Consider the following 109,719-nt stretch of genomic DNA (forward strand, 5'->3'; position numbering starts at 1 on the left):
ATCTCGGCGATAGTGGGGGCGAACAGGTCGCCCCTTTCCGATCCCAGCGGCATGTCGGCGCGGGCGATGATCTTCGCCTCCTTCGCCAGGCGCTCGACGTGGGCTTCCAGGGCGCGGCGAGAGTCGGGGTCGATGACGGGGCCGATGTCGGTCTTGGGATCGGCGGGATCGCCGACGGTCTGGACCGCCAGGGCGCCCTTCAGCCCCTCGATCAGGGCGTCGGCGGAGTCCTTGGGGACGTAGAGGACGCGCAGGGCCGAGCAGCGCTGGCCGGCCGAGCCGAAGGCCGACTGGATCACGTCGTCGATCACCTGTTCCTTAAGCGCCGTGGTGTCGATGAACATGCCGTTCAGGCCGCCGGTTTCGGCGATGAAGGGAATGATGGCGCCGGGGCGGGCGGCGATAGACCGATTGATGGCCGCCGCCGTGTCGGTGCCGCCGGTGAAGGCGACGCCGTCGATTCCGGGGTGGGTGACCAGGGCCGCGCCGACCGTCTCGCCGCGTCCGGGAACCAGGGCCAGCAGATCGGGATTCAGACCGGCCTTGTGATACAGGCGCACGGCCTCGGCGGCGATCAGCGGCGTCTGTTCGGCGGGCTTGGCCAGGACGGCGTTGCCGGCGGCCAGGGCGGCGGCGATCTGGCCGGTGAAGATGGCCAGGGGGAAGTTCCAAGGCGAGATACAGGCGAAGACGCCGCGTCCGTGCAGGATCAGCTGGTTGGTCTCGCCCGTCGGGCCCTTCAGGGTCTGGGGGGCTGTGAAGTCGCGTTCGGCCAGCAGGGCGTAGTAGCGGCAGAAGTCGGCGGCCTCGCGCACCTCGGCGACGCCGTCGTTCAGGGTCTTGCCCGCCTCGCGGCTGAGCAGGGCGACCAGGCGGTCCAGATCGGCTTCAAGCGCCTCGGCCATGGCGCGCAAGGTTACGGCGCGTTTGGCCCCGCCCTGACGGTCCCATTGAACCTGGGCGTTCGTAGCGGCCTCGACGGCGGCGTCGATGTCGGCCGGCTCGGCTTCCGAGACATGGCCGAGCGTCTGCGACCGGTCGGACGGATTGGTCACGGCCTGGGCGTCGATGCCGGCGCGCAGCTTGCCGCCTATGATCGGGCCGGAGGTCAGCTTCTCACGGTCGATCCCCTCCAGCGCGCGCGCATGGGCTTCACGGTCGGCGGCTTGCGAATAGTCGCGGCCGAGGGAGTTCTGACGATCGCCGTACATGTCTTGCGGAACCGGAATCTTGGGGTGACGGTCGGGCGCTTGCTCGACCAGGGAGATGGGATCGGCCGCGACGGCCGAGGCGGGCACGCGTTCGTCCAGCAGGGCGTGGACGAAGGAGGAGTTGGCGCCGTTTTCCAGCAGGCGCCGCACCAGATAGGGCAGCAGCTCCTCGTGTCCGCCGACGGGGGCGTAGGCGCGGACGATCACAGTCTCATTGGCCCAGGCCTCGTGCGCGGCGTCGTAGAGCGCCTCGCCCATGCCGTGCAGGCGCTGGTGCTCGACGGCCACGCCCCGGTCGCGGGCCATGCGCCGCACGGCGGCCAGGGTGTGGGCGTTGTGGCTGGCGAACTGGGAATAGAGGGCCGGCGCCGCCTCGATCATGGCCCGGGCGCAGACGAGATAGTTCAGGTCGGTCGCCGCCTTGGTGGTGAAGACCGGATAGTCGGTGCGGCCGAAGACCTGGGCGCGCTTGATCTCGGTGTCCCAATAGGCGCCCTTGACCAGCCGCACCATCAGCCGCCGGCCCGAGCGACGGGCCAGGTCGGCGACCCGCTCGATCGTCTCCAGCCCGCGCTTCTGATAGGCCTGCACCGCCAGACCCAGGCCGGTCCAGTCGCCCAGGCTGGGCTCATGCGCCAGCCGGTCCAATAGTTTCAGCGACAGGGCCAGGCGGTCCGCCTCTTCCGCGTCCATCGTATAGTTGATGTCGTATCTGGCCGCGATCTGGGCCAGGCGCAGGATCCGGGGATAGAGGGTCGCCCAGACGTCGTCCTCGTGCGTCGCCTCATAGCGGGGCGACAGGGCCGACAGTTTCACTGACACGCCGTGACCGTGCTCGGGACCTTGGCCTTTCGAGGTCTTGCCCACCGCCTCGATGGCGTCGGCGTAGATCTTTTCGTATCGGTCGGCGTCGGCCATGGTCCGGGCGCCCTCGCCCAGCATGTCGAAGCTGCACAGCCAGCCTTCCTTGTTCGACCGCTTCAGCGCGCCCTGGATGGTGCGGCCGACGACGAACTGCTCGCCCATGATCTTGACGGCGGTGGCCACGGCCTGCCGGATGACCGGCTCGCCCAGTCGCCCGGCGATCCGCTTGAGGAAGCTGGGCAGGTCGCTGCGCGCCTCGTCGTCTACATCGACCAGCTTGCCGGTCAGCATCAGGCCCCAGGTCGAGGCGTTGACGAACAGGCTGTCGGACTGGCCCAGATGACTGGCCCAGTCGGCCGAGCCGATCTTCTCGGCGATCAGCCGGTCGCGCGTCTTCTCGTCCGGCACGCGCAGCAGGGCCTCGGCCAGACACATCAGGGCCAGACCCTCGCGGGTGCCCAGACTGAACTGCTGAAGGAAGCTTTCGACCACCCCCTGCTTCTTCTGGCTGCGGCGGGCGTGTTCGACCAGGGCGGCGGCTTCCGACACGACGTCCGCGCGTTCGGCGGCGTTCAAAGGCATGCGGGCCAGGTTGGCGGCGACCGCCTCGCGCTCATCGCGGAACTTGTGGTGGTCCAGGCCGTCCCAGACGGCCAGGCTCGAAGGCATGAAGGCGGGGGCGGTCATCGGTGACAATCCTGTGGATTTCCGCCGTATATGCCGGAGTTCATTGAAGGTGCTTCGTATGATATGGCCAGATGCTGATAATCGTTCGGTTTAGGGGCTCATTTTCCGATGATCGATATTGACGCCGTCGACCGCCGCCTCCTGCGGGTGCTTCAGACCGACGCCCGCATCTCCAACGCCGAGCTGGCGCGGCGGTGCAACCTGTCGCCGGCCGCCTGTTTCGAGCGGGTCAAGCGCCTGCGGGAAAAGAAGATCATCACCGGCTACGCCGCCATGATCGATCCGGCCCAGGTTGGTCGCGATCTGCTGATCTTCGTTGAGGTCCTGCTGGACCGCACCACCGGCGACGTCTTCGAAGCCTTCGCCGCCGCCGTCCGCAGTCAGCCCGAAGTACTGGAATGCCACATGGTCGCCGGCGGATTCGACTATCTGATCAAGGCCCGCGTCGGCGACATGGACGCCTATCGCGCCTTCCTCGGTGACGTCCTGGTGCGGATGCCGGGCGTGCGAGAAACACGGACCTATGCGGTGCTGGAAGAGGTGAAATCGACGACGGTGTTGCCGCTGTAAGCAGGGAGCCTTCCGGATTTCGATCCGTTAGGGGTGACGTTTTTGGTCTCGCCACGTAAGACCGCCTTAAGAACAAGCAGGAAAGCAGCGACTTATCCATGCCGGTGATTTTTCCCGTGATCATGTGCGGCGGCTCCGGCACTCGCCTTTGGCCTGCGTCGCGACCGTCTCGTCCGAAGCAGTTCATCCCGTTGGCGGGCAATCGCTCGCTTTTTCAAGAGACCGTTGAACGGGTGTCGGACTTGGCGGGAACGGCCGGCCGATTGATCATTGTCGGCGGCGCGTCGCATCATTCGGCCATCGTCGAACAATTGGCGGAGATCGGTCGGGAGGCCGTGATCCTGCTCGAGCCGGAGGGGCGTGATTCTGCTGCGGCCATGGCGGCGGCCGCGCTCTGGACCCATCGCCACGCTGCGGGGGCGGTCAACCTCTTCGTCGCATCGGATCATCATATTCCCGACGCCGAGGCCTTCCGAAGAGCGGCCCTGATCGCCAGCGAGGCCGCTCATGCCGGACGTATCGTCACGCTGGGCGTCGTTCCGACTTCACCTTCTTCTGCGTACGGCTATATCGCCCCGGTCGGGACCGGCCTCTCCGAGGTTAAGGCATTCGTTGAGAAGCCTGACGTCGCAACTGCGGAACGCTACATCGCCGACGGATATCTGTGGAACAGCGGCAATTTCATTGTCAGGGCCGATGTGCTCCATGAAGAGCTCGCGCAGGCGACCGCAGGTCTCGTCGAGGCGGTGATCCACGCCCTTGATGATGCGGCGCACGACGGTGAAGCCGTGTTCCTGGGTGAACGTTTCGCGTCGGCCCCGAAGATATCGATCGACTATGCCGTCATGGAGAAGACCCGCCGCGCATCCGTGCTTCCGGTGGATTTCGAATGGTCGGATCTGGGCGCCTGGGACTCGGTTCATGCGTCCGGCGAAGGCGACGTCGGGTTGCACATATTTGAGGACGTCGACAACTGCCTGGTGCGGGCTGGCGACGGGGTGATGGTGGCGGCCATCGGGGTGTCCAATCTCGGTATCATCGTCGAGAAAGACGCCGTCTTGGTCACCGACCTCAGACGCAGCCAAGACGTCAAGAAAGTGGTCGAGCGTCTGAAGACCCTGTCGCCCCGGCACCTCGACTTCGCCCGACCTGTGGACGAAAGCCTTGTGGACGGCGCGGTGCGAATGGCGTCCTGGATGCGGCAGGCGGCCCTTCCGACATGGTGCACCCTGGGCCAGAATGCCGAAGGCGGCTTCGAGGAACTGCTCGGTCAGGATGGGCGACGCCTCGCGGCGCCTCGCAGCGCCCGGGTGCAAGGCGGTCAGATCGCAGTCTACGCTGAGGCAGGGCGACTGGGGTGGCCCGGACCGTGGCGTGCGACGCTCGATCTAGGGCTGGACTGGTTGAACCAGCGCCTGCTCGACGACTCCGGTCTGGCTGTCACCCGATTGGCCACGGACGGCGCGGCGGGCGATGAACCCAGAATGCTGTGCGATCAGGCCTTTCTGATAAGGGCCCTGGCGGCGGCTCATCAGGCCAAGCCGGCCGCAGGGCTGGAGCGCCAAGCGGCGGCTGCGCGCGATCATATGTTGGCGCTGGGCTCGCCTCAGGGCGGGCTGGTCGAAGGAGGGGCTTATCCCTACCAGTCCGCCGCCAACATGCGTTTGCTCGAGGCGACGCTGTCCTGGGAGGAGGTTGGCGAGGACGTGGGCTGGAAGCCGCTCGCCGACCGGATCGTCAATCTTGCTAGGTCGCGGTTCGTCGACGAGGAAACCGGTCTTCTGCGGGAGTTTTTTTCGTCCGACTGGTCTCCGGCGCCGGGATCAGACGGCGCCTTGGTTAAGCCGGGACGGCAATTTGAATGGGCTGGGCTATTCGCGCGCTATGCCTGCGCTCGCTCTTCGCCCGAAATTCTCGAGGAAGCCTGGACGATTTTCCTGGGCGGCATGAAGGGAATTGACGCCAAGCGGGGCGTGGTGATCGATGCGATGGACATAAAGGGGGCTGTTCGCAGTGCGCGTGCCCGGCTGTGGTCCCAGGCCGAATGGATGAAGGCGGCGCTGATCTTGGCGATGCTGTTTGACGACGCCCGCCGCGACCTTTGTCTGAAGCAGGCCGCACGTGCTCAGCGCGCCTTGTGGCTTTATCTGGCTCCGTCCGGGCTTTGGCGTGACAATATGCTGGAGACCGGCAGGTTCATTGATGAACCGTCGCCCGCTCGCTCACTCTACCACATAATGGGGGCCTTCGCTCAGGCGAGGACCAGTCTTGTGCAGTTGAAGTCCGAGCGGATCGGAGCGTTGGAACTGTCTTGATGTCCGCCGTATCCGTCTCGCCTTCGTCATTCGAACCGTCTAGAAGTTCCGCCCTTACTTAACGGCTCAGGGTCCGCCCGCCTCAATGCGCATCGTTCTGGCCACTGACGCCTGGGAACCTCAGGTCAACGGCGTCGTCCGCACCCTGACCCGCACGGTCGCGGAATGCCGCGGCATGGGTCATGAGGTCGAGGTCATCGAGCCGAGCCTGTTCAAGACCATTCCCTGTCCGACTTACCCGGAAATCCGGCTGGCGCTGGGGGCAGAAGAAGAGATTCGCGAAATGCTGCGGGCCTTCGAGCCCGAGGCTGTCCACATCGCCACCGAAGGGCCGATCGGCATCGCCACGCGCCGCATCTGCGTGGAATGGAAACTGCCGTTCACGACCAGCTACCACACCAAATTCCCCGAATATGTCTCGGCCCGGTTCCCGATCCCGGTTCAGGTCGGCTACGCCTATATGAAGTGGTTCCATAAGCCGTCGGGCCGGCTGATGGTGGCGACCCCGACGCTGCGCGACGAACTGGTCGAACATGGGTTCAAGAATGTCTCGCCCTGGTCGCGCGGCGTGGACACAGAGATGTTCAACCCCGATCTGGACCGGATCTATGACGAGATGGGCGGCAAGGACTGGCCCCGACCCTATTTCCTGAACGTCGGTCGGGTCGCGGTGGAGAAGAATATCGAGGCCTTCCTCGAACTGGACCTTCCCGGCACCAAGATCATCGTCGGCGACGGCCCGGCGAGAGCTGAGCTTCAGGAAAAATACCCCGAAGCGAAGTTCCTGGGCGCCAGGTTCGGCGATGACCTGGCCCGTTGTTTCCGCGATGCGGACGTCTTCGTCTTCCCCAGTTGGACCGACACCTTCGGTCTGGTGATCCTTGAGGCCATGGCCGCCGGCACGCCGGTCGCCGCCTATCCGGCGCACGGTCCGATCGACATTATTCCCGGCTCGAACGCCGGAGTGATCGACCAGGATCTGAAGACCGCCTGCCTGAAATGTCTCGAGCTCGACCGCCGGGATGTCCGCGCCTATGCTGAAAAATTCAGCTGGCGCGCCTCGGCCGAGCAATTCGTCGAGAACCTGGAACCTTATCCAGAGCCCGAGCGCGGCCGTTTTTGGCGCCGTCTTCGGCGTATCGCCCGGATTCGCAAGCGCGCTGCGGCTTAGTTCGGCGCGCATCGTTTGTGACCGTAAGCCGCCCCCGAAAGAAGACGCATGCCTAAACCCCGCCAAGACCTGAAGCCGAACACGGCGGCTTATGAGACGCAGGCCTTGGTCAAGCCGACGGGGTTCCGGGAATACGACGCCCGCTGGATCCTGGAGAAGGAGATCAATCTTCTCGGCATCCAGGCCCTGGGTCTGGGCCTGGCCACCTATGTCCACGAGATTGGCGTCGTGCCCAAGATCGTCACCGGCCATGATTTCCGCAGTTACAGCCTCAGCGTCAAACAGGCCCTGATCCTGGGGTTGCTGGAAGGCGGGATGGAGGTTCTGGACGTCGGCCTGGCCCTGTCGCCCATGGCCTATTTCGGTCAGTTCGAGCTGGATGCGCCTTGCGTCGCCATGGTCACGGCCAGCCATAACGAGAACGGCTGGACCGGCGTGAAGATGGGGGCGAACAAGCCCCTGACCTTCGGCCCCGAGGAGATGGGCCGGCTGAAACAGATCGTGCTGAACGGCGAGGGCGTGGCCCGGCCGGGCGGGAAACTGGTCCGTGTCGAGGACTTCCGCGAGACCTATGTGGCCGACGTCGCCTCCAAGGTGCAGATCAAGCGCCCGCTGAAGGTGGTCTGCGCCTGCGGCAACGGCACGGCCGGCGCCTTCGCCCCGGACGCCCTGCGCCGGATGGGCGTCGAGGTGATCGAGATGGACACCGACCTCGACTATACCTTCCCGAAGTACAATCCGAACCCGGAAGATCACGCCATGCTGGTGCAGATGGCCCAGCGGGTGCACGAGACGGGCGCCGACCTGGCCCTGGGCTTCGACGGCGACGGCGACCGTTGCGGGGTGGTGGACGATACGGGCGAGGAGATCTTCGCCGACAAGATCGGCCTGATGCTGGCCCGCGACCTGTCCAAGGTCTATCCGGACAGCACCTTCGTCGTCGATGTGAAATCGACCGGCCTCTACAAGACCGACGAGATCCTCAAGGCCAATGGCGCCGAGGTGGTCTATTGGAAGACCGGTCACTCCTACATCAAGCGCAAGACCGCCGAACTGGGCGCCCTGGCCGGGTTCGAGAAGTCGGGCCACTTCTTCATGGCCGGTGATCTGGGGCATGGGTACGACGACGGCCTGGTCGCGGCCGGGGCGGTTCTCGCCATGCTGGACCGCAATCCCGGCAAGAAACTTTCCGAACTGAAGGCCGCCCTGCCGGATGCCTGGACCAGCCTGACCATGTCGCCCCATTGCGACGACGAGCTGAAATACGGGGTGCTGGAGCGGATCGTGAAGGAATACTCCGACCTGGCCGAGGCCGGCGGCGAGATCCTGGGCCGCAAGATCCTTGAAGCAATCACCGTCAACGGCGTGCGGGTGCACCTGGAGGACGGCTCCTGGGTCCTGGTCCGCGCCTCGTCGAACAAGCCCGAACTGGTCGTGGTGGTCGAGAGCATGCGGTCCGAGGACGACATGCGCGACCTGTTCCGCAAGGAGATCAAGCCGCGCCTGGCCGCCTATCCCGAGATCGGCGCCTTCAATCAGGAAATCTGAACGCTGAACCAATCCGCCCGATGACCGCTTCCAGCAGACCTGATGCTGGAGGCCGGCTTGCCGCACTTTTATTTTCACACCGAGAACGGCGATTGTATTCGGGATGATCAGGGTGAGGATCTGCCCGATGCCGACGCGGCCCGCGAAGAGGCGGTGGCGGTGCTGGGGGAGATCCTGCGGTACAGGGGCGCGGCCTTCTGGGAGACGGCCTCGTTCAGCGTGATCGTGACCGACGCCGACGGGCGCACGGTGGTCAGCGTCACCGCCAAGGCGTCCGACGTTGCGCCGGAGGGCTGGACCTTGGCCGAGTCTGAGACATGACCAAGGCGGGACCCCAGCCGAAGATCGCCACCCTGATCGACAAACTGTCCCGGCGTGATCATGTCAGCCCAGAAGAAGTCGAAGCGCTTCAGGATGTTCTGGGGTCTCCGCAGGAGGTTCGCAGCGGCGCTGACATCGTCAAGGAACATGCGCACCCCTTGCAAAGCACCTTGCTGATCTCGGGCTTTTCGGCGCGTTACAGCACGCTTGCGGGTGGTGGACGTCAGATCACCGAGATCAATGTGCCGGGTGATTTCATCGATCTGCACAGTCTGCTGATGAAGCAGATGGACCATGGCGTCGTGGCCTTGACCGACTGCGTCGTAGCGCCCGCGCCCCATGTGAAACTCATTGCCCTGACCGAACGCCATCCGCATCTGACGCGGTTGCTTTGGCTGGACACGATCATCGACGCGGCCATCCACCGACAATGGCTGGTGGCGATGGGGCGGCGCAGCGGCCTGGGCCATCTGGCCCACCTGGTCTGCGAACTGTATCTGCGACTCCAGGCGGTGGGCCAGGCGGAGCGACTGCGGTTCGACCTGCCCCTGACCCAGGCCACGCTCGCCGACGCCTTGGGTCTGTCCACCGTCCATGTCAGCCGCCTGGTCACCGAACTCCGGGGCGAAGGTGTGATCAACTGGAGCGGAGGCCAGGTCGAGATTCTGGACTGGCGCCGACTGGCGGAGATCGCCGAGTTCGACGCTACCTATCTGCGTCTGCAGAACGAGCCGGTCTGACTTAATCCATGTTATCGCGCGCGACCCTGCTCTGGGGTTGATCGCCGTTATGTCCGCACCGAATCTCGCCCAAGCCCTGCTCTCCCGCTTGGCGGTTCAGGGCATAGATATGATGGATCAACCCACCGCTTCCGGGGAGCGTATCTCGCCGTTTCAGGACGGCCAGGCGTTCGTCACCCTGGTTCTCGAGGGCGCAGTGGCGCGGCAAGGGCGGGATTCCCTCTGCCTCGGGCTGGCCGGTCCGGGCGACCTTCTGAACTTCGACGCTGCTGTCGGAGGCGAGGCGAAGGAGGACGGCCTGTGGCTGACCGCCGGCCGGCAGGTCACGATCCCGGCGGAACGTCTGGTCGAGATGATTGACCGTCCCACCCTGGTCGAGACCGCCCTTGCGGATCTGCGGCGCCGGATGGACGCGGCCCATGCGGAAGTGAAGCGTCAGGCGCGCGGACGAGTCACCGAGCGTCTCGCAGCGCTGCTGCTCGATATTCACGGCTTGAGCCAGGCGATGGAAATACCGCTGCGCCAGAGCGACATCGCCGATCTTCTGGCCGTTCGCCGGGCTGGAATCTCAACTGCCGGCGGCGAGTTGCAGGCGGCAGGGGCCATACGGGTCGGTCGGGCGGCGATCCGTCTTTGCGACGTTGCCGCCCTGGACGCCGCGGCGGTCGGCGCCGTCCGCCAGCGGACGCTTCACTCCACCGTGACGGACTTGGCCAGGTTGCGGGGCTGATCGACGTCGGTGCCTTTCTGGACGGCGGTGTAATAGGCCAGCAGCTGGACCGGCACGGCGTAGACCAGGGGCGCGATCAGGGGGTGGCAGTCCGGGGCGTGGATGCGGCGGATGCCGGCGCCGTGCGGGGCGGGCGCCTTTTCCGGCGCGATCATGATCACCGGACCGCCGCGGGCGGCGACCTCTTGAAGATTTGAGGCGGTCTTTTCGAACACATCGTCCAGCGGGGCCAGGGCGATGGTCGGGGTTTCTTCGTCGATCAGGGCGATGGGGCCGTGCTTCAGCTCGCCGGCGGCATAGCCCTCGGCGTGGATATAGCTGATCTCCTTCAGCTTCAGCGCGCCCTCCATGGCCAGGGGGAACATGGCGCCCCGACCCAGGAACAGGACGTCGTCGGCCTTGGCCAGATCCTGAACGACGGCGCGGATGCTGGCGTCCATGCGCAGGGCGTCGGCGATCAGGCGGGGGCTTTCGAACAGGGCCTTGACCAGTTCGGCCTCCTGGGCCGCGTCGATCCGGCCGCGCGCCACGCCCGCCGCCACGGCGAGGGCCAGCAGGGCGGCGACCTGGGCGGTGAAGGCCTTGGTCGAGGCCACGCCGATTTCCGGCCCGGCGTGGGTGGGCCACAGCACATCCGCCTCGCGCGCCATGGACGAGGAGTGGACGTTGACCACTGCAGCGGTCATCAACCCGTGCGCCTTGCACCAGGTCAGGCTGGCCAGGGTGTCGGCCGTCTCGCCCGACTGGCTGACGGCGACCGCCAGGGTCTTTTGCGACACCGCCGGCGAGCGGTAGCGGAACTCGGACGCGATTTCGACGTCGCACGGCAGGCCCGCCAGCTTCTCGAACGCGTAGCGGCCGATCTGGCCGGCGTAGAAGGCGGTGCCGCAGGCGACGATCTGGATTCGGTCGATGGCGGCGAAGTCGACGGCGTTGGTTTTGGCCGTGCCGGTCACCAGGTCGAGATATTCCGACAGGGTGTGCTGGACGCTGTCGGGCTGTTCATGGATCTCCTTTTCCATGAAGTGGCGATATTCGCCCTTCTCGACCATGGCCGAGGAGGCCGAGACCTGGACGACGGCGCGTTCCACCGGCGCGCCCGTGACGTCGAACATCCGGGCGCCGCCCTTGGTCACGGCGACGTAATCGCCCTCTTCCAGATAGGAGATCTTCTGGGTGAAGGGGCCGACCGCCAGGGCGTCCGAGCCCAGATACATTTCGTTCTCGCCCCAGCCGACGACCAGCGGACTGCCGCGACGGGCGCCCAGGATCAGATCGTCCTCGCCGTCGATCAGCACCGCAAGGGCATAGGCGCCGGTCAGCCGATCCAGCGTGATCTTGAAGGCCTCCAGCGGCGGCCGCCCGGTGTTCAACTCGGCGTCCAGCAGATGGGCGATGACCTCGGTGTCGGTCTGGCTTTCAAAGACATGGCCCTCGGCGGCCAGTTCGGCCTTCAGCTCGGCGAAATTCTCGATGATGCCGTTGTGGACCAGGGTGACGCGGCCGGCCTTGTGCGGGTGGGCGTTGGCGGTGGTCGGGGCCCCGTGGGTGGCCCAGCGGGTGTGGCCTATGCCGACGGTGGCCTTCAGCGGCGCCTCGACCAGGACGGCTTCGAGGTTGCGGATCTTGCCCTGGGCGCGGCGGCGCTCGACCGATCCGTCCACGACGGCGGCGACGCCGGCCGAGTCATAGCCCCGGTATTCCAGCCGTTTCAGACTGTCGATCAGCCGGGGAACGACGGGTCCATTGCCGGTGACGCCGATGATGCCGCACATGCGCTGGGAACTCCGAGGAAGAGGGACAGATAAGGCGCCGCTTTGCACTGGCGGCGATCCGGGGCTAAGCCACGCATCGAGCCCCACCGGCCGTCTATGCAATCTTAAGGCGGACCGCATCAAAAAAGGGGTTTCGGAACGTTACCCGAAACGAAGGACGACGCCTTGGGCGACAGGAAATATTTCGGCACCGACGGTATCCGCGGGCGCGCCAACACCTATCCGATGACGGCCGAGGTCGCGCTGCGCGTCGGCCTGGCCGCAGGGAAACTGTTTCGCACCGGCGACGACCGGCGGCATCTGGTGGTGATCGGCAAGGACACCCGGCTGTCCGGCTATACGATCGAGCCGGCCCTGGTCGCCGGCTTCGCCTCGGTGGGCATGGACGTGCGGACCTTCGGCCCGGTGCCGACGCCGGGGGTGGCCATGCTGACCCGGTCGATGCGCGCCGACCTGGGGGTGATGATCTCGGCCTCGCACAACGACTATGCCGACAACGGCATCAAGCTGTTCGGGCCGGACGGCTACAAGCTGTCGGACGAGATCGAGCTGAAAATCGAGGCCCTGATGGACGATGGCCTGGACCAGGGTCTGGCGCCGTCGAACAAGCTGGGTCGAGTCAAACGCATCGACGACGCCCAGGCCCGCTATATCGAGATCGCCAAACAGGCCTTCCCCAAGCGGCTGAGCCTGCAGGGACTGCGGATCGCGGTCGATTGCGCCAACGGCGCCGGCTACAAGGTCGCGCCCACCACCCTGTTCGAGCTGGGGGCCGAGGTCTTCCCCGTCGGCGTCACCCCGAACGGGACCAATATCAACGCCGAATGCGGCTCGACCCATCCGGCGACCCTGGTCGAGGCGGTCAAGCGCTACCGCGCCGACATCGGCATCGCCCTGGACGGCGACGCCGACCGGCTGATCATCTGCGATGAAAAGGGCCAGGTGGTGGACGGGGACCAGATCATGGCCCTGGTCGGGCTGGACTGGGCCAAACGCGGTCTGCTGACCGGGGGCGGGGTGGTCGCCACCGTCATGTCCAACCTGGGGCTGGAGCGAAAGCTCAAGTCGGAAGGCCTGACGCTGGAGCGGACCAAGGTCGGCGATCGCTATGTGATGGAGCGGATGCGCGAGGGCGGGTTCAATATCGGCGGCGAACAGTCGGGCCACATCATCCTGCACGACCACGCCACCACCGGCGACGGCCTGATGGCGGCCTTGCAGGTGCTGGCGGTGCTGGTCGAGTCCGGCAAGCCGATGAGCGAGCTGGCGCGTCAGTTCGATCCGGTGCCGCAGAGGCTGGAGAATGTGCGGTTCACGGCCGGCAAGCCGCTGGAGAGCGATACGGTCAAGGCGGCCATCGCCGAGGCCGAGGCGGCGTTGAACGGCTCGGGCCGTCTTCTGGTCCGACCCTCGGGCACGGAGAAGCTGATCCGCGTCATGGCGGAGGGCGACGACGCGGCCCTGGTCAAGCGGGTGGTGTCGGACGTGTCTGCGGCGGTGAAGGCGGCAGGGTGATCTTCACCTCCCCGTCGGCGAAGGCCGACGGGGAGGTGAGCTGGGATCGAGCCTGTCCGCGATTTCACTTGCGGGGCGAGGCGACCGGCGCTCCATTGGCGCCCAGACATATTCGCTGGGGCCTTTCATGATCGACCGTCGCCGCCTTCTCTTGTCCGCCGCTGCAGGCGCGGGTCTTGCCGCCGCCAATGGTCAGGCGTGGGCGCTGAACGCGCCGGCCGGCGACGCCGCCCAGGCCAAGGCGGCGCTGGCCGCCTATATGGATCAGGCCTTCGAACAGACCCTGGACCTTAGCCCGGAAGCCGTCACCGCCTTCGGTCTGGACAACGGCGCGCGCGCGGCCGCCAAGTCCCGGCTGACCGTCCCGAGCAAGGAGAACGAGGAGAAGTTCCGCGCCTTCACCAAGGCGCAACGCGCCGCACTGACCGCTCTGGACCGGTCGTCGATGGATGCCCAGGACGGCATCTACTACGACACCATCGCCGATAATCTGGACGGGGTGATCGCCACCTTCGCCATCCCCTACGGCCAGGGCGGCTGGCCCAATCCCTACCGGGTCAGCCAGCAGGGTGGGGCCTATCAGTCGACGCCGGACTTCCTGGCCAACCAGCATACGATCCAGACGGCCGAGGACGCCGACGCCTATGTGGCCCGCGTCGCCGCGTTCGCCGACGTCCTGACCGCCGAGACCGAACGTCTGCGCGAGGACTACGCCCTGGGGGTGATCCCGCCGGACTTCATCCTGGCCAAGGCGATCGGCCAGCAGGACGGGATGCTGGCCACCGCCGCCGCCGCCTCGCCCATGGTCGCCTCGGTGGTGGACCGGACGACGGCCAAGGGCCTGTCGGGCGACTGGGGCGCCCAGGTCGAGGCCCTGCTGACCCAGAAGGTCTATCCCGCCTTGTCGGCCCAGAACGCCCTGCTGAAGGCCGCCCTGCCGCGCGCCGGACACGAGGCTTCTGTCCGTCGCCTGCCGCAGGGCCAGCAGTATTACGCCAACAGCCTGCGCTACATCACGACCACCCGGCTGACGGCGGACGAGATCCACCGCACCGGCCGCGCCCAGATGGCCGAGCTGTCCGCCCGCGCTGATGCCCTGCTGCAGGCCCAGGGCCTGACGCAAGGGACGGTGGCGGAGCGGATCCGCGCCCTGGGTCAGGATCCGAAATACGTCTATCCCAACACCGACGCCGGCAAGGCCGAACTGATCGAGAAGCTGAACGACCAGATGGCCGATATGCAGGCCCGTCTGCCCGGCGCCTTCGGGCGGCTGCCCAAGGCCTCGGTCCAGATCAAGCGCGTGCCGCCCGAGGTCGAAGCCGGCGCGCCGATGGGCTATTACAACTCGCCCAGCCTGGATGGGACGCGGCCGGGCATCTATTGGATCAATCTGAAGGACACGGCGGAATGGCCGTCCTGGACCCTGCCGACCCTGACGTATCACGAGGCGGCGCCGGGTCACCATCTGCAGATCAGCCTGCAACAGGAGAGCGCGGCGGCGCCCAAGCTGATGAACTTGCTGGGCTTCTCAAGCTATGTGGAGGGCTGGGGCCTGTACGCCGAACAACTGGCGGACGAACTGGGCGCCTATGAGAACGATCCGGTGGGGCAGATCGGCTATATCCAGTCGCTGATGTTCCGCTCCGCCCGTCTGGTGGTGGACACCGGCATCCATTCGAAGGGCTGGAGCCGCGAACAGGGCATCCAGTACATGATGGAGGCCTATGGCGATCAGGAAGGGGCCGCCGTGTCCGAGGTCGAACGCTATTGCGGCTGGCCGGGCCAGGCCTGCGCCTACAAGGTCGGCCACAACGAGTGGGTCCGGCTGCGCGAAAAGGCCAAGACGAGCCTGGGCGACAAATTCGACCTGAAGGGCTTCCACGATACGGCCCTGGCCGCCGGCGGCGTGCCCCTGTCGGTTCTGGAGCGGATCGTGGACGGCTGGATCGCGACCCAGGCTTAGTGAGGGGGCCTAGTCGGCGACCGTCAGCCCGTCGATCCGGCGCAGGCGGTTGTGGATGTCGGTGGCGGCGACGGCCGCCTCCGCCGTGGCCACGGCGATCTGGTTGAGGCCGCGCACCACGTCGCCGGCGGCGTAGAGTCCCGGCACGCTGGTGGCCTGGTGCAGGTCGACCTCGAGCCGGCCGTCGGGCGCCAGGCGGGCGTCGAGGCCTTGGGCCAGTTCGGCGTTCGGCGACGTGCCCAGGGCGGAATAGACCAGGTCGAAGGCGCGGGTCCGGCCGCCCCAGCCCAGGGCGGTGACCCGGTCCTGCTCCAGGGCGACGGTTTCCAGAGGCGCCACGATCAGTTCGACGCCCAACCGGTCCAGTTCGTCCTGGCGGGTGAGGGCGTCTGGCGAACCCACATGGATCAGGGTCACCCGGTCGGAATAGGTGCGCAGGAAGGCGGCTTCACGCGCCCCCTTGTCGTTGTGGCCGATGATGGCGACTGTCTTGTCGGTGGCCTCATAGCCGTCGCAGATCGGACAGATGCGGACCAGCGATCGTTGAACCGCGCGTTCCACGCCCGGCAGGTCGGGGTGGTGATCGACGACGCCGGTCGCGAGAAGCACCGCACGGGCGCGGACCTCGCGACCCTGAACCTGGGCGGTGAAGCCGTCTCCGTCGCGCGCCAGGCGTTCGACCCGGCCGGGTTCGATGACCGCCCCGAACTCCTCGGCCTGTTCGCGCATCCGCTTCAGGATATCGGCGCCGGACACGCCGGAGGGAAAGCCCGGCATATTGTGGCTGAGCGGAATCCAGCAGGCGCGCGGCTCGCCCGCGTCGATCACCAGGGTACGGCGCCGGAACCGGCCCAGATAGGTCGCGGCCGTCAGGCCCGCCGGGCCGGCGCCGATGATCAGAACCTCGGGATCCGTCATCGGGTGCGCCAGGCGACGGGCCACAGATCTGAGGGTACGCCGGCGCATTCGCCCATCGCGCTCTCACGCGTCAGGGCGAACCGTTCGCCGGTCCAGGCCCAGGTCTGAAGCACGCCGCAGTCGCCGATACCCCGGCCCTTGGCGAAGGCGGAGAGGGTGCGGGTGTCCGGATCATAGGCGCCGTTGACGGTGGTGTTGTCCGCCATGACAGGGTTTGCGCCCGGTCCGCCGGTTCCGACCAAGGGGACGGGGCGGGGCTCGCGTCCATCCGGGCCGGTCAGGTACCAGTGGTGCGTCACGTTGTAAGCGCCTGATCCGCATGTCACGCCCCACAGCACGGTTCGTGCGTCCAGCCGCGCGGACGTGACGGAGTCGCCTATGCCGGAAATCTCGGATTCCTTGAGGCAGTCGCCGACTTCAGACCGGCCGCGGAGGCTGGCAGGCAGGGTCTGGTCGCTGCCGCCCAAACCGGTCTGATCGACACGGGGCGCGACGGGCACGGTCAGCAGGGGCGGGGCGACAGGGACGGTCGAGGCGGGGCGATCGCCCCGGCGGATCAGGGCGGTGGTCGTGCCCAGCCGGCCCTGTTTCTCGTCGATCCACAACAGGGCGGCGGCGGCGCCGTTCAGCGAAGCGGCCTGGGCCGTGGCGCCCCTGATCGTCATTGACTGACCCTGAGCAATAGCGTCGATGACGGGGCCGGCGTTGGCTGCGCCGATGCGGCCGACAGGGGTCTGGGCGGCTTCGTCGAGGGCGGCTGCAAAAGTCCTTCCGTCGATGTCGAGGCTGACGCGGTTCGAGGCGGGCGCGTCGCCATCGGGCCAATAGCCGAAGGCGACGTCCGGTCTGGCGTCGGGGCCTGCGGGCAGGGCGATACGGACCCAGCCTGCCGCAAAGTCCGGTGCAAAGCCGAAGGCCCAGCAGGTCCCGTCATTGCTGCAGGTCGCGCTCCAGTCCTTGAACTGACGCGTTTCGCTGCGGGTCTGCAGAACGGCGGGCGCCGCTGTCGCCGTCGCTCCGGAGGCTGCGGGCTGGGTCGAACCGGGCGTTTGCGCCGCCTCTCGATCACCACATCCCGCAACAGCCGCGGCGGAGACCGTCAACGCCGCCAGGGTGGTCCCACGAAACAGACCCATGATCCTCATGCCTTTCTCAGCGCCGAAGCTTTGTGCGCGGCGCGGGCGCCGGTCTTGGCGCTCTCGACGACATACTCCGGGTTCTCGGGCGAGGCTGCTACCTCATGGCCTTTGATGTGCGTCTTTGCGGTGACCTTGCGCACGACTTTTCCCGTGGTCGCCCCCTGGTTGTGGTCCCACGTCACGCGGTCGCCGGGCTTGAACGTCCTGTGTGTCATGGTGCGGTCTCCTTCGGCAGCAGCGGTTCAGCGAGCAGTCGCCGCATCAGTTCCGCATCGACCACGGGGGGCGGCTCGCAAAAGGCGAGGATCCACCGGTCCACAAGTTCGCGCTCCTCGTCCGTCATGTCGTCGTTCGCCATTTGAAGGGTGGGCCGTCAACAAGGCCGGATCGACTGGTTTGGTTCAGCTTGGCCGTGAGGGTCTTTTCCCGACAGGGTTAACTGATGGCGGGGTTTGCGCGGACGCGCGGCCCGGCTATATCCCCGCCACGATATTCTTTCCCCAAAAGTCAGAGGCGGACCGCACGCATGGCCAAGATCAAGGTCGAAAACCCCATCGTCGACATCGACGGCGACGAAATGACCCGCATCATCTGGCAGATGATCAAGGACAAGCTGGTCTTCCCGTTCCTGGATCTCGAGCTGGACTACTACGACCTGGGCATGGAGCACCGCGACGCCACCGACGACCAGGTGACGATCGACGCCGCCCACGCGATCCAGAAGCACGGCGTCGGCGTGAAGTGCGCCACCATCACCCCGGACGAGGCCCGGGTGAAGGAGTTCGGCCTGAAGAAGATGTGGAAGTCGCCCAACGGCACCATCCGCAACATCCTGGGCGGCGTGGTCTTCCGCGAGCCGATCATCTGCTCCAACGTGCCGCGCCTGGTGCCGGGCTGGACCCAGCCCATCGTCGTCGGCCGCCACGCCTTCGGCGACCAGTACAAGGCCACCGACTTCCTGATGCCTGGCCCCGGCACCCTGACGATCAAGTTCGTCGGTGAAGACGGCGCCGTGATCGAGCACGAAGTCTACAAGGCCCCGGGCGCCGGCGTGGCCATGGCCATGTACAACCAGGACGACTCGATCCGCGAGTTCGCCCACGCCTCGTTCGCCTACGGCCTGCAGCGCAACTATCCGGTCTATCTGTCGACCAAGAACACGATCCTTAAAGCCTATGACGGCCGCTTCAAGGACCTGTTCCAGGAAGTGTTCGACGCCCACTACGCCGCCGAGTTCAAGGCGCGCGGCCTGACCTATGAGCACCGCCTGATCGACGACATGGTCGCGGCGGCGATGAAGTGGTCCGGCGGCTTCGTCTGGGCCTGCAAGAACTATGACGGCGACGTCCAGTCGGACGTGGTGGCGCAGGGCTTCGGCTCGCTGGGCCTGATGACCTCGGTGCTGATGACGCCGGACGGCAAGGTGCTGGAGACGGAAGCCGCCCACGGCACCGTGACCCGCCACTATCGCCAGCATCAGAAGGGCGAGGCCACCTCGACCAACTCGATCGCCTCGATCTTCGCCTGGACCCGCGGCTTCAAGCACCGCGCCAAGCTGGACAGCAACGAAGCCCTGGGCACCTTCGCCGACACCCTGGAAAAGGTTGTGGTCCAGACGGTCGAAGCCGGTTTCATGACCAAGGACCTGGCGCTGCTGGTCGGCGACCAACAGGGCTGGCTGACCACCGAGGGCTTCCTCGACAAGGTCGCCGAGAACCTGAAGACCGCTCTGCCCGATATCGGCTGAGCCCGTCCTGAAGCGCGGTAGGACACAGAACGTCCTCAAGCAGCGCGAAGCGCGGTAGGACAATAACAAAGAGCCCCGTCGGATCCGTCCGGCGGGGCTTTTCGTTGCGTCCTCGGATGGGCCGTGCATGATCGGGCCGAGGGTGGGGGAAGCGACGTGAAACGACTGTTCGGCAATCTGCTGGTTCTGGGGCTCGTGGCGGCGGTCGTGGCCTTCTTCCTCGCGCCGGCGGTGGGCTTCTTCGCCATCCGGTCGGCGGCGGAGGCGGGCGACGTGCAGGGGCTGACCCGGCTGATCGACTTCCAGGCCGTGCGCCAGTCGCTGCGGCCGCAGCTGAGCGGCGGGGTCCAGGCGCCGGCGCCCTCGTTCCTAGAAGACCCCATCGGCGCCGTTCGGCGCCAGATGGAGCGGAACCCGATCCTGAACACGCCGGACGTGGACGCCTATCTGACGCCGGCCGCCCTGTCGGCCCTGACGCGGGGCGAAGGCCGCTACGCCAGCCATTGGTCTGCGGCGGCTCCGCCTGTGGCCAGCGCAGAGACGCGCAAACCCTGGCCCCGGCCGGTGTTCTGGAGCGTAAACCGGATGCGGATGGCGGTTGAGGACCAGGGCGGATCGCGCACCGTCTTCACCTTCGAGCGGCGGGGGCCGTTTGAGTGGGTTCTGGTCCAGATCGGCCTGCCCGATGGATCGGCGCCGGCGACGCCCCAGGCGGTTGCGCCCCAGACAGCCCCCTAGGCGCAACATCTGGCCCGTCTCGACGTTTCGACTGCAGGAGCACTTATGAAGAAGATCGCCGTCGGACTGGTCGCGGCCATTCTGGGCCTGGCCCTGGTCGCCTGTTTCATCTCCCCCTTCGTGGCCGCCCAGGCCTTGATCCGGGCGGCGCGGACGGGCGACGTGGCCGGTCTGGAGCAGTCCGTGGACTTCCCCGCCTTCCGGGCCAGTCTGAAGGCCGAGCTGAACGCCCGCGCGGCGCTGGAGATCCGCGAGCGGACCGGCGGAGACCGGGCCATGGCCGCCCTGGGCATGTTGCTGGCGCCGTCGCTGGTCGAGGGGGCCGTGGACGGTCTGGTCACGCCTCAGGGTGTGGCCGCCATGGTCCGGTCCGGCGACAAGCCCCGGCCCGAGCGACCCGTCCCCGCGTCCGACTCGCCGGCGACGCCGAAGGAGCGGATCCATCAGTCTTGGGCCTATCGCGGGATCAACACCTTCGCCGTCACCCTGACCCGCGACGACCGGCCCGACGACGCCCTGGTGCTGATTATGGAGCGGCGGGGGCCGCTGAGCTGGAAGCTGGCCGGGGTGGATCTGACGCCCGACCCGATGGGGTAGGGGCGCGGGCCAAATTGCACTGCACCCCCGAAAACGGGTGCAATATGCAAAAGAGTGCAATTTCGGCGGGCGTCAGGAAGACAGGCGTCGCCTGGTGAAAAGTCCGTAGTCGGTGGTCACGTCTCGCGATCATGCGCCCATTATACGGGCGTTCGAAGGCGTGATGGGTCGAGGGGCTTTTCGGGAAGCCAGGGGATTGAATCGCCGAAGGACTTTTTGCGGAATTGTGCGCGGAGGCGGGCGATTAGGCACTCTGACCTTCCCCCGCTTGCGGGGGAAGTGTCGCGTCGTGGCGCGAAGCGACACGCGTGACGATGGGGGAAGTCTTGTTGTTCAAGCAAGACTCCCCTCTCCGACCCTGGTCCGCTGCGCGGACGCCGGGCCACCTCTCCCGCAAGCGGGAGAGGGTCTTTGGTGGGCTCAGCCCTTCAGGGCGTTGCGGACGGCGGTGAGGCCGTCTTCGGCCTTGGAGCCGTCGGGGGCGCCGCCCTGGGCGAAGTCGGGTTTGCCGCCGGCGCCCTGGCCGCCCATGGCGATGACGGCGGCGCGGGCCAGGTCGGCGGCGTTGACGCGGTCGGTGAGGTCCGAGGTGACGGCGACGGTGACGGCGGCCTTGCCCTCGGTGACGCCGATCAGGGCGACGACGCCGGTTCCGACCTGTTTACGGAAGTCCTCGGCCACGCCGCGCAGACCCTTGCCGTCCACGCCGTCCAGGACGCGAGCCATAAGCTTGATCCCGCCGATCTCTTCCGGCGTAGACGCCGCGCCTGAGCCGCCGCCCAGGGCCAGTTGCTTCTTCAGCTCGGCGACCTGTTTCTCCAGCGTCTTGACCGAGCCTTGCAGGGCCTCGACGCGGCCGGGGACGTCCTGGGTCTGGATCTTGAAGTCGCGGGCCAGGCCGCGCGTGACCTTGGCCTGGGCTTCCAGATAGAGGCGGGCCGCCTCGCCGGTCAGGGCCTCGATGCGGCGGACGCCGGCGGCGACGCCGGTTTCCTGGACCACCTTGAACAGGCCGATGTCGCCGGTGCGGGCCACATGGGTGCCGCCGCACAGTTCGACCGAATAGGGGGCGTTATCGCTGACCAGCGAGCGGCCCAGGGTCAGAACCCGGACCTCGTCGCCGTATTTCTCGCCGAACAGGGCGATAGCGCCGGCCTCGATGGCCTCCTGCGGGGCCATCAACTTGGTCTCCGCCGGGACGTTCTGGCGGATCACGGCGTTGACCTCGGCCTCGATGGCCGCCAGCTCGTCCTCGGTCACGGGGGCCCCGTGACTGAAGTCGAAGCGGGCGCGCTCGGCGTCGACCAGCTGGCCCTTCTGGGCGACTGCGGGGCCGAGCACATTCTTCAGGGCCGTGTGCAGCAGGTGGGCGGCGGAGTGGTTGGCGCGGGTGGTCATACGCTTGTCGGCGTCCACCAGTTGGGCGACGCGGGCGCCGATCTGAAGCGTGCCGGCCGTGATCTGGGCCGACAGGACGTGCAGGTCGCCGGCGTGCTTCTTGACGTCCAGAACCTCGGCCTCTCCACCCGGCCACTCAAGCGTGCCCTGATCGCCGGTCTGGCCGCCGCTCTCGGCATAGAAGGGGGTGTTGTCGAACAGGATCTCGACGATGTCGCCGGCCTCGGCCGTCTCGACCGGAGCGCCGCCGTTCATGATGGCCAGCACCTCGCCCGACCCCTCGATAGTGTCATAGCCGTTGAAGACGGTCGGACCCATGCGGTCGCGGATCGCCAGCCATTCATTGGTGTTGGCGGTCTGGCCCGAGCCCTTCCAGTGTTCGCGCGAACGCTGGCGCTGTTCGGCCATGGCGGATTCGAAACCGTCGACATTGACCGAGAAACCGCGACGACGGGCCTCGTCCTGGGTCAGGTCCAGCGGGAAGCCGTAGGTGTCGGACAGGGTGAAGGCGGTCTGGCCGTCCAGCATGTCGCCGGGACGGAAGCCCTGCACCGCCGTGTCGAACAGGGCCATGCCCCGGCCCAGGGTGGTGCGGAAACGGACCTCTTCCTGTTTCAGCGTGTCCTCGATGAAGGGCTGGGCGCGGGCCAGTTCGGGATAGGCGTCGCCCATCTGGGCCACCAGGGTCGGGACCAGGCGGTGCATTAGCGGATCAGCGGCGCCCAGCAGGTGGGCGTGGCGCATGGCGCGGCGCATGATCCGGCGCAGCACATAGCCCCGGCCCTCGTTCGACGGGGTGACGCCGTCGGCGATCAGGAAGGAGGAGGAGCGCAGGTGGTCGGCGATGACCCGGTGGCTGGCGGCGCGCTCGCCGTCCGACTTGGTCGAGGTGGCGTCTTCCGAAGCGGCGATCAGGGTCTTGAACAGGTCGGTCTCGAACACTGAATGCACGCCCTGGAGCACGGTGGTCATCCGCTCCAGCCCCATGCCGGTGTCCACGCTGGGCTTGGGAAGGTTGCGAACGATCTGGTCGTTCTCCTTCTCGAACTGCATGAAGACGTTGTTCCAGATCTCGACGTAGCGATCACCGTCTTCGTCCGGCGAGCCGGGAGGGCCGCCCGGGATCTTGTCGCCGTGGTCCCAGAAGATTTCGGTGCAGGGGCCGCAGGGGCCGCTGTCGCCCATGGCCCAGAAGTTGTCGCTGCCGGCGATGCGGATGATCTTGTCGTCGCCGAAGCCGGTGACCTTCTTCCAGATCGCGGCGGCCTCGTCGTCGTCGATATAGACCGTGACCAGCAGGCGTTTGGCGTCCAGGCCGAACTCTTGCGTGACCAGTTTCCAAGCCCGGTCGATGGCGTGTTCCTTGAAATAGTCGCCGAAGGAGAAATTCCCCAGCATCTCGAAGAAGGTCAGGTGGCGGGCGGTGTAGCCGACATTGTCCAGGTCGTTGTGCTTGCCCCCGGCGCGGACGCATTTCTGCGAGCTGGTGGCGCGGGGATAGGGCGGCTTGGACGCGCCGGTGAAATAGTCCTTGAACGGCACCATGCCCGCATTGACGAACAGCAGCGACGGATCGTTCTGCGGCACCAGCGGCGCCGAGTGCACCTTCTCGTGGCCATCGGCCGCGAAGAAGTTCAGATAGGTGGCGCGGATCTCGTTCAGGCTGGGCATTTGGGCGTGTCTTCGGCTCGGTCGTCGCAAGGAACCGGCGTCATATAGGGTTTTGTCGGGGAACGCATCATCTGGTCCCGCCCCGCGCCCGTCGCGGTCGAGTCGGGGGAATGATCGCTTTGCGAAAGATCAAGGCGATCCTTGCGCGGAGCCCCATTCTGCGGCGTCACACATGTCGGTTCGAAACTCGGATTTCGAGTTTTTCGCGACGCCAGGGAAACAGGACAGACGACCATGGGAACGACACAACTGCATCGGGGTCGGCTCATAGACCACATCCAGCTGGTCGTCCGTGATCTCGCGCTTAGTCGGAAATTCTACACGGCTGTTCTGAACGTGCTGGAGATCCCCGTCATCGATACGGCCGACGGCTATTTCTGGGCCGATGAACTCGTCGTGTCCTCGCCGGAAAGCGCGGAGAGCCGGGGCGTTCTGACGGGTCGGCACCACCTGGCCTTTCAGGCCAAGGACCGCGCGACGGTCGATGCCTTCTATCGGGCGGCGCTGGCCCATGGCGCACGCGACAACGGCGCGCCGGGCGAGCGGGCCTATCATCCGGGCTACTACGCCGCTTTCGTGCTCGATCCCGACGGCAACAACATCGAAGCTGTGCACCATGGTGAGGCGCGGCGTAGCGCGCCGTCGGTGACGATCGGTTTCTGAGGATTCCGGGAGGCCGACGGGTCCACCTGCGTCAACGCCAAGGTCCGATTTCAGGGCTGACGCCCGTTTCGCAAACAGACCCGTTGGCGACATTCGCGGCATCGCCTAGCCTGCAGATATGCACAAGGAACCGAGAGACGGAGGGGCCGATGTCGAGGCGGTCTATGTGGCGGGACTCTCCGGCTACTATCCTAGTCCTTACCTGACACCGGACGACCTTAAGGCCCTGTCAGACCGTTGCCTGACGGGCACGAGAGTGATCAGCAACATTGAAGCTTACGAGCTTGATGGTGAGGCGGACGTCGCCCGTTTTGACCTAAGTCTCTACGGAGAATACGCCACTCAGAAATTGAAGAGCTGGCCGGAGCGGGCTTCGGATTCGGTAACGTTCATCGAGCAGTTGCTGCTTGATGTCGACAAGGAAAAGAACCGCATAATGTTTCAGGTCTGGCTTGACTGGGACCAAGCCTGAGGTCGGCGGTGCCATGACCTTCTAAGCGTCCGCTTCCCATCTGTGGACGCCCCCCTTCAGCGCAAGAGTGAATCCGAGAGTTTCTGACACGTAGTCGGATGCTGCCATCTGTCCGGCCTTTACTGCGGCGGCGTACCGTCGCTGGCCTATATGGGAGTTCGCGGATCCGGTCCAAATCACCCAAAGCGTGCTCGAGGCACGGTGGAAAGCCCTGGTTTTCCTGATCCCGTCTCGCCGACTGTTGCGCCATATGCTCCTTCGCTCATCCTACGCTTCGACGTCTCGCGTTCGTGCTGGCTAGGCCTGCACGCCCGGAGCTCGGTAGACATCGCCCTTGGCCATGAGCGCCCAGACGATGCGGGCGTTCTTGTTGGCCAATGCGACGATGATCAGCATCTTCGGCTTTCGCGCCAGCATCTGGTCGAGCCATGACCCTGCCGGCGCGCCTCGGATGGCGGCCTGTTTTATGACGGCGCTGGCACCGATGGTCAGAAGCCGTCGAAGTGTTCGCTCGCCCATTTTGGTGATCGCGCCGAGCTTTTGCTGGCCACCGGTGGATCGCTGTCGCGGCGTGAGGCCCAGCCAGGCGGCGAAGTGACGGCCGCTCTTGAAGGCTTCGTGGGAGGGAGCGAGGGCGACCAGAGCCGTCGCCGTGATCGGACCGATCCCCGGGATGGTCATCAATCGACGTGCGACCGGATCATGCCTGGCGCGCGAGGCGATCTCCGCGTCGAGCACAGCGATCTGCTGGTCGAGCGTTCGCAAGGTCGAGACCAGAACCAGCAAAATGGTGCGCGCGGCGGGCGGAAGCGCTTCGGCCGGATCCTCCACGCGAGCGATCAGGCGCTCGACGTGCGGCACGCCCTTGGGAACGATCCAGCCGTACTCAGCCAAGTGACCGCGCAGGGCGTTGATCGTCTGGGTGCGCTGACGCACCAGCAGGTCGCGGGCGCGAAAGACCACACTGCTGGCCTGCTGCTCTTCCTGCTTGAGCGGCACGAACCTCATGCTGGGCCGCTGCGCCGCCTCGCAGATCGCCTCTGCGTCGGCCATGTCATTCTTCTGACGCTTCACGAACGGCTTCACATAGACCGGCGGGATCAGCCGGACTGTATGGCCCTGGCGGGTCAGCTCTCGACCCCAATGATGGGCGCCAGCACAGGCCTCCATCGCCACGACACAGGGGGGAAGGCCCGCGAAGAACGCCAGCAAACGTCCTCGCCCCAACTTCTTGCGAAACACCACCTCGCCCGCAGCATCCGCGCCATGCGCTTGAAAGATGCTCTTGGCGAGATCCAGACCAACAGTGCTAACCTGTCCCATGGACGCCTCCTTCGAGTGTTGTTCAACACCCTCACTCTGGCACATCGATGCCGTCGGGGGGCGTCCACCCCATCACCCCGAACGGCCCTTCGCAATGTCTGCGTTCTGCGGGCGACGCGGCCAAAGGGGCGCCTCACACCTGCGGCGGCGGGCCGAACTTGCCGGACTGATAGTCCTGGATAGCCTGGATGATTTCCTCGCGGGTGGTCATGACGAAGGGGCCGTGGCTGAAGACCGGCTCGTTGATCGGTTCGGCGTGGCCCAGCAGGACGACGGCGTCGGTCTGGGCCGAGATCTCGACCGCGTCGCCGTCGCCCAGGGCGGCCAGGTTCCATTCGGGCACGGGGGTTCCGGCGACGGAGACCTGGCCCTTGATCGCATAGAAGAAGACATTGCGGCCGGCGGCGACCGGGGCCTCAAACCGGGCGCCGGCGGGCAGGCGGACGACGGCCAGATGGATGTCGATCAGCGACTGGATCGGGGCCTTGACCCCCAGCCATTCGCCGGAGACCGGCTCGATCGTCACGCCGCCCTCGGTGGTGAAGGTGGGGATGTCGGCGGCCTGAAGCCCCACATAGTCGGGTTTGGTCATCTTCAGCCGGGACGGCAGGTTCACCCACAGCTGCAGGATCTCCATCGGCCCGCCGTCGCGTTTGAAATCGGTCGGCGAAAGTTCGGCGTGGATCAGGCCCGATCCCGCGGTCATCCACTGGATCCCGCCCGCCTTGATAATGCTCTCGCCGCCGCCGGAGTCGTTGTGGGCCAGTTCGCCGTCCAGGATGAAGGTTACGGTCTCGAACCCCCGGTGCGGGTGCGGGCCGAACGGCAGGCCGCGGTTGCCCGGCGGATAGGTCTGGGGGCCGTGATGGTTCAGGAACAGGAAGGGATCGACCTGGTCCAGGCCCGGACCGGGCACCGGACGGCGCGTGGTCAGGTCGCCAATGTCGTCGCGGTGGGCGGGATGAAGGCGAAGAACGGGGCGGGGCGTGATCTCGGTCATGGGATCCATATAGGGCGGGTCACAGGTTTGGCGAGCGGGGCGGCTGGTGATCCAAAACCGCCGCTGCCGCGTAAAGCCTCAATATCAGGCAGAGCGAGGATCGATCATGCCCTGAATATGGCGATCACGACACGGATCAGGCTAAGCGACGCGAGAATCCGCTAAGTGATCAACGGTCCGTTGACACCGTCCCTCTAGGGTCACAAAAGCCTTCGCAACCGCACACGGCGATTGAATTCATTCGCTTTTGAGAACCATTCGCATGACTCAACCCAACCCGACCCCGGGGGTTGCATCGGGCGACCGGACCGGTCGTTTCGTCGTCCAGCCCAACGGTCACAAGACGCCGCTCTCGCCCCATATGGGAATCTGGCGCTGGCACGTGACCATGGCCGCCTCGATCCTGTTTCGCGCGACCCTGATCGCCGGCACCGTCGGCCTGATCTTCGTCGTCGCCTGGCTGGGCGCCCTGGCCTTTGGACCCGAGGCCTATGAGACGGCCTTGGCCCTCGCGGGTTCGCCGTTGGGGCTGTTGGTCGGCTTCGGCCTGACGGTCGTCCTGTTCTCCTTCATCCTGAACGGCGCGCGCCACACGATCAACGACACGGGCAATGGGCTGACGATCAAGTCGGCGACTGCGCTGTCGAACGTCGCGGTCTGGGCGCCGGTCCCCCTGGCGATCCTGTTCTGGGTCGTCCTGTTCGCTGTCGGGAGGGTCTCGCTGTGAGCAGCGCCGCGAAGTTCAAAAACAACGTCAAGATTTCCGAGCGCCACGGCGGCGGCGAATGGCTGGCCGAGCGGGTGCTGCTGACGGCCCTGCTGCCGCTGGGCCTGTGGGTCGTCTCTACCGGCTTCACCCTGGCGGGCGCGGCCTATGACGCCGTGCTGGATTGGTTCGCGAATCCGCTGAACGCTGCTTTGCTGGCGGTCACCGCCGTGCTGCTGTTCGGCTATCTCAGCCTAGCCTGGAAGGTCATCCTCGAGGACTATGTGCCCCAGGCTGGCGCCCGCAAGGCGCTGACGGGTCTGCTGAACCTGGTCTTCTTCGTGCTGGCGGCCGCCAGCCTGTTCTTCATCGTGCGGTTGGCGCTGGGTTCTGCGCCCCTGCCTGCCGGTTTCGGAGCCTGATCCCCTGATGGCCGCTTACGAACTGATCGACCACGAATACGACGTCGTCGTCGTCGGCGCCGGGGGCTCCGGCCTCCGCGCCGCCCTCGGCGCCGCCCAGCAGGGGCTGAAGGTCGCCTGCGTCACCAAGGTCTTCCCGACCCGCTCGCACACCGTCGCGGCCCAGGGCGGCATCTCCGCTTCGCTGGGCAATATGGGCGAGGACAGCTGGCAATGGCATATGTACGACACTGTCAAGGGGTCGGACTGGCTGGGCGACCAGGACTCGATCGAATATCTGGTCCGCAACGCGCCGAAGGCCGTTTACGAGCTGGAACACTGGGGCGTGCCTTTCAGCCGCACCGAGGAAGGCAAGATCTATCAGCGCGCCTTCGGCGGCATGACCCGCAACTTCGGCGAAGGCCCGGTGCAGCGCACCTGCGCCGCCGCCGACCGCACCGGCCACGCCATTCTGCACACCCTGTACGGCCAGTCGGTGCGTCGGGAAGTGAAGTTCTTCGTCGAATATTTCGCGCTGGACCTGATCATGCAGGACGGGACCTGCACCGGGGTGACGGCGCTTCAGCTCGACAACGGCCAGCTGCACCAGTTCCGCGCCAAGATGGTGGTTCTGGCCACCGGCGGATACGGCCGCGCCTATTTCAGCGCCACCAGCGCCCACACCTGCACCGGCGACGGCAACGCCATGGTGCTGCGCGCCGGCCTGCCGCTGCAGGACATGGAGTTCGTCCAGTTCCACCCGACCGGCATCTACGGCGCCGGCTGCCTGATCACCGAGGGCGCGCGCGGCGAGGGCGGATACCTGACCAACTCGGAAGGCGAGCGCTTCATGGAGCGCTATGCCCCGACCGTGAAGGACCTGGCCCCGCGCGACATGGTCAGCCGCTCCATGACCATCGAGATCCGTGAAGGTCGTGGCGTGGGTCCGAACAAGGACCACATCTTCCTGCACCTGGACCACCTGGATCCCAAGATCCTGCACCAGCGCCTGCCGGGCATTTCCGAAAGCGCCAAGATCTTCGCCGGCGTCGATGTGACCAAGGCGCCGATCCCCGTCCTGCCGACCGTCCACTATAATATGGGCGGCATACCGACCAACTATCACGGCGAGGTCCTGACCCTGCGCGACGGCAACCCCGACAGCGTGGTTCCGGGCCTGATGGCCGTGGGCGAGGCGGCCTGCGTCTCGGTGCACGGCGCCAACCGCCTGGGCTCCAACTCCCTGACCGACCTGGTGGTGTTCGGCCGCGCCGTCGGCCTGCGCTGCGGCGAGGTGGTGGACAAGGCCTCGGCCGTGCCGTCCGCCTCCAAGACCCAGACCGACGCCCACCTGGCTCGCCTGGACCGCTTCCGCTTCGCCGACGGTTCCACTTCTACCGCAGAGCTTCGCCTTTCTATGCAGAAAGCGATGCAAGCTGACGCGGCGGTGTTTCGGACGGGGGAGACGCTGCAACAGGGGACGGACAAGCTGCGGGCGATTGATGCGGCGGGGGATGATATCAAGACCACCGACCGCGGCCTGATCTGGAATACGGATCTGATGGAGACGCTGGAGTACGACAACCTGATCGCCCAGGCCGTCGTCACCATCGAGAGCGGGTTGAACCGCACGGAATCGCGCGGCGCCCACGCCCGCGAGGACTATCCGGACCGGGACGACGCCAACTGGATGAAACACACCCTGGCGTGGAAGCGTCCGGGCGAGCAGGTCCAGATCGACTACCGCCCCGTGCACAATTACACGATGTCCGACGACATCGCGTACATCGAGCCCAAGGCTCGGGTTTACTGAGGTCGAACGCAGATGGTTCAACTCTCCCTCCCCCGCGGCTCCAAGCCGACCAAGGGCAAGGTCCACAAGGCCGCGCCCGGCTCCAAGGACGTCAAGACCTACAAGGTCTATCGTTATGACCCCGAGGTCGACGCCGACCCGCGCTGGGACACGTTCGAGGTGCCCACGGGCGACCACGGTCCGATGCTGCTGGACGCCCTGATCCACATCAAGAACGAGATCGACCCGACGCTGTCGTTCCGGCGCTCGTGCCGCGAGGGCATCTGCGGCTCCTGCTCGATGAACATCGACGGGCGCAACACCCTGGCCTGCACCAAGGGCTGGGACGAGTGCGCGTCGCACAACATCACCATCGCCCCCCTGCCGCACCAGCCGGTGATCAAGGACCTGGTGACGGACCTGAGCCTGTTCTACGCCCAGTACGACTCGATCCAGCCCTATCTCCAGTCGGACGAGCCCGACCCGGAACAGGAACGGCTCCAGACCCCGGCCGAGCGCGAAAAGCTGGACGGCCTGTACGAGTGCATCCTGTGCGCCTGCTGCTCCACCTCCTGCCCCAGCTACTGGTGGAACCAGGACGAATACCTCGGCCCGGCGGCCCTGCTGCAGTCCTATCGCTGGATCTCCGACAGCCGCGACGACGCCACGCAGAAACGTCTGGACGACCTGGAAGACCCGTTCAAACTGTACCGCTGCCACACCATCATGAACTGCGCCCAGGTCTGCCCCAAGGGCCTGAACCCGGCCAAGGCCATCGCCGAAACCAAGAAGCTGATGGTCGCCCCCAGCCGCAAGAAACAGGCGGCCTGACCGCCGACGTCGCTCCCCCGACCGCGTCAATGACCGCTGAGGTCCTGCTGTTCGCCTATGGCACGCTGCAGGACCCGGCGGTCCAGACGGCCGTCTTCGGCCACGTTCTGGAGCCCGGCGCCCCGGACCGACTGAGCGGTTTTCGCCTGTCGCACATCCCCGTCGATGACCTCCAGGTCACGGCCCAGACCGGCCTGACCCACTATCCGATCCTGATCCCGACGACGGCCGAAGCCCCGCCCGTCCCCGGCCGCCTCTACCCCCTGACCCCCGCCGACCTGACCGCCGCCGACGCCTATGAGGGCGAGGCCTATCGCCGGGTGCGCGTGACGACGGAGGCGGGGACGGAGGCGTGGGTGTATGTGGCGGCGGAGGGTGAGGGGCGGATTTTGCGCATAAAGCGGTGATCCGCAGCTTGTTGGAAATCGAACATTCTTCAGTCGGCTGGGCGCACTTGGCTCGGAAAACGTGGGCTCACAATGCTTGTCGTCCCCGCGGAAGCGGAAGCGTTCCGCCGTCACCGTGCCTAAGGCAACGCTGCGGGTCATTGTGCGCGGCAAGAATCTTTCGACGACGGCTGGTGAGCGCTGGCCCAAGATCAAGTCACCGCAATCTTAACCATGATCTGACTTCCCATTGCGGTGTCGACTGGAAGTTGTAGGCTGCGATCAGGCGGGCGAAGCGGAGGAAGCGACGCTCAAAGCAATTGATGCGGCCATCTCGGGGCACCAGGAGATGATGATGAGACCGCCACCGTCCGAGGCTCCCGGCGAAGATCAGGCTGCATGACTGTTTCCAACGACAAACCCATTGAGCGGCCTGACGACGATCGCTTCGCACTGGATCCGTTTGCGTCGTCGCTCGCGAAAGCCCTTATCGGGATGGCTGCACCTGAAGGCGTGGTGGTCGCCATCAGCGGACCATGGGGCTCCGGGAAGAGCAGCGCGGTCAACCTCATCCGCCATCACCTTAAGCCAGCCATCGAGAAGGGTGATGTCCAGATTGTCCCCTTCAATCCGTGGTGGTTTGCAGGCGCAGACGCCCTGACGCTCTCATTTTTTCAGGAGCTTAACAAAGCCATTGGGCCCTCCCTGCCTGTGCAGCTCAGGAAGTCTCTTGCGGCGATGGGACAAGGAGTCTCCGCAGTCGGCGCGGTCGCCGGAGCGATCGCAAGCCTAGGGTCTGGGCCGATTGGTGGCTTAGTCACAGCGGGCTCGGAGTTGATTGGACGAGCGAGTGCCAAACGAGACACCGTCGATGAAGAGCACCGAAAAATTGCCGACGCCTTACGAAGTCAGAAAAAGAGATTCATCGTCGTCATCGATGATATCGACCGCCTGAACCCGGACGATGCTCTCACGATATTCAGGTTGGTGAAGTCCGTAGGCCGCTTGCCAAACATCATCTACCTGCTGGCCTTTGATAGGCAAATCGCGGAGCGGATTGTTGCTGAGCGTTTCCCATCGGAAGGCCCTGGCTACCTTGAGAAGATCGTTCAGCGCTTCTTTGAGCTACCGCCACCCTTGGTCGATGCGCTCCGACAGCAGGTTGTCGACGCAGCGGTCGCCACGATGGGTTCGCCCGAACAGCGACAGTTCACGCGGTTCTGGAATGTCTTCCATGACGTCGTCGCCCCCCTGATCCGATCGCCGCGAGACGTAGTTCGTCTCACCAACCACGTCGCCACTGGCTGGCCGGCCATAGCAGGCAACGTCGATAGAGCGGACTTTCTGGCGCTCAGCGCATTGGAGCTTGCAGAGCCCGACCTCTACGCCCGCATACGCGCGAACCCAGATCGGCTCTGCGGTTTGCGGGAACGCGATGACGGGCGACGGGAGAATCTAGGCCAGGAGTACGACCAGCTTATGGGTCTCGACGCTCGGCCCGAGCGCGAGAAGCAACGTCTCCGTGTAGCTTTGCGACGGCTGTTCCCCCGGCTCGATGCCGTTTGGGGCAACTTGTGGCAGAATGGTGAGACGTGGCGGCGGGACCGTCTGATAGCATCAGCGGAAAATTTCCGGAGCTACTTCGCGTTCGCCGTGTCGGATGATGTCGTCGCAGCCGACACTATAGATACAATCATTGCGCGCGCGGACGATGACGCCTTCATTGAAGGCGAACTGCGCACAGCACTCGCAAAGACGCGTCGGGATGGATCGAGCCAGGCTGGTCTGATCCTGGAAGAACTCTCGTTCTTCGCGCGGGATATACCGGAAGCAAAAGTACCAGTCCTCGTAAACACCCTGTTTCGTCTTGCCGACGCCCTCGATGTCGACAGCGACCGAGGCAAGGGCTTCATGGCGATGGCGAACAATCAGCTGCGCATCCACTGGGTACTAAATCGCCTAGTGAATGACAGGTTCGATCAAGGCAGGCGCGACGAAATTTATGGAGCGGCGTTCGCGACGGCTTCGCTCGAGTGGGCCACGGACTTTGCGGAAAGCTGTATCGGCGACTACCAACTGCGTGAAGACGGCCGCCAAGGGCGCAATGATCCGCTCGTGAGCCAGCTGAAATCTGAGGAGCTGCATGCCCAAGCCCTCGAAAAAATCCGATTGGCGGCTTCAGATGGCAGTCTCGCCACCCACTCCAAACTGGTCTCGCTGCTCTTCACGTGGCGTCGTTTGAACGGAGAGGATAACGGCGAACTTCAGACTTGGACCGAGCAGATGCTAAATGATGATGCCTTCATCATCGCCTTGGCCCGGCAGATTCCGTCGGAATCTTGGTCTTACGGAATGGGCTTCGACGAGATGGGTGATCGTGTCTCTACTCGAACGCTACGTGTGAACCTTGAGCCTTTTACAGATTTTCTTGATGTGCCTCGCTTAGAGGCTCGCGTTCAAGAACTCGCCGATCTTGAGGAGACCAAAGAGGAAGACCGAGCAGTGCTGACGGCCTTCCGCGACATCCCAAGAGGTTCGCATCGCCGGGGTGATTAGAATAGTGAGAGCGGCGGCTATTCTCCTGATATTTCCTCATCTCCAGCGAAAGAGATGAATGTCGGGCCAAGCCTCAACGTATGACACAGGCCCGTCTAATTGATCGATCTCATAAGCGTGGAGTAAGTGGGAGCGGTAGCGAGTCTCGGTGATTGAAAGCGGCGTCTTCTCCGACGAGACCGCGAGAGCCTCTGACTGTGCATAGCTAAATTCGGCTCAAGTTTGAGCATCTTCAGCCAGTAGGACTATGCGCTGCCCGCGACTCGAAAGCAGGTCTTCCTAACTTCGGCTAAGAGTCAGGTTCCGCCTCCTGCACTCCGCCTCAACCGACCCCGCCTTCCATCCGCCCTTGCACCATCCCCCCGGCTTGATATGAGCGGCGCATGGCCAGCATCACCTATATCGAGCATGACGGAACCGAGCACGTCGTCGACGTGAAACCGGGGCTCAGCGTCATGGAGGGCGCGATCCGGAACAATGTGCCGGGGATCGATGCGGATTGCGGCGGGGCCTGCGCCTGCGCCACCTGCCATGTCTATGTCGACGAGGCCTGGCGCGAGGCGGCGGGCAAACCCTCGGCCATGGAGGAGTCGATGCTGGACTTCGCCGAAGAGGTCGAGCCCAACAGCCGGCTGTCGTGCCAGATCCGGGTGTCGGAGGCGCTGGACGGCCTGGTGGTGCGGTTGCCGCAGAACCAGCACTGATCGGCGGGCTCTTCGTCCCACTTAGGATGGCCCGACTTGTGATGAGTTGGGCGGCCCAGCGCTTATAACTGGACGATCGAAAGTCTGGAACTTCAGCGGCTTGAGGCGCGCGAGGGCCGATTTGCGCGCCTGAGGTGCGGGTGCGCGGATAATGTTCGCATGACAGGCAAGAGCAAATTCACAGACCAGGTGTGGAACGAGGAGATCGGGCCGCGCTACGCCAATGACCACAGCGTCACCGGCAAACAGATCGCCGAGGAGCTGGGGCTGCACGAGGTGACGCTGAGTTCGCAGATGCGGCGGCGCGGCTTCTATCGCTATCAGCGCGCGGGGACGCCGCCGCCCGCCTTCATGGCCGCGGCGGCGGAGGGGCTGAAGCGGTGCGAAATCCTGGCCTTCGACTGGGACCCCGACAAGCCCGAGGCCACGATGGCGACGCTGAACGCGCGCGCGGCCCTGGCGGCGCGGGAGGGGTGGCTGCCTGAAATGGGCGTGTTGCTACGGGCCAAGCGGTTCGTGGGCATGGACGCCGTGCGGTTCGGCCCCTGGGCGGGGATGTCGCTGGCCAAGGCGCTGGGGATGCCGGATGCGGGCGGGCTGGGCGATGAGGAGGAGCCGGGGCCGGAGCTGGTGCTGAGGACGGCGCAGCAGCCGCCGGAGGACGCCTGGTCCGCCTGGCTGTTCCTGGGCGGACGGGGGGCGGGCAAGACCCTGGCGGGGGCGTCGTGGGCGGCGGACGAGGCCGAGCGGCTGGGGCCCGGCGGGCGGCTGGCCCTGGTGGGGGCGACTTTGCACGATGTGCGCGAGGTGATGATCGGCGGGCCCAGCGGCATCAACGCCCTGCCGCGCTGGCGGGGGCGGGCGCGGCCGGTCTATGAATCGACGCGGCGGCGGCTGGTGTTCCCGAGCGGGGCCGAGGCCTGGGCCTTTTCCGCCGAGGACCCCGACAGCCTGCGCGGGCCGCAGTTCGCCGGGGCCTGGGCCGATGAATTCTGCGCCTGGGCGCGGCCGGACGAGACCCTGGCCATGCTGCGCCTGGGGCTGAGGCTGGGGCGGGATCCGCGTCTGGTGGTGACGACCACGCCCCGGCCGATGGCGGCGCTGAAGGCGCTGAGGGCCGAGGCCGGGTGCGTGACCACCCATGCGCCGACGCGGGACAACGCCGAACATCTGGCGCCGGGGGTGATCGCGCGGCTGGAGGACCTGTACGGCGGCACGCGGCGGGCGGCGCAGGAAATGGAGGGGCTGATCCTCGATGTCGAAGGGGCGCTGTTCCGGGCGGAGGATTTGGCGCGGGCTAATTTGGACCCCGGGGCGGCGCCCGAGCGGTTCGACCGGGTGGTGGTGGCGATCGATCCGACCACGACGCCGGGGGGCGACGCCTGCGGCATTGTGGCGGCGGGGCGGGTGGGGACGCAGGCCTATGTCCTGGCCGACCGGTCGATGCGGGGGCTGAGCCCCGACGGCTGGGCGCGGCGGGCCCTGGCCTGCGCCGCCGAGTTCGGGGCCGGGGCTATTGTGGCCGAGGTCAATCAGGGCGGGGACATGGTGGCCCATGTGCTGAAGACCTTGGACCCCAATGTGGTGGTGCGCGAGGTGCGGGCCACGCGTGGCAAGCGGATGCGGGCCGAGCCGGTGGCGGCCCTGTACGAACAGGGGCGGGTGACGCACCTGGGCCGGTTCCGCGACCTGGAGGAGGAGCTGATGGCCCTGGGCGGGGACGAGACCGGCAGTCTGGACCGGGCCGACGCCCTGGTCTGGGCCCTGACCGACCTGATGCTGGGGGAGGAGCGGCAGGGGCCGTGGTTCAGGGTGTTGTAGCCATTGGCGCGTGACGGGCGGCGGCGGGCGCGCTAGAGCCTGATCCATGAACGATACGCCGAAAAAGGGCTGGTTCCAGCGCCTGTCCGCGGGGCTCTCGCGCTCCTCCAAACAGATGACCGACCAGGTCGTCGCCAGCTTCGTCAAGGAACCCCTGTCCGAGGCGGCGCTGGAAGGGCTGGAGGAACATCTGCTGGAAAGCGACCTGGGGCCGGCGGCCTCGGCGCGGATCGTCGAACGGTTCCGGGCGCTGAAGTTCGGCAAGGACGCCCAGGAACACGAGGTCAAGGAAGCCCTGGCCGAGGCGGTGGCGGCCGAACTGGCGCCGCGCCAGGCGACCTTCGATCCGCTGAGCGGGCCCAAACCCTATGTGGTGCTGTTCGTCGGGGTGAACGGCTCGGGCAAGACCACGACCCTGGGCAAGATCGCCGCCGACCTGACGGGCAAGGGCGCCAAGGTGATGATCGTCGCCGGCGACACCTTCCGCGCCGCCGCCCGCGAACAGCTGAAGGTCTGGGCCGACCGGGCCGGGGCCGAGTTCGAGAGCCGCCGCGACGGGGCGGATGCGGCCGGCCTGGCGTTCGACGCCTATGCCAAGGCGCGGGCCGAAGGGTTCGACGTGGTCCTGATCGACACGGCCGGGCGGTTGCAGAACAAGTCGGCCCTGATGGACGAACTGCTGAAGATCGTGCGGGTGCTGAAGAAGGTGGACCCGGAGGCGCCGCACGACACGCTTCTGGTGCTGGACGCCACGGTGGGGCGCAACGCCCTGGCCCAGGAACAGATCTTCGGCCGCACCGCCTTCGTCACGGGCGTCGTCATGACCAAGCTGGACGGGACGGCGCGGGGCGGGGTGCTGGTGCCCGTGGCCCAGGCGTCCGACGCCCCCCTGATGCTGATCGGCGTGGGCGAGGGGGTGGAGGATCTGCAACCCTTCGACGCCCGCGCCTTCGCCCGCTCGCTGGTGGGACTGGAAGACTGAGATGACCGAGACATCCGCCCCCGAGACCAAGAACCGCCAGTGGATCCGCCAGGCCGTCGATTTCGGCGCCCTGGCCGCCTTCATGATCAGCTATTTCGTGACGCGGGACATGATCCTGGCGACCTGGGTGCTTGTGGGGGCCTCGGCCCTGGCCCTGGTTGTCGGCTATGCGGTCGAGCGGCGGTTCGCGCCCCTGCCGCTGATCACCGGCCTGTTCGCCCTGGTGTTCGGCCTCCTGACCGTCTTCACCCACGACGACCTGTATGTGAAGCTGAAGCTGACGGTGCAGAACGGGCTGCTGGCGGTGGTGCTGCTGGGCTCGATCCCGCTGAAGAAATATCCGTTCAAGGCCCTGCTGGGCTCGGCCATCAAGGTCAATGACGCCGCCTGGCGGACCCTGACCCTGCGCTATGGCCTGTATTTCCTGACCGTGGCCGTGCTGAACGAGGTGTTCCGCAGCCCCGCCGCCGTGACCGCGATCTGGCACGCCCTGGGCCGTGACACGCCCAATCCGAACGACGTCTGGACCGGGTTCCGCGGGGTTCTGTGGATCGCCGCCTCGGTCTTCGGCCTGTCCCAGGTGCCGCTGATCATGCGCAACATGACCAAGGACGAAGAGCCCGGCCCGGTTTCGCCGGACACGGGACTCTGACAGAAGCGCGAAAGCCTACAGACAAAATGTCGCGTAACGGACATACTTCTCGCGTCAAATCGTAAAGCGCCGCTGGTACGCGTGCGGACGAAAGACAATCGGGGGACGGTCGATATGGTCAAGTCAGGCAAGGCGTTGCGCAAGGTCGGGCCTCTGGCCACCTCGCCCAGCCATCTGATGCACCGCGCGCTTCAGCTGGCGCTGGACATCTATTCCGAGGAAACGGGCGCCGACGGCCTGACCCAGCGCCAGTTCGCGGTGCTCGAGGCCGCCTCGCTGAAGGCCGGCCTGACCCAGACGGAACTGGTGCGGATGACCGGCATCGACCGCTCGACCCTGGCCGACCTGGTCACGCGGATGACCGCCAAGGGCTTGCTGGAGCGCGAACGCTCGACCCTGGACGCCCGCGCCAAGGCGGTTCGTCTGTCCACGGAAGGCGCCGCCCGTCTGGACGCCGCCCGGCCGCTGGTCGAGGCCGCCGACAAGCGGATCATGGGCCTGCTGCCCAAGGGCCAGCGCGAGACCTTCCTGGCCCAGCTGGCCGAACTGGCCGCCGCCGCCGACGCCGCCCCCGACGCCGCCAAGGCAGAGGCCAAGGCCGCCAAGAAGGCGCTGAAGATGGCTGAGAAGGAGGCCAAGAAGGCCGAAAAGGCCGCCAAGAAGGCGATCCGCCCGGCCAAGCCCGCCAAGGCCAAGAAGCCCAAGCTGAAGGTGGTCGAGGTCGCCTGATCCCCTCACCTCCGTCACCCGCCCGTCATCCTCGGGCTTGACCCGCGGATCGAGGGGGCTGCCGCTTGTGCGAGGGGTGTGACGCGGCGCCCGATCAGCGCCCGGTCCTCGGGTCAAGCCCGAGGATGACGGGTTGGGGGACGAGGATGGCCAAGGTCACGACGCGGTCGCACAGCTGCTCCGCCTTCCCTGTCGGCTTCAACCGAAGATCAGTCGTCCGGCGATAGCGCCGCCCAGGATCAGCAGCGGCGGCGCCCACCGGCCTTTCGCCAGCCAGGCCGCCGCCAGGGCGGGCAGGAAGATCAGGGCGGCGCCCCAGAGGCTCGGCGCCCGCTCGGCCGTCGAGCCCATCAGCTGGAGCGCGGTCGCGCCGATGACGCCGACCACGGCGGCCGCGACCCCCGTCAGGGCGCGGTGCAGGGCCGGATTGTCCACCACGGCCTCCAGCCGTTCGAACAGGATCAGGGAAAAGGCGAAGGCCGGCAGGAAGATCCCCGCCGTCACCGCCAGGGCGCCCATCCAGCCCCCCGCGACATAGCCGGCGAAGGTCCCGAAGATGACGAGCGGCGCGGGCAAGACGCCCGCCAGGGCCACGCCGTCGAGGAAGGCGCCGTCGGACAGCCAGCCCCGCCCCACGGTGTCGGCGCGCACATAGGGGATGGCGGTATAGGCCCCGCCGAAGGTCAGCAGCCCGCCCTTGAGGCCGGCGATGAACAGGTCCAGCGTCGCCGCCTGGGTGACGGGGGCGTCGATCGGGATCGCCGCCCCGGTCCGGGCTGAGTCCAGAGCGCCCGACAGGGAGACTGACAAAGACACAGACAGGGCGACGGCGATCAGGCCGACGCCCCAGGCGACCCAGGGGCGACGGCTGACGCCATAGATCAGGCCCCCGGCGACGAGCGGAATCCAGAAGGGCGCGCCGATGAGGCTGGAGGCGAACCCAAGCCCGGCCACAAGCCACAGAATCCGGTCCGCCAGACTATGCCGACCGATCCGCTGGACGGCCAGGAGGATCAGCGCCACCACCACGATCTGCACCCCCGCCAACGCCCCGGCCCAGACCGCGCGCCCGGCGATCAGGCCGTCATAGGCCCAGGCCGCCAGCATCATCAGAATGAACCCCGGCGCCATGAAGCCGAGGCCCGCCAGCAGGCCGCCGAGGCGGCCGCGCGACAGCATGCCCATGTGAACGCAAAGCTCGTGCGCCTCTGGCCCCGGCAGCGCCTGCATCACCGCCAGCAGCCGGTTGAACCGGGCGCTCGAAATCCAGCCCTCCCGCTCGACCAACTGGCGCCGGATCATGGCGATCTGGGCCACGGGGCCGCCGAACGCCAGCAGGCCGAAGTGCAGGAATTTCAGGAACAGGGGGAGGAGCGGAAGGCGGGGCGTCACAGGCTCCTGCTGCACGACGGCCATTCCCTTGCTCCCAACCCGGGCGCCGCAGCGCGACAGCGGACCGCCTGTATGGATGAGGTGGGTCTTTGATGAAAGGCTTGGGCGAAGGGTCAAGTGCACGGCCGAAACCCGCCAGAGTGATCCAGTCCTTTCCGCTACCACAGCCCGGCCAGCTGCACCCCCGCGGCCGGCATCAACGGTGAAGGACGGAATATGGAATTGAAGGCCAAGACGATCATCATTACGGGCGCGAGCAGTGGGATCGGGGAGGCCGCTGCAGGCTTGTTCGCTGCAGAGGGAGCCCGTCTGGTCCTTGGATCGCGGCGTCGGGACAATCTCGAAATCATCGCCGACCGCATCGTCGCTGAGGGTGGCCGCGCTGTCTACTTAGCGGGTGACGTGCGGGAGGAAAACTATGCGCAGGCCTTGGTTGATCTTGCGGTCCGCGAGTTTGGCGCGCTGGATGGCGCCTTCAACAACGCCGGAGTCGTCGGGCCTATGGTCCCCGTCGGGGAGATGGAACTGGCCGACTGGAACGACGTGGTCGCCACCAATCTTACGAGCGCGTTTCTGGCAGCCAAGGCTCAAGTACCGGTCTTGGCCGGGCGTGGAGGGGGTTCAATCGTCTTTACCTCCTCATTCGTCGGCTTCAGCAACGGCGGCTTGGCGGGCATGGCGGCATATGCCGCGTCCAAAGCCGGGCTCATCGGACTGACCCAATCGCTCGGCGCGGATCATGCGGGTGCGAACGTCCGGGTGAACGCCCTGCTTCCAGGCGGTACGATCACCCCGATGGGCGGCGAAGGGAATCCCGATGTTCTTGCCTTGGTCGCCGGCTTGCACCCGATGAAGCGAATGGCGGATCCCCTCGAGATTGCCCAGGCCGCGCTATTTCTGCTGGGGATCGTTCCTCCTTCATGACCGGAAGCCCCATGCTGGTGGACGGCGGAGTGTCGGTGCGTCTGACCTGAACGATTACGCACGGGCGGCAGGTCCTAGTGGGGGCCTGCCGACGGCCGTCGCCCACCCTTAGCTGAGATCGACCGCGACCGATTTCAGGCCTGGAGGCCAACATCTGATCTCGGCGTCGAAGACCATGACCGCACTCGACCGTTGCGAGCGCTCGCCGACGGTGGGATCATCGAATTATGGCGCCGGTGCTCGACGAACTTGAAGAACGGTTGAAAGCGGCGTGGTCGGTGGAGACGGCGACCACATGGACGCGCGACAACCCCGCCCTTGGCCAGTGCAGCGTGACGGCGCTGGTGGTCAACGACTTGCTTGGCGGCCGCATCCTCAAGACAAGAGTCGGACCGAACTATCACTTCTATAATCTGATAGACGACACACGCATCGACCTGACCAGCAGTCAGTTTGGAGGGCGGATCGCTTACGAGGATCTTCCCGCGAGCCGCGACGATGCGTTCAGCGACACCACCGTCAAACAGTATCAGGCGCTGCGGCGAGCCCTCTTTCTGGAGACGCCCTCAGCCGGTTGATGTCGCCATGCCGTCCCGAACAGCCGTTCGTGTCGTCCGCCCTTGGACCGGAAGACCCTCTTGCTCGACAGAACCCCAAACCGTCATCCTCGGGCTTGACCCGGGGATCGAACGGTCCGCCGCTTGTGCAAGGGGGCAGGCGCAGCGCCCGATCAGCGCTCGGTCCTCGGGTCAAGCCCGAGGATGACGGCGGGGGCGGTGGCGGGGGGCGCCTCCCCACGGCGGGGGAGGTGACGGGAGGCTTGCGGCGCAAATCCGGGCCTGCGACGATGGGATATGGCTGATGATAGCGACCTGCCCGGCGGCGTCGTCCATTCGCTGCCCGCCGATCTGCGGGCGGCGCTGGTCGGCGACGCCGCAGCCGTGGCGACCTGGACGGCGATCACGCCCCTGGCCCGCAATGAATGGATCTGCTGGGTCGAGTCGGCGAAGAAGGCCGAGACGCGGCTCAAGCGGATCGACTGGGGTCGCGAGAATCTGAGCGACGGCAAACGCCGCCCCTGCTGCTGGCCGGGATGCCCGCATCGCGAGAAGGGGACCGGCGCGGCCTAGGCGGCGGCGATCCTAGCCGGCGTTGGTCCTAGCCCTGGCCGACAGGCGCAGGCAGTAGAGGAGGGTGAAGGCCATGCCGCCGATCACCGCGCCGCAGCCGATGACGACCGCCGTCATGATGGTGGGGGCGAAGGCGAAGGCCAGGGCGTAGACGAGGCCGCTCAGCACCATGGACCAGGCCGAGACGCGCTGGGCCTTTCTGGCGCCCGCGCTGGCGGTGAAGGTCTTGGGGATGCGATCGCCGAAGGCGGCGATCATCAGGCCGGTGGCGCCCAGAACCAGGCGAAGGGTGGTCTCGTGGTCGATATAGCCCAGCCGGCGTCCCAGGCTGGCGCACAGGGCCAGAACCAGAATTCCGCCGCCCCAGGCGAGGCTGTTGATGACGTCCTTGTTCATTTCGCAGGCTCCTGTGAGGGCCCGGGCGTCTCCGCCCCGAGGCCGAACGAATTGACGAAGCCCAGCAGGGCCTCTTCCAGCACCGAGAGTTTCAGATGGTAGACGACCGACTTGCCGGCCTTTTCCGCATGAACCAGATCCGCCTCCTTCAGCACCGCGAAATGGGCCGACATGGTCGGTTTGGAGACGTTGAACCGGTCGCTGATCTCGCCGGCGGTCATCGGTCCCTGACGCAGCAGCTGAAGCACGCGGCGGCGGGTCGGATCGGAAAGGGCTTTGAAGACCTGGCTCATAATGTGTTTATTAGCTAAACGTCTAAATGAGTCAAGCGCGCCTTCGGCGATGGGAGTTCAAACCGCAAGATCGGGAGAGCGCGCGACGGCGTCTTGCGCCAATCTGGGCTGTGACCACGGATGAGGATGATGACGGCGGCGCTGGACCACTACCATTCCCGGATGCTGAGGGTGCTGGACCATATCGACCGGCATCTGGACGGCGATCTGGACCTGGAGACGGTCAGCGGTGTCGCGGCCTTTTCCAAATTCCATTTCCACCGGCAGTTCAAGGCGACCTTCGGGCTGTCCCTGCACCGCTATGTCCAGCTGGCGCGGATGCGACAGGCGTCGAAACGGCTGGCGGGCGGGCAGGGGGACAGCGTGACCGACATCGCCCTGGACGCCGGTTACGAGACGCCCGACGCCTTCGCCCGCGCCTTTCGCCAGAGGTTCCGGCAGTCGCCGTCCGATTTCCGGAAATCACCCGACTGGGCGCCGTGGCTTCAGGCCTTCGGCCCCCTCAACTCAGCCCGGAGCAGACTCATGCAGACGCCCTTCACGCCCGATCAGGTGACGATCCGGGAGACGCCGCCGATCCGGGTGGCGATCTTTGAACATCGGGGCGATCCCGCGACCATCGACGCCACGGTTCAGCGGTTCATCGTCTGGCGCAAGGCCGCCGGCCTGTCGCCCAAGACCAACCCGACCTTCAATGTCTGGCATTCGGAACGCCGCCCCGCCGACCCGGCCGACTATCGGATGGACCTGTGCGTCGGCCTGAACCCCGGTCAGCGGGTGGAGGCGGAGGACCCGGCGGTCAAGGCGGGCGAAATCCCCGGCGGGCGGTGCGCCGTGCTGCGCGTCGTCGGCGACACCCATAATCTGGAGCCGGCCGCCCTGTATCTGTACCGCGAGTGGCTGCCGGCCAGCGGGGAGGAGATGCGGGACTTTCCGATCTATTGCCAGCGGTTGTTCGTGGGGGAGCCGGAGATGGGGGCGGCGGCGGATTTGTTTTTGCCGTTGAGGTGAGGGGCGTGTCCGCAAGGCCGGAGCCTCTGCGGCGTCGAGAGCCCCTCCACTGCGCCCTACGACTTTCTCAGCCGCTTGGCGTTGGCGACGGCGGTCTTGTGGATGGGGGTGAGGGCGTCGGTATGGGCCTGGGTCAGTTCGGCGGTCAGGGTCTGGGCCTGGCCGGCGGCGCGGCTCCACCAGCCCAGGGCGTAGCGGATCTGGGCCTGGGCGGCCTCGGCCGGGGTGTGGGCGCCGACGATTTCGGTGGCGGCCTGGAGGGCGCGGGCGCCTTCATCCAGGGCGTCGCGGCTCAGGCGTTCGCCGACGGCGCCGGCGCTGGCGGTCAGGGCGGCGGCGGAGGCGGCCATGGCCTCGGTTTTTTCCGAGCTCATCAGCGCCATTTCGATCGGATCCTGACCCCTGGGGTCCGTCAGGCCCTGGGCCATCAGGGTGGTGCGGGCGGCGATCACCTCGGCCGAGGCGGACAGGAGTTCGGCGCCCAGGACAGCCGGCGAGCGGGCTTTGCGGGTCAGGACGCGTCTCCGGGCCGGACTTCGGCGGCGAAGGCCGCGACGTCGGACAGCAGGGCGGGGACGGCCAGGTCGATGATGCGGCGGCCCTTTTCGGGGCTGGCCTGGGCGGGGTCGGAGCCGATGCGGCCGTCGGGGAAGCGGGCGCGATAGTCGAGGGCGTCACGGATCGGGCCGTTGGGCGCGATCTTGGGGGCGTATTCCGCCGTCTTGATCCGGTCGGGATAGGCGGCCTGGGTCACGGCGATCTCGGACGGGGTGGCGTGCATGCCGTGGCCGGTGGGGAAGATCGAGTTGCACAGGCCCTGGACGCCGGGCAGGTCCCACCAGTTCTTGAGCTTCAGAACAAATGGGGGTTCGTCCTCGACGAAGCTCCATTCGGCGTAGATTTCCGAGAAGGTCGCCTCAATGGTGGCGACGTTGCCGCCGTGGCCGTTGAGGAAATAGATCCGCTCGAACCCGTGGCGGCTGAGCGACGAAACCCAGTCGGTGATGGCGGCCATGAAGGTGGAGGGGCGCAGGCTGATGGTGCCGGCGAAGGCCAGGTGATGCTGGGCCATGCCGATGTTGAAGGTGGGGGCGACCATCAGGGCGGCGTTCGAACGCTCGGCCTCGTGGGCGATGATCTCGGGGCACAGCCAGTCGGTGCCGAGAAGACCGGTCGGGCCGTGCTGCTCGTTGGAGCCGATGGGGACCACGACCGTCTTCGACAGGGGCTGGTCCGCCGCGATACGGGCGTCGATCTCGGGCCAGGACGACAGGTGGATCAGCATGGGCGGACTCCTTTACGCGACCCGCATCAACTAGCGCGATCCACGGTTGGCGCATAGGCCGTGACGAAGAGGCGGGCGGCCTCGCGGGCGCGGCGGAGGCGCTGGTCGGCGTCGATCTGGGGCACGTTCAGCATGGCCCGCAGATGGCCGTGGCCCAGCACCAGGCCCGAGAACATCTCGGCCGCCTCGTCGGGGTCGGGCACGTTCAGCCGGCCCGCGCGCGTCTGGTCCGCCAGCCAGGCCGACAGCAGTTTGAGGCTGCGCAGGGGCCCCGCCTCATAGACGGCCTGGGCGATCTCGGGGGCGTCGGCGGACATCAGGACCACGCCCCGCATCGAGCCGACCTTGTCCGGGTGGCAGATGCGCTCCAGCAGGATCAGGGCCAGGGCCTCCAGCACCTCTGCGGGGGCGCCGGCGGACTTCAGCGGGGCGACGATGGCGTCGGACCTCTGGTTCGCCATGGCCCGGGCGATCTCCAGCTTGGAGGCGAAGCGGTTGTAGACCGTCTGTTTGGAGACGCCGGCGACGCGGGCGATTTCGTCCATCGAAACCGCCAGGCCCTTGTCCGCGAACAGGGTGGCGGCGGCGTCGAGGATGGCCTCGCTCTTCTTCTCGTCGATCTGGCCGCGACGGCGCGCCATCAGTGGGCGTCCGAAGGCGGGGCGCCCGGCTGGGCCTTGACCGGCTGGGCCAGCAGGGTGACGAAGGCGGCCCCGGCGCACATGATCCCCAAGAGGGCGAAGGCGTCGCCGAAGGCCATGGTCGTGGCCTGTTTCTGCAGGATGCCATAGACGGCCTTCAGGGCCGAGGCGGCGGGGTCGATGGTGCCGGCGAAGCGCTGGGCCATGCCGGCCATCATCTGACGCATGGCCTGGTCGCCTTGCGCGATGCCGCTGGTCAGCTCGCCGATATGGACGGCGGTGTTGGTGGTCAGGCTGGTGTTCAGGATGGCCAGGCCGAAGGCGCCGCCGACGTTGCGCGCCAGGTTCACCAGGCCCGAGGCGTTCTTGACCATGTGCGGCGGCAGGGTGGCCATGGTCACCTGTTGCGAGGCGATCATGGCCAGCATGACGCCGACGCCGCGGAAGGCCTGGACCGAGGCGAACTCCCAGAAGCCCCAGTCGTCGGTGACGACCCGCGCCTCCCACATGCCCCAGGCGCACAGCATGAAGCCGCCGAACATCAGGATCCGCGCGTCCATCTTGCGCACCAGCCGCCCGGCGAAGGGGGCGGTGGCGAACATGGCGAGACCCGAGACGACCATGGTGGTGCCAACCTGGGACGACGAATAGTCCAGCACCCGACCCAGGAACAACGGCAACAGGAAGGTGCCGCCGTACAGGGCGAAGCCGACGATGAAGGTCATGATGAAGCCGACCAGGAAGTTGCGGTTGGCGAAGGCGCGCAGCTCGACGATGGGCTGGCGATAGGCCAGGGAGCGCCAGATGAAGATGGGCCCCGTCACGGCGGCGACGACCGACAGCAACAGGATGTGGGTGTCGTCGAACCAGTCGTTCTTGGAGCCTTCCTCCAGCACATATTGCATGCTCATCAGGAAGGTCGCCATGAAGCCCAGGCCCCACCAGTCGAACCCCTTGGCCAGGGACGGATCGCCCTTGTCGAAGTTGCCGTAGCGGCCGACCAGGAACAGGACCAGCAAGCCCGGCGCGACATTGATGAAGAACAGCCAGCGCCAGCTGAGCCAGTCGGTCAGGTGTCCGCCCAGGGTCGGGCCGACGGTCGGCGCCAGGGTGACGATCAGGCCCATGACCACGCTGGCCGTGACCCGCTTGTCCGGCGGGAAGGCGGTGAAGGCCACGGCGAAGACGGTCGGGATCATGGCCCCGCCGACAAAGCCCTGGATGGCCCGGAACAGGATCATGGTGTCGATGGAGTTCGACAGGCCGGTGGCGATGCTCATCAGGACGAAGCCGGCGCACGAGGCCAGGAACAGCTTCTGGGTGCCCCACAGTCGCGACAGGAAGCCGGACAGGGGGATCATCACCACTTCGGGGATCAGATAGGCGGTCTGGATCCAGCTGATCTCGTCGGCCGAGGCGCCGACCCCGGCCTGGATCTGGGGCAGGGAGGCGGCGACGATCTGGATGTCCAGGATGGCCATGAACTGGCCCACCACCATCCCGGCGAAGCCGAGCAGCAGCATGGTCCAGTTGATCTCGGGATGGCCGGCGACGGGGCCCTTGGCGTCGGAAGGGGCCCCGCCGTTTGCGGCAGGGGCGACGGCGGTCACGGGCGGGGCGCCTCGTTGGCGGCCATCTGGGCGCCGACGGCGGCCTCGGCGAAGCTCTGGCCGCCCTCGCTCTTCAGGTCGACCTTGACGTCGACCGACAGGCCAGGGCGCAGGGCCAGGCCCCGGTCGGCGCCGCTGACGACGATCCGCACGGGCACCCGCTGGGTGATCTTGGTGAAGTTGCCGGTGGCGTTCTCAACCGGGATCAGGGCGAATTCCGAGCCGGTGGCGGGGGCGAAGCTGTCGACCCGGCCCTCGATCTTGCGGCCGGGGAAGGCGTCGGCGGAAATCTCGACCGTCTGGCCCAGACGCATTCGGTCCAGCTGGGTCTCCTTGAAGTTGGCCACGACATAGGTCTGGGTCAGGGGCACGATCGACAGAAGCTGGGTTCCGGCGTTGACGTACTGGCCGGCCCGCACGCTGCGGGCGCCGACGACGCCGGCGATGGGGGCGCGGATGACGGTGCGTTCCAGGGCGATGCGGGCGGTCTCGACCTGGGCGCGGGCCTGTTCGACGGCGGCGACGCTCTGTTCGCGGGTCGAGCCCAGCACGCCGGCGGTGCGCTGTTCGGCGACCAGGGCGGCCTGGGCCTGTTGCACGCTGGCGTCGGCGGTGGCGGCCGAGGCGCGTTCGGTCTGGATCCGTTGCTGCGAGACCCAGCCCTGCTGGGCCAGCTTGCCGTAACGATCGACCTCGGCGCGGGCCAGGCCGGCCTGGGCGCGGGCCTGGGTCACGGCGGCGGCGCGGGCGGCGATGGCGGCCTGTTCCTGGGCGGACTGGGCGTCGACATTGCCGACGGCGGCGATGGCGGCCTGGAGATTGGCTTCGGCGCGGGCCAGTTCTGCGCGCTGGTCGCCGTCGTCCAGCTTGACCAGGACCTGACCGGCCTCGACCCGCTGGTTGTCGCCGACCAGGACCTCGGTCACTCGGCCGGCCAGTTGCGGGCTGATCAGGGTGGTGTCGGCCTGGACGAAGGCGTTGTCGGTGCTCTCCCACCTCTGGCCGTTCATCCACCAGACGATCCCGCCCGCGATCAGGGCGAGGCCGACGAGGATCGCGGCGAACAGCGGCAGGCGTTTCTTCAGTTCAGGCGACATGGGACATCCTGGGGAGGGTGCGGCGTTTTGAAGCGGGGCTAAAATGGACGTCGCCGTCCAAAAATCAATGTCCAATCGACAAATGCCGGATCACGCGTGGTTTTCGTGTATTTCCCTGCCCATGATAGATCGTGTTTCCGCCTCCCATCCGCTGCCGTCCCAGGTCGATGTGGCGATCATCGGCGCGGGGGCGGCGGGGATCGCCGCTGCGCGTCGGTTGATGCGGCCCGGCCTGTCGGTTCTGGTGCTGGAGGCCCGCGACCGGATCGGCGGCCGCGCCTGGACGGCGCGGGTCGAGGGCGAGGGTCTGGACATGGGTTGCGGCTGGCTGCACTCGGCCGACGACAATGTTCTGGCTGGGCGGGTCGAGGGCGAGGGCCTGACGCTGGACCAGACCCCGCCGCCGTGGCGAACCCAGGCCTTCAATCACGAGATCACGCCCGCCGATCAGGCGGAGTTCGGCGAGGCCTTCGCCGCCTTCGACCAGCGCGTGACCGAGGCGGCGGCGAGGGGGGAAGACCGGCCGGCCTCCGACTTCTTCGATCTGGACTGCCGTTGGAACGCCCGGATGGACGCCATCTCGGGCGCGCTGAACGGGGCGCGGTTCGCCGAGGTGTCCAGTCTGGACTATGACGCCTATGGCGACACCGGGGTGAACTGGCGGGTGCGCGATGGCTATGGCCGGCTGATCGCCCGTCTGGGCGAGGCCGTGTCGGATGCGGTGGTGCGCGACTGCGCCGTGCGGCGGATCGACCGGTCCGGCCCCCTGCTGCGGCTGGAGACCGGCCGGGGCGAGCTGACGGCGCGGGTCGTGATCCTGACGGTTCCCAATAGTCTGATCGCCACCGAGGCGGTGCGGATCGATCCGCCCGTTCCGGCCTGGCTGGAGGCGACGGCGGGCGTGCCCCTGGGGCTGGCGTCCAAGGTGCATATGACGGTGCGGGGCGCGGGCGACTTCCAGCCCGACACCCAGCTGTGGACGCGGGCCGATACGGCCGAGACCGGCGGCTATCATCTGCGGCCGTTCGGGCGGCCGATGATCGAGGCCTATTTCGGCGCAGGACTGGCCTGGGGGCTGGAGGCGGAGGGGCCGGCCGCACTGGTCGATTTCGCCGTGTCCGAACTGGTCGCGGCTCTGGGGTCGAATATGCGGCGGCGGCTGGAGGCCGTGGCCGTGTCGAACTGGGGCGTCGATCCCTGGTCGCGCGGCGCCTATTCCCACGCCCTGCCGGGCCACGCGGGGGACCGGGCCAAGTTTCGGATCGCGGTTGAGGATCGGATCTTCCTGGCGGGCGAGGCGACGGCGCCGGTCTATTACGGCACGGCCCACGGCGCCTGGATGGAGGGCGAGCGGGCGGCGGATGCGGCCCTGACGACCCTGGGTCTTGACCCGCATCGCGGCGACGGCGACAGCGAGGCATGACGCCGACCAAGGCCCGAAAACCTGTCGCCAAACCGCTCAAGGCCGGTCCGAAACGCCCGGCGGTGATGACTGGCGCATCCGTGCCCGTACTGCGCTGGCCGCCGGACGAGGACCGGGTCGAAACCATTTTCGAGCGGCTGTCCGGGATCATGCCCGAGCCGAAGACCGAGCTGAACTTCTCCAACCCCTTCACCCTGGTCGTCGCCGTGGCCCTGTCGGCCCAGACCACCGACGTCGCCGTCAACAAGGCCACCGACCGCCTGTTCCAGGTCGCCGACACGCCGGAGAAGATGCTGGCCCTGGGGGAGGAGGGGCTGGTCCCCTATATCGCCTCCATTGGCCTGTATCGCGGCAAGGCGAGGAACGTCATCGCCCTGTCCCGCCTGGTGCTGGAGCAGCACGGGGGGCAGGTTCCGCTGAACCGGACCGATCTGCAGGCCCTGCCCGGCGTGGGGCGCAAGACCGCCTCGGTCGTGCTGAACGAGCTGGGGATCGAGGCCGCCATCGCCGTGGACACCCATGTCTTCCGCGTCTCGCACCGGCTGGGCCTGGCCAATGCGGCGACGCCGGACAAGGTGGAGGCCCAACTGTTCAAGGTCGTGCCGGAGCAGTGGCTGCCCAAGGCGCACCACTGGCTGATCCTGCACGGGCGCTACACCTGCACGGCGCGCAGGCCCAAATGCCTGGCCTGCGTCATCGCCGACCTGTGCCCGTCGCGGGCGGGGCTGATGGCGCTGGGAGAGGCGGGTTAGCGGGAACGGCGCGGGGCGCTGGATTTCGTTCCACTCGCGAACGAAAAGTCGGCCCTTGGTAAGGGTTGCGGACTAATTTGAGCGCCAAGCTTGCGCGCGAGGCCCCTGATGAAGTCGATCTTCCGAACACGTTCCGCCGATGACAACGTGGAGGTTTCGGAACTGCGAAGCATGATGGCGGCGGTCCAGCGGTCCCAGGCGGTGATCGAGTTCGGGCTCGATGGAACGATCATCAAGGCCAATCCCAATTTCCTCGGCGTCGTGGGCTATGGCCTGGACGAGGTTCAGGGACGGCATCACCGCATCTTCATGGACCCTGTAGAGGCCGCCTCGCCCGACTACGCTACGCTTTGGCGCAGGCTGAACGCCGGCGAGTTCATCGCCGACAAGTTCGTCCGTTACGGCAAGGGCGGGGCCCGCGCCGTGATCGAGGCCAGCTATAATCCGATCTTCGACGTCGATGGAAAACCCTACAAGGTCGTCAAATTCGCCACGGACGTCACCGCCGCCGAGGCGGAGCGGGAGCGCCGCGCCGAGGCCGACCGTGAGGCGGCGGAGGTCCAGGCCGCCGTGCTCCAGGGCACGGGGCGGGCCCTGTCGGCCATGGCCGACGGCGACCTGTCCTACCGGATCGGCGACGATTTCCCCAAGGCCTACGCCGCGCTGCGCGAGGACTTCAACCGCGCCCTGGCGGCGATGGATCAGGCGGTCGGCGACATCCGCGGCAATGCGGTTTCGATGCAGTCAGGCGTCAATGAGATCAGCCGCGCGTCCGAGGACCTGTCGCGGCGGACCGAGAGACAGGCCGCAAGCCTGGAGGAAACGGCCTCGGCGCTGGACAAGATCACGGTGACGATCCGTCAGACGGCCGAAAACGCCCAGGCGGCGGACGCCGTGGTGAGCCAGACCCGCCTCCAGGCCGAGACCGGCGGCGGGGTCGTGCAGCGCGCCATATCCGCCATGGGCGAGATTGAGAAATCCTCGGACCAGATCGGCCAGATCATCGGGGTCATCGACGAGATCGCCTTCCAGACCAATCTGCTGGCGCTGAACGCCGGCGTGGAAGCGGCGCGCGCGGGCGAGGCCGGGCGCGGCTTCGCGGTGGTGGCCTCCGAAGTGCGGGCCCTGGCCCAACGGTCGGCGGACTCGGCCCGCGAGATCAAGGCCCTGATCTCCGCCAGCGGGGTGCAGGTCAAGGACGGCGTCACCCTGGTGCGCGAATCCGGCGACGCCCTGGCCGGGATCGCCTCGCGCATCAACGAGATCACCCAGCTGATGGCGGAGGTCCGCACCTCGACCCAGGAACAGTCGATGGGCCTGGCGGAGGTCAACAGCGCCGTCAACGACATGGACCAGGTCACGCAACAGAATGCGGCGATGGTGGAGCAATCGACTGCCGCCAGCCTGAGCCTCAGTCAGGAAGCGGCCGATCTGGCGCAACTGGTGGGCCGGTTCCAGGTCAGCGAGGGCGGCGCGGCCGCGCCGATCCGCCAGGCCCAGGCCCGGATCGAAGCCTTCGCCGCCTAGGGCGGGCCCGTCCGCCCGCGTCGGGTCGCCGGCGCCGCGTTCAGGTCTCGCTCGCTTCCAGATCGGCGATCATCTTCTGAAGGAGATCGCGCAGCTGGGCGATCTGCGGCTCGGAAAGCGGCAGACGCTCCACGACCTCGCGTCGAACGTCCAGAACCTGCGGCCTCAGGCCCCAGGCCTTGGCCGTGGGCTGGACCCAGACCTTGCGCTCGTCCTTGTCGTCCCGCCGACGGTCCAGCAGGCCGGCGGCCTCCATCTTCTTGACCTGGGGGCTCAAGGCGCCCGTCTCCATATGGGTGCGGCGGCCGACCTCGCCCATGGTCACGGGCCCTTCGGTCTCCCAGAGGGCGAGAAGGATGAGGTACTGCGGGTGGGTCAGGTCCAACGGATCCAGCAGGCGCCGATAGAGACGCGTGACCAGACTGCCGGTCGTCTGGAGGGCCAGACACAACTGAGCGTCGATCTCGAGATCGGGAATACGTTCCTGGGCGAGTATTTTGGCGGCCATGGGCTTCTTTAGACCACGCTTCGCACGGGCCAAACAGAACCGAAGCAATTGGTTCCATCGAACGCCAAAAATATATAAACAATGATATAATCATTTGTTAGGTAGATGGCCCTAATGCCGGCGTCCTTGTTCAAAAGGAGCCTGCAAATGTTCGGCAGCAGCCAAAGACGCCGTGAAGCGGAAGAGCTTCAGGAACTGCGTGAAATGACCGCGGCGCTTCGGCGCGCCCAGGCGGTGATCGAGTTCGAGCTGGACGGCACGATCATCACGGCCAACGAGAATTTCCTGGCTGTCGTCGGCTATGATCTGGAAGAGGTTCAGGGGCGGCATCACCGCATCTTCATGGATCCTGCCGAAGCGGCGACGCCGGCCTACGCCGACCTCTGGCGTCGGCTGAACGCGGGGGAGTTCATCGCCGACAAGTTCGTGCGGTACGGCAAGGGCGGCGCGCGGGCGGTGATCGAGGCGAGCTACAACCCGATCTTCGGCGCCGACGGCAAGCCCTACAAGGTGGTCAAGTTCGCCACGAACGTGACCGAAGTCGAGGCGGAGCGGGAGCGTCGGGCCGAGGCGGACCAGGCCGCCGCCGAGGTTCAGGCGCTGATCGTCAGGGAGACGGGGCTGGGACTGTCCGCCCTTGCCGAAGGCAATCTGTCGTACCGAATCCAGGACGTCTTCCCCGGCGACTATGCGATCCTGCGTGAGGACTTCAATCGCGCTATGGCCGCCCTGGATCAGGCCGTGGGCGTCATTCGCAACAACGCCGGGTCGATCCAGTCCGGCGCCAACGAGATCAGCAACGCGGCCGAGGATCTCTCGCGCCGCACCGAACGGCAGGCCGCCACCCTGGAAGAGACCGCCGCCGCCCTGGACCAGATCACCGCCACGGTCCGCAATGCGGCCGAGAACGCCCAGGCGGCCGATACGGTGGTGAGCCAGACCCGCCTCCAGGCCGAGACCGGCGGCGCGGTGGTCCAACGCGCCGTAACGGCCATGGGAGAGATCGAAGCCTCGTCGAATCAGATCGGCCAGATCATCGGGGTCATCGACGAGATCGCCTTCCAGACCAATCTGCTGGCGCTGAACGCCGGCGTGGAAGCGGCGCGCGCGGGCGAGGCCGGGCGCGGCTTCGCGGTGGTGGCCTCCGAAGTGCGGGCCCTGGCCCAACGGTCGGCGGACTCGGCCCGCGAGATCAAGGCCCTGATCTCCGCCAGCGGGGTGCAGGTCAAGGACGGCGTCACCCTGGTGCGCGAATCCGGCGACGCCCTCACGGCCATCGCCGAGCGCATCAACGAAATCACCCATCTGATGGGCGAAATCCGCGCCTCGACCCAGGAGCAGGCCCTGGCCCTGACCGAGGTCAATAAGGCTGTCAACGACATGGATCAGGTCACACAACAGAATGCGGCCATGGTCGAGGAAACGACCGCCGCCAGCCTGAACCTGGACCGCGAGGCGGCCGACATGACGCAGCTGGTCGGCCGGTTCAAGGTCAGCGCGGGCGGGGCCGGCCAGGCGCCGGCGCCGATCCGCCGGGCCCAGGCCCGGATCGAGGCCTTCGCCGCAGAGACCGCGCCCGCCAGGCCGCGTCTGGTCGCCGGCGGCGGGCGCAGCGACTGGGAGAGCTTCTAGGCGTCCAATCTCGCCATGACGGCGCGGGCGAAGCCGGCGCCGTCGGCGGGGTCGTGGTCCAGGTAGAAGTCGGGCTCGATCAGCTCGGCCTCCATCAACACCCAGGCGCCCGCGTCGTCGCGGGCCAGGTCGATGCGGGCGTAGAGCAGCGGCTCCGAGACGGCGGCCAGGACTTGCTCGGCCAGGGCCAAAGCCGCGTCGTCCGGCGTCACGGCGGTGTAGAGGCCGCCGAACTGGACCTGGATACGGAAGTCGCCGGGGACCGGCCGCTTGTTGACCGCGTGGCTGAACCGGCCGCCGAAGAAGAGCAGCGAGGTCTCGCCCTCGGTCTCGATCGATTTCAGATAGGGCTGGATCATGGCCGGGCCTTCCGGGGCGTCGGTCAGGATCTGGCCCGGCGTCAGGCGCAGGGTGCGAAACGCCCCGGCCGAGACGGTCGGCTTGACGATCAGGGTGTGGACGCCGGTTTCGGCGAAGGCGGCGTCCACCTGGTCCTGGCTGATCGCCTCGCTCCACCGGGTGGGCGGAATGGGCACGCCCTGGTCGGCGAGACGGGCCAGATAGGTCTTGTCCGAGTTCCAGCCCAGCACCGTCGCCGGATTGGCGACCGGCAGGCCGGCCGCGGTCCAGGTCGCACAGGCGTTCAGCCAGCGGGCGTGGTCGCGGTGATAGCCCCAGGCGATGACCGGCAGGATCAGGTCATAGGCCGCCAGGGCCGAGGCGTCCTCGACATGATCGGTCCAGGGCGTGGGGACGACGGTCGCGCCGCCGCTCTCCAGCGTCGCCCTCAGCCGGGCCAGCACCTCGGGCCAGCGACCGGCGTAGGTCTTGTCGGCGGGGTCGGGGATCAGGACGGCGATCTGGGTCATGACGCCTGCCTATCGCAATGCGCCGACGCATATAAGGGCTTCCTTATATGTTTTCGGGTGACGTTCGGGTCTTCAACCGTTAAGGCGCGACCATGACCCAGAACACCGCCCAATATGACGTCTGCGCTGTCGGCAACGCCATCGTCGACGTGCTCAGCCCTTGTGACGCCGCCTTCCTGACGGCCCAGGACCTGGCCCCCAACTCCATGCAACTGGTCGACGCCGAACGCAGCGCCGCCCTGTATGACGCCATGGCGCCGGGGGTCGAGGCCTCGGGCGGATCGGCCGGCAACACCGTGGCGGGCGTCGGCTCGTTCGGCGGCCGCGCGGCCTATATCGGCAAGGTGGCCGACGACACCCTGGGCGAAGTGTTCAGCCACGACATCCGCGCCGCCGGCGTCCATTTCGCCACCCCGGTCCTGGCCGGCGGGGCCGACAAGGGCTTCGGCACCGGCCGCTGCCTGATCAACGTCCTGTCGGACGGGGCGCGCACCATGGCCACCTTCCTGGGCGCCGCCAACCAGCTGTACGCCGACGATATCGACGAGGCCCTGATCGGCGCCAGCGAGATCGTCTATCTGGAAGGCTATCTGTTCGACCCGGCCCCGGCCCGCGCCGCCTTCGAACGCGCCGCCGCCGCCGCGCACAAGGCCGACCGCAAGGTGGCCATCACCCTGTCGGACACCTTCGTCGTCGCCCGCTGGCGCGCCGAATTGCTGAGCTTCATCGAACAGTCGGCCGACATCGTCCTGGCCAACGAGGCCGAACTGGGCGCCCTGTTCGAGACCGAAGACTTCGACGCCGCCGCAGCCAAACTGGCCGCCATCGTCGAGATCGCCGCCGTGACGCGCGGCGCGGAAGGCTCGGTCGTGATCAAGGGCGAGGAGCGCGTCGTCGTCGCCGCCTATCCGGTCGCCAAGGTGATCGACACCACCGGCGCCGGCGACCAATACGCCGCCGGCTTCCTGCTGGGCGTCGCGCGCGGCCTGACGCTGGAAGAGGCCGGCAAGCTCGGCTCGCTGGCCGCGTCTGAAGTCATCGCCCACTGGGGCCCGCGGCCGATGGTGAAACTGGCGGATCTGGCCGGTGAAGCCGGGTTGAGGTTGTAATCAAGATCTTCCCCCGCTTGCGGGGGAAGTGTCAGGTCGTGGCGCGCAGCGACACGCCTGACGATGGGGGAAGTCTTCTTTCCGAGTAAGACTTCCCTCTCCGACCCTGGTCCGCTGCGCGGACGCCGGGTCACCTCTCCCGCAAGCGGGAGAGGGTCATTTGAATCAGCTCTTCCACCTTAGCGTCGTGGGCTGGATCGGGTTGACGAAGGGTCGCCCCTCGGCGCGGCTCTTCGCCCATTCGCGCTTCAGCTGCTGGTACCATTTGGCCTGTTTGTCGGCGTCGTCGATCCAGATCAGGGCGGGGTCGTAGCGCAGGCCCTCGTTCTGCAGGTTCACCATGCCGCCGTCCTGTTTCAGGAAGGCGACCACCCCCATGCGCAGGAAGGGTTTGGCTAGGTCGAAGACCCAGTGGTCGGACCAGAAGATCTGGGTGATGCGGGTCTTCGTCTCGCTGATCGGGGTCAGGCAGGTCAGGGCCAGGACCTGTTTTTCGCCCACTTGGATATGTTCCCAGCGATAGCCGGGCAGGCGGAAGGTGATCTCGGTCGCGGGGGCGCCGCCCAGGATCTTGTAGAGTCGGCTGTTGGACGAGGGGGCGTGGCGCGCCATGGCCCAGCCGAAATCGGCGGGGACGAAGGCCTTGGCCTTTTCGTGCATCGAATGTTCGGACCGCCACCACCATTGCTGGTGGACATAGGGGCCGTGGGCCGGGTCCATCAGGCCGACGACGGCGTGGTCGATATGGCTGTCGAACTCCATCGTCTCGACCAGTTTCGGCCCCGCCCCGACGACGCCGGGGAAGACCGGGGGCGCGTGGTCCGGCTCCATCGGGTTACGGGCGTCGGACGCCATCCAGACGAAGACCATCCCTTGGCTCTCGCGCACCGGGAAGGCGCGCACCTTGATGCGATTGGCCTCGAACGCCTGGTCCTCGACCAGGGACGGAATGGCGGCGCAGACCCCGTCGGGGCGGAAGCGCCAGCCGTGATAGGGGCATTCGATGGTCTCGCCCTCGCCGGGCTTTTCGACCAGTTTCCCGGCCGACAGGGGCGCGGCGCGGTGGGGACAGATGTCGCGCATCGCATAGACGGCCCCGGCGCGGGTGCGGCCGATCAGGACGGGCTCGCCCATGACCTCGTAGCGTTTCAAACCGGCCGGGGCGACGTCTCGTGACAGGGCGACGAAATACCAGGCATCGGCGACGAATCCCTTACCGAAGGGCTGGGCGCCGGCTTTGGACGGGGCGGCTTCGGCTTGAGGGGACTGGACGGGGGGAGCGTCTACAGGCTTCATGAGCGCCTCATAACAGAGGGAGGCGGGGTCTGTCCTCCTGGAGCTCGTAGAGAACTTTACAAAACAAAGTAGAGGCGGCATAAGGACCGTCTCACAGGGGAGTTTCGCCATGTTTCGCGCCTTAGGTTTCGCCGCCATGCTGTTCGCCGCCACCACCGTCCAGGCCCAAGCGCAGGACGGGCACGGGGTGCATCCCGAGAATGGACACGCGCACGGCGAGGCCCACGATCATCATCACGCGGCCTTCGCCTCCGACCGGATCCATGTCCGGGTCGACGGCCAGGGGCGCGACCTCATTCTGATCCCCGGCCTCAGCTCCTCGCCGGACATCTGGCAGGGCACGGTCGACCATCTGGGCGCCGGCTGGCGGGTGCATCGCATCCACGTCCAGGGCTTCGCCGGCGCCCCGGCCGAGGGCGCCGCCCAGACGGGCGCCGCGCCGACTCCGGTTGCGGCGCCGGTCGCCGAGGAGATCGCCCGCTATATCGCCGAACAGGGTCTGGAGACGCCCGCCGTCGTGGGCCATTCGATGGGCGGGACCATCGGCCTGATGCTGGCGGCGCGCCATCCGGACAGTGTCGGCAAGCTGATGGTGGTGGACATGATCCCCTTCATGGGCGCCATGTTCGGCCCGCCCGGAACCACGGCCGAGGCGGTGACGCCGGTCGCCGACCAGATATACGCCGCCCAGGCCAATAGCCCGCGCGAGGCCTATGTCGCCCAGGCGACCACGGCCATCACCGGCATGATCAATACCGAGAGCCGCCGCGAAGAGGCGCTGGAGGACATGCGGACCAGCGACCAGAAGGTCTCGGCCGCCGCCTTCCGCGAACTGGTGACCACCGATCTGCGGCCCGAACTGGCGAAGATCACCGCCCCGACCGAGGTGCTGTACGTCAAGTTCAACGACCCGCGCATGACGCCCCAGATCACCGACGCCATCTATCAGATGTCCTACGCCGGCCTGCCCGGCGTGAAACTGAAGCGGATCGACGACAGCGCCCACTTCATCATGTTCGACCAGCCCCAGGCCTTCTACGGCGAGCTGGACGCCTTTCTTTCGGCGAAATAGCCGCTCACGCTGGCGTGAAGTGAGCGGAGCCGTTTCGGCGGCGGTTCATACGGGGTACACATCCGTAGGGCTAATCCCGCCGAAGCGCGGTTCTTGAGGATATTCGATGGCGGGTCCAGGGTTCGGGGGCGGACAACAGGGCGGCGCAAAGCCGGCCCGCACGCGGCTGCAGCAGGCGCTCTACTGGGGCGCCGTGCTGGCCGTCTGGGGGCTGATCTTCCTGGTCGTCTTCTTCGCCGTGTTTGCGCGCGGCCTGCCGGACACCTCGACCCTGTATAATGTCGATCGTCAGCCCTCGATCACCTATCTGGACCGGAACGGCGCCCTTATCGCCACCCGGGGCACCCAGATGGCGCCGCCCGCCGATCTGGACGCCCTGCCCGACTATGTGCCGGCCGCCTTCATCGCCATCGAGGACCGGCGCTTCTATCACCACCCCGGTTTCGACCCCATCGGCATGATGCGGGCGGTGGCGACCAATATGCGCGCCGGCCGGGTGGTCCAGGGCGGATCGACCCTGACCCAGCAGCTGGCCAAGAACCTGTTTCTGACGCCGGACCAGAATATGCGCCGCAAGGTGCAGGAACTGATGCTGGCGGTCTGGCTGGAGATGAAATTCTCCAAGAAGGAGATCCTGGCCCTGTATCTGAACCGGGTCTATTTCGGCGCCGGCGCCTATGGGATCGAGGCGGCGTCGCAACGCTATTTCGACAAGTCGGCCAAGGATCTGAGCGTCGGCGAGGCCGCGCTGCTGGCCGGGCTGCTGAAGGCGCCGTCGCGCTATTCGCCCGTGTCCGAGAGCGAGCGGGCCGCCACCCGCGCCACCGTCGTGCTGAACGAGATGGAAGAGGCCGGGGTCATCACCGCCGCTCAGCGCGAAGAGGCCGTGACCCAGCCGATCATCGTGTCGCGCACCCTGGCGACCCAGCACGCCCAGTATTTCATCGACTGGCTGGACCAGTCGATCCGCGGCTTGGTCGGCGAACCGACCGAGGACATGGTGGTCGAGACCACTCTGGACCTGACCCTGCAGACCGCCGCCGAACGTTCGGTGCGCCGTATCCTGAACCGCGACGAGGGCAAGGGCGTGGAACAGGCGGCCCTGGTCGCCCTGGACGGCGACGGCCGGGTGCGGGCCATGATCGGCGGCGGCTCCTATGCCGACAGCCAGTTCAACCGCGCCGTCGAGGCGCGTCGTCAGGCGGGTTCGGCCTTCAAGCCCTTCGTCTATCTGGCGGCGGTCGAGGCCGGCTATACGCCCCAGACCCCGGTGGTCGACCAGCCGATCACCATCGGCAACTGGTCGCCCAAGAACTATTCCAACACCTTCGCCGGAAACATGACCCTGGCCCAGGCCGTGGCCCAGTCGACCAATACGGTGGCGGCCTATGTCGCCGACCAGATCGGGCGCGACAGCGTGGCCCGCGCCGCGCGCCGCCTGGGCATCGAAAGCCGGATCGGTCTGGAGCCGGCCATGGCCCTGGGCGCGGTCGAGGTTTCGCCTCTGGAGATGGCCACCGCCTATGACGCCTTCGCCAACGGCGGGCGCCGGGTCGAGGCCTATGGCATCAGCCGTATCCGCACCCCCCAGGGCCGGGTCATCTATCAGCGGGCCAGCGGCCAGAGCGGACAGGCGATCAATAATCCGTCGCTGTACTACATGAACGAGATGCTGCGCGGGGTCATGACCTCGGGCACCGGGCGCAGCGCGGCCATCGCCGGGCGCGACCTGGCGGGCAAGTCGGGCACGACCTCGGACTACAAGGACGCCTGGTTCGTCGGCTACACCGGCGGCTTCGTCACCGCCGTCTGGGTCGGCAAGGACGACAACACCGCCATGCGCGGCGTGACCGGCGGCTCGTCCCCGGCCGCCATCTGGAAGGGCTTCATGGAGGCGGCCCTGCCGCGCCTGAACGCGCCGCGCATCCCCGACGGCCCGGCCATGCCCGAGGGCTGGACCGCGCCCGATCCGGTCGGCGACCTGATGTCCGGCATCGGCGAGGACGGCCTGCCGATCGAACCGGCGGATCCGATCGGCGGCGACCCCTATGCTGAGGAGCCGGGCCAACCGGTGCAGCCGACGCAGCCCGCCGTCCGCCCGACCGCTCCCCAGCCGGCGCCGCGCGATACGCCGGACCAGCAGCCGGAAGGCCGCCAACCGGCCGAGAAACGCAGCGACCCGCTGTTCTTCTGATCCTTCGGGGAAGCCCCCACAGACCTTCCCCCGCTTGCGGGGGAAGTGTCAGCTCGTCGAGCCCAGCGAGACGGCTGACGATGGGGGAAGTCTTGCTGCTTGGAAGAAGACTCCCCTCTCCGACCCTGGTTCGCTGCGCGAACGCCGGGCCACCTCTCCCGCAGGCGGGAGAGGGTCTGGGACGCCGCCTACCGCCCCACCGCGTGCAGCGCCGCGCCATAGTCCTTCAGCCATTTGCGCCAGGGCTTGTGATCTCCCACCAGCCGCTCGACCACGGACCAGTAGGCCGGGCTGTGGTCGGCGTGGACCAGGTGGGCGACCTCGTGGGCGGCCAGATAGTCGATGACCGGCGGCGGGGCCATGATCACCCGCCAGGAATAGCGGATGGTGCGGTTATGCGGGCTGCACGAGCCCCAGCGCGAGCGGGTGTCGGCGATGGAGACCGTGACCGGCGTCTGGCCCAGGGTCCGCAGATGGTGGTCGGTGCGGTCCAGCAGGGTGCTGCGCGCCTCGCGCTTGAGCAGGTTCTCGACCCGACGGGCATAGGCCTCGCCCTCGCCGCCCGAGCGGATGACGGTCCCGTCCTCGACCAGCCGCGCCGCGCCGGCGCCGGGCGTCGCCTCCAGCCGCACGGGCCTGCCGCGCAGGGAGATGACCTGGCCCGGCTGCAACGGCCGTCCCTTGGGCCGCACCGCCAGACGTTCGGAGATCCAGACGGACTTTGACCGGGCGAAGGCCACGGCCTGGACCAGGCCGCGCTCGGTCGGGGCGATCACCACCGCCTCGCCGGCGCGCGCGTCGATCCGCACCGACAGGCGCCGCGCGCGGGGATTGACGGATAGTCGCAGCGTAGGGCCGGAACCGGGTTCCGAACCCCCTTCGTCAAGCGGCAGCCGCTGACCGTTGCGGTACGCCAAGGCGGGCCTCGTTCTGGGCGATGAAGTCGCGAACGCGAGGATAGATCTCCTCGCGGAACCGACGACCGTTGAAGACCCCGTAATGGCCTACGCCGGGCTGGACGTACAGCACCCTCTGGTCGTCGGGGATGCTGGAACACAGGCCGTGCGCCGCCTGGGTCTGGCCGACGCCCGAGATGTCGTCCTTCTCGCCCTCGACCGTCATCAGGCCGATGTCTCTGATTTTCGTCAGATCGACCTTGCGGCCGCGATGCTCCAGCAGGCCGCGCGCCAGCAGATGCTGCTGGAAGACGATGTCGATGGTCTGGAGGTAGAATTCCTCGGTCAGATCCAGCACCGACAGATATTCGTCATAGAATTCCTCGTGCTTCTCCACCCCGTCGCCGTCGCCGTCGATCAGGCTGTTGAAATAGTCCCAGTGGGCGTCGCGGTGGCGTTCCTGGTTCATCGACATGAAGCTGTAGAGCTGCACGAAGCCCGGATAGACCCGCCGCCCGAAGCCGGCATAGGGCAGGGGCACGGTGTGGATCATGTTCGACCGGAACCAGGTGAAGGGCTTTTCCTCCGCCAGCTGGTTGGTCACGGTCGGCGACAGGCGGGCGTCGATGGGCGAGCCCATGAAGGTCATGGAGGCGGGGCGGTTGTCGTCGCCGTCCTCGGCCATCACCGCTCCGGCCGCCAGCACCGGCGGTCCCGGCTGGCAGACCCCGACTACATGGGCCCGGCCGCCGATCTCGGCCAGCATCCGCCGGACGTGGTCGATATAGTCGAAGAAGTCGAACCGGCCTTCCAGCACCGGCACCTGACGGGCGTTGATCCAGTCGGTGACGTAGACGTCGTGGTCCTGAAGAAAGGCCTCGACCGTGCCGCGCAACAGGGTGGCGTAGTGGCCCGACAGGGGGGCGACGATCAGGACGGCCGGACCGGAGGCCGGCTTTCCGGCCCGCTTGAGGTCGCCGATGTTGCGGGCGAAGCGGACCAGGCGGCACCAGGGGCTCTGCCAGATCACCTGTTCGACGGTGCGGACGGACTTGCCGCCGATGTCGAGTGTCTCCAGCCGCCAGTCCGGCTTGCCGTAGCGGCGGGTGACGCTCTCGAACAGTTCGGCCGAGGCGTAGGCGGTGCGGCCCACCGCGGTATCGGACGCCGGGTTGAAGGGCGAGGACCAGAATCGCCGGGCCATCTGGGCCCCGACCCGGAACGGCAGGGCCGACTGGTAGGCGAGTTCGTGAAACGCGTAGAGCATGGCGATCCATTACTGCGTCGGGCGCGCCCGACGACCTTTTGCTGCACAGCAGCATACAGGGTTTCCGGTAAATCGGCAGTTATTCGCAATCCCGACCAATTGCCGCTCGGGTTCGACCTTCTCGCGGCCGCGCGAACGTGGTCAGATAAGCGTGATGTCCGGGGGGACGTCGATGGAGCCTTAGATGTTGGTCGCCCTGACCCTCGCCAGCCTGCTGACGCAGACCGTCCCAAATGCGGGCCCAAATCCGGCAGTCGGCCTCGTCTCCTACGAGGCGGCGGTGCGTTGCGCCGGCCTGACCCAGGCCGCGTCCGAACTGGAAGGCGGCGAAAGCACGGAGGGACAGCGCCTCTATGACGCCGCCCTGTTCTGGACGCTGGCGGCCATGCAGGCCGGCACCGCCGCAGGCAAGCCCGCGCCGGCGGCCGAGGCCGACCAGACCCGCGCCCGGATCGACGCCGTGCGCCGCCTGAACGCCGACGCCCCCGCTGCGCGCGCGGCCCTGCAACGCTGCCTCCAGAAGACGCCCGACCTCAACTGAACAATCATCCTTAAGGCCAGGCTGAACCCCGATGACGGCGTCGCGTTTGCAATGGAACCCTCATGGGACGCACCAGCCGTCCCGAACCGGGATTTAAAGGCGCCCAGCGTATGTTCGAGTTCGGCCGTGACCTTCGCAAACTCTTCTCTCAGGCCCGCGAGAGCGAGGATCTGGGCTGGGTCGAGCTGATCGGCGTCGATCTGCTGGCGGCCGAGGCGCGTCGGGAAGCCACCGACGCCGGCCGGGTCTCCTGCAACCGCCCGTTCGAGACCGAACGTCGCGCCGCCGCCCTGTGGCGCGAACACGCCCGGCGCAGCGGCGCCGCCGACAGTCTGGACCGGGCCGAACGCTGCGCCGACAGCCTGACGCGCGCCGCCGTGGGCGAGGTCCAGAGCGCCGGGGCCGCCGTCGAGAAGGCCCAGGTCCTGATGCTGAGATTCGACCTGTGCGGCGACCCCGCCCATCTGGACCGCGCTCTCGCCGTCTTGGCGGGGGTTGCTCCGACGCGCCGGTCCGCCGTTTCCGGCGAACTGTCCGCTGTTCATTCACGCCTCAAGGCCCGTCAGGCGCGGCTGTCCGGCGACCCCGCCGCCCTGATGGACGCCACCGCCCTGATGGACATGGCCCAGCACGAGGCCGGCGCGGGGGATGTGGACCTGCGGCTGGACCGTGCAGGCCTTGCTTTGGAGACCGGGGTCATCAAGCGTGACGCCCGCCTGCTGGACCAGGCCGGACGCGATCTCGGGGTCCTGGTCGAGGCCGCCTCACCCGATTATCGCCCCCTGACCCGCGCCCGCGCCCTTGCCCTGTGCGGGGCGGGCCTGTCGGCCCTGGCGGCCGTGGCCGGTCACGTCGAGGCCCAGGACCAGGGTCGGATGATGTTCGACGCCGCCGCCGACCAGTTCACCCCGGACCACAGCCCGCTGGACTGGGCCGTGATTCAGGTGCTGCGCGCCGGGGACGACGCCACGCCGCTGATGCTGCTGAACCAGGCCGAGGCCCTGACCCAGGGTCGCGGCCTGATCGTCGGCGCCTTGGTGCGCGAGCGCCGCATGTCGCGCGAGATCGCCCTGGCCGAGGCCGTGCGCGACCTCGCCGGACTGGATCTGCTGGAAGACCGCCTGCGCCGCCGCCTGGTCGGCGCCGCGCCGCTGGACTGGGCCGCCGACCAGATCGGGCTGGCCGACCTGGCCCTGGCCCGCCATCGTCTGGGCGGCCCCGCGCCCCGCCACCTGAACCTGATCCTGAACGAGGCCGCAGCCACGGCCAACGAAATGGGCGTGCCGGTCCTGGCCGAGCGGGCCGGCGTGCTGCTGTGGAAGTCGAGCCTTTAAGCCTGATCGACTGAAGAGGTGTCGCGGCGCGGTTCTGTCCGAAACGATCCGGCTCCAGCCCCCTCTCTTCCTGAGGCGCTCAAACTCGGCTACCGGCATGGACAGCCGTTTCGAGCGGCGAAGTTCGACGGCGTACCCTGTATCGCCGATGCGTGTTGCGAGGCCTGAGCATGTTTGGATCCAAGCCCGCTTCCGCCGCTGATCGACGCGGCGAACCACGCAGATCGGTCAATGCGCGAGGCGTGGTGTGCGCGACGGGGCTCGAGACCGCCTGTCTGATCGTAGATCTGTCGAGCTCGGGCATGCGGCTGAGGCTCGACCGGGGCGCGGCCCTGCCGTCCGATGTGGTGGTCGTCGATGTCGCCGAAGCCGTGGCCTATCCGGCGACCGTGGTCTGGCAGAAGGGGCAGGAGGCGGGCCTGAAACAGACGGGCGCCAGATCCCTGCGCGGCCTCGCGCCCGCCCGGTTGATCGGCGCCCGCGACGCCTGGCTGCGCGCCGGGGGGCGTTAGACTTACATCCCCGCCGGCATGGCGCCGGCGTTGATGGCGATGCGGCCCACCAGCCCCTTGACGATCAAGTCCAGAGCCGAGCCTTCGCGATAGTCGGCGGCGGCGACGAAATTGACCCGGTCCTCGGAGATCAGCGAATAGACCTTCTTCTGGTCCTTCTCGTTCGAGCGCGGATCATAGACGGCGATCGAGAAGCCGCCCTTGGTGTGCATCATCTTCATGGTCGGCACGTCCGTGTCGCCGTCGCCGATGAAGATCATCCGCTCGAACGGCACCGGCCGCTGGTCGTCGGGGATGAAATGGTTGATCCGCTCGTGCTCCCAGTGGTTCTTCACCCCCTTGTTGATGCGGAACAGATACTGGGTCTTGGTGGTGTAGTTGACGCCCACGGCGGGCCAGGCCGCCTCGCCCTTGTCGTCATAGACATAGTGGGAGGCGAAGACGTGTGTCAGGGCGGGGCGGATCGGCGTGCCGTCGATCATCTCCTCCAGGCCGGCCGAGACGATATAATGTTCGATCTCCAGCCCGTAGCGCGCCCCGAAGGCGTTCATCCGGTCGAACCAGCTGAGGTCCTTCAGGCCCTCGAACAGGGCCACAGCCTCGCCGTGCCGACGCAGGGTCTCGCGCGTCACCGGCGCCCCGTTCTGGCGCGCGTGGTGGAGCATCAGTTGCATATACATCAGGATGCCGTCGCCGTCGGCCTCCTTGGTCAGGCGTTCGGCCTCTTCCCAGAAAGCCCCGATGCCCATGCCCACGGAGGGGATGAAGCTGACCTCCTGCATATTGCCGCGCGCCAGGGTGCCGTCGAAATCATAGATCAGCGCCGTCTTCAGCAGCGGCTTTTCGCCAGAGGGGGCGTCGGACATCGGGCGGGCTCCAGAGCGGGGTCGGACCCCGCCCTCTATATCAGCCGTCGTCCTGCGTCGATTGCCGCCTCTGCCCGAAGCTGGGGGCCGCCGCCTTCTGTTCGGCCCAGTAGTCGGCGCCCGTGGTCGGCTTGAACATGGTGCGGGGCGCGCCGTTACGGGCCACGACGGCGAAGGTGTTGGTCGAGGCCTGATAAATCAGGGTGTCGCCATTGGGCCGTTTCACCGTCTCGACGTCTCGCGGCGGCTTGGCGGTGAAGGCCGTGACCTTGTCCAGATAGTCCTCGGCCGAGGTCGCGCCGAAGTCGGCGCCGTTGCGGTCGTAGAGACGGGCGATCTTACCGTCGACGGTTTCGCGCCGCCCGGTGGTCAGGACGGGCTTGGCCGCCGCTGAACCCTCCGCCGTTTCCGTCGCGGTCATGGCCAGGCCGATGGGCGCCGCCTCGGCCGTCCGGTCCCGCGTCTGGACCGCCGAGGCGTTGTCGCAGGCCGCCAGCCCCATCATCATCAGCCCCGCAGCCGCCAGAGCTCTCGCCGCGCGCTGTCGCTGGTTCGCAGTCATTCCCGTCCCTCCGTCGAATACCCGCCTGACGGGATACAAGCACAACCTTTATGTTCCTGCAATGTTCTTTTCCGCCGTCTCGACGGCGTCGCGTGGGGCGGCTAGACCGAGGTCATGGACAATCGCTCCCTCTCGAACCGCAAAATCCTGCTGATCGTCGGCGGCGGCATCGCGGCCTACAAGGCGCTGGAGCTGGTGCGGCTGATCGCCAAGGCGGGCGGCCAGACGCGGGTGATCCTGACCGAATCCGGGGCCGAGTTCGTTACCCCCCTGTCGCTGGCGGCCTTGAGCGGCCATCCGGTGCGCTCGGGCCTGTTCCACCCCGACGACGAGACCAGCATGGGCCATATCGAGCTGTCGCGCTGGGCGGATCTGGTGGTGGTGGCGCCGGCGACGGCGGGCCTGATCGCCAAGGCGGCGAACGGCCTGGCCGACGACCTGGCCTCGACGACCCTGATCGCGACCGACAAGCGGGTGCTGCTGGCGCCGGCCATGAATGTGCGGATGTGGGAGCATCCGGCGGTCCAGGCCAATATGGAGCGGCTGAAGGCCTTTTCCGGCTTCCACGGCGTGGCGGTGGTCGGGCCGGACGACGGGGAGATGGCCTGCGGCGAATATGGGCCGGGCCGGATGGCCGAGCCGGCGGCGATCCTGGAGGCGGTTCAAGGCCTGTTGGCCGGTGCGGGGGGGCGGCCTCTTGCAGGTAAGCGCGCCGTCGTCACGGCCGGGCCGACTTTCGAACCGATTGACCCGGTGCGGGGCCTGACCAATCGCTCCAGCGGCAAACAGGGCTACGCCATCGCCGCCGCCCTGGCCGAACTGGGGGCGGAGGTGACCCTGGTGTCCGGACCCACGGCCCTGGGCGCGCCCGTGGGAGTGACGCGGATCGATGTGGAGAGCGCGCTGGAGATGCAGGCGGCGACCCAGGCCGCCTTGCCGGCCGACATCGCCGTGCTGTCGGCGGCCGTGGCCGACTGGCGCGTGGACACCATCGCCGGCGGCAAGATCAAGAAGGGGCCGGGCGGCCCGCCGACCCTGGCCCTGATCGAGAACCCCGACATCCTGGCCGGGATCGCCGCGCCGGGACCGAACCGGCCGACCCTGGTGATCGGCTTCGCCGCCGAGACCACGGAGCTGGAGGCCAATGCGCGCGCCAAGCTGTCGCGCAAGGGCTGCGACTGGATCATCGGCAACGACGTGTCCGACGACGTCTTCGGCTCGGACGGCAACGCCGTCCTGCTGGTCACCGCCGACAAGACCGAAAGCTGGCCGCGCCAGTCCAAAGCCGCCATCGCCCGGGGCGTCGCCGCCCGTATCGCCGACCATTTCACGAGCGTCCAATGACCACCGAGACCGCCATCCAGATCCTGCGCCTGCCCCATGCCGAGGGCCTGCCCCTGCCGGCCTATGAGACGGCGGGATCGGCCGGGATGGACCTGCGCGCGGCCGTGCCAGAGGATCAGCCAATGACCCTGGCGCCCGGCGCCCGCGCCCTGGTGCCCACGGGGCTGAAGATCGCCTTGCCGCTGGGGTTCGAGGCCCAGGTGCGGGCGCGCTCGGGCCTGGCGCTGAAGCACGGGATCACCTGTCCCAATGCGCCGGGCACCATCGATAGCGACTATCGCGGCGAGTGCGGCGTGATCCTGGCCAATATCGGCGCCGAACCCTTCGTCATCCGTCGCGGCGAGCGCATCGCCCAGCTGGTGATCGCCAAGCACGAGCGCGCCGACTGGGTCGAGGTCGAGGAACTGGATGAGACCGCGCGTGGGGCGGGCGGATTCGGGTCGACGGGGCGGTAGAGGGGAACGTTGTTGTGAAGGTTTGCGCTCTTTTGGCATCCAGCGTCTTGCTTATGGCTTGCGCCGAAGCAGGACCTGAGAACTGTGGCGTCGCGTTCTGTTTGCCAAAAGGAGCGACGTTCCTCAACGTCCAGCCTTGGGGGCAGAACACGATCATCTATTCGGCGTCCAGCGAAGGTCAAACCTTCATTATTCATGAGGGGCTTGGATTTAGGAATCATCACTCCACGGAGACACGGCTCAATCTGCCGATCGACTCCAAGGCAAGCTGGGGGATTGATGAGGGCGGGCAGGCCTATGTGAAAATCAAACCCCCAGGCGATCGATTTGTTGAAATCTATGCTGACTGTCACACGCAAGAGGCCTGTCATTTGCCAGATTTCGCCTCACAGCTCAGCGCTAAGCCGCTTTGAATACCAACACAGCAGCGCTTCTGGTGGCGCTTAGATTTTACCCGGCGCGTTGATTCGCTAAGGGCGCTGTGAATCGAAATGAAGACGGCGCGCCCGCCTTAAACCAGCGGCGCCGTGGTCTGCATCAGGCTGTCCTTGCGGCGGACGTGTTCGCGCCAGGCGGTGTAGAGGCCGCTGGCGGCGATGAGGGCGGCGCCGGCCAAGGTGGTGGCGCTGGGCGTGGCGTGCATCAGCCACCAGCCGAAGACGACGGCGCCGACGATCTGGAGATAGTCGAAGGGGGCGACGACCGCGACCGGAGCGGCGCGCAGCGAGGCCGTCATGAACAGCTGGGCCAGGCCGCCGGCGACGCCTGAGCCGATCAGCAGGCCGAAGGTGGCCGGGGCGTGCATCTTGCCCACGAAGACCAGCAGGATCGCGCCCACGACGGACGAGGCGGCGAAGAACCAGAAGACGATGGCGGCGACGTGTTCGGTGTCGCGCAGCTGGCGCAGGGTGATGGTCACGCCGGCCGTCAGCAGGGCGCCGGCCAGGGCGAAGCCGATCCCGACCAGGGGCACGGCGTGGCCCCCGTCTCCGGAGATCAGCGCCAGAGGCCGCATGACGACGACCACCCCGATAAAGCCGACCGCCACGGCGGCCCAGCGCCGCGGCCCCACCGCCTCCTTCAGGATCAGGAAGGACAGCAGGGTGGCGAAGATGGGCGAGGTGAAGCTGAGCGTCGTCGCGTCGGCGAGTGGCAACAGGGTCAGGGTCTGGAACAGGCAGAGAATGGAGACGATGCCCAGGGCGCTGCGCCCCGCCAGAGCCCAGGGGCGGCGGGTCGTCAGCCCGGCCAGGCCGCCGGGCTGGGTCAGCACCCAGATCACCACGACCGGCAGGCCGAAGAAGGCGCGGTAGAACAGCATTTCGGCCGCCACCACTCCGTCGAACGAGGCCAGTTTCAGCGTCGCCGTCATGATCGAAAAGGCGCCCGCCGCCGCGATCCTGAGCGCGATGCCGCCGGCGATGTCTTCGACGCTGGTACGGGCCTTCATATCGTCCTGTCGATCCTGCAACCCGGCTGCGGAGCCGGGCCGTGTCATGCGAGGGAGCCTTTAAGCATGGAGGACGTTAACCGTTACGAACCGTCCAAGCTTGGCCGGGGCCTTTTTCCGATTTTCTTTTGCAGGAGTGACGACGTGGAAAATCTGATCGATCAGATCGGCGACTTCCTGAGCGGAATCGCGGGTCTGGCCAGCGCCGGCTTCGACGGCGTCAACCAGGTGGTGGGGCTGATCATCGCCATCATCGCCGCGCTGCTGATGGTGGATTGGCGGTCGCTGGCCTCGACGGCCCTGGGCGCGACCCTGGTGCATCTGATCGTGCTGGCGATCCTGCCGGTGCTGAACGGGGGCGAGTTCGCCTTGCCGGCCCTGCTGACGGTCGGTTTCTGGATGACGGCCCTGGCCCTGTTCCTGGGCTATGCGATCGTCATCGCCATCTTCTTCTTCATCAAGACCCTGCTGACGGGCGCCGCGTTCGGCCGACGCCGGGTCGTGCACTGAACTGAGTGGGGCCTATCGCGCTTCGCGCGACTTGAGGCCGAAAGGCCCCCCTCTCCGTAATCCTCGGGTCAAGCCCGAGGGTGACGATGCGTGAGAGGCGCTCAAGCGGTGAGCGACCGCGTCGCGAGCGTAGCGCGGCGCGAAGCGCCCCTAAACATCAAGCCTGCCTGAAGCCCAGCACGTCCTGCATGTCGTACAGGCCGGGTCCGCGCGTGCGGACCCAGGCGGCGGCGGCGACGGCGCCCTTGGCGAACAGGGAGCGGTCGATGGCCGAGTGGCTGAGCGTCAGGACCTCGTCCTCGGAGGCGAACAGGACCGTATGCTCGCCGATGATGCCGCCGGCGCGGATCGAGGAGAAGCCGATCTTGCCGCTCTCGCGCTCGCCCTGGACGCCGTCATAGGGTTTGGAGCGGATGTCGGCCAGGTCGGTGAACCGGCCCTCGGCGGCGGCTTCGCCCAGCATCAGGGCGGTGCCGGAGGGGGAATCCACCTTGCGGCGGTGGTGGGCCTCGGTGATCTCGATATCCCAGTCCTGGGCGTCCAGACGCTGGGCCGCGTGCTGGACCAGGCCGATCAGGATGTTCACGCCCAGCGAGAAGTTGCCGCTCTTGACGATGGCGATCTTCTCGGCCGCCTTCATCAGCTCGGCCTCCTGTTCCGGGGTAAAGCCGGTCGAGCCGATGACCAGGCTGGGACCGCCGCGCTCGGCCGCGCCCTGGGCCAGGGCCAGAGAGGCGTCGGGCGTCGAAAAGTCGATGATGACGTCGCACAGCGAGATGTCGGCCGTCTCGCCCCAGTCGAAACGGGCGGCGACGACCACGTCTTCACGGGCGTCCAGCACCTGGGACACCGCGCGACCCATCCGGCCACGATAGCCGGAAATTCCGGCGTGGAAGATTGCGCTCAAGCCGCGTTCTCTTTCGACCCGTCCGCATCCTGATTGCCCAGGATGTCGGCCCAGAAGCGCTTCGCCTTGCCAGCGAAGCTGGAGTTGCGTGGGTTCTGCCCCTCGCCGAACGACAGGGCAAGCTCTTGCAGCAATTCCTTCTGACGCGGGGTCAGGTCAGTGGGGGTCTCGACGAACAGTTCGACCACCAGATCGCCGCGCGCGCGGCCGTTCAGATGGGGCATGCCCTTGCCCTTGATGCGGACCGTCTTGCCGGTCTGGGCCCCGGCGGGCACGGCGACGGCGGCCTTGCACTTGCCGTCGCAGGCGTCGGACACCAGGCAGGGAGCGTCGATCTCGCCGCCCAGGGCGGCGACGGTCATCGGAACCGGCACGGTGACCAGCAGATCCAGGTTGTCGCGCTCGAACAGGTCGTGCGGCGTCACCGACAGGAAGACATAAAGATCGCCGCGCGGGCCGCCGCGCTGGCCGGCGTCGCCCTCGCCCGACAGGCGGATGCGCGAGCCGTCGTCCACGCCGGCCGGGATCTTCAGGTTCAGAGTGCGGGTCTTGCGGACCTGGCCGTGGCCGTGACAGGTGGTGCAGGGGTCGGCGATCATCTGGCCCGCGCCGTGGCAGCGGGGGCAGGTGCGCTCGACCTGGAAGAAGCCGTTGGCCTGGCGCACGCGGCCGGCGCCGTTGCAGGTGGTGCAGGTGACAGGCTTGGTGCCCGGCTTGGCGCCCGAGCCTTCGCAGGTCTCGCAAGTCATGGTGGCGGGGATGTCGATCTCGACCTCGGCGCCCTTGTAGGCCTGCTCCAGGCTGATCTCGAGATCATAGCGCAGGTCCGAGCCGCGGCGCGGCCCGCCCTGCTGGCCCCGGCCGGCCTGGCGACCGCCGAAGGCGTCCCCGAAGGCGTCGCCGAACACCTGGGAGAAGATGTCGTTGATGTCGGAAAAGCCCTGCTGGCCCTGGCCGAAGCCGCCGCCCGCGCCGCCGTTCACGCCCGCGTGGCCGAACCGGTCATAGGCCGCGCGCTTCTGATCGTCCGACAGGACCGTATAGGCCTCGGAGATTTCCTTGAACTGGGCCATCGATTCTTCCGAGCCGCCGTTGCGGTCCGGGTGATGGATCATGGCCAGTTTGCGATAGGCCGATTTCAGGCCGGGCGCGTCGATCGTGCGTTCGACGCCCAGAATCTCGTAATAATCACGCGCCATCGGGCGTCAGTCCTCATTACTTCCCCTGCCGCTTCCCTCGGATCTCTGTGGATCCTGGAGGAAGACGGTGTCCCGGCTGACATGGGGGCCGGGACGAATGATGCAAGTTTCATGAAAAGGCCCCGCCTATCGCAAGACAAGCGGGGCCGTATCATTTCGCCGACCTGTTGCGGATCAGGCGCTCTTCTTTTCGTCGCCCTCGGCGTCCGAGACGTCCTCGAACTCGGCGTCGACCACGCCGTCGTCGGCCGGGGCAGCGTCGCCTTCGCCGGCGCCCTGTTGCTGGGCGTACATGGCTTCACCCAGTTTCATCGAAGCCTGGACCAGGGTGTTGGTCTTGGCGCGGATGTCCTCGGCGTCCGTGCCCTCGCGGGCGGTCTTCAGCTCGGCCAGGCCGGTCTCGATCGCCGTCTTGACGTCGGCCTCGACCTTGTCGCCGTGTTCGGCCAGGGCCTTCTCGGTCGAGTTGATCAGGCTGTCGGCGGCGTTCTGGGCCTCGACCAGGTCCTTGCGAACCTTGTCGGCGGCGGCGTTGGCCTCGGCTTCCTTGACCATCTTGTCGATGTCGGCGTCCGAAAGGCCGCCGTTGGCCTGGATGCGGATCGACTGTTCCTTGTTGGTCGCCTTGTCCTTGGCCGAGACGTTGACGATGCCGTTGGCGTCGATGTCGAAGGCGACCTCGATCTGCGGCATGCCGCGCGGCGCCGGCGGGATGCCCATCAGGTCGAACTGACCCAACATCTTGTTGTCGGCCGCCATCGGGCGCTCGCCCTGGAAGACCCGGATCGTCACGGCCGACTGGTTGTCGTCGGCGGTCGAGAAGGTCTGGCTCTTCTTGGTCGGTATGGTCGTGTTGCGTTCGATCAGGGGGGTGAAGACGCCGCCCAGGGTCTCGATGCCCAGGGTCAGGGGCGTCACGTCCAGCAGCAGCACGTCCTTGACGTCGCCCTGCAGAACCCCGGCCTGAACGGCGGCGCCCAGGGCCACGACTTCGTCAGGGTTGACGCCCTTGTGCGGCTCCTTGCCGAAGAAGGCCTTCACGGCCTCCTGCACCTTGGGCATGCGGGTCATGCCGCCGACCAGGACGACTTCGTCGATGTCCGAGGCCTTCAGGCCGGCGTCGGCCAGGGCCTTCTTGCACGGCTCGATGGTGCGGGCGACCAGGTCGTCGACCAGGGCCTCCAGCTTGGCGCGCGACAGCTTGATGTTCAGGTGCAGCGGGCCCGAGGCGTTCATGGTGATGAACGGCAGATTGACCTCGTACTGAGTCGTGGAGCTGAGCTCCTTCTTGGCCTTTTCGGCTTCTTCGCGCAGGCGCTGGAGGGCCAGCTTGTCCTGGCGCAGATCGACGCCCTGTTCCTTCTTGAACTCGTCGGCCAGATAGTCGGCCAGGCGCACGTCGAAGTCTTCACCGCCCAGGAAGGTGTCGCCGTTGGTCGACTTCACCTCGAAGACGCCGTCGCCGATTTCCAGGATCGAGACGTCGAAGGTGCCGCCGCCCAGGTCGTAGACAGCGATCTTCTGGCCTTCGTTCTTCTCCAGGCCATAGGCGAGCGCGGCCGCAGTCGGCTCGTTGATGATGCGCAGGACTTCAAGCCCGGCGATCTTACCGGCGTCCTTGGTGGCCTGGCGCTGGCTGTCGTTGAAATAGGCCGGGACGGTGATGACGGCCTGCGTCACCTTCTCGCCCAGATAGGCCTCGGCGGCCTCCTTCATCTTGATGAGAGTGAAGGCCGAGATCTGTTGCGGCGAATAGTCCTTGCCGTGGGCGCGAACCCAGGCGTCGCCGTTCGGGCCCTTGACGATCTCATAGGGCACCATGCCCTTGTCTTTCGCCACGACGGGGTCGTCGAAGTTGCGGCCGATCAGGCGCTTGATGGCGAAGAAGGTGTTGGCGGGGTTGGTGACGGCCTGACGCTTGGCCGGCTGACCCACCAGGGTCTCGCCGCCGTCCTGAAGGGCGACCACCGACGGGGTGGTGCGGGCGCCTTCGGCGTTCTCGATCACCTTGGGGTTCTTGCCGTCCATGACGGCCACGCACGAGTTGGTGGTGCCGAGGTCGATGCCGATAATCTTGGCCATGGGCGTACTATTCTCTCCGTGTGGCGGGCGATGCGGCGGCCTTCGACGAAGCGCCGCGCGTGACCGCCCCCTGTGGGTTGGCGTGATAGATGCCGGATAGCCCCAAACTTCTCGGGGTTTCTCCGAAGCTGGCCCCGATATGGGAAAGTCCCATAGGGCCGCAAGGGCGTTCTGCGATTCAGCGATGCGGCGGAACCGGTTTTCGCTCAGGATGAGGCCATGTCCGCGATTTTAGAGGTCAAAACCGCCGTCGAGGGCTTCCGCCTTTGGCCCGCCGCCCTGGACGCCCAGGCCCAGGCCGATCTGGTCGATGCGGTGTTCGCGCGGCTGGAAGAGGGGCCCTTTTACCGGCCGCAGACGCCAGGCGGGCGGCCGTTCTCGGTGAAGATGAGCAATTTCGGGCCGCTCGGCTGGGTCTCGGACCGGGGCGGCTATCGCTATCAGCCGACGCATCCGGAGACGGGACGGGCTTGGCCGGATATTCCGCCGGTGTTGCTGGTCCTGTGGGACGCCACGGTCGGCGGGCCCCAGCGGCCAGACGCCTGTCTGGTCAACCTGTACCGCGAGGGGGCGAAGATGGGCTTGCACCAAGACAAGGACGAGGCCGATCTGGGCGCGCCGGTCCTGTCGGTGTCGCTGGGCGATGCGGCCATGTTCCGCATCGGCGCGGCCGAAGGCGGGCGCACCACAGGGCTCAAGCTTGAAAGCGGCGACGTCTGCGCCCTGACGGGACCGGCGCGGCTGGCGCGGCACGGGATCGACCGCGTGCTGGAGGGCTCTTCGCGCCTGATCCCCGGCGGCGGTCGGCTGAACCTGACGCTGCGGGTGGCGGGGTGAAGACGCCCGCCTTCGTCAGTCCTCGATGACGTCGTGGGCGCCCGCGCCGCCCAGGCGCCAGTAGCCGGCGGCCTTCATGGACTTGGCCGAAAAGCCCAGAGCTAGCAGGTGCGTCCGCAGGGCCTTGGCGACGGTGGATTCGGCGGCGATCCAGACATAGGCGTCCTTGCGATCCACGTCGTCCAGGGCGGTATCGACCGCCGAAAGCAGGGCCTCGGCCCGCCCGCGCGGCGCGCCGTCGCGGACGGCCCAGGTCACGGCCACCTCTGCGGCGCTGTCGAAAGTCCATGTCGAATCCACGTCCGCGACCTCGACCACCACATGGGCGCGGGCGCCGGCGGGCAGTTCTTCCAGACGGCGGGCGATGGCGGGCAGGGCCGTCTCGTCGCCGATCAACACATGGTCGGCGAAGGCGGTCGGCACGATAAGCGATCCGCGCGGCCCCCCGACGCCCAGGGCCGAGCCGACCTTGGCCGCCATGGCCCATTCCGTCGCCGGGCCGCCGTGGCCGACGACGAAGTCCAGCGTGAGGCGGCGGGCGGCGGCGTCATAGGCGCGGGGGGTGTAGTCGCGCGCCACGGGACGGGGCTCGGGAAAGACCGGGCCGTCGGGGCCCAGGGTCGGCAGGACCGGCGCCTGACCCTCGGCGACCGGGAAGATCTTCACATGGTCGTCGAAGCCCAGGGAGACGAAGCCGTCCAGATCCGCCCCCTCCAGCACGATACGGCGATAGGCCGGGGTCAGGTCCTGAACCGAGGCCACCGTCAGGGTGCGGAACTTCAGTTCGTGCCGCACGCGGCGGGGAACACGGAGGGCGTCGGTCATGCCTGTTCCACCTTGTCGGCGGCCTCGGCCAGGATGGCGGCGATGGCCTGGACCTGAGCCTCGGTCAGGGCGGTCTCGCCCGTCAGACGGCCGTGGATCGTGTGACGAAGGCGGCCAATGGCGTCCTGGATGGCGGTCGGCCGCAGGGCGCGGGCGGCGAACTTGTCCATCGTCGCCTCGGCGGCGCGCAGGACCTCGGCGTTCTCGGCCAGCAGGGCGCGGCCGGCCTCGGTGATCGAATACAGCTTCTTGCCGCCGTCGGCCTGGGACGCCAGAGCGCCCATCTCCTCCAGCAGGGTCAGGCTGGGGTAGATGACGCCGGGGCTGGGCGAATAGGCGCCGCCCAGTTTTGTCTCGACCGCCTTGATCAGTTCGTAGCCGTGGCTGGGCTTCTCAGCAATCAGCGACAGCAGCACCCAGCGCAAGGTGCCGTGGTCGAACAGGCGCGCGCCGCCGCCGCGTCGGCCGTGGCCGGGACCACGTCCTTCGCCGCCTTCCCAGCCCGGCCCGAAGCCTGCGCTGCGTCCGCCGCGCATCCCGCGCCCGAAGCCATGACCGAAGCCGCGCCCAAACCCGTGGCCGCCATTGCGGCCGTGTTTCTCGCCGCATCCGTCGCGGCGCCCTCCGAAGATCCCCTTGGATCGCATTGTCGATTCCTTTTAGATATATCTATTCACGAACAGTTCGATATATCTGAATGAACAAATGCACAAGAGGGCTGGCGTTCGGACGTCGGCTGCGGCGTAAATCGCGAATGGATGATCTGAAGCGCCGCTGGACCCGCCTTGAACCCCATCTGACCGTTGTCGGACCCGACGACGACCGGCCCCGGCCGGCGGTGCTGCTGTTCCACGGCTGCGGCGGTCTGCGCGACCATCTGCCCCGCTACGCCGAGGCGGCGAAGGCGGCGGGCTGGCGGGCCTTCATCGTCGATTCCTACGGCCCGCGTGGTTGGGGGCGCGCCTTCACCCTGACGGCGGTCTGCACCGGCCTGGCCTTCCGGGGATACGAACGGGGCGGCGACGTCCTGGCGGCCATCCAGGGGATTTCGGCCCGACCGGACGTGGACGCGACCCGGCTGACCCTGGCCGGCTGGAGCCACGGCGGCTGGTCGATCATGGAGATGATGAGCGCCGACCCCGCGCCCAACACCCTGGGTGTCGCCGATCCCGGCGCGGCCGACCTGTCGGGGGTGCGGGCCGTCTGGCTGGCCTATCCCTATATCGGGCCGTTCGCCTTCAACCGGATGAAGCCCTGGCGGCACTGCCCCAAGGTTCTGGCCGTCACCTGCAAGCGCGATCACCTGACCACGGTGCGCAACGCCGAACAGGTCAACGCCATGATCCGCAACTGCGGCGCCGAGGTCGAAAGCTGGATCGCCGCCGGCACCCACGCCTTCGACGAACCGACCAACAACGGCCCGATGCGCCACGACCCGGACCTGACCGAGGACTCCCTGCGCCGCTTCCGCGCCTTCCTGACCGACGTCGCGCCCCACGTCTGAAAAGAACTCGGACGGCGCCTTGACGCGCGGACCATCACGTAACAATTGAAGTTACATGAAAAGGGATTCCCGCCTCTCGAACATCCTTCACGCCCTGCTGCACATGGCCGAGCATGAGACGCGAACCGGCGCGCCCATGACCTCGGACCAGCTGGCCGTCTGCCTGTCGACCAATCCGGTCGTGGTGCGCCGAACCATGGCCGGCCTGCGCGAGCAGGGGCTGGTGGCTTCGGAAAAGGGGCATGGCGGCGGCTGGCGGCTGGCCCTGCCGCTGGACCAGGTGACCCTGGGCCAGGTCAACATGGCCCTGGGCGAACCCGGCCTGTTTCCCGAAGCCCCGCCTGTCGAGGCCGACGGCTGCCTGGTCGAGGCGGCGGTCAACGACGCCCTGGCCGAGACCTATGCCGCCGCCCGCGCCCTGCTGGTCGCGCGACTGAACGAGATCACCCTGGCCGATCTGGCGGCGGACTTCGCGCGCCGGATGGCTGAACACCCCAAGAGGGATTTGCTGAATGCCCGTCTCAACGCCCATCGCCCCAAGTGAGCCCACGCCGCACGACGCCCTGATCATCGGCGGCTCCTACGCCGGCCTCTCCGCCGCCCAGCAACTGGTCCGGGCCCGTCGCCGGGTGCTGGTCATCGATGACGGACGGCCCCGCAACCGTTTCGCCGCCCGCGCCCACGGCGTCCTGGCCAACGACGGCCGACCGGGCGCGGAGATCACGGCGGCGGCGCGGTCGCAGGTCGCGGCCTATCCCACCGCCGCCTTCCGCATGGCCGAGGCGGTCGCGGTCGAGCGGATCGACGGCGGCTTCTCGGTCGCCTTCGCCGACGGCACGCGGACCCGGGGACGCCGGCTTTTGCTGTCGCATGGGGTCGAGGACGTCCTGCCCGATATTCCAGGCGTCAAGGAACGCTGGGGCCGCTCGGCCCTGCACTGCCCCTGGTGCCACGGCTACGAGATCGGCGGCGGCCCCATCGGCGTGCTCGGGCGCGGCGACCATGCGGTCCAGTACGCCGCCACCGTGGCGGAGTGGGGCCAGGTGACCCTGTTCATGGGGCTGGAGGTCGGCCTGTCGCCGGAGGACGCCCATCTGCTGTACCGGCGCGGCGTGACGATAGAAACCACGCCCATCGCCCGGCTGGAGGGCGAGGCCCCGACCCTGACCGGGGCCCGGCTGACCGACGGCCGCTTCGTGGAGCTGAAGGCCATCTTCGTCGGAGCCAGCGTCCGCGTCGCCAGCCCCTTCGCCGAGCGGCTGGGCTGCGAGATGATCGACACGCCGATGGGCCGGGTGATCAAGGTGGACGCCATGCAGGCGACGTCCCAGCCGGGCGTCTTCGCCGCCGGCGATCTGGCGCGGGCCGCGTCCAACATCACCCTGGCGACCTCGGACGGCATGCTCGCCGCCTATGGCCTGTTCCGCTCGCTGATCGAGGAAGAGACGGCGCGGGCCTAGCCTAGGCCGCCTGTCCGACCTAGCCGATGGTCGCCTCGATGGTGATTTCCGCGCGCACCGAATGGGCCATTTCGCAATGTTCGTGGGCGGAATGGTGCAGGGCGTCCAGCTCGGCCTGGTCCGGCTGGCGGCCGGAGAAGGCGGTCACGGGTCGAAGGGCGACGCGGGCGAGATACCGGGCGCCCGCTGCGTTCTTGTCCAGTTCGCCGGAGGCCGCATCGCGATAGGAGTCGACCACCAGACCGGCGTTGGCGGCCAAGGCCAGGAACCACAGCATGTGGCAGCTGGACAGGGAGGCGACCATCGCCTCCTCCGGATCGACCGCCGAGGCGTCCGACAGGGGCAGGGGCACGCCGGCGGGCGACGACGACCCGGGGACCACCGCCCCGCCGTCGAAGGTCCAGCTGTGGGCGCGGCTGTAGCGCTTGTCCGTGAAGAGCTGATCGCCCCGCATCCATTCGATGGTCGCCCCGTGCGCGCTCATGGTCCGTCTCTCTGTCCGTTGACCTCGAACCTATAGACGATCGGCGTTCGGACCTCGACGTCCAAAGCGCGTGAGGAGGGTCACCCTCTCCAGAAGCCCACGATTGTCTTGACCTCTTCCACCACCGGGTCGGCGACCTCGGCGGCGCGTTCGGCGCCGTCCTTCAGCACGCGGTCGATCTCGGTCGGGTCGTCCATCAGGCGGCGCATCTCGGCCGTGACGGGGGCGAGGGAGGCCACAGCCAGGTCCGCCAGGGCCGGCTTGAAGGCGCCGAAGCCCTGGCCGCCGAACTGTTCGATCACCTGTTCGCGGGTCAGGCCGGCCAGGGCGGCGTAGATGGCCACCAGGTTCTTGGCCTCGGGCCGGTCGTTCAGGCCGTCCAGGGTTTCCGGCAGGGGCTCGGGATCGGTCTTGGCCTTGCGGATCTTGGCCGCGATGGTGTCGGCGTCGTCGGTCAGGTTGATGCGGCTGTTGTCGGACGGGTCCGACTTGGACATCTTGGCCGCCCCGTCGCGCAGGGACATGACGCGCGTCGCCGGCCCCTGGATGATGGGCTCGGGCACGGGGAAATAGCCGGGAACGCCGAAGTCGTTGTTGAACTTGGCGGCGATGTCGCGGGTCAGCTCCAGATGCTGTTTCTGGTCCTCGCCGACCGGCACCTCGGTCGCCTTGTACAGCAGGATGTCGGCGGCCTGGAGCACGGGATAGGTGTAGAGGCCGACCGAGGCCCGTTCCTTGTGCTTGCCCGACTTCTCCTTGAACTGGGTCATCCGGTCCAGCCAGCCCAGGCGGGCGACGCAGTTGAAGATCCAGGCCAGTTCGGCGTGGGCGCGCACGGCCGATTGCGGGAAGATGATCGACTTGGCCGGATCCAGGCCCGAGGCCAGATAGGCGGCGGCGATCTCGCGCGTCTGGGCGGCCAGCTTCTCGGGCTCTTGCCAGACGGTGATCGCATGCAGGTCGGCGACGAAGACGAAGACCGGCGCGCCCTGGTCCTGCAGTTCGACGAACCGCTTCAGCGCGCCCAGATAGTTGCCCAGGTGCAGCGCGCCGGAGGCCTGGATGCCGGACAGGATGCGGCGCGGGCCGGTGTAGAGGGCCGGGGGAGTTTGGTCGGTCATGGATTCGGGTCTCGAAAAGTCAGGGTCAGGCGGGGCGAAGGGTGCGGCGGTTCAGTCGCGCCATCGCCGGTCGAAGATCGGGCCCGAAAGGATCATGGCTCGCGCTTATCGCCTTGGCGGGGTTCAGTCCAGACCGGACATGGCCGAACCGCCGGGCTCGCGGCGCAGCGTCGCCTTCAGCTCCGCCACGGTGACGGCGCGGAAGGCCAGCAGGCAGGCGCCATAGACGCCGGCCCCCAGGCCGCAGACCGCCAGGACGGCGATCTCCTTGGCCAGCAGCACCTGGCTGAGCAGTTCATAGTTGATCCCCGCCAGCAGCAGCAGGCCGGCCATGACCGCGCTGGCGGCCAGGACGCGGGCGATGCGCGAGACGAAGGCCGGCGACGGCCGCCAGGCGTTCTCGCGGACCAGAACCCCGGCCAGCAGGCCGACATTGATCCAGGCCGAGGCGCTGGTGGCGATGGCCAGGCCCAGCACTCCGTCCCAGCCCAGAGCGCCGAACCAGAAGAACAGGCCGGAGCCCAGGACGACGGTGATGATCACGGCGGCGACGGCGAAATACATCGGCCGGCGCGTGTCCTCGCGGGCGAAGAAGGGCGGGGTCAGAACCTTGGCCAGGACGAAGGCCGGCACGCCCCAGGCGAACTGGCGCAGCACGTCGGCGGTGCGGGCGGCGTCGGCGCTGGTGAAGGCGCCGCGCGTCACCGTGGCGTCGATGATGAAGAAGGGAATGACGAACAGGGCCACGGCGGCGGGCAGGGTGAAGGCCATGGCCAGGTTGATCCCGTCGTCCAGCGTCTTCTGCCCGCCCTCGTGATCGCCCGAGACGAAGGCCCGCGTCAGGCGCGGCACCAGGGCCAGGCCGATAGCCACCCCGACCAGGCCCAGCGGCAGCTGATACAGGCGGTCGGCGTTGTACAGGACAGAACGGGCGCCGGCGTCCGACCCGGCCAGGACCTGGGACACGACCGAGTTGACCTGCATGGCCCCCCCGGCCATGGCGCCGGGCACGGCCAGGGCCAGGGCGCGCTTCACATTGGGCGTCAGGCGCGGCAGGCCCAGCTTCAGCTTCACGCCCAGACGGCGCACCCCCCACCACAACAGACCGGCCTGGATCACGCCCGATACCGTGACGGCGGCGCTGGTGGCCAAAAGCACGGCTTCCGGCGAAACCGTCAGCACGAAGCCGCTAATCAGCGGGGCCAGGGTGCACAGGTTCAGGAACACCGGCACCGCCGCCGACAGGGCAAACCGCCCGCCGGTGTTGAGCACCCCCGACAACAGGGAGGCGATGGTCATACAGGCCAGATAGGGCATGGCCAGCTGAGTGGCGATCACCGCGACCCGCATCACCTCGGCGTCGTCCTTCCAGGCCGACAGCAGCAGGGGCACGATCCAGGGCATGGCGACCTGCAACAGGATGCAGAAGGCCGCGACCACGGCGAACATGAAGGACATGGCCTCCGACGCCGTCACCGCCGCCGCCGCGTCGCCGTCGCGCGTCTTGACCCCGCCATAGACCGGCACGAAGGCCTGGGCGAAGGCGCCCTCGGCGAACAGGCGGCGGAACATGTTGGGCAGCATCAGGGCCGTGGACCAGACGTCCATCAGCGCGCCCTGGCCGAAGTTGGCCGACAGGGCCAGGTCGCGTCCGAAACCGAGCAGGCGGCTGCCGAGCGTCAGCGTGGACTGAACCAGGGTGTTGCGGGCGAGGCTCATACTGACCGGGAGGAGGAAGGCTGGGGAAGGACCGAGGCTTAGCGCGCTTCCGGCGGCGGCGATACGGGCTTGGCGCGGGTCCGCCGACCCAGGTCCGAGACGTCGCGCGCGCTGGCGCGGGCCGAGGCGACCTTGCGACCCTCCGGCGCCGGGGCGCGGCTGTCCAGGACGGCTTCCAGCGCGGCGCGCAGTTCGGCGATCCGCTGTTCGGAGGTGATCTTCCGGCCCTTGCCGTCCACCACATAGAAACTGTCCACCGCCCGTTCGCCATAGGAGGCGACATGGGCCGAGCGGATGTTCAGACCCTCGTCGTTGAAGACCCGTGACAGGGCCGCCAGCAGGCCCGGCCGGTCGGCGCCCGACACCTCGACCACCGTGGCCGCCTCGCTGGCGTGGTGATCGACCATGACCACGGGCCGGACCTCGAAGGCGGCCTTTCTGGCGTTGCCGGCGGGGGCGGGGGCCTTGCCGATGCGGCCGTCGCCACGCGCGGCCTTCTCCAGCGCCTCGACCAGGGCCTTGAGCCGGCGCGGCTCGGCCTGGCCGTAGGGCAGGCCAGCGCCGTCCTGCACCCGGAAGACGTCCAGGACCACGCCCTCGCTGGTCGTCGCCACGCGGGCGTCGGTGACGTCAGCGCCCAGGGCGGCCATGGTCTGGGCCAGGTCGGCGAACAGGCCGGGCCGGTCGAGGGCGGCGATGGAGATTTCGGTGGCCTGGACGGGCAGGCCGTCGACCGGGGTCAGGGGCGCGGCCTGGGCGGCGGCGCCGGTCTGGCGGGCCCGCTGCACAAGGGCCGGATGGGCCGCCAGCGGATCCTCGCGCGCCACGTCCTCGCCCCGGAACAGGGCGGCGACCTGATCATAGAGGGTGCGCATCAACTGCCCCTTCCAGCCGTTCCAGACCCCCGGCCCGACGGCCCGGATGTCGGCCACGGTCAGGACCAGCAGCATCCGCAGCCGCTCGGGATCCCCCACCAGTTCGGCGAAGGCGCGGATGGTGGCCGGGTCGGACAGGTCGCGCTTTTGGGCGTAGTCGGACAGGGCCAGGTGGCTGCGCACCAGCCAGACCACCAGTTCGATGCGGCGCGGATCGACGCCCAGCCGTTCGCAGGCCCGGCGCGCGGCGATGGCGCCGTCCTCCAGCTGTCCCCGCTCGCCGCCCTTGCCGACGTCGTGCAGCAGCATGCCCAGCATCAGGGCTTCCATGTCCGAGATCAGGTGGACGATCTCCGACGCCATCGGGTGGTCGGCCTTCAGCTTGCCCCGCGCAATGTCGTTGATCACGCCGATGGCCTGGAGCGTGTGCTCGTCCACCGTATAGGCGTGGTACATGTTGAACTGGGTCTGGCCGACGATCCGCCCCCACTCGGGCAGGAACCGCCCCAGAAGCCCGGTCTCGTTCATCAGGGTCAGGGTGCGGTACGGCCGCTGGCCATGGGCCAGCACGCTGAGGAAGGCCCGCGTCGCCTCCGGATCGCGGCGCAGCTTTGGCGTCACCAGCGACAGGGACCGGGTCACGGCCGAAAAGGCGTCGGGGTGCAGGTCCAGGTCGTGCCGGTCGGCATAGACGAACAGGCGCAGAAGCTTGACCGGATCGCGCTCGAACACCGTCGCATCCTCGACCGACAACCGGCCCTGATCGACCCAGAAGCCTTCGATCTCCAGCTTGCGGCGGTTGGTCCGGAACGGGATCATCAGGCGCGACAGGCCCTGGGCCGTCTTCTGGTGCCGGGCCTCCAGCTTGGCCGACATGGCCCGCGTCAGGGCGCCGACGTCGCGCGCGATCAGGAAATAGCGGCGCATGAACCGCTCCACCGCCGGTTCGTCGCCCCGTCCCTGCCAGCCCATGCGCCGGGCCACCTCGGGCTGCATGTCGAAGGTCAGCTTCTCTTCCGCCCGTCCGGCGACCAGGTGCAGATGGATCCGCACTCGCCACAGGAAGTCGAAGGCGTCGTCGGAGGCGCGTCGCTCGCGCGGGGTGAACAGTTCGTCCATCACCGTCGCGCCCAGCCGGCTGTCGGGCGCCAGGGATCGGGCGATCCAGTATAGGGTGTTGAGGTCGCGCAGGCCGCCCTTGCCGTCCTTGACGTTGGGCTCGACCTTGTAGCGGGTCACGCCCGCCTTCTGGTGGCGGGCGGCGCGTTCTTCCAGCTTGGCGGTGATGAAGGGGCGGGGGTCGGCCTTGGCCACCATGTCGCGGAACCGGCCGATCATCAGGTCCGACAGCCGCTCGTCCCCGGCCAGGTGCCGGGCCTCCAGCAGGGTGGTCCGCACCGTCATGTCGGAGCGCCCAAGGGTCAGGCATTCCTCGATTGACCGCACGGCCGGTCCGACCTTGATGCCCAGGTCCCACAGCACATAGAGGACGAACTCGATCACCGTCCCGCCGCGCAAGGTGGCCTTGGCAGGCCGCAGGAACAGCAGGTCCAGGTCGGAATAGGGGGCCAGAACGCCCCGGCCATAGCCCCCGACCGCCACCAGTGACAGGCGTTCGCTCTCGACGGCGGAGACGGGGAACAGCACCTGGCTCGCGACCCGCCACAGGGCCGCGAGCATGTCGTCGGCGGCCGTGGCGTATAGGCGGGCGACCTCGCGCCCCTTCATGCCCCCGTCCAACTTGCGCTCGGCGCGGGCGCGAGCGGCGTCGTAACTGTCGCGTAAAACGGACGCGACCGCCGCGCGCGGATCTCCCGCGCGGGCGGCCTCGTCAAGGCGGTCATCCAGACTGAGCGAAACGGTCATGTCAGCCTTCTATAGGCCGCATCATGCTTCGCGTCCGTGAACGATCCGGTAATTACTCCGGACGAACGCGCTTCTTGCGGAACGACGGGTTCAGCGTCTGCTTGCGCAGACGGATGGACTTCGGCGTCACCTCGACCAGCTCATCGTCGTCGATATAGGCGATGGCCTGTTCCAGCGACATCTGGCGCGGCGGGGTCAGGCGCACGGCCTCGTCCTTGCCCGAGGCGCGGACGTTGGTCAGTTGCTTGCCCTTGATCGGGTTGACGTCCAGGTCGTCCCAGCGCGCGTTCTCGCCGATGATCATGCCCTGGTAGGTCTTCTCGCCGGCGCCGACGAACATGACGCCGCGATCTTCCAGGTTCCACAGGGCGAAGGCCGCCGTGTCGCCGTCCGAGTTCGAGATCAGCACGCCCTTCAGACGACCGGCGATCGCGCCCTTGTATTCCTCGTAGTGGCTGAAGACCCGGTTCAACACGCCCGAACCGCGCGTGTCGGTCAGGAACTCGCCCTGATAACCGATCAGCGAGCGCGACGGGCATTTCAGGCTGATGCGGGTCTTGCCGGCGCCCGACGGGCCCATGTCGGTCATTTCGGCCTTACGGGCCGACAGCTTCTCGATGACGATGCCCGAGAACTCGTCGTCCACGTCGATCATGACGTCTTCGATGGGCTCCATCTTTTCGCCGTTGGGGCCTTCCTGGAAGACCACGCGCGGACGCGAGATCGAGACCTCGAAGCCTTCGCGACGCATGTTTTCGATCAGAACGCCCAGCTGCAGTTCGCCACGGCCGGCCACTTCGTAGGCGTCGCCGCCTTCGGTGGTCGTGACGCGGATGGCGACGTTGGCTTCGGCTTCCTTCAGCAGGCGGTCGCGGATGACGCGCGACTGGACCTTGTCGCCTTCGCGGCCGGCCAGCGGGCTGTCGTTGACCGAGACGGTCATGGAGATGGTCGGCGGATCGATGGGTTGAGCGGGAAGCGCGTCGACGACTTCGATGGCGCACAGGGTGTCGGCCACGGTGGCCTTGGACATACCGGCGATGGCGACGATGTCGCCCGCTTCCGAACCTTCGTCCAGGGCTGTCCGCTTCAGACCGCGGAAGGCCAGGACCTTGGTGATGCGGCCGCGCTCGATTTCCTTGCCTTCACGGTCCAGGGCGTGGATCGCCATGCCGGGAACGGCCTTGCCACTCTCGATCCGGCCGGTCAGGATCCGGCCCAGGAAGGGGTCGGACTCGATCAGCACGTTCAGCATCTGGAACGGCTTGTCCTTGTTCTCCTGAACCTTCGGCGGCGGAACGTGATCGACGATCAGGTCGAACAGCGGGGCCAGGTTGTCGTTGGGCTGGTTCAGATCCATCGTCGCCCAGCCGTTGCGGCCCGAGGCGTAGATGTGCGGGAAGTCCAGCTGCTCGTCCGTCGCGCCGATGGCGGCGAACAGGTCGAAGGTTTCGTTGTGGACGCGGTCCGGATCGGCGTGGGCGCGGTCAACCTTGTTGATGCACAGGATCGGACGCAGGCCCATCTTCAGGGCCTTGGTCAGGACGAACTTGGTCTGGGGCATGACGCCCTCTTCGGCGTCCACCAGGATGACGCAGCCGTCCACCATGCCCAGGATGCGCTCGACTTCGCCGCCGAAGTCGGCGTGGCCGGGGGTGTCGATGATGTTGATGCGGGTTTCACCGGCCTTGCCGTTCCAAAGCACCGAGGTGCACTTGGCCAGGATGGTGATGCCACGCTCCTTTTCCTGGTCGTTCGAGTCCATGGCGCGCTCGGTGGTCGCCTCATTGGCTCGGAAGACGCCGGACTGGGCGAGCAGTTGGTCCACCAGGGTCGTCTTACCGTGGTCGACGTGGGCGATGATGGCGACGTTGCGCAGGTTCATTTGATAATCGCGAAAAGGCGCGGCCGGGATGCAGGCGGCCGCTGGTCATGAAAAGGCATGCAGGGAGCGCGCGCCTCTTACAGGCATGTGGACGGAAAGACCAGAGCAGGCGTTCAGACGCCTGACGTCGCCTTACCGATATTTCATTCCCAAGGTCGCATCTGCGAGGGATGGCGGCCCCCTCTATTCCCGTGACGGCATGACCGTTCAGGAATGGAGAAGACGATGTAGGCCTTGTTGGGAATAATGATGGCGGGTCTGCTGGCGACAGGGACCGCGCCGGAAATGCGGGTGGACGCCCGCGATCTCGCCATGGTTCGCCCGGGCGACGCCGCGGTCCTGGCCCAGCGTATTCAGGCGGCGAGCCGAAGCTGGTGCGCCAAGTATCGAGACGTTCTGACGCCGAACGACGTGGGCATGCCCAGCGTCTGCGAGCGTGAGATGAAGCGTCGCGCCTTTTATCAACTGCCCCGGGAACAGCGTCGCCTCTTCGTGCTGGCCGGGGGACGGCGGGCGTTGAACGGGTCCTAGAGGCGGCGGATCATATAGCGGGCGTCGGCGCCATAACTGGCCAGCTTGGCCGCCACGCCCGACGCCGCGTGTTCTGCAAACCCGTGCCGACGCCAGAAATCCACAGCGTCATTGACCGCGACTAGAGCGATGGTGGGCCAGCCGTCCTCGGCTGCCTGTTCCGCCAGTTGCTCTACGACAGGGCTCGTGGCTCCGCCGCCCCGCGCCTGGGGGTGCAGGGCCAGGTCGTGAAGATAGATCAGGTCCGGATCGGCCGGCAGACCCTCGATCACCGCGTTCAGCGGCGGCGCGCTGTCGGCCCGCCACGGATAGGCGATCAGATAGCCCTTGGTCGGGGCGTCGCCGTCCGTCAGCACGAAACAGCCGCGCGGATACAGCGCCAGCCGGTTCTGGAAACAGGCCCGGTCCTCGAAATGATCGGGAAACGACAGGCGGGCGACCTCGACCACGGCGTCGATGTCGGTCGGCCGCATGGGCCGCCAGCCTAGCTGGGGCAGCGCGTGTTGAGCTCCGCCTTCTGGAAGCGCCATCGGATGATCCTCTCCTGACCGTCCAACACGCCTTCGATCCGGGCGTTCAGGACATCGCCATCACGTTCATAGACGACGCGTTTGGGAAAGTCGTCGTCCGCCGCCTGTTCGAACACCACGCGGCTCGGGCCGGAGGCGACCACTGGAAACATAGCGGGCGACTGGCCTTCCGGATGCGCGAAATAGGCCAGCGGCGCGGCCGGGGTCGGATCGACCGGCGCGATGCGGGACAACTCCCACCCCGCCCGGCCGCCGCGCACGGTCAGCGACGTTCCCAGCATCAGGTTCAAGCGCGGGTAGGTCCAGGTCTCGGAAACTTCGCGGCCCGGTTCGCAGGACAGCCAATAGCCGGCCATCCAGCCCAGGTCGGGGCGCAGGTCCGTGGCGGGGGCCGCCTGAAGGGCGGCGGCGAGAAGCAGCGGGGTCAGCATGGTGGGGTTCCCTCTCCGGTCGATATCGACAGGCTAGGCGGCGTGGGGCCCCGATGGCTTGTAGGTTTGCGACGCGATGGCCCGGGCCAGCGCCTGCTGCTCCCGCGCCCAGTCGGTGGCGGTGCAGCCGAGGAACCGCCGGAAGTCGCGCGCCATCTGCGGCTGGTCGAAATAGCCGGCCTCGAGCCCCGCCTCCAGCCAGCCCTCGGTCTCGCCGTCCGGCTGGGTGGCGTGGTCGAACACCCGGCGAAAACGGAATATGGACCGCAGCAGGCGGGGAGAGACCCCGACCCGGTCGGCGAAGCGCCGCTGAAGCGCGCGTTGCTCGCCCGAAGAGCGCGACGCCGTAGGCAGCTCACCGGCGGCCGCCTCGATGTCGGCGCGGACAATCGCGTCGATCGTCCACTCCGCGCTCCGTCGCTGATCGCTAAGCCAGCCGACGAAGGCCTCCGCCTGGCCCGCCGGATCGCCCGGCGGCGGATCGAAGCCGACCAGGCGTTCGACCATGTCCAGCCGGCGGTCGGTCGCCTCGCTCAGGGGCCGACCCAGAAAATCCCGCGCGCCGTCGGGCTCGAAGCGGACGGCGACCAGTTCGGTCGGGCCGGTCGGCTTCATGGCCAGGGGCCCGGTCATCTGCCCGGCGAACAGGGCCGACGGCTGCAGGCGGAATACGCCATCCTCGCTCTGTTCGGCATAGGGCGCGCCGATGTCGAACACGAGTTCGGGGCAGCCGTCGGGGGCGATGCGCTGGATCGTCGGCGTCGGATCGGGGGCGGCGTAGGTCCAGATGACGCGGACGAAGGGCCGCAGCGCGGGTGGCGGCGCGAACTCCTGATACCGTTCCTCCCCCGAGGCCACCTCAGTTGACCTTGGATGGGTCCGGCGGCGGGGCGGGCAGGGCGGCCACCGGCACGCCGTCCTCCTTCAGTTTTTTCACCTCGGCGGGCGTGGCCTCGCCATAGATTTCGCGCTTTTCGGACTTGCCCTCGTGGATGTCGCGGGCCTCGCGGGCGAAGCTGTCGCCGACATAGTCGAAGTTCGCCTCGACATGGGCGCGAACCTGCTGCGCCGCCTCCATCATCATGGTCTGCATCCGGGCGGCCACATCGGGCGTGGTCGCCGTTTTCCGCGTCCCGCTGACCGCCGGGGCCATGACCGCCTTCTGCACCGCTCGCGAGCCGCAGAACGGGCATTCGACCAGGCCCCGCGCCGCCTGGTCGTCATAGTCGGAGGACGAGCCGAACCAGGCCTCGAAACCGTGGGCCTGGTCGCAGTTCAGGGCGTATCGGATCATGAGCGCATCAGGGAACAGACAGGAAGTCGCGGTCGTGGGTTAGGGCGGGCACGGCCGCCCGCGCCCTGACCACCGCCTCCATGTCCAGCTTCGCCGTTAAGATGCAAGGTTCGTCATGATCCGCCTTGGCCAGAATCTCGCCCCAGGGGCCGACCACGGTCGAACGGCCCCAGGTGCGGCGGCCGTCCTCGTGCAGTCCGCCCTGGGCCGGCGCCAGGACGAAGGCGCCGGTCTCGATGGCGCGGGCGCGCAACAGGGTCTCCCAGTGGGCCTCTCCCGTCGGCGCCGTGAAGGCGGCGGGAACGGCGATCATGGACGCTCCGGCCTTGGCCAACTGACGGTGCAGGTGGGGAAAACGGATGTCGTAGCAGATGGTCAGGCCCAGCCGGCCCCAGGGGGTGTCGGCGACCGCCGCCCCGTCGCCGGGCCGCACCGTCGCGCTCTCGCGGTATCGCTCGCCATTGGGGAGATCGACGTCGAAGACGTGCAGCTTATCGTATCGGGCGACGATGCCGCCGGACGCATCGACCAGCAGCGACCGGTTGGCCGCCCGTCCGTCGCCGGCGTGGCCCGACTTGACGATGGCCGAGCCGATGAGCAGCCAGACGCCCAGTTCCGCCGCCAGCCGTCGCAGGCCCAGAACGGCGACATCGGCCGTCTCGTCGGTGATCACGGCGTCGCGGCGGTCGCGGCGCTGTTCCAGGACATTGGTCCCCTCGGGCGTCAGGACGAATTTCGCCCCGCCCGCCGCCGCCTCGCGGATCAGGGGCTCGACATGGGCCAGGGCCGCCTCGGCCGTCGCCGGCGTGCGGGTCTGGATCAGGGCGATGTCGAGCCCGCCGCTCATTGGATCAGGCCGCCAGAAGCGGGTCGAGCTTGCCGTCCCGGTCCAGGGCGTGGATGTCGTCCGAGCCGCCGACGTGGGCGCCGCCGATGAAGATCTGCGGGAAGGTCATGCGCCCGCCCGACTTCTCGACCATCTCGGCCTTCTTCTCGGGGTCGTTGGAGGCGACGATCTCGGTATAGTTGACGCCCTTCTTCTTCAGCAGCGCCATGGCGCTGTAGCAGTAGGGGCAGCCGGGCTTGGTGTAGATGACGACGTCGGCCAAATCAGAACTCCAGATAAGGGGCCCACGGCACGGCGTGGGGCGGTTTGGATCTACATAGTCAGTTCACGGGCGTTTCGCACCCGTGCGATCACGGCCAGGTCGACGGCCCGGGCGCCGGCTTCGAGCAGCGCGCGGGCGCAGGCCTCGCCGGTCGCGCCCGTGGTCAATACGTCGTCGATCAGAAGGATGCGCCGTCCCTTGATCCTGCGACGTCCGGCCTCGGTCGCGGCGAAGGCCTTCTTGACGTTCAGCCGCCGTCCCCGCCGGCTCTTGCCGCCCTGGCTGTCGGTATGGGTCGTGCGGACCAGGGCGTCGGGCAGATAGTCCAACCGGGCGTGGCGAGCCAGGGGACGGGCGATCTCGGCCGCCTGGTTGAACCGTCGTGACAGCAGGCGGAACGGGTGCAGGGGCACGGGAACCACGGCGTCGGCCTCCTCGATAAGATCGGCGGCGGCCCGGCCGATCCAGCGGGCGAACAGCGGGGCGAACTGCTGCTGGTCGCCGTGCTTGAACCGCAGGATCAGACCGCGCGAATGATCGTCGTACAGGCAGGCGGCCCGCGCGCGTTCGAAGCCATAGGGCTGGGCGATACAGGCGGCGCAGCGGGTCTCGGCGAAGGCGCCGCCGTCGAATTCGAAGGCCGCGCCGCAGCCGTCGCAGACCGGCGCCTCCAGGAATTTGATCCGGCTCCAGGCGTCGGGAGTCAGGCCGGCCGCCGCCGTCGCCTCGCGGCTGTCGTGGGCCAGGGGCGGCAGAACCAGGTCCGCCAATCCCCGCCCCACATCGCGCAACTGACGCCCGGCCCCTTCCCAGGCGCGCCGCCAACCCCCATCCTGCACATCCATGACCGCCTCCCCCGAAGCTCCGCCCCGCATTTTCGACGCCCGCCGACGTGAGGCCCGTCTGGCCCGCGCCGCCGACCGGCTGAGCCAGGCCGACTTCCTGCACGTCCGGGCGGCCGAGAATGCTGCGGGCAGCCTGGAGGCCATCCTGCGCGAGTTTCCGGTCGCGGTCGACCTTTCGGCCCAGTCCGGCCCGTTCGCCCAGGCCCTGGCGGCGAGCGACGCCGCCGGTCGGGTGGGCGTGGTCGCGACGCCGACCGCTCTGGCCGAACGCGCCGCGCCGGGCGCCGCCGCCCTGCCGCTGACGGACGACTCGACGGATCTGATCGTGTCCCTGCTCAGCCTGCACTGGGCCAATGACCTGCCCGGCGCCCTGGCCCAGATCCGGCGCGCCCTGAAGCCGGACGGCCTGTTCATCGGCACCCTGTTCGGCGCCGGCACTCTGAAGGAGCTGCGTTCGGTCCTGACTGAGGCGGAGCTGGAAGAACGCGGGGGCGCCCAGGCGCGGGTCTCGCCCTTCGCCGACGGCTATGACGGGGCGGCCCTGTTGCAGCGGGCCGGCTTCGCCCTGCCGGTGTCCGACGTGGACCGGTTCACCGTCCGCTATCCTGATCTATTCGCCCTGGTCCGCGACCTGCGCGCCATGGGCGAGACCAATGTGCTGCACGGCCCGATCCGGCCCCTCAGCCGGGCCGTGATCGCCCGCGCCGCGCGCCTTTACGCCGACCGCCACGGCGACGCCGACGGCCGCATCCCCGCCACCTTCGAGATCATCCACCTGGCCGGGTGGAAGCCGCACGAAAGCCAGCAGAAGCCGCTGGCGCGCGGCTCGGCCAAGGTGAGGCTGGCGGATGCTCTGGGCGTGAAGGAAATGACCGGCGACGAGATCGATTGAAGGCGGTCAGCCCTTTATGGCGTCCGAAATCTTCTGCATCGTCCGGCTGTAGCTGCCCTCGTTCGATCCACCGATGGCGGCCAGACCGCTGATGATTACCAGCACGATCAGGGCGCAGATCAGGCCGTATTCGATGGCGGTGGCGCCGTCGTCGTCGGAGATGAAGCGGGCGATGAAACGTCTCATGGCCGGCCTCCCTGGTCGGCGTTGATCAGAGCAGGTCGCGCAACCAGGCGACCAGGGGTTCGTCCGCCGGCGGCATGGGATAGTCCGAAAGCTTGTCCGGTTTCACCCAGGCCAGGCCGTCGTGTTCACGCGCCGTGACCACGCCGTCCCACCGTCGGCACAGATACAATGGCATCAACAGGTGAAAGGAATCGTAAGCGTGGCTGGCGAAGACGAAGGGCGCCAGGCAGGATTCGCTGACGGTGACGCCCAGTTCCTCGCGCAGTTCGCGGATCAGGGCCGCCTCGGGCCGTTCGCCGGGCTCGACCTTGCCGCCCGGAAACTCCCACAGGCCGGCCAGTTTCTTGCCCTCTGGCCGTTTCGCGATCAGCACCCGCCCGTCGACATCGATCAGGGCGACGGCGACGACGAGGACGGTGGGGAGGGTTTCAGTCATTCGTCAAACAGCTTTCGCAGATCATAACCCGCATAGACCACGTCCAGCACCAAGAGGCCGTCGTCGCGGATCTGGTAGAGAAGATGAAGGCGCCGCGCCGCCAGCCCCATGCGCAGTGTCGGGTCGCCACCCACAGCAGGACAGCTTTCTGGATATTCGCTTATGCGATCAAGCAAGTGACCTAAGGCGTCGCGCAGCCTGCGAGCCCCCGCAGGGCTTTCCTGGGCGATCGAAGCCATCAAATCGGCGAGTTGAGCTTGCGCCCTTGCCGAAAGTCGGACGTCAACGCCCACGTTCGGCTTCGACCCCGTCAATCAATTGATCAAGATCGGCCAACACTTCCGTCGCGGCTCGCGCGGGGGCCGCCTCGGCGTCCTCAATGGACCGTGCGACCCAGGCCATGGCCTCCGCCGAAGGGGAGGGTCCACGCAGGTCGTCGATCAGTTGCTGACTGACCATCGGCCCGTCCATGCGAGCATAGGGATCGAATGGCTTCGGCTTCGCGCTCATGCCCTCACCTTATCACGAAATCAGCTGCGATAATCGCCGTTGATCTCGATGTAGCCCTTGGTCAGGTCGCAGGTCCAAACCGTGGCCGAGGCGCGGCCCGCGCCGACATCGACGGTGATGTCGATCTCGGGGTTCTTCATATAGGCGGTCATCTTGGCCTCGTCGTAGGTCGGGGACGGGGCGCCGTCGATGGCGGCCTGGTGCGGCCCGAATTTGATCGCCAGACGGTCGCGGTCCACCGGCTCCTCGGTCTTGCCCACAGCCATGACCACCCGGCCCCAGTTGGCGTCCTGGCCGGCGATGGCGGTCTTGACCAAGGGGCTGTCGGCGATGGACTTGGCCAGTTTGCGGGCCGAGGCGGGGCTGGCGGCGCCGTCCACCGTCACCTTGACGAACTTGGTCGCCCCCTCGCCGTCGCGCACCAGCTGGTGCGCCAGATCCAGCATCACCTTGTCCAGGGCGGCCGAGAAGCTCTTCAGCCGCCGGTCGCCGACCCGGCCGATGCGCGGCGCGCCCGAGGCGCCGGTGGCGAACAGCAGGGCTGTGTCATTGGTCGAGGTGTCGCCGTCCACCGTCACGCTGTTGAAGGTGGTGCGCACGTGCAGGCCCAGCAGGGCCTTCAACACGTTCGGATGGATGTCGGCGTCGGTGACGATGAAGGCCAGCATGGTGGCCATGTCTGGCGCGATCATGCCCGACCCTTTGGCGATCCCGGCGATCCGGACCTTGTAGCCCTCGATCTCGGCCTCGGCGTAGGATCCCTTGGGGAAGGTGTCTGTGGTCATGATGCCGCGCCCGGCCCGGGCCCACTGCTCGGACGGGTGGATGTCGGCGTCGAGCCCGGCCTCGATCTCGGGCAGTCTGGACACGATCTTCTTTTCGTCCAGCACCACCCCGATCACCCCGGTCGAGGCCAGCATGACGTCGCGCTGGCGGCAGCCGAACCGTTTCGCCGCCTCTGAGGCGGCGCGTCGGGCGGCGTCGGCGCCGGCCTTGCCCGTGAAGGCGTTGGCGCAGCCGGCGTTGACCACCAGGGCGCGGACGTCCTTGCCGCCCTCGGCGCCGCCCAGATGTTTCTTGCACCAGTCGACGGGGGCGGATCCGATCTTGTGGCGGGTGAAGACCCCGGCGCAGCTGGTGCCGCGCGCGAAGCGAAACACCACCAGATCGTCGCGCTCATGTTTGTAGAAGCCGGCGCGGGCGGTGGCGATCTCGACCCCGCCTACGGGCGGAATGGTCGGGAAGGGCACGGCCAGGGGCGAGATGGCCAGACCCGGCTTGCCGGCGGCCGGGACGGGCGCTGCGGCGGGTTCGGCCGGCCGGGTGGCCCGCTTCAGGGCGGTGGCGAAGGGATCGAGCGCCTTTTCGAACGCCTGTTCGATCTTCTGGCCGGTGGTCGAGGGGGGCTTGGTCATGTCAGGCGGCCGGAGCAGGGGCAGGAGAAGGAGCGGAGGTCGCGGAGGGGGCGGCGGGCGAGAGGGGCTGGGCCGAAGCCGGTTCCTGATCCTGTCCGGCGCTCTCGCCGGACAGCAGGACATCGACCTTGGCCTTGCCGCGCAACTGTTCCAGCAACTGCCGCACGCCTTCATACGTCAGATAGCGGACGATCTGCGGCCGCGCCTGTTCCAGCGTCGGCGGGCTTTCCTTGCGCCGGTCCTCGACCCGCAGCACGGCCCAGCCGCCCTCGGTCTGGAATGGGCCGACCGTCGAGCCCGCCGGCCGGTCGCGCAACGCCCCGGCATAGGCCTGGGGCATGACGTCCAGGGTCGAATAGCCCAGGTCCCCGCCGGAAAACCGCGTCGCCTCGTCCACGGACCGTTCCATGGCCACGGCCTCGAAACTGGCGCCCTGACCCAGAATGCCGACCACGGCCTCGGCCTCGGCCTTGGTGCGCGACAGGATCAGGCGGACGCGGATTTCCTCCGACGTCTTCGCCAGGCGCAGCTGCTCATTATAGAGGGTTTGGACGGCCTCGTCGGAAATGGCGCCGTTGACCACGCTCTCGACCAGCATGTCGCCCAGAATTCTTTCGCGTGTGGCTTCCAGGCGGCGCTGGGCCAGGGGCGAGGCGTCCAGGCGGCGGCGTTCGGCCTCCCGCGCCAGCAGTTTTTGGTCGATCACCTCGTCCAGAACCCGGCGGAACAGATCCGACGTCACGTCCAGCGGTTCGCCCTCGCCGACCAGCCCCTGCGCCACCGCCTCGCGCTTCACGTCCGAGGCCCAGACGGTCTCGTCCTGGACCCGGGCCACCGCACGGTCGCCGGGCTGCGGCGCCTGATCGCCGCCGCCGCCGCGCGAACAGGCGGAGATCGTCAGCACCGCAGCCAGAAACACGATGGAAAACAGGCCTGAAACTCGCGGAAATGGGGTCAAGACAGGGCTCCGTCGAAGGCGGCCGAAAGCCCCTCGCGTTGACAGGGGTTAGGCCGGTGCTTAAGTCCCGCCTGCGCCCAAGTCGAGGGGTTTTGATCGTCTGCGCGGCCCTTCGCGCGCGCCAGCTCCGGCGCACCGGGGTCGCCATCGGTTCGGGCCCCGAGAGGGGCGTCCGTACCGCCGCCCCTCTCGGGATTTCCAGAGCCGCTCAGCTCGCAGACGCTCGACCGCTTACCGGATCCAATATGCTCGGCTTCGCCAAGAAACTTTTCGGCTCTTCTAACGACCGCAAGGTCAAGGCCTTCCAGGACCACGCCCAGCGCATCAATGCGCTGGAGCCCAAGTTCGCCGCCCTGTCGGACGACGAACTGCGGATGATGACCGACGCCTTCCGGGATCGTCTGGCCAATGGCGAGACCCTGGACAAGATCCTGCCCGAGGCCTTCGCCGTGGTGCGAGAGGCGTCCAAGCGGGTGCTGGGCCAACGTCAGTATGACGTCCAGCTGGCCGGCGGCATGATCCTGCACGAAGGCGGCATCGCCGAGATGCGGACCGGCGAGGGCAAGACCCTGGTCGCCGTGGCGCCCGTCTATCTGAACGCCCTGCCCGGCAAGGGCGTCCACGTCATCACCGTCAACGACTATCTGGCCCGCCGCGACGCCGAGACGATGGGCAAGGTCTATCGCTTCCTTGGCTTGGAGGTGGGCGTCATCGTCAACGGCCTGAGTCAGGGCCAACGCCAGGCCGCCTATGCCGCCGACGTCACCTACGGCACCAACAACGAGTTCGGCTTCGACTATCTGCGCGACAATCTGGTCTACGACCGGCGCGAGATGGTGCAGCGCCCGCACAATTTCGCCATCGTCGATGAAGTCGACTCCATCCTGATCGACGAGGCGCGCACCCCTCTGATCATCTCGGGCCCTACCGAAGATCGTTCGGACCTCTACAAGATCCTCGACGGCCTGATCAAAGACCTGATTAAGGACAAGGACACCTTCGAGCTGGACGAGAAGCAGAAGCAGGTTCTGCTGACCGAACTGGGCTCCGAGCGGATGGAAGAGGCTCTGGAGGCCGGCGGGCATTTCGCCGCCGACACCACCGGCCTGTACGACGCCGCCAACATCAGCCTGGTCCACCACGCCAACCAGGCCCTGCGCGCCAACACCCTGTATCAGCGCGACAAGGACTATATCATCAAGGGCGGCGAGATCGTCCTGATCGACGAATTCACCGGCCGTATGATGACCGGTCGCCGCCTGTCGGAAGGCCTTCACCAGGCCATCGAGGCCAAGGAAGACGTCAAGATCCAGCCCGAGAACCAGACCCTGGCCTCGGTCACGATCCAGAACTATTTCCGCCTGTACCAGAAGCTGTCGGGCATGACCGGCACCGCCGCGACCGAGGCTCAGGAGTTCGGTGACATCTATAAGATGGAGGTGCTGGAAGTTCCGACCAACCGGCCGATCCAGCGCAAGGACTATGACGACGAGGTCTATCGGACCCACGCCGAAAAGAACCAGGCCATCGCCAAACAGATCGCCGAATGCCACCTGGCTGGTCAGCCCATTCTGGTCGGTACGGTCTCGATCGAGCGTTCCGAGCAACTGTCGGAACTGCTCCGCACCTACGAGTACAAGGTCGAGGTCTCGCGCAAGCTGAAGCCGCAGTACGAGGGCAAGGCCAAGGAAGCCGAGAAGATCGGCGACGCCGCCTATGACATCACCTACGAAACCAAGCTGCGCGGCATCCCGCACTCGGTCCTGAATGCGCGTCAGCACGAGCAGGAGGCCTATATCGTCGCCGACGCGGGTCTGCCCGGCGTGGTGACCATCGCCACCAACATGGCCGGCCGCGGCACCGACATCCAGCTCGGGGGAAACCTCGAGATGAAGATGCAGAAGTGGCTGCTGGAACAGCGCAACATGGCCGTCGAGGTCACGCCCGAGATGGAGAAGGCGCAGGAGGCCCAGTACAAGGCCGACATCGCCGTCCAGAAGAAGATCGCCCTGGACGCCGGCGGCCTGTTCGTCCTGGGCACCGAACGCCACGAGAGCCGCCGGATCGACAACCAGCTGCGCGGCCGCACCGGCCGTCAGGGCGACCCCGGCACCTCGAAATTCTACCTGTCCTGCGAGGACGACCTGCTGCGCATCTTCGCCGGCGACCGTCTCGACTCGATAATGAAGACCTTCGGCGTGGCTGAGGGCGAGGCCATCACCCACCCCTGGCTGAACCGCGCCATCGAGACCGCCCAGAAGCGGGTCGAGACCCGCAACTACGACATCCGCAAGAACCTGCTGAAGTACGACGACGTCGTGAACGACCAGCGCAAGGCCGTGTTCGAGCAGCGCCAGGAGTTTATGGACTCTGAGGATCTGTCGGAACTGGTCGGCGACTTCCGCCGCGACGTGGTCTCCGACCTGGTCGAACGCTACATGCCGCCCAAGGCCTATGCCGAACAGTGGGACATCGACGGCCTGGACGAGAAGGTCCGCACGACCCTGGGTCTGGAACTGCCGCTGCACGACTGGGCCGCCGAGGAAGGCGTGTCGAACGAGGAGATCGAAGAGCGGCTGCTGGCCGCCGCCGACGCCCGCGCCGCCGAACGTCTGGAACAGATCGGCGCCGCCCAGACCCGCGGTCTGGAAAAGCAGTTCATGCTTCAGATGATCGACATGCAATGGCGCGAACACCTGGTCCATCTGGACCATCTGCGCGGCGTGATCGGCCTGCGCGGCTACGGCCAGCGCGATCCACTGAACGAGTACAAGACCGAGGCCTTCTCGCTGTTCGAGAACCTGCTGTACGATCTGCGCCACAATGTCACCCGCTGGCTAATGACGGTCGAGTTCCGCTTCCAGCCGCCGCCGGAAATGCCCGAGTTCCAGGAAATCCACCTGAACCCCGGCACCGGCGAGAACGAGATGGCCAATCCGGCCGCGCAAAATCCGGAAGGCCAGTTGATCGGCGACGATCGCGCCAAGCTGCCGGTCGAGGCCCTGCCGCTCGGCTGGGAAATGACCGGCCGCAACTCGCCCTGCCCCTGTGGCTCGGGCCGCAAGTTCAAACACTGCCACGGGGCGCTGGTCTAAGCGCCGCGGACGAAACAATGGGGCGCTGGTCTAAGCGCCCCGTCCCGATGTGACGCCAGAGCGGCCCCGGATTTCGATCCGGGGCCGTTTTGTTTAGGTCAGCAGCGCCTTCAGCACCCCGTCCAGCACCGGCCGCCCGCGCGGCGTGGCGATCAGCCGGCCATCTACAACCGTCAGGAAACCGTCAGCGACCAATGCCGTCGTCGGCGCGGCGCCGACCGACAGCTCCAGGTCCGCCAGAAGCCCGACCGGCGCGCCCTCGACGGTGCGCAGGCCCAGTAGCAGCCGCTCCTCGGCCGCCCCGGCCGCGTCCAGCCGCTCCATGTCCGTCCAGGGCGTTCCCGCCCCCACCCCGGCCACATAGTCGGCGATCCTGCGGTGGGCGACAGTGGCGGTGCGGGTCCCGTCCAGCGTAAGCCGCCCGTGGGCCCCGGGGCCCAGGCCCAGATAGTCGCCGCCGCGCCAGACATGCAGATTGTGGGCCGACCGCGCCGCCACGCCCCGCGCATGATTGGACACCTCATAGGCGTCGAAGCCGGCGGCCTCGAGCACGGTCTGGGTGGTCTCGTAGAGGGCCGCGGCCTGGTCCTCGTCCGGCGGGATCAGGGTCCCGCGCGCCAGGGCCCGTCCGAACGCCGTCGTCGGCTCCAGGGTCAGCTGATAGGGCGAGACATGCTCGAACCCCATGTCCAGGGCCGCGCCCAGTTCCGCCGCCCAGTCGGCCGGGGTCTGGCCCGGACGGGCGTAGATCAGGTCGATGGACAGGCGCGAAAACGCCTGCCCGGCCAGAGCGACAGCGCGTCGCGCCTCGGCCGCCGAATGATCGCGCCCCAGGAACCGCAGCGAGGCGTCGTCCAGCGCCTGCACCCCCATGGACAGCCGGTTCACGCCAGCCCCCGCCAGGGCGGCGAACCGGGCGGCCTCGGCGTCGGTCGGATTGGCCTCCAGCGAAATCTCGATCGATCCAGACGGCGGGAACAGGTCGCGCGCCTGGACGATGATCCGCGACACCGCCTCGGGCGCCATCAACGACGGCGTGCCCCCGCCAAAAAAGATCGACGCCAGCCGGCGCGGCCCGGTCAGTGCGCGTTGCGCCCGCATGTCGGCCAGGATCGCCTCGACCAGTCCCGCCTGTTCCTCGACCCGCCCCCGGTCGCGCACGACGTTGAAGTCGCAATAGGGGCAGATGCGCGAACAATAGGGCCAGTGGACATAGAGGCCGACGTCCGTCCCCGGATCCGTCCAGGTTTCGGGGAAATCAGTCAATCAACGCGGCCCGCAGCTTGGCGAAGGCGCGGGTGCGGTGGCTGATCGCCTCCTTGGCCGCCGGCTCCATCTCGCCGAAGGTCAGGTCGCCGCCCTCGGGGATGAAGATCGGATCATAGCCGAAGCCCCGATCGCCGCGTGGCGGGAAGGTCAGCCTGCCATGGACCACCCCCTCGACCACCACGCAGGGGCCGCCCGGCCAGGCCACGGCCAGGGCCGAGGTGAACCAGGCGGCCCGGTCCGTCGCGCCGATCTCCTCCAGCCGCTCCTCGACCTTCTTCATCGCCACGGCGAAATCCTTGCCCGGTCCGGCCCAGCGGGCGGAGAAGATCCCCGGCGCCCCGTCCAGCGCCGCGACCGACATCCCCGAGTCGTCGGCCAGGGCGACCTCGCCCGACCGTTCGGCGGCGTGGCGCGCCTTCAGCATGGCGTTGCCGGTAAAGGTGGTCTCGGTCTCGTCCGGTTCGGGCAGATTCAACTGTCCGGCGGTGAGGATCTCGTAATCTTCACCAAGAAGGGCGGCGATTTCGGGGACCTTGCCGGGGTTGTGGGTCGCGGCGACGATCCGCATCCCCTTGATAAGCTTGAGATTCATCGACGATCACGCCCCTGAAACAGTCTATTGCCAAAGTTTAATATCGTTAAACGATATGTAACGTGCTTTTCCGTGCCGCACGGCCTATCTATTGATCGTCAGGAACGGGGGCCGCAACGTTCTGACATTCCGGAAAAACCGGAATGATCATGCGGAAAACAAAACCAACGGGCGATAATCGCCCAAAACAAAACGACGGAGAACCACAATGCATACGATGAACCTCTCGCTCTTCCTGGACAAGGTCGGCGCCGCTTTCGTCAACACGGTCCTGATCGCCGCCCTGCCGACCGCCCTGGTCGCCATCCTGGTTCAAGCCTTCTGATCGGGCCCAAGTCCACCCTTGTTTCGATCATGAGAGCTTTGACGACCTTGAAGAAGATCGCGATGTATAGAGCTGCGCGTGGGTTCGCCGGACCCCGCGCGGCCGCCTCGCCCTTCCTTCCGATCTGAGACCCCCTGATCATGCGCCTGCTCCCGCCGCGAAATCCGCTGAAGCGAGACGCGGCCTCGGTTCCGACGGGGGCGCGCACGATCCCGACCCTGCTGAAATCCCTGGGCGTTCTGACCGCCCCCCTCAGGGCCATGGGGCCCGGCTCCGTCTCCAGCGTGCTGAAGGTGGCGCTGGACGTGGCCTATATTCTGCTCTGGCTGATCACCGGCCTGCTGCTGCTGCTGCTGATCGCCGCCGTGTTCATCCCCCTGGACAATGTGAACATCACCGTCAGCGGCGACGAAGGCGGACGGCAACTGCCGCTGACGCGCACCCTGCTGCTGTTCGGCCTGGGCGCGGCGACCGCCTATTTTGGCGGCTTCATGCTGATCCTGCGCAGTCTGCGCCATATCTTCCGCACCCTGACCATGGGCGACCCCTTTCATCCCGCCAATGTCCGCCGACTGCGCCAGATCGGTCTGATCCTGGCGGTCGTGACCGGCGGGGTCTGGCTGGCCCAGGGCGTCGTCGCCGCCCGACTGGCGCCGGGGGTGATGGACCCCCAGGGGCTGGGCGAGCTGCTGACCCCCATATTCTCGGTCTTGATCGTCTTCGTCCTGGCGGAGGTGTTCCGCGAGGGCGCACGCCTGCGCCGCGAATCCGAACTGACGATCTGATCCGTTTCCAGTAGGACCTCTTCATGGCCATCCGCGTCCAGCTTGATCGCGTCCTTGTCGAACGCCGCATGTCGTTGACCGAACTCGCCGACCGCGTCGGGGTCACGGTGGCCAATCTGTCGATCCTGAAGACGGGCAAGGCGCGCGCGGTGCGTTTCTCGACCCTGGACGCCCTGTGCCGCGAGCTGGAATGCCAGCCGGGCGACCTGTTGGTCCACGAACCCGGCCCGGGCGAGGCCTTCGAGGACGATGACGCGGCATGAAGCGCAAGGGCCCCGGCCGTGACGAGAACGGGCTGACGCCCGAGGACCGTCGCATCTGGAGCCGTATCACCGGAACGGTCGCCGCCCCCCGCAGCCGCAAGCCCGCCCGCGTCACCCCGGGGGCCGAGGCCCCGGCTCATCTGGTCGTGGCTCCGACCGAGCGTCCGCGTCCCCTGGCCAAGCCTTCGCCCGCCCGGACCACGGCCGTCGCCAAACCGACTGAGCCGCGCCCCATCGGCAGCCGCCCCAAAGCCGCGCCGGAGGATCTGGAACCCCGCCGCAAACAGCGGCTGTCGCGCGAACGCGACCCGATCGAGGCGCGCATCGACCTGCACGGCTTCGGCCGGTTCGAGGCCGAGGATCAACTGCGGGGTTTCCTGACAGCCTGCCAGGCGCGGGGGATGCGGGCGGTTCTGGTCATCACCGGCCAGGGACGGTTGGGCGGCGGTGTGATCCGCGCCTCGTTCGGGGAATGGGTGCAGGCGCCCGGCCTGCGTGGCGTGGTCTCCGGCTTCACCGTCGCCCACCAGCGCCACGGCGGCAACGGCGCCTTCTACGTCACGCTGAAGCGCCGGAGCTGAAGCAGGCCCTCGTCGCAGATAGACAAAGGCCCGCCCGCGACGGGCGCGAGCGGGCCTTCGGATGGGGCGAGCTGGGTCCGCCCTTGGCTTATTTCTTCGACAGGGCGCCGGCCAGGATGACGTCGATCTGCTTGCCCATATGTTCCGACAGGGCCTTGGCGTCCCACTCGTCATAGGCGGCGCGGCGATAGTTCGACAGATAGGCGTCCCAGATCAGCTCGACCAACAGGCGGATGTCGGCATCCTTGCTCAGTTCGCCCTTGGCGACAGCTTCCTGCAGGATGCCGCCGATGGCCAGCAGCAGGTTCTTGGTCGCGGCGCGGGCGCGCATTTCGGCGGCCAGGGGTTGGAACCAGGACCGGGCGACGATGGCCTGGAACAGGGGGAGTTGGTCCAGCGAGGAATGATAGCCGGCGCTCAGGGCGCCCAGCAGGCGCTGGCGCACCGGTTCGCCCTCGGGGGCGCCGGCCTCGACCACTTCGGCGAGACGCGACATGTCTTCGGTCAGGACGGCTTCGAACAGTTCGGCCTTGTCCTGGAAGTTGGCGAAGACGGCGCCGGTCGACATGCCGGCGCCCTTGGCGATGTCGCGGATCGTCGCCGGCTCATAGCCCCGCTCGGCGAACAGCGAGCGTGCGGCGTCCAGAACCTTCTGGCGAGTCCTGATCTTGGCGGCCTGGCGGCGGTTAAGACGGGGAGCGGCTTCGGTCGAGAGAACGGAATCGGTCATGAAATCAGGCTTTTACTCTACGCATTTTCGGAAGCCCTGACGGAGCCCGAAGTGGATTGGGTCGTCGCTTGAACTGTGGGGCGAGACGTTCTGACTCTTCACCCGCCAAACGCGCGATATCGAAGCAGGGCTTGCATCACGGAACCATGACGAAAATGGGTCGCGAACGCGGATGTGTGAGCTAAGGGCGTGAATTCTAAGCTTAACTGTTCTGGTTACCTGTCCCATTCTGGGGCATTCTCAACGCGCGGGTGGTTCTACTACGTCCCCCGGCGGGTATGGCGGCCTGAAATGTCGTGCGAAACTGATCCCGCTTTTCGTGGATCGAAGCCAGCACCAGCCCCATGGGCACGCCCAGATCGACCAGGGTGTTCTCCGCCAGCTGCAGGCTGGCTTCGGTCGTTTCGGGCACCGCGTCGGTGACGCCCAAGGCATAGAGGCGCGCCGCATGCTGGTCGTCGCGGGCGCGGGCGATGATGATCAGGTCGTCGCGCAGGGCGCGCGCCGTCGTCACCACCTCGTCCACCTTGGTCGGGGCGTCCATGGTCACGATCAGGGCGCGGGTCGACAGGACGCCGCAGTGGGCCAGCATCTCGGCCCGACCGGCGTCGCCATAGAAGACGTCGAACCCGTCGCGGCGCCCCGCGGCCACGGCGGCGGCGTCGGTGTCCAGGGCGATGAAGGTCTGATCGTGTTCCTTCAGCAGTTCCCCGATCAGTCGTCCGACACGGCCGAAGCCGACGATGATGACGGCGCCGTCCGCCTGTTCCGGCGGCGCCGTTCCCTCGGGCGTGGTCGGCAGGTCGGCGGCCTTCTCGCGCGACAGCCGCTGACCCAGCATGGCCAGCAGGGGGATCGAAAAGATGCTCAGGGTCGCCGACAGGGCCACGGTGCTGGTCAGGGCAGGGGGCGCGACCCCCTCGACCAAGCCGGTGGCGAAGACCACGAAGGCGAATTCGCCCGCCGGCGCCAGAACCAGGGCGGTCTCGATCGCCGGCTTGGGGCCCAGACCCCACAGCCGCGCCAGACCGAAGATAACCCCGGTCTTGACCACGGTGATGGCCAGGGCCAGGCCGAACAGCAGGACGGGATTGGCGGCGACAGCGCCCAGGTCGAGCCCCAGGCCGACGCCGACGAAGAAAACCCCCAGCAACAGGCCCTTGAACGGTTCGATCGAGACCTCGACCTCGCGTCGGAACTCGGTCTCGGCCAGCAGGACGCCGGCGACCAGGGCGCCGATACTCATGGACAGACCGCTGGCCTGGGCCGCAAGGCCGGCGGCGACCACCACCAGCAGGCTGGCGGCGACGAACAGCTCGCCCCCCTGGGCAGACTTGCGCGCCCGCGCCACCGAGCGGAACATGGGCCGCAGCACGACCCGGCCCAGAAGGACCAGCAGGCCCAGGCCGATGGCGGCCGGCACCAGGGTGAACAGCGACCGCCCCAGCACGGCCGGATCCAGCGACCCGCCCGCCTGGGCGACTGCGGCCAGTACGCTGACGGTAATCAGGATCGGCGCGACCGAAAGGTCCTGGGCCAACAGTATGGCGAAGGTCGAGCGGCCCACGGTTCCCTTCAGCCGCCCGCTCTCGGCCAGAACCGGCATGACAATCGCCGTCGACGACAGGGCCAGGCCCATGCCCAGAACCGCCGCGCTGACTGGCGTCTGGCCCACCAGCATGAACAGGCCCGCCAGCACCAGGGTGCACGCCACGACCTGCATCAGGCCCAGGCCGAACACCAGCCGCCGCATGGCGCGCAGCCGCTCCCACGACAGCTCCAGCCCGATCATGAACAGCAGGAAGGCGACGCCCAGCTCCGACAGCTGGGCCAACTGGCCAGGGTCGCTGATGGTGAAATAGGACAGCCAGGGGACGGTGTCCGAGAACCGCGCCAGACCGCTGGGTCCCAGCACCACCCCTGCGGCGAGAAAACCTAGAACCGGGCTGATCTTCAGTCGGTTCACCAGGGGCACGATCACCCCGGCGGCGGCCAGGAAGACCACCAGATCCTTATAGTCCCCGCCGTGACCCTGCATCCGCCCTCCGTCTCTGCGGCATCTGATCCCGAACCACCGCCCGTGGCGAGAGGCCGCGCCCCTTTCATGAACTTTTTTTAAGGCGACAGGCCCGGCCTCAGGTCTAGGGTCCGCTCCGACCTGCCCGTTTCGGGGGTGGAATCTAGGACAAAGTGATGAAAAGACTGCTTATCGGCGCGGCCGTCGGCGCCCTTCTGCTGCCTGCCAGCGCCGCCTTCGCCCAGGACGTCGATCACGACCACGCCTGTATCGACGAGACCTGTTCCATCGTCTCGCTGTTCTCGGGTGAAGAGAGCGCCGGCGGCTGGCAGGGCGTGGACGCCCCCCGCTACGGAACCTGGGGCTTTGACATGGCCGGCCGCGACACCTCGGTGAAGCCGGGCGACGACTTCTTCCGCTACGCCAACGGCGCGGCCTTCGACAAGCTGATGATCCCGTCCGACCGCACCAGCTACGGCTCCTTCGCCCTGCTGCGCGAACTGTCCGACAACCGGATGAAGGAACTGGTCCTGGGCCTGGCCGGCCGCACCGACCTGGCCCCCGGTTCGGACGAGGCCAAGGTAGCCGACGCCTATCGGTCCTACATTGACCAGGCCCGCGTCGATCAACTGGACGCCCAGCCGCTGCAACCCTATCTGGCCGCGATCCGCGCCGCCGACAGCCATGAGAAGATGGCCGTCTATATGGGGCAGACGGTCGGCCGTTTCGGCGGCTCCTTCTTCGGCAGCGGCATCACCATCGATGCGAAACAGCCGACCCGTTACGTCGTCTCCACCGGCCAGTCGGGCATCGGCCTGCCGAACCGTGACTATTATCTGGACGCCCGCCACGCCGACAAGAAAGAGAAGTACCAGGCCTATGTCGCCGACATGCTGGGCATGATCGGCTGGGCCAATCCGGCCGAGACCGCCGCCCAGATCGTGGCGCTGGAGACCCAGATCGCCGAGGCCCACTGGAGCCCGGTCGAGAACCGCAACCGCGACCGCACCTATAACGAATACACCATCGCCAAACTGGCCCAGGACGCGCCGGGCTTCGCCTGGCAGTCCTATTTCGACGCGGCCAAGCTGGGCGGCGTGCCGCGCCTGATCGTGCGTCAGGACACGGCCATGCCCAAGATCGCGGCTATCTACGCCGAGACCCCGGTCGCGCTGCTCCAGGCGTGGGAAGCCTTCCACACCGTCGACGACATGGCCCCCCTGCTGTCCCAGCGGTTCTCGGACGCCCAGTGGGGCTTCCGCTCGCGGGATCTGTCGGGCCAGCCCGAACAGCGCACCCGCGAGAAACGCGCCATCTCCTTCGCCGAGGGTTCGCTGGGGGAGGCGACGGGCCGGCTCTACGTCGCCCAGTATTTCCCGGCCGAATCCAAGGCCAAGATGGAAGAACTGGTCGCCAATCTGCGCACCGCCCTGTCGCATCGGATCAATAATCTGACCTGGATGGGCGACGAGACCAAGGCGGCCGCGCAGGAGAAGCTGCGGAAATTCACCGTCAAGATCGGCTATCCGGACAAGTGGCGCGACTATTCGGGCCTTGAGGTTCGCGCCGACGACCTGGTCGGCAACGCCGTGCGGCGTGGCCTGTTCGAATGGAATTACGACCTCGCGCGTCTGGACGAGCCGGTCGACAAGTCCGAGTGGGGCATGACGCCTCAGACGGTCAACGCCTATTATAACTCGGCCAATAATGAGATCGTCTTCCCGGCCGCCATCCTGCAGCCGCCCTTCTTCGATCCGAACGGCGATCCGGCGGTCAACTACGGCGGCATCGGCGGCGTGATCGGCCACGAGATCGGCCACGGCTTCGACGACCAGGGCTCCAAGTCCGACGGCGACGGCGTGCTGCGCAACTGGTGGACCCCGACCGACAAGGCCAATTTCGAGGCCCTGACCGCCCGCCTGGGTGCGCAGTACGCCACTTATGAGCCGATCGCCGGCTACACCATCAACCCCGGCCTGACGATGGGCGAGAACATCGGCGACGCCTCGGGCGTGGCCGTGGGGTTGGAGGCCTATCGCCTGTCGCTGGCCGGCAAGCCCGCGCCGGTGCTGGACGGAACCACCGGGGACCAGCGCTTCTTCTACGGCTGGGCCCAGGTCTGGCAGTCGAAGTACCGCGACGAAGCCCTGAAGCAGCAGGTCGCCACCGACCCGCACTCGGCGGCCCAGTTCCGGGTCATCGGCCCGCTGCGCAACGTCGACGCCTGGTACGACGCCTTCGACGTCGAGCCGGGGACCAAATACTATCTGACGCCGGAACAACGCGTCCGCATCTGGTAGGCGGCGCGTCTTCGAAAACGGAAAAGGCCGGGGTTCGCCCCGGCCTTTTTCATATGGAGACAGGGTGAAAAATCGGGCCCGAAATCTGTAGATCCCATCGAAAAAATCTACAGGTCGTGCATTTTTTGCGAGGCTCCAGGCGCGAAAAAGCCCGCTGCGGGGGATACATCGCAGCGGGCTTTCGCGCTCTTTGAAGAGCGGACGTTTCCTCCCCGAAACGCCTTCGAGTGCTGCGCGCTTGAGCAACGCTTGCCCTCGAGTGAGTTCATTTGACGCAACCCGGCCGGGGTCGTCAACGGGCTTGTGACGGTGAATCGAACTTTCTTCGACTTATCGCCGATAACTGTTACCAGACAGACTTATTTATCGAAGCTTATTCGATAATGGCTCGAATGGCGGAAACCATATCCGCGCGGGCGATCTTCATCTGGCCCGGCCGCTCGGCCTTCCAGGCGTCATTGTCGGCAATGGCCGCGGCGGCGGCCCGGCCGGCGTCCAGATCCTTGATGGTGACCTCGCCGGCCGCGATCTCGTCCCCGCCCAGGATGACGACGGCGGGCGACCCGCGCCGGTCGGCGTATTTCATCTGCGCCTTCATGCCCGCCCGGCCCAGATAGAGTTCGGCCGCAATTCCGGCGGCGCGCAGTTCGGCGACTGCGGCCAGATAGTGGCCCATGTCGTCCTCAGAAAAGACGATGACCACCACCGGCCCCCGCACGGCATGCTCGCCGCCGCGCCCGGCCGCCCGCAGGGCCGAGGCCAGGCGCGAGACGCCGAAGGAGAAGCCGGTCGCCGGCACGCTCTGGCCGGTGAAGCGCGCCACCAGGTCGTCATAGCGCCCGCCGCCGCCGATGGAGCCGAACCGCACCGGCCGCCCCTTGTCGTCCACCGTGTCCAGCAGCAGCTCGGCCTCGAACACGGCGCCGGTATAGTATTCCAGCCCGCGCACGATGGTGGGATCGAACTTCACCGCCTCCTGGCCGACCTTCATGGCGCCCAGCGCCCGGTCGATGGCCGCCAACTCGTTCAGCGCCGCCTCGCCCGCCGCGCCCAGGTCGCCCGAGCGTGCGACGGCCTCCAGCGTCTTGGCCCGTGAAAGGCCGGGGGTGTTGGCCGAGGCCAGGAAGGCCTCGATGGCGCCGGTCACCTTGGCCGGCAGGCTCGCCCCCTTGGTATAGTCGCCGGACTCGTCCAGCCGTCCTTCGCCCAGCAACTGGACCACGCCTTCCCAGCCCAGGCGGTCGAACTTGTCGATGGCGCGAAGGGCGGTCAGTCGCTGTCCGGCCTCGGTCACGCCGCCGGCGTCAAACAGACCGTCGAACAGTTT

General features: G+C 67.5%; 108 protein-coding genes (2 of these 108 running past the window's edge). 54 read left to right on the forward strand and 54 right to left on the reverse strand.

Features of this window, described 5'->3' with window-relative positions; all coding sequences use genetic code 11:
* A protein-coding gene (putA, locus tag ACW170_RS05070; RefSeq protein ID WP_492088582.1) for a bifunctional proline dehydrogenase/L-glutamate gamma-semialdehyde dehydrogenase PutA crosses the window boundary here: on the reverse strand, positions 1-2,762 show its 5' portion. Its footprint begins 370 nt before the window's first position; the window shows 2,762 of its 3,132 coding nt (coding positions 1-2,762); the start codon lies at positions 2,760-2,762; the stop codon falls past the left edge of the window.
* Positions 2,763-2,870: 108 nt separating this feature from the next.
* On the opposite strand from putA, the gene ACW170_RS05075 reads away from it, so the two are divergent.
* The 7 genes from ACW170_RS05075 to ACW170_RS05105 all read left to right on the forward strand — a co-directional run bounded on the left by ACW170_RS05075 (position 2,871) and on the right by ACW170_RS05105 (position 10,157).
* The gene (locus ACW170_RS05075) at positions 2,871-3,332 is read left to right on the forward strand and encodes an Lrp/AsnC ligand binding domain-containing protein (RefSeq protein ID WP_492088583.1); all 462 of its coding nucleotides are present in this window, start codon (positions 2,871-2,873) and stop codon (positions 3,330-3,332) included.
* A gap of 98 nt (positions 3,333-3,430) precedes the next feature.
* Positions 3,431-5,647: an AGE family epimerase/isomerase gene (locus ACW170_RS05080; RefSeq protein ID WP_492088584.1), complete on the forward strand. Its 2,217-nt coding sequence runs from the start codon at positions 3,431-3,433 to the stop codon at positions 5,645-5,647.
* 85 nt (positions 5,648-5,732) lie between these two features.
* Complete coding sequence (locus tag ACW170_RS05085; protein ID WP_492088585.1) at positions 5,733-6,818, forward strand: glycosyltransferase family 4 protein; 1,086 nt, start codon at positions 5,733-5,735, stop codon at positions 6,816-6,818.
* Positions 6,819-6,866: 48 nt separating this feature from the next.
* Complete coding sequence (locus ACW170_RS05090; RefSeq protein WP_492088586.1) at positions 6,867-8,366, forward strand: phosphomannomutase/phosphoglucomutase; 1,500 nt, start codon at positions 6,867-6,869, stop codon at positions 8,364-8,366.
* Between the two features lie 57 nt (positions 8,367-8,423).
* Positions 8,424-8,687 carry a DUF6894 family protein gene (locus ACW170_RS05095; RefSeq protein ID WP_492088587.1) on the forward strand — a complete coding sequence of 88 codons (264 nt, stop codon included), beginning with the start codon at positions 8,424-8,426 and terminating at the stop codon, positions 8,685-8,687.
* On the forward strand, positions 8,684-9,427 hold the full coding sequence (locus ACW170_RS05100) for a Crp/Fnr family transcriptional regulator (protein ID WP_492088588.1): 744 nt from the start codon (positions 8,684-8,686) through the stop codon (positions 9,425-9,427). The genes ACW170_RS05095 and ACW170_RS05100 overlap by 4 nt, the downstream gene beginning before the upstream one ends.
* A 109-nt stretch (positions 9,428-9,536) precedes the next feature.
* Positions 9,537-10,157 carry a Crp/Fnr family transcriptional regulator gene (locus tag ACW170_RS05105; protein ID WP_492088589.1) on the forward strand — a complete coding sequence of 207 codons (621 nt, stop codon included), beginning with the start codon at positions 9,537-9,539 and terminating at the stop codon, positions 10,155-10,157.
* On the opposite strand, the gene glmS is transcribed toward ACW170_RS05105, so the two are convergent.
* Positions 10,118-11,932 carry a glutamine--fructose-6-phosphate transaminase (isomerizing) gene (gene glmS / locus ACW170_RS05110; RefSeq protein ID WP_492088590.1) on the reverse strand — a complete coding sequence of 605 codons (1,815 nt, stop codon included), beginning with the start codon at positions 11,930-11,932 and terminating at the stop codon, positions 10,118-10,120. The genes ACW170_RS05105 and glmS overlap by 40 nt on opposite strands.
* Positions 11,933-12,097: 165 nt before the next feature.
* Here glmS and glmM point away from each other — a divergent pair, with 165 nt between their 5' ends.
* Both glmM and ACW170_RS05120 read left to right on the forward strand, forming a co-directional pair.
* Positions 12,098-13,447 carry a phosphoglucosamine mutase gene (glmM, locus tag ACW170_RS05115; protein WP_492088591.1) on the forward strand — a complete coding sequence of 450 codons (1,350 nt, stop codon included), beginning with the start codon at positions 12,098-12,100 and terminating at the stop codon, positions 13,445-13,447.
* A gap of 127 nt (positions 13,448-13,574) precedes the next feature.
* The gene (locus tag ACW170_RS05120; RefSeq protein ID WP_492088592.1) at positions 13,575-15,410 is read left to right on the forward strand and encodes a DUF885 domain-containing protein; all 1,836 of its coding nucleotides are present in this window, start codon (positions 13,575-13,577) and stop codon (positions 15,408-15,410) included.
* A 9-nt stretch (positions 15,411-15,419) separates the two neighbouring features.
* Here the strand turns inward: ACW170_RS05120 and ACW170_RS05125 are convergent, their stop codons facing one another.
* The 4 genes from ACW170_RS05125 to ACW170_RS05140 are packed head-to-tail and all read right to left on the reverse strand — an operon-like array spanning position 15,420 to position 17,825.
* Complete coding sequence (locus tag ACW170_RS05125; protein WP_492088593.1) at positions 15,420-16,328, reverse strand: NAD(P)/FAD-dependent oxidoreductase; 909 nt, start codon at positions 16,326-16,328, stop codon at positions 15,420-15,422.
* Positions 16,325-17,473, reverse strand: a complete 1,149-nt coding sequence (locus ACW170_RS05130; RefSeq protein WP_492088594.1) for a DUF1176 domain-containing protein — start codon at positions 17,471-17,473, stop codon at positions 16,325-16,327. Before ACW170_RS05130 ends, ACW170_RS05125 begins: the two co-directional genes overlap by 4 nt.
* Positions 17,470-17,682: a hypervirulence associated TUDOR domain-containing protein gene (locus tag ACW170_RS05135; protein WP_492088595.1), complete on the reverse strand. Its 213-nt coding sequence runs from the start codon at positions 17,680-17,682 to the stop codon at positions 17,470-17,472. The genes ACW170_RS05130 and ACW170_RS05135 overlap by 4 nt, the downstream gene beginning before the upstream one ends.
* Positions 17,679-17,825 (reverse strand): hypothetical protein, encoded by a 147-nt coding sequence (locus ACW170_RS05140; protein ID WP_492088596.1) that lies wholly within the window; start codon positions 17,823-17,825, stop codon positions 17,679-17,681. The genes ACW170_RS05135 and ACW170_RS05140 overlap by 4 nt, the downstream gene beginning before the upstream one ends.
* A 168-nt stretch (positions 17,826-17,993) precedes the next feature.
* Between ACW170_RS05140 and ACW170_RS05145 the strand changes: the two genes are divergently transcribed.
* From ACW170_RS05145 to ACW170_RS05155, 3 genes are all read left to right on the forward strand, one after another.
* Positions 17,994-19,214: an NADP-dependent isocitrate dehydrogenase gene (locus ACW170_RS05145; protein WP_492088597.1), complete on the forward strand. Its 1,221-nt coding sequence runs from the start codon at positions 17,994-17,996 to the stop codon at positions 19,212-19,214.
* 156 nt (positions 19,215-19,370) lie between these two features.
* On the forward strand, positions 19,371-19,952 hold the full coding sequence (locus tag ACW170_RS05150; RefSeq protein ID WP_492041879.1) for a DUF2939 domain-containing protein: 582 nt from the start codon (positions 19,371-19,373) through the stop codon (positions 19,950-19,952).
* Positions 19,953-19,997: 45 nt separating this feature from the next.
* Complete coding sequence (locus tag ACW170_RS05155; protein ID WP_492088598.1) at positions 19,998-20,549, forward strand: DUF2939 domain-containing protein; 552 nt, start codon at positions 19,998-20,000, stop codon at positions 20,547-20,549.
* Positions 20,550-20,969: 420 nt separating this feature from the next.
* Here ACW170_RS05155 and alaS read toward each other — a convergent pair whose 3' ends face one another.
* Entirely contained in the window at positions 20,970-23,618 is a 2,649-nt protein-coding gene (gene alaS / locus ACW170_RS05160; RefSeq protein WP_492088599.1) for an alanine--tRNA ligase, read from the reverse strand.
* 234 nt (positions 23,619-23,852) lie between these two features.
* Here alaS and ACW170_RS05165 point away from each other — a divergent pair, with 234 nt between their 5' ends.
* Together ACW170_RS05165 and ACW170_RS05170 are read left to right on the forward strand one after the other, a co-directional pair.
* Positions 23,853-24,281: a VOC family protein gene (locus ACW170_RS05165; protein ID WP_183197354.1), complete on the forward strand. Its 429-nt coding sequence runs from the start codon at positions 23,853-23,855 to the stop codon at positions 24,279-24,281.
* A 118-nt stretch (positions 24,282-24,399) separates the two neighbouring features.
* Complete coding sequence (locus ACW170_RS05170) at positions 24,400-24,753, forward strand: hypothetical protein (protein WP_492088600.1); 354 nt, start codon at positions 24,400-24,402, stop codon at positions 24,751-24,753.
* Positions 24,754-25,050: 297 nt separating this feature from the next.
* Here the strand turns inward: ACW170_RS05170 and ACW170_RS05175 are convergent, their stop codons facing one another.
* Complete coding sequence (locus ACW170_RS05175; protein ID WP_492086240.1) at positions 25,051-26,076, reverse strand: IS110 family RNA-guided transposase; 1,026 nt, start codon at positions 26,074-26,076, stop codon at positions 25,051-25,053.
* A 133-nt stretch (positions 26,077-26,209) separates the two neighbouring features.
* Complete coding sequence (locus ACW170_RS05180; protein WP_492088601.1) at positions 26,210-27,076, reverse strand: pirin family protein; 867 nt, start codon at positions 27,074-27,076, stop codon at positions 26,210-26,212.
* Between the two features lie 262 nt (positions 27,077-27,338).
* On the opposite strand from ACW170_RS05180, the gene sdhC reads away from it, so the two are divergent.
* From sdhC to ACW170_RS05210, 6 genes are all read left to right on the forward strand, one after another.
* Positions 27,339-27,803, forward strand: a complete 465-nt coding sequence (gene sdhC, locus ACW170_RS05185; RefSeq protein ID WP_492041874.1) for a succinate dehydrogenase, cytochrome b556 subunit — start codon at positions 27,339-27,341, stop codon at positions 27,801-27,803.
* Complete coding sequence (gene sdhD / locus ACW170_RS05190; RefSeq protein ID WP_492088602.1) at positions 27,800-28,204, forward strand: succinate dehydrogenase, hydrophobic membrane anchor protein; 405 nt, start codon at positions 27,800-27,802, stop codon at positions 28,202-28,204. The genes sdhC and sdhD overlap by 4 nt, the downstream gene beginning before the upstream one ends.
* Positions 28,205-28,211: 7 nt before the next feature.
* On the forward strand, positions 28,212-29,996 hold the full coding sequence (gene sdhA, locus ACW170_RS05195) for a succinate dehydrogenase flavoprotein subunit (RefSeq protein ID WP_492088603.1): 1,785 nt from the start codon (positions 28,212-28,214) through the stop codon (positions 29,994-29,996).
* A 12-nt stretch (positions 29,997-30,008) separates the two neighbouring features.
* The gene (locus tag ACW170_RS05200) at positions 30,009-30,806 is read left to right on the forward strand and encodes a succinate dehydrogenase iron-sulfur subunit (RefSeq protein WP_267515244.1); all 798 of its coding nucleotides are present in this window, start codon (positions 30,009-30,011) and stop codon (positions 30,804-30,806) included.
* A 29-nt stretch (positions 30,807-30,835) separates the two neighbouring features.
* Positions 30,836-31,213, forward strand: a complete 378-nt coding sequence (locus ACW170_RS05205) for a gamma-glutamylcyclotransferase family protein (protein ID WP_492088604.1) — start codon at positions 30,836-30,838, stop codon at positions 31,211-31,213.
* Positions 31,214-31,591: 378 nt separating this feature from the next.
* Positions 31,592-33,748: a KAP family P-loop NTPase fold protein gene (locus tag ACW170_RS05210; protein WP_492088605.1), complete on the forward strand. Its 2,157-nt coding sequence runs from the start codon at positions 31,592-31,594 to the stop codon at positions 33,746-33,748.
* Positions 33,749-33,784: 36 nt separating this feature from the next.
* Here the strand turns inward: ACW170_RS05210 and ACW170_RS05215 are convergent, their stop codons facing one another.
* On the reverse strand, positions 33,785-33,901 hold the full coding sequence (locus ACW170_RS05215) for a hypothetical protein (RefSeq protein WP_492089140.1): 117 nt from the start codon (positions 33,899-33,901) through the stop codon (positions 33,785-33,787).
* A 230-nt stretch (positions 33,902-34,131) separates the two neighbouring features.
* Here ACW170_RS05215 and ACW170_RS05220 point away from each other — a divergent pair, with 230 nt between their 5' ends.
* From ACW170_RS05220 to ACW170_RS05240, 5 genes are all read left to right on the forward strand, one after another.
* Complete coding sequence (locus tag ACW170_RS05220; RefSeq protein WP_267515239.1) at positions 34,132-34,452, forward strand: 2Fe-2S iron-sulfur cluster-binding protein; 321 nt, start codon at positions 34,132-34,134, stop codon at positions 34,450-34,452.
* A 159-nt stretch (positions 34,453-34,611) separates the two neighbouring features.
* Positions 34,612-36,273: a DNA-packaging protein gene (locus ACW170_RS05225; RefSeq protein ID WP_492088606.1), complete on the forward strand. Its 1,662-nt coding sequence runs from the start codon at positions 34,612-34,614 to the stop codon at positions 36,271-36,273.
* Positions 36,274-36,319: 46 nt separating this feature from the next.
* The gene (ftsY, locus tag ACW170_RS05230) at positions 36,320-37,255 is read left to right on the forward strand and encodes a signal recognition particle-docking protein FtsY (protein ID WP_492088607.1); all 936 of its coding nucleotides are present in this window, start codon (positions 36,320-36,322) and stop codon (positions 37,253-37,255) included.
* A 1-nt stretch (position 37,256) separates the two neighbouring features.
* Positions 37,257-37,907 (forward strand): inner membrane-spanning protein YciB, encoded by a 651-nt coding sequence (locus ACW170_RS05235; protein ID WP_492088608.1) that lies wholly within the window; start codon positions 37,257-37,259, stop codon positions 37,905-37,907.
* Positions 37,908-38,021: 114 nt separating this feature from the next.
* A complete protein-coding gene (locus ACW170_RS05240) occupies positions 38,022-38,636 on the forward strand; it encodes a MarR family winged helix-turn-helix transcriptional regulator (protein ID WP_492088609.1) in 615 nt (204 codons plus the stop codon).
* Between the two features lie 198 nt (positions 38,637-38,834).
* Here ACW170_RS05240 and chrA read toward each other — a convergent pair whose 3' ends face one another.
* Positions 38,835-40,052, reverse strand: coding sequence for a chromate efflux transporter (gene chrA / locus ACW170_RS05245; protein WP_492088610.1), 1,218 nt, complete (start codon positions 40,050-40,052; stop codon positions 38,835-38,837).
* 192 nt (positions 40,053-40,244) lie between these two features.
* Here chrA and ACW170_RS05250 point away from each other — a divergent pair, with 192 nt between their 5' ends.
* From ACW170_RS05250 to ACW170_RS05260, 3 genes are all read left to right on the forward strand, one after another.
* Positions 40,245-40,952 (forward strand): SDR family oxidoreductase, encoded by a 708-nt coding sequence (locus ACW170_RS05250; protein WP_492088611.1) that lies wholly within the window; start codon positions 40,245-40,247, stop codon positions 40,950-40,952.
* Between the two features lie 227 nt (positions 40,953-41,179).
* Positions 41,180-41,530, forward strand: a complete 351-nt coding sequence (locus ACW170_RS05255; RefSeq protein WP_492088612.1) for a YunG family protein — start codon at positions 41,180-41,182, stop codon at positions 41,528-41,530.
* 276 nt (positions 41,531-41,806) lie between these two features.
* On the forward strand, positions 41,807-42,082 hold the full coding sequence (locus ACW170_RS05260; RefSeq protein ID WP_492088613.1) for a YdeI/OmpD-associated family protein: 276 nt from the start codon (positions 41,807-41,809) through the stop codon (positions 42,080-42,082).
* Between the two features lie 12 nt (positions 42,083-42,094).
* Here the strand turns inward: ACW170_RS05260 and ACW170_RS05265 are convergent, their stop codons facing one another.
* Both ACW170_RS05265 and ACW170_RS05270 read right to left on the reverse strand, forming a co-directional pair.
* Entirely contained in the window at positions 42,095-42,478 is a 384-nt protein-coding gene (locus tag ACW170_RS05265; RefSeq protein WP_492088614.1) for an SdpI family protein, read from the reverse strand.
* Entirely contained in the window at positions 42,475-42,771 is a 297-nt protein-coding gene (locus ACW170_RS05270) for an autorepressor SdpR family transcription factor (protein WP_492088615.1), read from the reverse strand. Before ACW170_RS05270 ends, ACW170_RS05265 begins: the two co-directional genes overlap by 4 nt.
* A 120-nt stretch (positions 42,772-42,891) precedes the next feature.
* Here ACW170_RS05270 and ACW170_RS05275 point away from each other — a divergent pair, with 120 nt between their 5' ends.
* On the forward strand, positions 42,892-43,782 hold the full coding sequence (locus tag ACW170_RS05275; protein WP_492088616.1) for an AraC family transcriptional regulator: 891 nt from the start codon (positions 42,892-42,894) through the stop codon (positions 43,780-43,782).
* Between the two features lie 56 nt (positions 43,783-43,838).
* Here ACW170_RS05275 and ACW170_RS05280 read toward each other — a convergent pair whose 3' ends face one another.
* The 5 genes from ACW170_RS05280 to ACW170_RS05300 are packed head-to-tail and all read right to left on the reverse strand — an operon-like array spanning position 43,839 to position 48,415.
* Positions 43,839-44,234: a phasin gene (locus ACW170_RS05280; protein ID WP_492088617.1), complete on the reverse strand. Its 396-nt coding sequence runs from the start codon at positions 44,232-44,234 to the stop codon at positions 43,839-43,841.
* A gap of 59 nt (positions 44,235-44,293) precedes the next feature.
* Positions 44,294-45,067, reverse strand: coding sequence for a creatininase family protein (locus ACW170_RS05285; protein ID WP_492088618.1), 774 nt, complete (start codon positions 45,065-45,067; stop codon positions 44,294-44,296).
* 26 nt (positions 45,068-45,093) lie between these two features.
* A complete protein-coding gene (locus tag ACW170_RS05290) occupies positions 45,094-45,708 on the reverse strand; it encodes a TetR/AcrR family transcriptional regulator (RefSeq protein WP_492088619.1) in 615 nt (204 codons plus the stop codon).
* On the reverse strand, positions 45,708-47,318 hold the full coding sequence (locus ACW170_RS05295) for a DHA2 family efflux MFS transporter permease subunit (protein ID WP_492088620.1): 1,611 nt from the start codon (positions 47,316-47,318) through the stop codon (positions 45,708-45,710). The genes ACW170_RS05290 and ACW170_RS05295 overlap by 1 nt, the downstream gene beginning before the upstream one ends.
* Positions 47,315-48,415 (reverse strand): HlyD family secretion protein, encoded by a 1,101-nt coding sequence (locus ACW170_RS05300; RefSeq protein ID WP_492088621.1) that lies wholly within the window; start codon positions 48,413-48,415, stop codon positions 47,315-47,317. Before ACW170_RS05300 ends, ACW170_RS05295 begins: the two co-directional genes overlap by 4 nt.
* Before the next feature lie 121 nt (positions 48,416-48,536).
* On the opposite strand from ACW170_RS05300, the gene ACW170_RS05305 reads away from it, so the two are divergent.
* The 3 genes from ACW170_RS05305 to ACW170_RS05315 all read left to right on the forward strand — a co-directional run bounded on the left by ACW170_RS05305 (position 48,537) and on the right by ACW170_RS05315 (position 52,117).
* The gene (locus ACW170_RS05305) at positions 48,537-49,838 is read left to right on the forward strand and encodes a flavin monoamine oxidase family protein (protein WP_492088622.1); all 1,302 of its coding nucleotides are present in this window, start codon (positions 48,537-48,539) and stop codon (positions 49,836-49,838) included.
* Entirely contained in the window at positions 49,835-50,590 is a 756-nt protein-coding gene (gene nth, locus ACW170_RS05310) for an endonuclease III (RefSeq protein ID WP_492088623.1), read from the forward strand. Before ACW170_RS05305 ends, nth begins: the two co-directional genes overlap by 4 nt.
* Positions 50,591-50,698: 108 nt before the next feature.
* Entirely contained in the window at positions 50,699-52,117 is a 1,419-nt protein-coding gene (locus ACW170_RS05315; RefSeq protein WP_492088624.1) for a methyl-accepting chemotaxis protein, read from the forward strand.
* Between the two features lie 40 nt (positions 52,118-52,157).
* Here the strand turns inward: ACW170_RS05315 and ACW170_RS05320 are convergent, their stop codons facing one another.
* A complete protein-coding gene (locus tag ACW170_RS05320) occupies positions 52,158-52,625 on the reverse strand; it encodes a MarR family winged helix-turn-helix transcriptional regulator (RefSeq protein WP_492088625.1) in 468 nt (155 codons plus the stop codon).
* A gap of 147 nt (positions 52,626-52,772) precedes the next feature.
* Here ACW170_RS05320 and ACW170_RS05325 point away from each other — a divergent pair, with 147 nt between their 5' ends.
* The gene (locus tag ACW170_RS05325) at positions 52,773-54,257 is read left to right on the forward strand and encodes a methyl-accepting chemotaxis protein (RefSeq protein ID WP_492088626.1); all 1,485 of its coding nucleotides are present in this window, start codon (positions 52,773-52,775) and stop codon (positions 54,255-54,257) included.
* Here ACW170_RS05325 and ACW170_RS05330 read toward each other — a convergent pair.
* Entirely contained in the window at positions 54,254-55,126 is an 873-nt protein-coding gene (locus ACW170_RS05330; RefSeq protein WP_492088627.1) for an ATP-grasp domain-containing protein, read from the reverse strand. The genes ACW170_RS05325 and ACW170_RS05330 overlap by 4 nt on opposite strands.
* Before the next feature lie 92 nt (positions 55,127-55,218).
* Between ACW170_RS05330 and ACW170_RS05335 the strand changes: the two genes are divergently transcribed.
* Positions 55,219-56,235: an adenosine kinase gene (locus ACW170_RS05335; RefSeq protein ID WP_492088628.1), complete on the forward strand. Its 1,017-nt coding sequence runs from the start codon at positions 55,219-55,221 to the stop codon at positions 56,233-56,235.
* A gap of 165 nt (positions 56,236-56,400) precedes the next feature.
* Here ACW170_RS05335 and ACW170_RS05340 read toward each other — a convergent pair whose 3' ends face one another.
* Positions 56,401-57,531, reverse strand: coding sequence for an aromatic ring-hydroxylating oxygenase subunit alpha (locus ACW170_RS05340; protein ID WP_492088629.1), 1,131 nt, complete (start codon positions 57,529-57,531; stop codon positions 56,401-56,403).
* A gap of 109 nt (positions 57,532-57,640) precedes the next feature.
* Between ACW170_RS05340 and ACW170_RS05345 the strand changes: the two genes are divergently transcribed.
* Both ACW170_RS05345 and ACW170_RS05350 read left to right on the forward strand, forming a co-directional pair.
* On the forward strand, positions 57,641-58,603 hold the full coding sequence (locus tag ACW170_RS05345; RefSeq protein ID WP_492088630.1) for an alpha/beta fold hydrolase: 963 nt from the start codon (positions 57,641-57,643) through the stop codon (positions 58,601-58,603).
* Between the two features lie 106 nt (positions 58,604-58,709).
* Complete coding sequence (locus tag ACW170_RS05350) at positions 58,710-60,797, forward strand: transglycosylase domain-containing protein (protein ID WP_492088631.1); 2,088 nt, start codon at positions 58,710-58,712, stop codon at positions 60,795-60,797.
* Positions 60,798-60,985: 188 nt separating this feature from the next.
* On the opposite strand, the gene ACW170_RS05355 is transcribed toward ACW170_RS05350, so the two are convergent.
* Together ACW170_RS05355 and ACW170_RS05360 are read right to left on the reverse strand one after the other, a co-directional pair.
* Positions 60,986-61,714: a M48 family metallopeptidase gene (locus tag ACW170_RS05355; RefSeq protein WP_492088632.1), complete on the reverse strand. Its 729-nt coding sequence runs from the start codon at positions 61,712-61,714 to the stop codon at positions 60,986-60,988.
* Entirely contained in the window at positions 61,680-62,960 is a 1,281-nt protein-coding gene (locus ACW170_RS05360; RefSeq protein WP_492088633.1) for a polyhydroxyalkanoate depolymerase, read from the reverse strand. The genes ACW170_RS05355 and ACW170_RS05360 overlap by 35 nt, the downstream gene beginning before the upstream one ends.
* A 184-nt stretch (positions 62,961-63,144) precedes the next feature.
* Between ACW170_RS05360 and ACW170_RS05365 the strand changes: the two genes are divergently transcribed.
* From ACW170_RS05365 to ACW170_RS05375, 3 genes are all read left to right on the forward strand, one after another.
* Complete coding sequence (locus tag ACW170_RS05365) at positions 63,145-63,501, forward strand: hypothetical protein (protein WP_492088634.1); 357 nt, start codon at positions 63,145-63,147, stop codon at positions 63,499-63,501.
* Between the two features lie 62 nt (positions 63,502-63,563).
* On the forward strand, positions 63,564-64,835 hold the full coding sequence (locus ACW170_RS05370) for a hypothetical protein (RefSeq protein ID WP_492088635.1): 1,272 nt from the start codon (positions 63,564-63,566) through the stop codon (positions 64,833-64,835).
* Positions 64,836-65,005: 170 nt separating this feature from the next.
* Positions 65,006-65,347 carry a PilZ domain-containing protein gene (locus tag ACW170_RS05375; RefSeq protein WP_492088636.1) on the forward strand — a complete coding sequence of 114 codons (342 nt, stop codon included), beginning with the start codon at positions 65,006-65,008 and terminating at the stop codon, positions 65,345-65,347.
* Between the two features lie 2 nt (positions 65,348-65,349).
* Here ACW170_RS05375 and ACW170_RS05380 read toward each other — a convergent pair whose 3' ends face one another.
* Positions 65,350-66,213, reverse strand: a complete 864-nt coding sequence (locus tag ACW170_RS05380) for an HAD family hydrolase (RefSeq protein WP_492088637.1) — start codon at positions 66,211-66,213, stop codon at positions 65,350-65,352.
* A 40-nt stretch (positions 66,214-66,253) separates the two neighbouring features.
* On the reverse strand, positions 66,254-66,775 hold the full coding sequence (locus tag ACW170_RS05385; protein WP_492088638.1) for an S-type pyocin family protein: 522 nt from the start codon (positions 66,773-66,775) through the stop codon (positions 66,254-66,256).
* A gap of 114 nt (positions 66,776-66,889) precedes the next feature.
* On the opposite strand from ACW170_RS05385, the gene coaBC reads away from it, so the two are divergent.
* Genes coaBC through ACW170_RS05400 form a run of 3 tightly spaced genes read left to right on the forward strand, consistent with a single transcriptional unit; the run spans position 66,890 to position 68,987 of the window.
* A complete protein-coding gene (gene coaBC / locus ACW170_RS05390; protein WP_492088639.1) occupies positions 66,890-68,119 on the forward strand; it encodes a bifunctional phosphopantothenoylcysteine decarboxylase/phosphopantothenate--cysteine ligase CoaBC in 1,230 nt (409 codons plus the stop codon).
* Positions 68,116-68,574 carry a dUTP diphosphatase gene (gene dut, locus ACW170_RS05395; protein WP_492088640.1) on the forward strand — a complete coding sequence of 153 codons (459 nt, stop codon included), beginning with the start codon at positions 68,116-68,118 and terminating at the stop codon, positions 68,572-68,574. Before coaBC ends, dut begins: the two co-directional genes overlap by 4 nt.
* A 53-nt stretch (positions 68,575-68,627) precedes the next feature.
* The gene (locus ACW170_RS05400; RefSeq protein WP_492088641.1) at positions 68,628-68,987 is read left to right on the forward strand and encodes a hypothetical protein; all 360 of its coding nucleotides are present in this window, start codon (positions 68,628-68,630) and stop codon (positions 68,985-68,987) included.
* A 98-nt stretch (positions 68,988-69,085) separates the two neighbouring features.
* On the opposite strand, the gene ACW170_RS05405 is transcribed toward ACW170_RS05400, so the two are convergent.
* A complete protein-coding gene (locus ACW170_RS05405) occupies positions 69,086-70,024 on the reverse strand; it encodes a DMT family transporter (RefSeq protein WP_492088642.1) in 939 nt (312 codons plus the stop codon).
* Between the two features lie 144 nt (positions 70,025-70,168).
* On the opposite strand from ACW170_RS05405, the gene ACW170_RS05410 reads away from it, so the two are divergent.
* Positions 70,169-70,534, forward strand: coding sequence for a hypothetical protein (locus tag ACW170_RS05410; protein WP_492088643.1), 366 nt, complete (start codon positions 70,169-70,171; stop codon positions 70,532-70,534).
* A 157-nt stretch (positions 70,535-70,691) separates the two neighbouring features.
* Here the strand turns inward: ACW170_RS05410 and dapB are convergent, their stop codons facing one another.
* The 3 genes from dapB to dnaK form a co-directional block, all read right to left on the reverse strand.
* Positions 70,692-71,441 carry a 4-hydroxy-tetrahydrodipicolinate reductase gene (gene dapB / locus ACW170_RS05415; protein WP_492088644.1) on the reverse strand — a complete coding sequence of 250 codons (750 nt, stop codon included), beginning with the start codon at positions 71,439-71,441 and terminating at the stop codon, positions 70,692-70,694.
* Positions 71,438-72,640, reverse strand: a complete 1,203-nt coding sequence (dnaJ, locus tag ACW170_RS05420) for a molecular chaperone DnaJ (protein ID WP_492088645.1) — start codon at positions 72,638-72,640, stop codon at positions 71,438-71,440. The genes dapB and dnaJ overlap by 4 nt, the downstream gene beginning before the upstream one ends.
* 174 nt (positions 72,641-72,814) lie before the next feature.
* Complete coding sequence (gene dnaK / locus ACW170_RS05425) at positions 72,815-74,722, reverse strand: molecular chaperone DnaK (RefSeq protein WP_492088646.1); 1,908 nt, start codon at positions 74,720-74,722, stop codon at positions 72,815-72,817.
* Positions 74,723-74,941: 219 nt separating this feature from the next.
* Here dnaK and ACW170_RS05430 point away from each other — a divergent pair, with 219 nt between their 5' ends.
* Positions 74,942-75,559, forward strand: coding sequence for an alpha-ketoglutarate-dependent dioxygenase AlkB (locus ACW170_RS05430; RefSeq protein ID WP_492088647.1), 618 nt, complete (start codon positions 74,942-74,944; stop codon positions 75,557-75,559).
* Positions 75,560-75,574: 15 nt separating this feature from the next.
* On the opposite strand, the gene ACW170_RS05435 is transcribed toward ACW170_RS05430, so the two are convergent.
* Together ACW170_RS05435 and ACW170_RS05440 are read right to left on the reverse strand one after the other, a co-directional pair.
* Complete coding sequence (locus tag ACW170_RS05435; RefSeq protein ID WP_492088648.1) at positions 75,575-76,384, reverse strand: siderophore-interacting protein; 810 nt, start codon at positions 76,382-76,384, stop codon at positions 75,575-75,577.
* Positions 76,381-77,031, reverse strand: a complete 651-nt coding sequence (locus ACW170_RS05440) for a PadR family transcriptional regulator (RefSeq protein WP_492088649.1) — start codon at positions 77,029-77,031, stop codon at positions 76,381-76,383. Before ACW170_RS05440 ends, ACW170_RS05435 begins: the two co-directional genes overlap by 4 nt.
* A gap of 107 nt (positions 77,032-77,138) precedes the next feature.
* On the opposite strand from ACW170_RS05440, the gene ACW170_RS05445 reads away from it, so the two are divergent.
* Genes ACW170_RS05445 through ACW170_RS05455 form a run of 3 tightly spaced genes read left to right on the forward strand, consistent with a single transcriptional unit; the run spans position 77,139 to position 79,348 of the window.
* Positions 77,139-77,888 (forward strand): dienelactone hydrolase family protein, encoded by a 750-nt coding sequence (locus ACW170_RS05445; protein ID WP_492088650.1) that lies wholly within the window; start codon positions 77,139-77,141, stop codon positions 77,886-77,888.
* A gap of 55 nt (positions 77,889-77,943) precedes the next feature.
* Entirely contained in the window at positions 77,944-78,432 is a 489-nt protein-coding gene (locus ACW170_RS05450; protein WP_492088651.1) for an Rrf2 family transcriptional regulator, read from the forward strand.
* Positions 78,401-79,348, forward strand: coding sequence for an NAD(P)/FAD-dependent oxidoreductase (locus tag ACW170_RS05455; RefSeq protein ID WP_492088652.1), 948 nt, complete (start codon positions 78,401-78,403; stop codon positions 79,346-79,348). The genes ACW170_RS05450 and ACW170_RS05455 overlap by 32 nt, the downstream gene beginning before the upstream one ends.
* A gap of 19 nt (positions 79,349-79,367) precedes the next feature.
* Here ACW170_RS05455 and ACW170_RS05460 read toward each other — a convergent pair whose 3' ends face one another.
* From ACW170_RS05460 to typA, 5 genes are all read right to left on the reverse strand, one after another.
* Positions 79,368-79,832, reverse strand: coding sequence for an OsmC family protein (locus tag ACW170_RS05460; RefSeq protein WP_492088653.1), 465 nt, complete (start codon positions 79,830-79,832; stop codon positions 79,368-79,370).
* An 80-nt stretch (positions 79,833-79,912) separates the two neighbouring features.
* Complete coding sequence (gene trpS / locus ACW170_RS05465) at positions 79,913-80,953, reverse strand: tryptophan--tRNA ligase (protein WP_492088654.1); 1,041 nt, start codon at positions 80,951-80,953, stop codon at positions 79,913-79,915.
* A gap of 123 nt (positions 80,954-81,076) precedes the next feature.
* Positions 81,077-82,672 carry a murein biosynthesis integral membrane protein MurJ gene (gene murJ, locus ACW170_RS05470; protein ID WP_492088655.1) on the reverse strand — a complete coding sequence of 532 codons (1,596 nt, stop codon included), beginning with the start codon at positions 82,670-82,672 and terminating at the stop codon, positions 81,077-81,079.
* Between the two features lie 38 nt (positions 82,673-82,710).
* A complete protein-coding gene (gene glnD / locus ACW170_RS05475; protein WP_492088656.1) occupies positions 82,711-85,413 on the reverse strand; it encodes a [protein-PII] uridylyltransferase in 2,703 nt (900 codons plus the stop codon).
* 52 nt (positions 85,414-85,465) lie between these two features.
* Positions 85,466-87,298: a translational GTPase TypA gene (typA, locus tag ACW170_RS05480; protein WP_492088657.1), complete on the reverse strand. Its 1,833-nt coding sequence runs from the start codon at positions 87,296-87,298 to the stop codon at positions 85,466-85,468.
* A gap of 246 nt (positions 87,299-87,544) precedes the next feature.
* Here typA and ACW170_RS05485 point away from each other — a divergent pair, with 246 nt between their 5' ends.
* On the forward strand, positions 87,545-87,829 hold the full coding sequence (locus ACW170_RS05485; protein WP_492088658.1) for a UrcA family protein: 285 nt from the start codon (positions 87,545-87,547) through the stop codon (positions 87,827-87,829).
* Here ACW170_RS05485 and ACW170_RS05490 read toward each other — a convergent pair.
* Genes ACW170_RS05490 through ACW170_RS05520 form a run of 7 tightly spaced genes read right to left on the reverse strand, consistent with a single transcriptional unit; the run spans position 87,826 to position 92,038 of the window.
* Positions 87,826-88,302 carry a GNAT family N-acetyltransferase gene (locus ACW170_RS05490; protein ID WP_492088659.1) on the reverse strand — a complete coding sequence of 159 codons (477 nt, stop codon included), beginning with the start codon at positions 88,300-88,302 and terminating at the stop codon, positions 87,826-87,828. The genes ACW170_RS05485 and ACW170_RS05490 overlap by 4 nt on opposite strands.
* A gap of 11 nt (positions 88,303-88,313) precedes the next feature.
* The gene (locus tag ACW170_RS05495; protein WP_492088660.1) at positions 88,314-88,790 is read right to left on the reverse strand and encodes a DUF6265 family protein; all 477 of its coding nucleotides are present in this window, start codon (positions 88,788-88,790) and stop codon (positions 88,314-88,316) included.
* A gap of 33 nt (positions 88,791-88,823) precedes the next feature.
* A complete protein-coding gene (locus ACW170_RS05500; protein ID WP_492088661.1) occupies positions 88,824-89,648 on the reverse strand; it encodes an AraC family transcriptional regulator in 825 nt (274 codons plus the stop codon).
* 1 nt (position 89,649) lies between these two features.
* Positions 89,650-90,084, reverse strand: a complete 435-nt coding sequence (locus tag ACW170_RS05505) for a DUF1178 family protein (protein WP_492088662.1) — start codon at positions 90,082-90,084, stop codon at positions 89,650-89,652.
* 7 nt (positions 90,085-90,091) lie between these two features.
* Complete coding sequence (locus ACW170_RS05510; RefSeq protein ID WP_492088663.1) at positions 90,092-90,931, reverse strand: carbon-nitrogen hydrolase family protein; 840 nt, start codon at positions 90,929-90,931, stop codon at positions 90,092-90,094.
* 4 nt (positions 90,932-90,935) lie between these two features.
* Positions 90,936-91,193: a glutaredoxin 3 gene (gene grxC / locus ACW170_RS05515; RefSeq protein WP_492088664.1), complete on the reverse strand. Its 258-nt coding sequence runs from the start codon at positions 91,191-91,193 to the stop codon at positions 90,936-90,938.
* 50 nt (positions 91,194-91,243) lie between these two features.
* The gene (locus ACW170_RS05520) at positions 91,244-92,038 is read right to left on the reverse strand and encodes a ComFC family protein (RefSeq protein WP_492088665.1); all 795 of its coding nucleotides are present in this window, start codon (positions 92,036-92,038) and stop codon (positions 91,244-91,246) included.
* On the opposite strand from ACW170_RS05520, the gene ACW170_RS05525 reads away from it, so the two are divergent.
* Positions 92,037-92,930, forward strand: coding sequence for a methyltransferase domain-containing protein (locus tag ACW170_RS05525; RefSeq protein ID WP_492088666.1), 894 nt, complete (start codon positions 92,037-92,039; stop codon positions 92,928-92,930). The genes ACW170_RS05520 and ACW170_RS05525 overlap by 2 nt on opposite strands.
* 6 nt (positions 92,931-92,936) lie before the next feature.
* Here ACW170_RS05525 and ACW170_RS05530 read toward each other — a convergent pair whose 3' ends face one another.
* Genes ACW170_RS05530 through ACW170_RS05555 form a run of 6 tightly spaced genes read right to left on the reverse strand, consistent with a single transcriptional unit; the run spans position 92,937 to position 96,435 of the window.
* Positions 92,937-93,116, reverse strand: coding sequence for a Flp family type IVb pilin (locus ACW170_RS05530; RefSeq protein ID WP_492088667.1), 180 nt, complete (start codon positions 93,114-93,116; stop codon positions 92,937-92,939).
* A gap of 25 nt (positions 93,117-93,141) precedes the next feature.
* Positions 93,142-93,552 carry a (deoxy)nucleoside triphosphate pyrophosphohydrolase gene (locus ACW170_RS05535; protein ID WP_492088668.1) on the reverse strand — a complete coding sequence of 137 codons (411 nt, stop codon included), beginning with the start codon at positions 93,550-93,552 and terminating at the stop codon, positions 93,142-93,144.
* Positions 93,549-93,845 (reverse strand): type II toxin-antitoxin system RelE/ParE family toxin, encoded by a 297-nt coding sequence (locus ACW170_RS05540; RefSeq protein WP_492088669.1) that lies wholly within the window; start codon positions 93,843-93,845, stop codon positions 93,549-93,551. Before ACW170_RS05540 ends, ACW170_RS05535 begins: the two co-directional genes overlap by 4 nt.
* Positions 93,835-94,062 carry a hypothetical protein gene (locus tag ACW170_RS05545; RefSeq protein WP_271165628.1) on the reverse strand — a complete coding sequence of 76 codons (228 nt, stop codon included), beginning with the start codon at positions 94,060-94,062 and terminating at the stop codon, positions 93,835-93,837. Before ACW170_RS05545 ends, ACW170_RS05540 begins: the two co-directional genes overlap by 11 nt.
* A 20-nt stretch (positions 94,063-94,082) precedes the next feature.
* Positions 94,083-95,477, reverse strand: coding sequence for a bifunctional glutamate N-acetyltransferase/amino-acid acetyltransferase ArgJ (argJ, locus tag ACW170_RS05550; RefSeq protein WP_492088670.1), 1,395 nt, complete (start codon positions 95,475-95,477; stop codon positions 94,083-94,085).
* Position 95,478: 1 nt separating this feature from the next.
* The gene (locus tag ACW170_RS05555; protein WP_492088671.1) at positions 95,479-96,435 is read right to left on the reverse strand and encodes a peptidylprolyl isomerase; all 957 of its coding nucleotides are present in this window, start codon (positions 96,433-96,435) and stop codon (positions 95,479-95,481) included.
* Positions 96,436-96,680: 245 nt separating this feature from the next.
* On the opposite strand from ACW170_RS05555, the gene secA reads away from it, so the two are divergent.
* Entirely contained in the window at positions 96,681-99,530 is a 2,850-nt protein-coding gene (gene secA, locus ACW170_RS05560) for a preprotein translocase subunit SecA (protein ID WP_492088672.1), read from the forward strand.
* Between the two features lie 93 nt (positions 99,531-99,623).
* Here secA and hemW read toward each other — a convergent pair whose 3' ends face one another.
* Both hemW and rdgB read right to left on the reverse strand, forming a co-directional pair.
* On the reverse strand, positions 99,624-100,796 hold the full coding sequence (gene hemW / locus ACW170_RS05565) for a radical SAM family heme chaperone HemW (RefSeq protein ID WP_492088673.1): 1,173 nt from the start codon (positions 100,794-100,796) through the stop codon (positions 99,624-99,626).
* Complete coding sequence (gene rdgB, locus ACW170_RS05570; RefSeq protein ID WP_492088674.1) at positions 100,789-101,391, reverse strand: RdgB/HAM1 family non-canonical purine NTP pyrophosphatase; 603 nt, start codon at positions 101,389-101,391, stop codon at positions 100,789-100,791. The genes hemW and rdgB overlap by 8 nt, the downstream gene beginning before the upstream one ends.
* Positions 101,392-101,856: 465 nt before the next feature.
* Between rdgB and ACW170_RS05575 the strand changes: the two genes are divergently transcribed.
* From ACW170_RS05575 to ACW170_RS05585, 3 genes are read left to right on the forward strand one after another with little or no spacing between them, the layout of a single operon-like run.
* Positions 101,857-102,501 (forward strand): DUF2975 domain-containing protein, encoded by a 645-nt coding sequence (locus ACW170_RS05575; protein WP_492088675.1) that lies wholly within the window; start codon positions 101,857-101,859, stop codon positions 102,499-102,501.
* A 23-nt stretch (positions 102,502-102,524) separates the two neighbouring features.
* A complete protein-coding gene (locus ACW170_RS05580; protein WP_492088676.1) occupies positions 102,525-102,764 on the forward strand; it encodes a helix-turn-helix domain-containing protein in 240 nt (79 codons plus the stop codon).
* Positions 102,761-103,345 carry a Smr/MutS family protein gene (locus ACW170_RS05585; protein ID WP_492088677.1) on the forward strand — a complete coding sequence of 195 codons (585 nt, stop codon included), beginning with the start codon at positions 102,761-102,763 and terminating at the stop codon, positions 103,343-103,345. Before ACW170_RS05580 ends, ACW170_RS05585 begins: the two co-directional genes overlap by 4 nt.
* Before the next feature lie 88 nt (positions 103,346-103,433).
* Here the strand turns inward: ACW170_RS05585 and ACW170_RS05590 are convergent, their stop codons facing one another.
* Positions 103,434-104,075: a TetR/AcrR family transcriptional regulator gene (locus tag ACW170_RS05590; RefSeq protein ID WP_492088678.1), complete on the reverse strand. Its 642-nt coding sequence runs from the start codon at positions 104,073-104,075 to the stop codon at positions 103,434-103,436.
* Positions 104,076-104,277: 202 nt separating this feature from the next.
* The gene (locus tag ACW170_RS05595) at positions 104,278-106,113 is read right to left on the reverse strand and encodes a cation:proton antiporter domain-containing protein (RefSeq protein ID WP_492088679.1); all 1,836 of its coding nucleotides are present in this window, start codon (positions 106,111-106,113) and stop codon (positions 104,278-104,280) included.
* A 155-nt stretch (positions 106,114-106,268) separates the two neighbouring features.
* On the opposite strand from ACW170_RS05595, the gene ACW170_RS05600 reads away from it, so the two are divergent.
* A complete protein-coding gene (locus ACW170_RS05600) occupies positions 106,269-108,392 on the forward strand; it encodes a M13 family metallopeptidase (protein ID WP_492088680.1) in 2,124 nt (707 codons plus the stop codon).
* 373 nt (positions 108,393-108,765) lie between these two features.
* On the opposite strand, the gene hisS is transcribed toward ACW170_RS05600, so the two are convergent.
* Positions 108,766-109,719, reverse strand: partial view of a histidine--tRNA ligase gene (hisS, locus tag ACW170_RS05605; protein ID WP_492088681.1) — the 3' portion only. 537 nt of this gene lie beyond the right edge of the window; the window shows 954 of its 1,491 coding nt (coding positions 538-1,491); the start codon falls outside the window, past its right edge — the gene reads right to left on this strand; the stop codon is at positions 108,766-108,768.

The sequence above is a fragment of the Brevundimonas sp. FV2ps16 genome, assembly GCF_058681075.1.

What these genes read in the sequence shown, in the direction of transcription:
- ACW170_RS05485 (WP_492088658.1), top strand. Translation starts at nt 87,545, where the DNA reads ATGATGGCGGGTCTGCTGGCGACAGGGACCGCGCCGGAAATGCGGGTG.
- ACW170_RS05315 (WP_492088624.1), top strand. Translation starts at nt 50,699, where the DNA reads ATGAAGTCGATCTTCCGAACACGTTCCGCCGATGACAACGTGGAGGTT.
- ACW170_RS05265 (WP_492088614.1), bottom strand. Translation starts at nt 42,478, where the DNA reads ATGAACAAGGACGTCATCAACAGCCTCGCCTGGGGCGGCGGAATTCTG.
- ACW170_RS05490 (WP_492088659.1), bottom strand. Translation starts at nt 88,302, where the DNA reads ATGCGGCCGACCGACATCGACGCCGTGGTCGAGGTCGCCCGCCTGTCG.
- coaBC (WP_492088639.1), top strand. Translation starts at nt 66,890, where the DNA reads ATGGACAATCGCTCCCTCTCGAACCGCAAAATCCTGCTGATCGTCGGC.
- ACW170_RS05180 (WP_492088601.1), bottom strand. Translation starts at nt 27,076, where the DNA reads ATGACCGAGATCACGCCCCGCCCCGTTCTTCGCCTTCATCCCGCCCAC.
- ACW170_RS05430 (WP_492088647.1), top strand. Translation starts at nt 74,942, where the DNA reads ATGTCCGCGATTTTAGAGGTCAAAACCGCCGTCGAGGGCTTCCGCCTT.
- ACW170_RS05165 (WP_183197354.1), top strand. Translation starts at nt 23,853, where the DNA reads ATGGGAACGACACAACTGCATCGGGGTCGGCTCATAGACCACATCCAG.
- ACW170_RS05365 (WP_492088634.1), top strand. Translation starts at nt 63,145, where the DNA reads ATGTTGGTCGCCCTGACCCTCGCCAGCCTGCTGACGCAGACCGTCCCA.
- ACW170_RS05385 (WP_492088638.1), bottom strand. Translation starts at nt 66,775, where the DNA reads ATGACTGCGAACCAGCGACAGCGCGCGGCGAGAGCTCTGGCGGCTGCG.
- ACW170_RS05255 (WP_492088612.1), top strand. Translation starts at nt 41,180, where the DNA reads ATGGCGCCGGTGCTCGACGAACTTGAAGAACGGTTGAAAGCGGCGTGG.
- ACW170_RS05285 (WP_492088618.1), bottom strand. Translation starts at nt 45,067, where the DNA reads ATGCTGATCCACCTGTCGTCCTGGCCCGAGATCGACGCCCGTATCGCG.
- ACW170_RS05505 (WP_492088662.1), bottom strand. Translation starts at nt 90,084, where the DNA reads ATGATCCGATACGCCCTGAACTGCGACCAGGCCCACGGTTTCGAGGCC.
- ACW170_RS05290 (WP_492088619.1), bottom strand. Translation starts at nt 45,708, where the DNA reads ATGGCGCGCCGTCGCGGCCAGATCGACGAGAAGAAGAGCGAGGCCATC.
- ACW170_RS05135 (WP_492088595.1), bottom strand. Translation starts at nt 17,682, where the DNA reads ATGACACACAGGACGTTCAAGCCCGGCGACCGCGTGACGTGGGACCAC.
- ACW170_RS05450 (WP_492088651.1), top strand. Translation starts at nt 77,944, where the DNA reads ATGAAAAGGGATTCCCGCCTCTCGAACATCCTTCACGCCCTGCTGCAC.
- ACW170_RS05350 (WP_492088631.1), top strand. Translation starts at nt 58,710, where the DNA reads ATGGCGGGTCCAGGGTTCGGGGGCGGACAACAGGGCGGCGCAAAGCCG.
- ACW170_RS05205 (WP_492088604.1), top strand. Translation starts at nt 30,836, where the DNA reads ATGACCGCTGAGGTCCTGCTGTTCGCCTATGGCACGCTGCAGGACCCG.
- ACW170_RS05170 (WP_492088600.1), top strand. Translation starts at nt 24,400, where the DNA reads ATGCACAAGGAACCGAGAGACGGAGGGGCCGATGTCGAGGCGGTCTAT.
- ACW170_RS05520 (WP_492088665.1), bottom strand. Translation starts at nt 92,038, where the DNA reads ATGGATGTGCAGGATGGGGGTTGGCGGCGCGCCTGGGAAGGGGCCGGG.
- secA (WP_492088672.1), top strand. Translation starts at nt 96,681, where the DNA reads ATGCTCGGCTTCGCCAAGAAACTTTTCGGCTCTTCTAACGACCGCAAG.
- chrA (WP_492088610.1), bottom strand. Translation starts at nt 40,052, where the DNA reads ATGGCCGTCGTGCAGCAGGAGCCTGTGACGCCCCGCCTTCCGCTCCTC.
- ACW170_RS05085 (WP_492088585.1), top strand. Translation starts at nt 5,733, where the DNA reads ATGCGCATCGTTCTGGCCACTGACGCCTGGGAACCTCAGGTCAACGGC.
- alaS (WP_492088599.1), bottom strand. Translation starts at nt 23,618, where the DNA reads ATGCCCAGCCTGAACGAGATCCGCGCCACCTATCTGAACTTCTTCGCG.
- dut (WP_492088640.1), top strand. Translation starts at nt 68,116, where the DNA reads ATGACCACCGAGACCGCCATCCAGATCCTGCGCCTGCCCCATGCCGAG.
- ACW170_RS05240 (WP_492088609.1), top strand. Translation starts at nt 38,022, where the DNA reads ATGGTCAAGTCAGGCAAGGCGTTGCGCAAGGTCGGGCCTCTGGCCACC.
- ACW170_RS05120 (WP_492088592.1), top strand. Translation starts at nt 13,575, where the DNA reads ATGATCGACCGTCGCCGCCTTCTCTTGTCCGCCGCTGCAGGCGCGGGT.
- ACW170_RS05405 (WP_492088642.1), bottom strand. Translation starts at nt 70,024, where the DNA reads ATGAAGGCCCGTACCAGCGTCGAAGACATCGCCGGCGGCATCGCGCTC.
- ACW170_RS05375 (WP_492088636.1), top strand. Translation starts at nt 65,006, where the DNA reads ATGTTTGGATCCAAGCCCGCTTCCGCCGCTGATCGACGCGGCGAACCA.
- ACW170_RS05455 (WP_492088652.1), top strand. Translation starts at nt 78,401, where the DNA reads ATGCCCGTCTCAACGCCCATCGCCCCAAGTGAGCCCACGCCGCACGAC.
- ACW170_RS05495 (WP_492088660.1), bottom strand. Translation starts at nt 88,790, where the DNA reads ATGCTGACCCCGCTGCTTCTCGCCGCCGCCCTTCAGGCGGCCCCCGCC.
- ACW170_RS05400 (WP_492088641.1), top strand. Translation starts at nt 68,628, where the DNA reads ATGGCTTGCGCCGAAGCAGGACCTGAGAACTGTGGCGTCGCGTTCTGT.
- dnaJ (WP_492088645.1), bottom strand. Translation starts at nt 72,640, where the DNA reads ATGGCGCGTGATTATTACGAGATTCTGGGCGTCGAACGCACGATCGAC.
- ACW170_RS05235 (WP_492088608.1), top strand. Translation starts at nt 37,257, where the DNA reads ATGACCGAGACATCCGCCCCCGAGACCAAGAACCGCCAGTGGATCCGC.
- glnD (WP_492088656.1), bottom strand. Translation starts at nt 85,413, where the DNA reads ATGACCGTTTCGCTCAGTCTGGATGACCGCCTTGACGAGGCCGCCCGC.
- sdhC (WP_492041874.1), top strand. Translation starts at nt 27,339, where the DNA reads ATGACTCAACCCAACCCGACCCCGGGGGTTGCATCGGGCGACCGGACC.
- ACW170_RS05380 (WP_492088637.1), bottom strand. Translation starts at nt 66,213, where the DNA reads ATGTCCGACGCCCCCTCTGGCGAAAAGCCGCTGCTGAAGACGGCGCTG.
- ACW170_RS05260 (WP_492088613.1), top strand. Translation starts at nt 41,807, where the DNA reads ATGGCTGATGATAGCGACCTGCCCGGCGGCGTCGTCCATTCGCTGCCC.
- ACW170_RS05330 (WP_492088627.1), bottom strand. Translation starts at nt 55,126, where the DNA reads ATGACCCAGATCGCCGTCCTGATCCCCGACCCCGCCGACAAGACCTAC.
- ACW170_RS05250 (WP_492088611.1), top strand. Translation starts at nt 40,245, where the DNA reads ATGGAATTGAAGGCCAAGACGATCATCATTACGGGCGCGAGCAGTGGG.
- ACW170_RS05210 (WP_492088605.1), top strand. Translation starts at nt 31,592, where the DNA reads ATGACTGTTTCCAACGACAAACCCATTGAGCGGCCTGACGACGATCGC.
- typA (WP_492088657.1), bottom strand. Translation starts at nt 87,298, where the DNA reads ATGAACCTGCGCAACGTCGCCATCATCGCCCACGTCGACCACGGTAAG.
- ACW170_RS05445 (WP_492088650.1), top strand. Translation starts at nt 77,139, where the DNA reads ATGGATGATCTGAAGCGCCGCTGGACCCGCCTTGAACCCCATCTGACC.
- murJ (WP_492088655.1), bottom strand. Translation starts at nt 82,672, where the DNA reads ATGAGCCTCGCCCGCAACACCCTGGTTCAGTCCACGCTGACGCTCGGC.
- ACW170_RS05370 (WP_492088635.1), top strand. Translation starts at nt 63,564, where the DNA reads ATGGGACGCACCAGCCGTCCCGAACCGGGATTTAAAGGCGCCCAGCGT.
- rdgB (WP_492088674.1), bottom strand. Translation starts at nt 101,391, where the DNA reads ATGAATCTCAAGCTTATCAAGGGGATGCGGATCGTCGCCGCGACCCAC.
- ACW170_RS05275 (WP_492088616.1), top strand. Translation starts at nt 42,892, where the DNA reads ATGAGGATGATGACGGCGGCGCTGGACCACTACCATTCCCGGATGCTG.
- ftsY (WP_492088607.1), top strand. Translation starts at nt 36,320, where the DNA reads ATGAACGATACGCCGAAAAAGGGCTGGTTCCAGCGCCTGTCCGCGGGG.
- glmS (WP_492088590.1), bottom strand. Translation starts at nt 11,932, where the DNA reads ATGTGCGGCATCATCGGCGTCACCGGCAATGGACCCGTCGTTCCCCGG.
- ACW170_RS05105 (WP_492088589.1), top strand. Translation starts at nt 9,537, where the DNA reads ATGATGGATCAACCCACCGCTTCCGGGGAGCGTATCTCGCCGTTTCAG.
- ACW170_RS05075 (WP_492088583.1), top strand. Translation starts at nt 2,871, where the DNA reads ATGATCGATATTGACGCCGTCGACCGCCGCCTCCTGCGGGTGCTTCAG.
- ACW170_RS05080 (WP_492088584.1), top strand. Translation starts at nt 3,431, where the DNA reads ATGCCGGTGATTTTTCCCGTGATCATGTGCGGCGGCTCCGGCACTCGC.
- ACW170_RS05320 (WP_492088625.1), bottom strand. Translation starts at nt 52,625, where the DNA reads ATGGCCGCCAAAATACTCGCCCAGGAACGTATTCCCGATCTCGAGATC.
- ACW170_RS05335 (WP_492088628.1), top strand. Translation starts at nt 55,219, where the DNA reads ATGACCCAGAACACCGCCCAATATGACGTCTGCGCTGTCGGCAACGCC.
- ACW170_RS05545 (WP_271165628.1), bottom strand. Translation starts at nt 94,062, where the DNA reads ATGAGCGCGAAGCCGAAGCCATTCGATCCCTATGCTCGCATGGACGGG.
- argJ (WP_492088670.1), bottom strand. Translation starts at nt 95,477, where the DNA reads ATGACCAAGCCCCCCTCGACCACCGGCCAGAAGATCGAACAGGCGTTC.
- ACW170_RS05130 (WP_492088594.1), bottom strand. Translation starts at nt 17,473, where the DNA reads ATGAGGATCATGGGTCTGTTTCGTGGGACCACCCTGGCGGCGTTGACG.
- ACW170_RS05345 (WP_492088630.1), top strand. Translation starts at nt 57,641, where the DNA reads ATGTTTCGCGCCTTAGGTTTCGCCGCCATGCTGTTCGCCGCCACCACC.
- ACW170_RS05140 (WP_492088596.1), bottom strand. Translation starts at nt 17,825, where the DNA reads ATGGCGAACGACGACATGACGGACGAGGAGCGCGAACTTGTGGACCGG.
- dnaK (WP_492088646.1), bottom strand. Translation starts at nt 74,722, where the DNA reads ATGGCCAAGATTATCGGCATCGACCTCGGCACCACCAACTCGTGCGTG.
- ACW170_RS05510 (WP_492088663.1), bottom strand. Translation starts at nt 90,931, where the DNA reads ATGAGCGGCGGGCTCGACATCGCCCTGATCCAGACCCGCACGCCGGCG.
- ACW170_RS05125 (WP_492088593.1), bottom strand. Translation starts at nt 16,328, where the DNA reads ATGACGGATCCCGAGGTTCTGATCATCGGCGCCGGCCCGGCGGGCCTG.
- ACW170_RS05225 (WP_492088606.1), top strand. Translation starts at nt 34,612, where the DNA reads ATGACAGGCAAGAGCAAATTCACAGACCAGGTGTGGAACGAGGAGATC.
- ACW170_RS05435 (WP_492088648.1), bottom strand. Translation starts at nt 76,384, where the DNA reads ATGACCGACGCCCTCCGTGTTCCCCGCCGCGTGCGGCACGAACTGAAG.
- ACW170_RS05535 (WP_492088668.1), bottom strand. Translation starts at nt 93,552, where the DNA reads ATGACTGAAACCCTCCCCACCGTCCTCGTCGTCGCCGTCGCCCTGATC.
- ACW170_RS05090 (WP_492088586.1), top strand. Translation starts at nt 6,867, where the DNA reads ATGCCTAAACCCCGCCAAGACCTGAAGCCGAACACGGCGGCTTATGAG.
- ACW170_RS05155 (WP_492088598.1), top strand. Translation starts at nt 19,998, where the DNA reads ATGAAGAAGATCGCCGTCGGACTGGTCGCGGCCATTCTGGGCCTGGCC.
- ACW170_RS05585 (WP_492088677.1), top strand. Translation starts at nt 102,761, where the DNA reads ATGAAGCGCAAGGGCCCCGGCCGTGACGAGAACGGGCTGACGCCCGAG.
- ACW170_RS05325 (WP_492088626.1), top strand. Translation starts at nt 52,773, where the DNA reads ATGTTCGGCAGCAGCCAAAGACGCCGTGAAGCGGAAGAGCTTCAGGAA.
- sdhA (WP_492088603.1), top strand. Translation starts at nt 28,212, where the DNA reads ATGGCCGCTTACGAACTGATCGACCACGAATACGACGTCGTCGTCGTC.
- ACW170_RS05580 (WP_492088676.1), top strand. Translation starts at nt 102,525, where the DNA reads ATGGCCATCCGCGTCCAGCTTGATCGCGTCCTTGTCGAACGCCGCATG.
- ACW170_RS05200 (WP_267515244.1), top strand. Translation starts at nt 30,009, where the DNA reads ATGGTTCAACTCTCCCTCCCCCGCGGCTCCAAGCCGACCAAGGGCAAG.
- ACW170_RS05300 (WP_492088621.1), bottom strand. Translation starts at nt 48,415, where the DNA reads ATGTCGCCTGAACTGAAGAAACGCCTGCCGCTGTTCGCCGCGATCCTC.
- ACW170_RS05305 (WP_492088622.1), top strand. Translation starts at nt 48,537, where the DNA reads ATGATAGATCGTGTTTCCGCCTCCCATCCGCTGCCGTCCCAGGTCGAT.
- ACW170_RS05440 (WP_492088649.1), bottom strand. Translation starts at nt 77,031, where the DNA reads ATGCGATCCAAGGGGATCTTCGGAGGGCGCCGCGACGGATGCGGCGAG.
- ACW170_RS05145 (WP_492088597.1), top strand. Translation starts at nt 17,994, where the DNA reads ATGGCCAAGATCAAGGTCGAAAACCCCATCGTCGACATCGACGGCGAC.
- ACW170_RS05525 (WP_492088666.1), top strand. Translation starts at nt 92,037, where the DNA reads ATGACCGCCTCCCCCGAAGCTCCGCCCCGCATTTTCGACGCCCGCCGA.
- ACW170_RS05340 (WP_492088629.1), bottom strand. Translation starts at nt 57,531, where the DNA reads ATGAAGCCTGTAGACGCTCCCCCCGTCCAGTCCCCTCAAGCCGAAGCC.
- ACW170_RS05575 (WP_492088675.1), top strand. Translation starts at nt 101,857, where the DNA reads ATGCGCCTGCTCCCGCCGCGAAATCCGCTGAAGCGAGACGCGGCCTCG.
- ACW170_RS05270 (WP_492088615.1), bottom strand. Translation starts at nt 42,771, where the DNA reads ATGAGCCAGGTCTTCAAAGCCCTTTCCGATCCGACCCGCCGCCGCGTG.
- nth (WP_492088623.1), top strand. Translation starts at nt 49,835, where the DNA reads ATGACGCCGACCAAGGCCCGAAAACCTGTCGCCAAACCGCTCAAGGCC.
- ACW170_RS05600 (WP_492088680.1), top strand. Translation starts at nt 106,269, where the DNA reads ATGAAAAGACTGCTTATCGGCGCGGCCGTCGGCGCCCTTCTGCTGCCT.
- ACW170_RS05460 (WP_492088653.1), bottom strand. Translation starts at nt 79,832, where the DNA reads ATGAGCGCGCACGGGGCGACCATCGAATGGATGCGGGGCGATCAGCTC.
- ACW170_RS05590 (WP_492088678.1), bottom strand. Translation starts at nt 104,075, where the DNA reads ATGACCGATTCCGTTCTCTCGACCGAAGCCGCTCCCCGTCTTAACCGC.
- trpS (WP_492088654.1), bottom strand. Translation starts at nt 80,953, where the DNA reads ATGACCGACCAAACTCCCCCGGCCCTCTACACCGGCCCGCGCCGCATC.
- ACW170_RS05530 (WP_492088667.1), bottom strand. Translation starts at nt 93,116, where the DNA reads ATGAGACGTTTCATCGCCCGCTTCATCTCCGACGACGACGGCGCCACC.
- ACW170_RS05100 (WP_492088588.1), top strand. Translation starts at nt 8,684, where the DNA reads ATGACCAAGGCGGGACCCCAGCCGAAGATCGCCACCCTGATCGACAAA.
- ACW170_RS05220 (WP_267515239.1), top strand. Translation starts at nt 34,132, where the DNA reads ATGGCCAGCATCACCTATATCGAGCATGACGGAACCGAGCACGTCGTC.
- ACW170_RS05175 (WP_492086240.1), bottom strand. Translation starts at nt 26,076, where the DNA reads ATGGGACAGGTTAGCACTGTTGGTCTGGATCTCGCCAAGAGCATCTTT.
- ACW170_RS05595 (WP_492088679.1), bottom strand. Translation starts at nt 106,113, where the DNA reads ATGCAGGGTCACGGCGGGGACTATAAGGATCTGGTGGTCTTCCTGGCC.
- ACW170_RS05360 (WP_492088633.1), bottom strand. Translation starts at nt 62,960, where the DNA reads ATGCTCTACGCGTTTCACGAACTCGCCTACCAGTCGGCCCTGCCGTTC.